At 71.3% G+C, this 111789-nt stretch carries 107 protein-coding genes, 1 pseudogene and 1 riboswitch (1 of these 109 only partly in view); of the genes and pseudogenes, 57 read left to right on the plus strand and 51 right to left on the minus strand.

The window, feature by feature from the left end:
- Positions 1-357: 357 nt before the first annotated feature.
- On the minus strand, positions 358-999 hold the full coding sequence (locus tag ACFZBT_RS26970; protein WP_391108321.1) for a DNA-3-methyladenine glycosylase: 642 nt from the start codon (positions 997-999) through the stop codon (positions 358-360).
- 146 nt (positions 1000-1145) lie between these two features.
- Between ACFZBT_RS26970 and ACFZBT_RS26975 the strand changes: the two genes are divergently transcribed.
- The 3 genes from ACFZBT_RS26975 to ACFZBT_RS26985 all read left to right on the plus strand — a co-directional run bounded on the left by ACFZBT_RS26975 (position 1146) and on the right by ACFZBT_RS26985 (position 3225).
- The gene (locus ACFZBT_RS26975) at positions 1146-1928 is read left to right on the plus strand and encodes a sporulation protein (protein WP_391108324.1); all 783 of its coding nucleotides are present in this window, start codon (positions 1146-1148) and stop codon (positions 1926-1928) included.
- A 40-nt stretch (positions 1929-1968) separates the two neighbouring features.
- Positions 1969-2508, plus strand: coding sequence for a YbhB/YbcL family Raf kinase inhibitor-like protein (locus ACFZBT_RS26980; RefSeq protein ID WP_391108327.1), 540 nt, complete (start codon positions 1969-1971; stop codon positions 2506-2508).
- A gap of 210 nt (positions 2509-2718) precedes the next feature.
- Positions 2719-3225, plus strand: coding sequence for an HNH endonuclease (locus tag ACFZBT_RS26985; protein ID WP_391108331.1), 507 nt, complete (start codon positions 2719-2721; stop codon positions 3223-3225).
- Between the two features lie 58 nt (positions 3226-3283).
- Here the strand turns inward: ACFZBT_RS26985 and ACFZBT_RS26990 are convergent, their stop codons facing one another.
- From ACFZBT_RS26990 to ACFZBT_RS27000, 3 genes are all read right to left on the minus strand, one after another.
- Entirely contained in the window at positions 3284-4243 is a 960-nt protein-coding gene (locus ACFZBT_RS26990; RefSeq protein WP_193480843.1) for an SPFH domain-containing protein, read from the minus strand.
- A 132-nt stretch (positions 4244-4375) separates the two neighbouring features.
- Positions 4376-4807: an NfeD family protein gene (locus ACFZBT_RS26995; RefSeq protein ID WP_391108335.1), complete on the minus strand. Its 432-nt coding sequence runs from the start codon at positions 4805-4807 to the stop codon at positions 4376-4378.
- 94 nt (positions 4808-4901) lie between these two features.
- Positions 4902-5699 (minus strand): ABC transporter ATP-binding protein, encoded by a 798-nt coding sequence (locus ACFZBT_RS27000; RefSeq protein ID WP_189730195.1) that lies wholly within the window; start codon positions 5697-5699, stop codon positions 4902-4904.
- A gap of 161 nt (positions 5700-5860) precedes the next feature.
- Here ACFZBT_RS27000 and ACFZBT_RS27005 point away from each other — a divergent pair, with 161 nt between their 5' ends.
- Positions 5861-6649, plus strand: a complete 789-nt coding sequence (locus ACFZBT_RS27005) for a hypothetical protein (protein WP_391108339.1) — start codon at positions 5861-5863, stop codon at positions 6647-6649.
- Between the two features lie 280 nt (positions 6650-6929).
- On the opposite strand, the gene ACFZBT_RS27010 is transcribed toward ACFZBT_RS27005, so the two are convergent.
- The 3 genes from ACFZBT_RS27010 to ACFZBT_RS27020 all read right to left on the minus strand — a co-directional run bounded on the left by ACFZBT_RS27010 (position 6930) and on the right by ACFZBT_RS27020 (position 9125).
- Positions 6930-7175: a chaplin family protein gene (locus ACFZBT_RS27010; RefSeq protein ID WP_391108342.1), complete on the minus strand. Its 246-nt coding sequence runs from the start codon at positions 7173-7175 to the stop codon at positions 6930-6932.
- A gap of 170 nt (positions 7176-7345) precedes the next feature.
- On the minus strand, positions 7346-7987 hold the full coding sequence (locus ACFZBT_RS27015; RefSeq protein WP_391108344.1) for a response regulator: 642 nt from the start codon (positions 7985-7987) through the stop codon (positions 7346-7348).
- Positions 7980-9125: a GAF domain-containing protein gene (locus tag ACFZBT_RS27020; RefSeq protein WP_391108347.1), complete on the minus strand. Its 1146-nt coding sequence runs from the start codon at positions 9123-9125 to the stop codon at positions 7980-7982. The genes ACFZBT_RS27015 and ACFZBT_RS27020 overlap by 8 nt, the downstream gene beginning before the upstream one ends.
- A 236-nt stretch (positions 9126-9361) precedes the next feature.
- Between ACFZBT_RS27020 and ACFZBT_RS27025 the strand changes: the two genes are divergently transcribed.
- The 3 genes from ACFZBT_RS27025 (at position 9362) to ACFZBT_RS27035 (ending at position 12171) form a co-directional block, all read left to right on the plus strand.
- A complete protein-coding gene (locus ACFZBT_RS27025) occupies positions 9362-10060 on the plus strand; it encodes an SDR family NAD(P)-dependent oxidoreductase (protein WP_391108350.1) in 699 nt (232 codons plus the stop codon).
- Complete coding sequence (locus ACFZBT_RS27030) at positions 10057-11100, plus strand: S-adenosylmethionine:tRNA ribosyltransferase-isomerase (RefSeq protein WP_391108352.1); 1044 nt, start codon at positions 10057-10059, stop codon at positions 11098-11100. The genes ACFZBT_RS27025 and ACFZBT_RS27030 overlap by 4 nt, the downstream gene beginning before the upstream one ends.
- 342 nt (positions 11101-11442) lie before the next feature.
- Positions 11443-12171: a transglycosylase SLT domain-containing protein gene (locus ACFZBT_RS27035; protein ID WP_391108355.1), complete on the plus strand. Its 729-nt coding sequence runs from the start codon at positions 11443-11445 to the stop codon at positions 12169-12171.
- A 92-nt stretch (positions 12172-12263) separates the two neighbouring features.
- Here ACFZBT_RS27035 and ACFZBT_RS27040 read toward each other — a convergent pair whose 3' ends face one another.
- The gene (locus ACFZBT_RS27040) at positions 12264-14783 is read right to left on the minus strand and encodes an FHA domain-containing protein (protein WP_391108358.1); all 2520 of its coding nucleotides are present in this window, start codon (positions 14781-14783) and stop codon (positions 12264-12266) included.
- Positions 14784-15024: 241 nt separating this feature from the next.
- Between ACFZBT_RS27040 and ACFZBT_RS27045 the strand changes: the two genes are divergently transcribed.
- Positions 15025-17064, plus strand: a complete 2040-nt coding sequence (locus ACFZBT_RS27045) for a streptophobe family protein (RefSeq protein WP_391108361.1) — start codon at positions 15025-15027, stop codon at positions 17062-17064.
- 129 nt (positions 17065-17193) lie between these two features.
- Positions 17194-18408: a phosphoserine phosphatase SerB gene (gene serB / locus ACFZBT_RS27050; protein ID WP_391108364.1), complete on the plus strand. Its 1215-nt coding sequence runs from the start codon at positions 17194-17196 to the stop codon at positions 18406-18408.
- An 88-nt stretch (positions 18409-18496) separates the two neighbouring features.
- On the opposite strand, the gene ACFZBT_RS27055 is transcribed toward serB, so the two are convergent.
- The 4 genes from ACFZBT_RS27055 to ACFZBT_RS27070 form a co-directional block, all read right to left on the minus strand.
- Positions 18497-19015: a histidine phosphatase family protein gene (locus tag ACFZBT_RS27055; RefSeq protein WP_391108367.1), complete on the minus strand. Its 519-nt coding sequence runs from the start codon at positions 19013-19015 to the stop codon at positions 18497-18499.
- Between the two features lie 65 nt (positions 19016-19080).
- Positions 19081-19287: a hypothetical protein gene (locus ACFZBT_RS27060; RefSeq protein WP_391108370.1), complete on the minus strand. Its 207-nt coding sequence runs from the start codon at positions 19285-19287 to the stop codon at positions 19081-19083.
- A 167-nt stretch (positions 19288-19454) separates the two neighbouring features.
- Complete coding sequence (locus ACFZBT_RS27065) at positions 19455-19571, minus strand: SGM_5486 family transporter-associated protein (RefSeq protein ID WP_106974401.1); 117 nt, start codon at positions 19569-19571, stop codon at positions 19455-19457.
- Between the two features lie 66 nt (positions 19572-19637).
- Positions 19638-20960, minus strand: coding sequence for a CynX/NimT family MFS transporter (locus tag ACFZBT_RS27070; RefSeq protein ID WP_391108374.1), 1323 nt, complete (start codon positions 20958-20960; stop codon positions 19638-19640).
- Positions 20961-21039: 79 nt separating this feature from the next.
- On the opposite strand from ACFZBT_RS27070, the gene ACFZBT_RS27075 reads away from it, so the two are divergent.
- Positions 21040-21732 carry an FCD domain-containing protein gene (locus ACFZBT_RS27075; protein ID WP_391108377.1) on the plus strand — a complete coding sequence of 231 codons (693 nt, stop codon included), beginning with the start codon at positions 21040-21042 and terminating at the stop codon, positions 21730-21732.
- Here ACFZBT_RS27075 and ACFZBT_RS27080 read toward each other — a convergent pair.
- The 3 genes from ACFZBT_RS27080 to fabG all read right to left on the minus strand — a co-directional run bounded on the left by ACFZBT_RS27080 (position 21710) and on the right by fabG (position 23718).
- The gene (locus tag ACFZBT_RS27080; protein ID WP_391108380.1) at positions 21710-22063 is read right to left on the minus strand and encodes a hypothetical protein; all 354 of its coding nucleotides are present in this window, start codon (positions 22061-22063) and stop codon (positions 21710-21712) included. The genes ACFZBT_RS27075 and ACFZBT_RS27080 overlap by 23 nt on opposite strands.
- Positions 22064-22225: 162 nt before the next feature.
- A complete protein-coding gene (fabI, locus tag ACFZBT_RS27085) occupies positions 22226-22993 on the minus strand; it encodes an enoyl-ACP reductase FabI (protein ID WP_376390146.1) in 768 nt (255 codons plus the stop codon).
- 5 nt (positions 22994-22998) lie between these two features.
- Positions 22999-23718: a 3-oxoacyl-[acyl-carrier-protein] reductase gene (fabG, locus tag ACFZBT_RS27090; RefSeq protein ID WP_391108383.1), complete on the minus strand. Its 720-nt coding sequence runs from the start codon at positions 23716-23718 to the stop codon at positions 22999-23001.
- 273 nt (positions 23719-23991) lie between these two features.
- Here fabG and ACFZBT_RS27095 point away from each other — a divergent pair, with 273 nt between their 5' ends.
- The 3 genes from ACFZBT_RS27095 to tyrS all read left to right on the plus strand — a co-directional run bounded on the left by ACFZBT_RS27095 (position 23992) and on the right by tyrS (position 28319).
- Positions 23992-25515 carry a metallopeptidase TldD-related protein gene (locus ACFZBT_RS27095; RefSeq protein WP_391108386.1) on the plus strand — a complete coding sequence of 508 codons (1524 nt, stop codon included), beginning with the start codon at positions 23992-23994 and terminating at the stop codon, positions 25513-25515.
- An 82-nt stretch (positions 25516-25597) separates the two neighbouring features.
- Positions 25598-26992, plus strand: a complete 1395-nt coding sequence (locus ACFZBT_RS27100; RefSeq protein ID WP_391108388.1) for a metallopeptidase TldD-related protein — start codon at positions 25598-25600, stop codon at positions 26990-26992.
- Between the two features lie 58 nt (positions 26993-27050).
- The gene (tyrS, locus tag ACFZBT_RS27105; RefSeq protein ID WP_391108391.1) at positions 27051-28319 is read left to right on the plus strand and encodes a tyrosine--tRNA ligase; all 1269 of its coding nucleotides are present in this window, start codon (positions 27051-27053) and stop codon (positions 28317-28319) included.
- A gap of 60 nt (positions 28320-28379) precedes the next feature.
- Here tyrS and ACFZBT_RS27110 read toward each other — a convergent pair whose 3' ends face one another.
- Positions 28380-28655 carry a GlsB/YeaQ/YmgE family stress response membrane protein gene (locus ACFZBT_RS27110; protein WP_391108701.1) on the minus strand — a complete coding sequence of 92 codons (276 nt, stop codon included), beginning with the start codon at positions 28653-28655 and terminating at the stop codon, positions 28380-28382.
- Positions 28656-28855: 200 nt separating this feature from the next.
- Between ACFZBT_RS27110 and ACFZBT_RS27115 the strand changes: the two genes are divergently transcribed.
- Together ACFZBT_RS27115 and ACFZBT_RS27120 are read left to right on the plus strand one after the other, a co-directional pair.
- Positions 28856-29251 (plus strand): DUF3099 domain-containing protein, encoded by a 396-nt coding sequence (locus ACFZBT_RS27115; RefSeq protein WP_391108394.1) that lies wholly within the window; start codon positions 28856-28858, stop codon positions 29249-29251.
- 216 nt (positions 29252-29467) lie between these two features.
- Complete coding sequence (locus tag ACFZBT_RS27120; RefSeq protein ID WP_391108398.1) at positions 29468-29674, plus strand: hypothetical protein; 207 nt, start codon at positions 29468-29470, stop codon at positions 29672-29674.
- Positions 29675-29743: 69 nt separating this feature from the next.
- Here ACFZBT_RS27120 and moaA read toward each other — a convergent pair whose 3' ends face one another.
- From moaA to ACFZBT_RS27135, 3 genes are all read right to left on the minus strand, one after another.
- Positions 29744-30733: a GTP 3',8-cyclase MoaA gene (gene moaA / locus ACFZBT_RS27125; protein ID WP_391108401.1), complete on the minus strand. Its 990-nt coding sequence runs from the start codon at positions 30731-30733 to the stop codon at positions 29744-29746.
- A gap of 171 nt (positions 30734-30904) precedes the next feature.
- A complete protein-coding gene (locus ACFZBT_RS27130; protein ID WP_391108404.1) occupies positions 30905-32548 on the minus strand; it encodes a cation acetate symporter in 1644 nt (547 codons plus the stop codon).
- Positions 32545-32901, minus strand: a complete 357-nt coding sequence (locus ACFZBT_RS27135; protein WP_391108406.1) for a DUF485 domain-containing protein — start codon at positions 32899-32901, stop codon at positions 32545-32547. Before ACFZBT_RS27135 ends, ACFZBT_RS27130 begins: the two co-directional genes overlap by 4 nt.
- Before the next feature lie 255 nt (positions 32902-33156).
- On the opposite strand from ACFZBT_RS27135, the gene ACFZBT_RS27140 reads away from it, so the two are divergent.
- From ACFZBT_RS27140 to ACFZBT_RS27155, 4 genes are all read left to right on the plus strand, one after another.
- A complete protein-coding gene (locus tag ACFZBT_RS27140; RefSeq protein ID WP_391108409.1) occupies positions 33157-34704 on the plus strand; it encodes a S8 family serine peptidase in 1548 nt (515 codons plus the stop codon).
- A 78-nt stretch (positions 34705-34782) separates the two neighbouring features.
- Positions 34783-36303, plus strand: a complete 1521-nt coding sequence (locus tag ACFZBT_RS27145; RefSeq protein ID WP_391108412.1) for a S8 family serine peptidase — start codon at positions 34783-34785, stop codon at positions 36301-36303.
- A 77-nt stretch (positions 36304-36380) separates the two neighbouring features.
- The gene (locus ACFZBT_RS27150) at positions 36381-36911 is read left to right on the plus strand and encodes a hypothetical protein (RefSeq protein ID WP_391108415.1); all 531 of its coding nucleotides are present in this window, start codon (positions 36381-36383) and stop codon (positions 36909-36911) included.
- A 52-nt stretch (positions 36912-36963) separates the two neighbouring features.
- Positions 36964-37998: a CopD family protein gene (locus tag ACFZBT_RS27155; RefSeq protein ID WP_391108418.1), complete on the plus strand. Its 1035-nt coding sequence runs from the start codon at positions 36964-36966 to the stop codon at positions 37996-37998.
- Between the two features lie 3 nt (positions 37999-38001).
- Here ACFZBT_RS27155 and ACFZBT_RS27160 read toward each other — a convergent pair whose 3' ends face one another.
- Together ACFZBT_RS27160 and ACFZBT_RS27165 are read right to left on the minus strand one after the other, a co-directional pair.
- Positions 38002-38682, minus strand: coding sequence for a lysoplasmalogenase family protein (locus tag ACFZBT_RS27160; protein WP_391108421.1), 681 nt, complete (start codon positions 38680-38682; stop codon positions 38002-38004).
- The gene (locus ACFZBT_RS27165) at positions 38679-39620 is read right to left on the minus strand and encodes a sterol desaturase family protein (protein WP_391108425.1); all 942 of its coding nucleotides are present in this window, start codon (positions 39618-39620) and stop codon (positions 38679-38681) included. The genes ACFZBT_RS27160 and ACFZBT_RS27165 overlap by 4 nt, the downstream gene beginning before the upstream one ends.
- Before the next feature lie 257 nt (positions 39621-39877).
- On the opposite strand from ACFZBT_RS27165, the gene ACFZBT_RS27170 reads away from it, so the two are divergent.
- The 3 genes from ACFZBT_RS27170 (at position 39878) to ACFZBT_RS27180 (ending at position 42056) form a co-directional block, all read left to right on the plus strand.
- Positions 39878-40867: a DEDDh family exonuclease gene (locus ACFZBT_RS27170; protein WP_391108428.1), complete on the plus strand. Its 990-nt coding sequence runs from the start codon at positions 39878-39880 to the stop codon at positions 40865-40867.
- A 108-nt stretch (positions 40868-40975) separates the two neighbouring features.
- A complete protein-coding gene (locus tag ACFZBT_RS27175) occupies positions 40976-41209 on the plus strand; it encodes a hypothetical protein (RefSeq protein ID WP_078615365.1) in 234 nt (77 codons plus the stop codon).
- A 49-nt stretch (positions 41210-41258) separates the two neighbouring features.
- The gene (locus ACFZBT_RS27180) at positions 41259-42056 is read left to right on the plus strand and encodes an SURF1 family cytochrome oxidase biogenesis protein (protein WP_391108431.1); all 798 of its coding nucleotides are present in this window, start codon (positions 41259-41261) and stop codon (positions 42054-42056) included.
- 122 nt (positions 42057-42178) lie between these two features.
- Here ACFZBT_RS27180 and ACFZBT_RS27185 read toward each other — a convergent pair whose 3' ends face one another.
- Positions 42179-44335 carry a carbon starvation CstA family protein gene (locus tag ACFZBT_RS27185; RefSeq protein WP_391108433.1) on the minus strand — a complete coding sequence of 719 codons (2157 nt, stop codon included), beginning with the start codon at positions 44333-44335 and terminating at the stop codon, positions 42179-42181.
- Between the two features lie 237 nt (positions 44336-44572).
- Here ACFZBT_RS27185 and ACFZBT_RS27190 point away from each other — a divergent pair, with 237 nt between their 5' ends.
- The 5 genes from ACFZBT_RS27190 to ACFZBT_RS27210 are packed head-to-tail and all read left to right on the plus strand — an operon-like array spanning position 44573 to position 49648.
- Positions 44573-46120: a sodium:solute symporter gene (locus tag ACFZBT_RS27190; protein WP_391108436.1), complete on the plus strand. Its 1548-nt coding sequence runs from the start codon at positions 44573-44575 to the stop codon at positions 46118-46120.
- On the plus strand, positions 46117-46707 hold the full coding sequence (locus ACFZBT_RS27195) for a sigma-70 family RNA polymerase sigma factor (RefSeq protein WP_391108439.1): 591 nt from the start codon (positions 46117-46119) through the stop codon (positions 46705-46707). Before ACFZBT_RS27190 ends, ACFZBT_RS27195 begins: the two co-directional genes overlap by 4 nt.
- Complete coding sequence (locus tag ACFZBT_RS27200) at positions 46704-47069, plus strand: hypothetical protein (RefSeq protein ID WP_391108442.1); 366 nt, start codon at positions 46704-46706, stop codon at positions 47067-47069. The genes ACFZBT_RS27195 and ACFZBT_RS27200 overlap by 4 nt, the downstream gene beginning before the upstream one ends.
- Before the next feature lie 33 nt (positions 47070-47102).
- The gene (locus tag ACFZBT_RS27205; protein ID WP_391108445.1) at positions 47103-48887 is read left to right on the plus strand and encodes a glycoside hydrolase family 15 protein; all 1785 of its coding nucleotides are present in this window, start codon (positions 47103-47105) and stop codon (positions 48885-48887) included.
- A gap of 5 nt (positions 48888-48892) precedes the next feature.
- Positions 48893-49648 carry an SDR family oxidoreductase gene (locus ACFZBT_RS27210; protein WP_391108448.1) on the plus strand — a complete coding sequence of 252 codons (756 nt, stop codon included), beginning with the start codon at positions 48893-48895 and terminating at the stop codon, positions 49646-49648.
- Positions 49649-49745: 97 nt separating this feature from the next.
- Here ACFZBT_RS27210 and amaP read toward each other — a convergent pair whose 3' ends face one another.
- Genes amaP through ACFZBT_RS27235 form a run of 5 tightly spaced genes read right to left on the minus strand, consistent with a single transcriptional unit; the run spans position 49746 to position 52126 of the window.
- Positions 49746-50324 (minus strand): alkaline shock response membrane anchor protein AmaP, encoded by a 579-nt coding sequence (gene amaP, locus ACFZBT_RS27215; RefSeq protein WP_391108451.1) that lies wholly within the window; start codon positions 50322-50324, stop codon positions 49746-49748.
- Positions 50325-50330: 6 nt separating this feature from the next.
- Positions 50331-51044, minus strand: coding sequence for a DUF6286 domain-containing protein (locus ACFZBT_RS27220; RefSeq protein ID WP_391108455.1), 714 nt, complete (start codon positions 51042-51044; stop codon positions 50331-50333).
- The gene (locus ACFZBT_RS27225; protein WP_391108458.1) at positions 51041-51424 is read right to left on the minus strand and encodes a hypothetical protein; all 384 of its coding nucleotides are present in this window, start codon (positions 51422-51424) and stop codon (positions 51041-51043) included. Before ACFZBT_RS27225 ends, ACFZBT_RS27220 begins: the two co-directional genes overlap by 4 nt.
- Positions 51421-51606, minus strand: coding sequence for a hypothetical protein (locus tag ACFZBT_RS27230; protein WP_184599696.1), 186 nt, complete (start codon positions 51604-51606; stop codon positions 51421-51423). Before ACFZBT_RS27230 ends, ACFZBT_RS27225 begins: the two co-directional genes overlap by 4 nt.
- A 46-nt stretch (positions 51607-51652) precedes the next feature.
- Positions 51653-52126, minus strand: a complete 474-nt coding sequence (locus ACFZBT_RS27235; RefSeq protein ID WP_391108462.1) for an Asp23/Gls24 family envelope stress response protein — start codon at positions 52124-52126, stop codon at positions 51653-51655.
- An 87-nt stretch (positions 52127-52213) separates the two neighbouring features.
- On the opposite strand from ACFZBT_RS27235, the gene ACFZBT_RS27240 reads away from it, so the two are divergent.
- On the plus strand, positions 52214-52927 hold the full coding sequence (locus tag ACFZBT_RS27240) for a nucleopolyhedrovirus P10 family protein (protein WP_391108465.1): 714 nt from the start codon (positions 52214-52216) through the stop codon (positions 52925-52927).
- A 9-nt stretch (positions 52928-52936) separates the two neighbouring features.
- Here the strand turns inward: ACFZBT_RS27240 and ACFZBT_RS27245 are convergent, their stop codons facing one another.
- From ACFZBT_RS27245 to ACFZBT_RS27255, 3 genes are all read right to left on the minus strand, one after another.
- Entirely contained in the window at positions 52937-53740 is an 804-nt protein-coding gene (locus ACFZBT_RS27245) for an enoyl-CoA hydratase-related protein (protein ID WP_391108468.1), read from the minus strand.
- Between the two features lie 106 nt (positions 53741-53846).
- A complete protein-coding gene (locus ACFZBT_RS27250; RefSeq protein WP_010037790.1) occupies positions 53847-54065 on the minus strand; it encodes a helix-turn-helix domain-containing protein in 219 nt (72 codons plus the stop codon).
- A gap of 370 nt (positions 54066-54435) precedes the next feature.
- Positions 54436-56034, minus strand: a complete 1599-nt coding sequence (locus ACFZBT_RS27255; protein ID WP_391108472.1) for an ATP-binding cassette domain-containing protein — start codon at positions 56032-56034, stop codon at positions 54436-54438.
- Positions 56035-56242: 208 nt separating this feature from the next.
- Between ACFZBT_RS27255 and ACFZBT_RS27260 the strand changes: the two genes are divergently transcribed.
- Positions 56243-56656, plus strand: a complete 414-nt coding sequence (locus ACFZBT_RS27260) for a VOC family protein (protein WP_391108475.1) — start codon at positions 56243-56245, stop codon at positions 56654-56656.
- Here the strand turns inward: ACFZBT_RS27260 and ACFZBT_RS27265 are convergent.
- The 3 genes from ACFZBT_RS27265 to ACFZBT_RS27275 form a co-directional block, all read right to left on the minus strand.
- Positions 56653-58053, minus strand: a complete 1401-nt coding sequence (locus tag ACFZBT_RS27265) for a hypothetical protein (protein WP_391108478.1) — start codon at positions 58051-58053, stop codon at positions 56653-56655. The genes ACFZBT_RS27260 and ACFZBT_RS27265 overlap by 4 nt on opposite strands.
- A 229-nt stretch (positions 58054-58282) precedes the next feature.
- Positions 58283-59410: an alpha/beta fold hydrolase gene (locus tag ACFZBT_RS27270; RefSeq protein WP_391108481.1), complete on the minus strand. Its 1128-nt coding sequence runs from the start codon at positions 59408-59410 to the stop codon at positions 58283-58285.
- A 692-nt stretch (positions 59411-60102) separates the two neighbouring features.
- Positions 60103-60834 carry a class II aldolase/adducin family protein gene (locus ACFZBT_RS27275; protein ID WP_391108485.1) on the minus strand — a complete coding sequence of 244 codons (732 nt, stop codon included), beginning with the start codon at positions 60832-60834 and terminating at the stop codon, positions 60103-60105.
- Positions 60835-61032: 198 nt separating this feature from the next.
- Here ACFZBT_RS27275 and ACFZBT_RS27280 point away from each other — a divergent pair, with 198 nt between their 5' ends.
- The 12 genes and pseudogenes from ACFZBT_RS27280 to cobC all read left to right on the plus strand — a co-directional run bounded on the left by ACFZBT_RS27280 (position 61033) and on the right by cobC (position 72924).
- On the plus strand, positions 61033-61785 hold the full coding sequence (locus tag ACFZBT_RS27280) for a GH25 family lysozyme (protein ID WP_391108488.1): 753 nt from the start codon (positions 61033-61035) through the stop codon (positions 61783-61785).
- A 144-nt stretch (positions 61786-61929) separates the two neighbouring features.
- Positions 61930-63171 (plus strand): inorganic phosphate transporter, encoded by a 1242-nt coding sequence (locus ACFZBT_RS27285; protein WP_391108491.1) that lies wholly within the window; start codon positions 61930-61932, stop codon positions 63169-63171.
- Between the two features lie 35 nt (positions 63172-63206).
- Positions 63207-63428 (plus strand): hypothetical protein, encoded by a 222-nt coding sequence (locus tag ACFZBT_RS27290; protein WP_391108494.1) that lies wholly within the window; start codon positions 63207-63209, stop codon positions 63426-63428.
- A 191-nt stretch (positions 63429-63619) separates the two neighbouring features.
- Positions 63620-63693: riboswitch (cobalamin riboswitch) on the plus strand.
- 120 nt (positions 63694-63813) lie between these two features.
- Positions 63814-64755: a cobalamin biosynthesis protein gene (locus tag ACFZBT_RS27295; RefSeq protein WP_391108497.1), complete on the plus strand. Its 942-nt coding sequence runs from the start codon at positions 63814-63816 to the stop codon at positions 64753-64755.
- The gene (locus tag ACFZBT_RS27300; RefSeq protein ID WP_391108500.1) at positions 64752-66263 is read left to right on the plus strand and encodes a cobyric acid synthase; all 1512 of its coding nucleotides are present in this window, start codon (positions 64752-64754) and stop codon (positions 66261-66263) included. Before ACFZBT_RS27295 ends, ACFZBT_RS27300 begins: the two co-directional genes overlap by 4 nt.
- On the plus strand, positions 66260-66412 hold the full coding sequence (locus ACFZBT_RS27305; RefSeq protein WP_391108504.1) for a hypothetical protein: 153 nt from the start codon (positions 66260-66262) through the stop codon (positions 66410-66412). The genes ACFZBT_RS27300 and ACFZBT_RS27305 overlap by 4 nt, the downstream gene beginning before the upstream one ends.
- Positions 66409-68430 carry a putative cobaltochelatase gene (locus tag ACFZBT_RS27310; protein ID WP_391108507.1) on the plus strand — a complete coding sequence of 674 codons (2022 nt, stop codon included), beginning with the start codon at positions 66409-66411 and terminating at the stop codon, positions 68428-68430. The genes ACFZBT_RS27305 and ACFZBT_RS27310 overlap by 4 nt, the downstream gene beginning before the upstream one ends.
- Entirely contained in the window at positions 68430-69029 is a 600-nt protein-coding gene (gene cobO, locus ACFZBT_RS27315; protein ID WP_059079414.1) for a cob(I)yrinic acid a,c-diamide adenosyltransferase, read from the plus strand. The genes ACFZBT_RS27310 and cobO overlap by 1 nt, the downstream gene beginning before the upstream one ends.
- Positions 69029-70411 carry a cobyrinate a,c-diamide synthase gene (locus ACFZBT_RS27320; RefSeq protein ID WP_391108511.1) on the plus strand — a complete coding sequence of 461 codons (1383 nt, stop codon included), beginning with the start codon at positions 69029-69031 and terminating at the stop codon, positions 70409-70411. Before cobO ends, ACFZBT_RS27320 begins: the two co-directional genes overlap by 1 nt.
- Positions 70375-70962: pseudogene (locus ACFZBT_RS27325) on the plus strand (cobalamin biosynthesis protein); the annotation flags it as partial. The gene ACFZBT_RS27320 and the pseudogene ACFZBT_RS27325, both read left to right, overlap by 37 nt.
- A 98-nt stretch (positions 70963-71060) precedes the next feature.
- Positions 71061-71879, plus strand: coding sequence for a CbiX/SirB N-terminal domain-containing protein (locus tag ACFZBT_RS27330; protein WP_391108514.1), 819 nt, complete (start codon positions 71061-71063; stop codon positions 71877-71879).
- Positions 71869-72924: an Rv2231c family pyridoxal phosphate-dependent protein CobC gene (gene cobC / locus ACFZBT_RS27335; RefSeq protein ID WP_391108517.1), complete on the plus strand. Its 1056-nt coding sequence runs from the start codon at positions 71869-71871 to the stop codon at positions 72922-72924. The genes ACFZBT_RS27330 and cobC overlap by 11 nt, the downstream gene beginning before the upstream one ends.
- A 48-nt stretch (positions 72925-72972) precedes the next feature.
- On the opposite strand, the gene ACFZBT_RS27340 is transcribed toward cobC, so the two are convergent.
- Complete coding sequence (locus tag ACFZBT_RS27340; protein WP_391108520.1) at positions 72973-74064, minus strand: amidohydrolase family protein; 1092 nt, start codon at positions 74062-74064, stop codon at positions 72973-72975.
- A gap of 120 nt (positions 74065-74184) precedes the next feature.
- On the opposite strand from ACFZBT_RS27340, the gene ACFZBT_RS27345 reads away from it, so the two are divergent.
- The 6 genes from ACFZBT_RS27345 (at position 74185) to thpD (ending at position 79860) form a co-directional block, all read left to right on the plus strand.
- The gene (locus ACFZBT_RS27345) at positions 74185-75285 is read left to right on the plus strand and encodes an aminotransferase class V-fold PLP-dependent enzyme (RefSeq protein ID WP_391108522.1); all 1101 of its coding nucleotides are present in this window, start codon (positions 74185-74187) and stop codon (positions 75283-75285) included.
- Positions 75286-75787: 502 nt separating this feature from the next.
- Entirely contained in the window at positions 75788-76327 is a 540-nt protein-coding gene (locus ACFZBT_RS27350; RefSeq protein WP_391108524.1) for a DUF664 domain-containing protein, read from the plus strand.
- Positions 76328-76666: 339 nt separating this feature from the next.
- Positions 76667-77173, plus strand: a complete 507-nt coding sequence (gene ectA / locus ACFZBT_RS27355; RefSeq protein ID WP_391108527.1) for a diaminobutyrate acetyltransferase — start codon at positions 76667-76669, stop codon at positions 77171-77173.
- 58 nt (positions 77174-77231) lie between these two features.
- Positions 77232-78503, plus strand: coding sequence for a diaminobutyrate--2-oxoglutarate transaminase (gene ectB, locus ACFZBT_RS27360; protein ID WP_391108529.1), 1272 nt, complete (start codon positions 77232-77234; stop codon positions 78501-78503).
- A gap of 43 nt (positions 78504-78546) precedes the next feature.
- Positions 78547-78945: an ectoine synthase gene (locus ACFZBT_RS27365; RefSeq protein ID WP_184599670.1), complete on the plus strand. Its 399-nt coding sequence runs from the start codon at positions 78547-78549 to the stop codon at positions 78943-78945.
- A 6-nt stretch (positions 78946-78951) separates the two neighbouring features.
- Positions 78952-79860, plus strand: a complete 909-nt coding sequence (gene thpD / locus ACFZBT_RS27370) for an ectoine hydroxylase (RefSeq protein ID WP_391108533.1) — start codon at positions 78952-78954, stop codon at positions 79858-79860.
- 92 nt (positions 79861-79952) lie between these two features.
- On the opposite strand, the gene ACFZBT_RS27375 is transcribed toward thpD, so the two are convergent.
- From ACFZBT_RS27375 to ACFZBT_RS27395, 5 genes are all read right to left on the minus strand, one after another.
- Positions 79953-81005, minus strand: a complete 1053-nt coding sequence (locus tag ACFZBT_RS27375; RefSeq protein ID WP_391108536.1) for an aminotransferase class V-fold PLP-dependent enzyme — start codon at positions 81003-81005, stop codon at positions 79953-79955.
- 97 nt (positions 81006-81102) lie between these two features.
- On the minus strand, positions 81103-81834 hold the full coding sequence (locus ACFZBT_RS27380; RefSeq protein WP_391108538.1) for a DsbA family protein: 732 nt from the start codon (positions 81832-81834) through the stop codon (positions 81103-81105).
- 74 nt (positions 81835-81908) lie between these two features.
- Positions 81909-82415, minus strand: a complete 507-nt coding sequence (locus tag ACFZBT_RS27385) for a GNAT family N-acetyltransferase (RefSeq protein WP_391108541.1) — start codon at positions 82413-82415, stop codon at positions 81909-81911.
- A 46-nt stretch (positions 82416-82461) separates the two neighbouring features.
- Positions 82462-83070, minus strand: a complete 609-nt coding sequence (locus tag ACFZBT_RS27390) for a DUF1349 domain-containing protein (protein ID WP_391108544.1) — start codon at positions 83068-83070, stop codon at positions 82462-82464.
- A gap of 100 nt (positions 83071-83170) precedes the next feature.
- Entirely contained in the window at positions 83171-84700 is a 1530-nt protein-coding gene (locus tag ACFZBT_RS27395) for an aldehyde dehydrogenase family protein (protein WP_391108547.1), read from the minus strand.
- 150 nt (positions 84701-84850) lie between these two features.
- Here ACFZBT_RS27395 and ACFZBT_RS27400 point away from each other — a divergent pair, with 150 nt between their 5' ends.
- The 6 genes from ACFZBT_RS27400 to ACFZBT_RS27425 all read left to right on the plus strand — a co-directional run bounded on the left by ACFZBT_RS27400 (position 84851) and on the right by ACFZBT_RS27425 (position 90656).
- On the plus strand, positions 84851-85624 hold the full coding sequence (locus ACFZBT_RS27400; protein ID WP_189730338.1) for an IclR family transcriptional regulator: 774 nt from the start codon (positions 84851-84853) through the stop codon (positions 85622-85624).
- A 3-nt stretch (positions 85625-85627) separates the two neighbouring features.
- Positions 85628-86098, plus strand: coding sequence for a GNAT family N-acetyltransferase (locus ACFZBT_RS27405; protein ID WP_391108551.1), 471 nt, complete (start codon positions 85628-85630; stop codon positions 86096-86098).
- A 90-nt stretch (positions 86099-86188) separates the two neighbouring features.
- Positions 86189-87196 (plus strand): hypothetical protein, encoded by a 1008-nt coding sequence (locus ACFZBT_RS27410; protein ID WP_391108554.1) that lies wholly within the window; start codon positions 86189-86191, stop codon positions 87194-87196.
- A complete protein-coding gene (locus ACFZBT_RS27415; protein ID WP_391108557.1) occupies positions 87193-88446 on the plus strand; it encodes a histidine kinase in 1254 nt (417 codons plus the stop codon). Before ACFZBT_RS27410 ends, ACFZBT_RS27415 begins: the two co-directional genes overlap by 4 nt.
- Before the next feature lie 35 nt (positions 88447-88481).
- A complete protein-coding gene (locus ACFZBT_RS27420) occupies positions 88482-89144 on the plus strand; it encodes a response regulator (protein ID WP_391108704.1) in 663 nt (220 codons plus the stop codon).
- Positions 89145-89198: 54 nt separating this feature from the next.
- On the plus strand, positions 89199-90656 hold the full coding sequence (locus ACFZBT_RS27425) for a penicillin-binding transpeptidase domain-containing protein (RefSeq protein WP_391108560.1): 1458 nt from the start codon (positions 89199-89201) through the stop codon (positions 90654-90656).
- Positions 90657-90769: 113 nt separating this feature from the next.
- On the opposite strand, the gene ACFZBT_RS27430 is transcribed toward ACFZBT_RS27425, so the two are convergent.
- Entirely contained in the window at positions 90770-92227 is a 1458-nt protein-coding gene (locus tag ACFZBT_RS27430) for a solute carrier family 23 protein (protein ID WP_391108563.1), read from the minus strand.
- 271 nt (positions 92228-92498) lie between these two features.
- Here ACFZBT_RS27430 and ACFZBT_RS27435 point away from each other — a divergent pair, with 271 nt between their 5' ends.
- The 3 genes from ACFZBT_RS27435 (at position 92499) to ACFZBT_RS27445 (ending at position 95148) form a co-directional block, all read left to right on the plus strand.
- The gene (locus ACFZBT_RS27435) at positions 92499-93104 is read left to right on the plus strand and encodes a SigE family RNA polymerase sigma factor (RefSeq protein WP_391108566.1); all 606 of its coding nucleotides are present in this window, start codon (positions 92499-92501) and stop codon (positions 93102-93104) included.
- Entirely contained in the window at positions 93101-93973 is an 873-nt protein-coding gene (locus ACFZBT_RS27440; RefSeq protein ID WP_391108570.1) for a hypothetical protein, read from the plus strand. The genes ACFZBT_RS27435 and ACFZBT_RS27440 overlap by 4 nt, the downstream gene beginning before the upstream one ends.
- Positions 93974-94314: 341 nt before the next feature.
- Positions 94315-95148: a pectate lyase gene (locus ACFZBT_RS27445; protein ID WP_391108573.1), complete on the plus strand. Its 834-nt coding sequence runs from the start codon at positions 94315-94317 to the stop codon at positions 95146-95148.
- A gap of 229 nt (positions 95149-95377) precedes the next feature.
- Here ACFZBT_RS27445 and ACFZBT_RS27450 read toward each other — a convergent pair whose 3' ends face one another.
- Positions 95378-96532, minus strand: coding sequence for a pectate lyase (locus tag ACFZBT_RS27450; protein ID WP_391108575.1), 1155 nt, complete (start codon positions 96530-96532; stop codon positions 95378-95380).
- A 256-nt stretch (positions 96533-96788) separates the two neighbouring features.
- Between ACFZBT_RS27450 and ACFZBT_RS27455 the strand changes: the two genes are divergently transcribed.
- The gene (locus ACFZBT_RS27455; RefSeq protein ID WP_391108578.1) at positions 96789-98996 is read left to right on the plus strand and encodes a family 43 glycosylhydrolase; all 2208 of its coding nucleotides are present in this window, start codon (positions 96789-96791) and stop codon (positions 98994-98996) included.
- A 3-nt stretch (positions 98997-98999) separates the two neighbouring features.
- Here the strand turns inward: ACFZBT_RS27455 and ACFZBT_RS27460 are convergent, their stop codons facing one another.
- The 10 genes from ACFZBT_RS27460 to ACFZBT_RS27505 all read right to left on the minus strand — a co-directional run.
- Complete coding sequence (locus tag ACFZBT_RS27460) at positions 99000-100157, minus strand: alpha/beta fold hydrolase (protein WP_391108581.1); 1158 nt, start codon at positions 100155-100157, stop codon at positions 99000-99002.
- Entirely contained in the window at positions 100144-101409 is a 1266-nt protein-coding gene (locus ACFZBT_RS27465) for a polysaccharide lyase family 1 protein (protein WP_391108585.1), read from the minus strand. Before ACFZBT_RS27465 ends, ACFZBT_RS27460 begins: the two co-directional genes overlap by 14 nt.
- A complete protein-coding gene (locus tag ACFZBT_RS27470; RefSeq protein WP_391108588.1) occupies positions 101402-102514 on the minus strand; it encodes a pectinesterase family protein in 1113 nt (370 codons plus the stop codon). The genes ACFZBT_RS27465 and ACFZBT_RS27470 overlap by 8 nt, the downstream gene beginning before the upstream one ends.
- A 132-nt stretch (positions 102515-102646) precedes the next feature.
- Positions 102647-103957, minus strand: a complete 1311-nt coding sequence (locus tag ACFZBT_RS27475) for a polysaccharide lyase family 1 protein (protein WP_391108591.1) — start codon at positions 103955-103957, stop codon at positions 102647-102649.
- Between the two features lie 33 nt (positions 103958-103990).
- Complete coding sequence (locus ACFZBT_RS27480; protein WP_391108594.1) at positions 103991-104791, minus strand: GDSL-type esterase/lipase family protein; 801 nt, start codon at positions 104789-104791, stop codon at positions 103991-103993.
- 107 nt (positions 104792-104898) lie between these two features.
- Positions 104899-106248 carry an extracellular solute-binding protein gene (locus tag ACFZBT_RS27485; RefSeq protein ID WP_391108597.1) on the minus strand — a complete coding sequence of 450 codons (1350 nt, stop codon included), beginning with the start codon at positions 106246-106248 and terminating at the stop codon, positions 104899-104901.
- Between the two features lie 61 nt (positions 106249-106309).
- Complete coding sequence (locus ACFZBT_RS27490) at positions 106310-108307, minus strand: pectinesterase family protein (protein ID WP_391108600.1); 1998 nt, start codon at positions 108305-108307, stop codon at positions 106310-106312.
- Positions 108308-108341: 34 nt separating this feature from the next.
- On the minus strand, positions 108342-109850 hold the full coding sequence (locus ACFZBT_RS27495; protein ID WP_391108706.1) for a family 43 glycosylhydrolase: 1509 nt from the start codon (positions 109848-109850) through the stop codon (positions 108342-108344).
- A gap of 41 nt (positions 109851-109891) precedes the next feature.
- A complete protein-coding gene (locus ACFZBT_RS27500; protein ID WP_391108603.1) occupies positions 109892-110737 on the minus strand; it encodes a DUF6807 family protein in 846 nt (281 codons plus the stop codon).
- A protein-coding gene (locus tag ACFZBT_RS27505; protein ID WP_391108606.1) for a Gfo/Idh/MocA family oxidoreductase crosses the window boundary here: on the minus strand, positions 110734-111789 show its 3' portion. It continues 132 nt past the right edge of the window; the window shows 1056 of its 1188 coding nt (coding positions 133-1188); its start codon lies off the right edge, out of view; it ends in the stop codon at positions 110734-110736. The genes ACFZBT_RS27500 and ACFZBT_RS27505 overlap by 4 nt, the downstream gene beginning before the upstream one ends.

The following is a 111789-nucleotide window of genomic DNA, read 5'->3' on the forward strand; positions in this document are numbered from 1 at the left end:
AGTTCTCAAGGAACGGTCGCTTCCTTTGTACTCACCCTCTCGGGCTTTCCTCCGGGCGCTTCCCTTCGGTCTTGCGTTTCCGACTCTATCAGATCCTTTTCGATCCGATTCCCTGTCGGCGGGATTTGCCGTGGGCCTTGGCTTTCGCCTGTCGGCCTTTCGACATTCACTACGTTAGCCGATTCGCCGTCCAACTCATAATCGAGTCCGTCGACATCGAATTCAGGCATGCGGGCATACCGAATTCGCCCCTGCTGAGGGGGGTGACTAGGTAGTGGGTTGGCCGCTTCCGAGTGCTGGCGATTGCCGTACCCGCTTCAGCGGCTCGGGCCACATTACGCACCTTGCGGGGACGCGTCAACTTCGGCGGCGCCTCGGGACATGGGCCCGATAGGGACTCACCGTCGGGTCGTCGGCGACCCAGAAGCGCCAGGGGTGGACAGCCCCGTCGCCGGACACACCGGTGCGAGGGCCGTTGAGTACCTGGTCGGAGGGCACAGGGGTGCCGGTCAGCATGCGGAGGGGGGTGTCCTCGGGGGTGCACGCGTCGGTGCCGTCCAGGGAGCGGTCCACGCCCAGGGCCGTCGCCAGTCGAGCGGGGCCTTTGGCCAGTTCCTTGTCGTTGCGGGCCGAGAGTCGACGGGTGCGTGCCAGTTCGACGCCCTCGATGATCTCGCCGGCGCGGAGCAGGACCGCGCTCGCCTTGTCCTCAGGGCCGCACACCAGGTTCATGCAGAACCACATGCCATAGGTGAAGTAGACGTAGACGTGCCCGGGCGGACCGAACATCACGTCGTTGCGGGCCGTGCGACCGCGATAGGCGTGGGAGCCGGGGTCGTCGGAGCCGTCGTAAGCCTCTACCTCTGTGAGGCGGAGGACGATCGGACCTTCCGGGGTGGTGCGTACCAGGATTCGGCCGAGGAGGTCAGGGGCGACATCGAGGACGGGCCGGTCGAAGAACTCCCTGGACAGGGGCGTACGGTCGGGGGTCGCGATCATGCCGTCCGAGGGTACTCAAAGACGGGTGGTGCGGCGGGGTGGCCAGCGGGCACCGGCCTTGCCAGGGTGAGGGCATGGAACCGGCCACGGCCGGATCGCGTTTGTATGGATCAAGGATCCACCCGTAGTGGGCGAGAGGGAGAGACATGGCGTTCAAGAAGCTGCTCGCGAGCCTGGGGGCCGGCGGGGCTTCGGTCGAGACGGTGCTGCACGAGGTCAACGTCGTCCCGGGCGGTGTCGTCCAGGGTGAGGTGCGGATCCAGGGCGGGTCCGTGAACCAGCAGATCGAGGGGCTCTCGGTCGGGCTGCAGGCCAAGGTCGAGGTGGAGAGCGGCGACCAGGAGTACAAGCAGGACATCGAGTTCACGAAGTCGCGGCTTGGCGGGGCGTTCGAGCTCCAGGCGAACGCGGTGCACGCGGTGCCGTTCGGGCTGGAGATCCCGTGGGAGACTCCGATCACGATGATCGACGGGCAGGCGCTGCGTGGCATGAACATCGGGGTGTCCACGGAGCTGGAGATCGCGCGGGCCGTGGACTCCGGTGACCTGGACCCGGTCAACGTGCACCCGCTGCCGGCGCAGAAGGCGATCCTGGACGCGTTCATCCAGCTGGGCTTCCGGTTCAAGAACGCGGACATGGAGCGCGGTGTCATCCGGGGTACACGGCAGAAGCTGCCGTTCTACCAGGAGATCGAGTTCTACCCGCCGCAGCAGTACCGGGGCCTGAACCAGGTCGAGCTGAGCTTCGTGGCCGACGAGCAGGCCATGGACGTGGTGCTCGAGATGGACAAGAAGCCGGGGCTGTTCAGCGAGGGCAGCGACACCTTCCGCTCCTTCAAGGTGGGGCTTCAGGACTACCAGGGCACCGACTGGACCGCGTACCTCAACCAGTGGCTGTCCGAGGTCGGCAGCAAGCGCAACTGGTTCTAGGCTCGGGGCTGACTGAACGAATCGATCAGGAGGTACCGAGGTGACCGAGCTCAAGCGGCGGCCGCTCCCCCACGACTTCCATCCGCCCGTACCGTCGTTCACGGTCACGAGCAAGGATGTCGAGGAGGGTGCGACGCTCCAGGACGCTCAGGTCTACGCGGCCGGCAACACCTCGCCGCAGTTGCGGTGGGAGGGCTTCCCGCCCGAGACCAAGAGTTTCGCCGTGACCTGCTACGACCCGGACGCCCCTACGGGCAGCGGGTTCTGGCACTGGGTGCTGTTCGACATCCCGGGCTCGGTGACCGAGCTGCCGGTGGGTGCGGGCAGCGGCGCGTTCGAGGGTCTGCCCGAGGGCGCGATCCAGGCGCGTAACGACTACGGGAGCAAGGAGTTCGGTGGTGCCGCGCCGCCGCCCGGCGACGGTCCGCACCGTTACGTCTTCACCGTGTACGCCGTGGATTCGGAGAAGCTCGGTCCGGATGCGGAGGCTTCGCCTGCCGTCGTGGGCTTCAACCTGCGGTTTCACACCATCGGGCGTGCCCAGCTGATCGGTGAGTACGAGGTGCCCGCCGAAGGCTGACCCGTCGTCCGGCGATCCCGGCGTTCACAGAACGTTTGCCCGCTCCTGGTCTTGGAATTGATCAGGAGCGGGCATTTTTGTTGCCGGGGGCACGGGGGTCACCCCCCCCGTGAGAGCAGCAGATATTGCGTTGTCCATCTCGGCGTGCCCGGCCAGAGTTGATCCCAGCCCGCCAGGGGGTGGGCCGGTGCACACGGGAGGTGGGCTGGTATGCGGGACACGCTGGTACTCAACGCGAGCTTCGAGCCGCTGTCGACGGTAACGCTGAACCGAGCCGTCGTTCTGGTGCTTCAGGACAAGGCCGTCGTCGAGCAGGCCCACCCCGAACTGCGGATGAGGGGAGCCGCGGTCGACATACCGGCGCCCCGAGTCATCAGGCTCTGCCAGTACGTACGGGTGCCCTTCCGAAGACGAGCACCGTGGTCGAGGCGGGGCGTGCTGGTCCGGGACCGGAACCGGTGCGCTTACTGCGGGAGGCGGGCGACGACGGTCGACCACGTGGTGCCGCGGTCGCGGGGCGGGCAGGACACGTGGCTGAACACGGTGGCCTCGTGTGCGGAGGACAATCACCGCAAGGCGAACCGGACTCCGGTGGAGGCGGGCATGCCGTTGCTTCGGGAGCCGTTCGAGCCGACTCCGGCGGACGCGATGCTGCTGGCGCTGGGGCAGGACGACTTCGACGCGCTGCCGGAGTGGCTGGCGCAGCCCGCCGCCTAGCTGTCATGCGAAGGGGGCCCGCTTCTCTGGGAAGCGGGCCCCCTTCGTGGGTGCCGGGTCAGTCGATGGACGGCTTCTCACGGCGTTCCTGGGCGGGGACGCCGGCTCCGGACGCGCCGCCGTTGCCGCCGGAACCGCCGCCGAGGCCGCCGAAGTTGCCCATGGCGCCCGAGAGGCCCTTGAGGGCGTCGCCGATTTCGCTGGGGACGATCCAGAGCTTGTTGGCGTCGCCCTCGGCGATCTTCGGGAGCATCTGGAGGTACTGGTAGGAGAGGAGCTTCTGGTCCGGGTCTCCGGCGTGGATGGCTTCGAAGACCGTACGGACGGCCTGGGCCTCGCCCTCGGCGCGCAGGGCGGCCGCCTTGGCCTCGCCTTCGGCGCGCAGGATCTGGGACTGCTTCTCACCTTCGGCGCGCAGGATCTCCGACTGCCGGACACCTTCGGCCTGGAGGATCGCGGCGCGCTTGTCGCGGTCGGCGCGCATCTGCTTCTCCATCGAGTCCTGGATGGAGGTGGGCGGTTCGATCGCCTTGAGCTCGACGCGGTTGACGCGGATGCCCCACTTGCCGGTGGCCTCGTCGAGGACGCCGCGCAGGGCCGCGTTGATCTCCTCGCGGGAGGTCAGGGTCCGCTCCAGGTCCATGCCGCCGATGATGTTGCGCAGCGTGGTGACGGTGAGCTGCTCGATCGCCTGGATGTAGCTGGCGACTTCGTAGGTCGCGGCCCGCGCGTCGGTCACCTGGTAGTAGATGACGGTGTCGATGTTGACCACCAGGTTGTCCTGGGTGATCACCGGCTGCGGCGGGAAGGGGACGACCTGTTCACGCAGGTCGATGCGGTTGCGGATGGTGTCGATGAACGGGACCACGATGTTGAGGCCCGCGTTGAGTGTCCGCGTGTAGCGGCCGAACCGCTCGACGATGGCCGCGCTGGCCTGTGGGATGACTTGGATCGTCTTGATCAGGGCGATGAAGACCAACACCACCAGAATGATCAGGACGATGATGACCGGTTCCATCGTCGTTCCCCGTGTCCCTTCTCCGCTGCGGCGCCTTCGGCAGATCTTATGGTTGTCGAAGATCTTGCTGGTCGAGTCTGACAGACCGTCGCGTACCTGGCGAGGAGTTCGCTCCGGTTACGTCCTGCGAGGTCACATGACGATCGCGGTGGCTCCTTCGATGTCCACGACGTCCACTTCCTGGCCTACTTCGTAAGCGCGGTCGGTGTCGAGGGCGCGGGCCGACCAGACCTCTCCGGCCAGCTTGATCCGGCCGCCGGAGGCGTCGACGCGTTCCAGGACGACGGCTTGTCTGCCTTTCAGCGCGTCCACGCCCGTCGCGAGTTGGGGCCGCTGGGCGCGATGCCGGTTCGCGATGGGCCGTACGACGGCGATGCCGGCGGTCGAGACGACGGCGAAGACCGCGACCTGGGCGACGGCTCCGCCACCGAAGACGCCGGTGACCGCCGCCGCGGCGACGGCTCCCACCGCCAGCATGCCGAGTTCGGGCATCGCGGTGACCACGAGCGCGATGCCGAGCGCTGCCGCGCCGATCAGCCACCACAGCCATGCGTCGATTTCCACATGGTCATGGTAGGTCCGACGCCCTGTCGCCGACAGGGCGCCCGGCGTGTGAAATGCCGTTCTTGCTCTGGCACTTGTGCGGCGCGGGGCCGGGTCAGGACAGCGGGAGGCCCTGTGCGGTCCAGCGCTCGCCCGCCTGTTCGACGACGAGCGGGAGGCCGAAGCAGAGGGAGAGGTTGCGGGAGGTGAGTTCGAGCTCCAGCGGGCCGGCGGCGAGGACCTTGCCCTGGCGGATCATGAGGACGTGGGTGAAGCCCGGGGGGATCTCCTCGACGTGGTGGGTGACCATGAGCATCGAGGGGGCGATGGGGTCGCGGGCGAGCCGGCCGAGGCGGCGGACGAGATCCTCGCGGCCGCCGAGGTCGAGTCCGGCGGCGGGCTCGTCGAGGAGGAGCAGCTCGGGGTCGGTCATCAGGGCGCGGGCGATGAGGGTGCGCTTGCGCTCGCCCTCGGAGAGCGAGCCGAACCTGCGCTCCAGGTAGTCGCTCATGCCGAGGCGGTCGAGGAAGGCGCGGGCGCGCCGCTCGTCGATCTCCTCGTAGTCCTCGTGCCAGGTGGCGGTCATGCCGTACGCGGCGGTCAGCACGGTCTCCAGGACCGTCTGGCGCTTGGGGAGCTTCTCTGTCATGGCAATGCCGGCCATGCCGATGCGCGGGCGCAGCTCGAAGACGTCGGTGCCGGGCCGGCCGAGGGTCTCGCCGAGGATGGCGGCGGTGCCCGAGCTGGGGAAGAGGTAGGTGGAAGCGAGGTTGAGGAGGGTGGTCTTGCCGGCGCCGTTCGGGCCCAGGATGACCCAGCGCTCGCCCTCCTTGACCGACCAGGAGACCTGGTCCACCAGAGCCCGGCCCTCGCGGACCACGGATACGTCCTGAAGCTCCAGAACATCGCTCATGAGCGCGTTGTCTCCCCTTGCAGTGTGGCCGGTCTCGGCTGTCGCGTAAGCCTGTGGCTCGGTCCGCCGCGCCGGTGGGCGCAGCCCTCCATGAAATCTACGCCACCGGTCGGTCCGGGCATTCCCTCGGTCCGGGTCTTGGGCTCTCTTAGGGTGGAGGCATGCTCTCGGAACCGCGTGCTGGACGTCTTGCAGCTTGGGGAAATGCCCTTTTGGCCGGACTTGTCTCACCTGATGACGCCGTGCTCGCCATCGTCGGCGAGGACGCGGTCCACCGGGTGGAGGGGCTTCCCGGGGAGTCGGCGCCCGTCGGACTGACGCTCGCGCTGGGGCGGCTGCGGACGCTCGGGGTGACCGGGCTGCGGCTCGCGCTGCCGGCGCCCGGGCATCCGCTGGGGCTGAGCGGGCCGCCGGAGTTCAACGCGCGGGCGCTGGACGCCGAGCAGGCGGTGGTCTGTTACGGCGCCGCGTTCGGGCTGGTGCCGGAGGTGTACGAGGCGGGGCCCGAGGGTGATGTGCATGTCGAGGTCGTATGGCATGTGCTGCCCGTGCGGGAGGCGCCGCCCGCGGATGTGCCGTCGCTGGGTGAGGCCGAGCGTGAGCTGGCGGAGGCCCTTCGAGAGGCGACGGAGGTGCTGACGCGGCTGGACGTGGCCGGGTCGGGGCCGGTGGCCGAGGCGGCGATCGATGCGTATCGGGCGCGGGCCGAGCGGGGGCGGGAGGTGCTGGCGCCGGGGTATCCGTCGCGGGCGGTGCGGGTGCTGGAGCTGGCGCAGCGGGTGGGGACGTTGATCGTGGTGGCGACGGAGAGTGGGCACGGGGGTGCGGTGAGTGCGTCTGAGATGGGGGCGCGGCGGGAGGCGTTGCGGCCGGTGGAGCGGACGGCTCGGCGGGCGCAGGTCGCGGCGTACAACTCCGTTGTGGAGGAGCGGGAGCGGGGGGTGCGGTGACGGTCGGGTGTCGGGTGGGCGCAGCTAGGGCCTGTCGTTTGGATCACGGCGCAGGGAATCGGCAGCACTTCTTCGACGCCGGTGAGCGGGGCCTGGTGCGTGCAGCTGCAAGGCGGAGGAGGGAGTCGACGCGGAGCGTCGGCGACCGACGAGAACGCGGCAGATGTGCGTGCCAGGCCCCGCGTCTGCGGCGTGATCCAAACGACAGGCCCTAGGCGAACGGCCTCCCAGGTGGGGCTGGGAGGCCGGGGTCACCTTCGGCTCGGAGGCGGAGGTGAAGTCAGTGGTTGACGGCGAGGTTGCCGAACGCCGGGTTCAGGACGCCGATGACGTTCACGCTGTTGCCGGAGACGTTGACCGGGACGTGCACCGGGGCCTGGACCACGTTGCCCGAGGCGACGCCCGGCGAGCCGATGGCGCTGCCGTCGGCGTGCGCGCCGTTCGTGGCGGAGGCCATGCCCGCACCGGCGGCCAGGAGTCCACCGGTCACCATCGTCACGGCAGCGGCCTTCTTCAGGTTCTTCACTTCTGAGCCCTCCTTGCGATCGCCGCGGCAGGCGCCGCGGCACGCTCTGGAGAACGGCGGAGATCCACCGAGGATGCGCCATGCGAGGGACATTCCCACGACAGTATGAATCTCGGTCCGGAGTGGAACCTTCCGCGTTGCCGTGGGGTGCGTGTGAGTCCATGAAACGTTCAGCCGGTCACGCCGTGGCGAACGGCCCACAGGGCGGCCTGGGTTCGGTCGGACAGGTCGAGTTTCATCAGGATGTTCGAGACGTGGGTCTTGACGGTCTTCTCGGAGAGGACGAGCGCGCGGGCGATCTCCCGGTTGGAGCGGCCGTCCGCTATCAGGCCGAGCACCTCGCGCTCCCGCTCGGTGAGCGAGCCGGCCCTTCCCGGCCCCGAGTTGGCCTCCTCCTGGGACAGCAGGGCGCCGGCCACCTCCGGCTGGAGGAGGATGTGCCCGGCGTGGACGGAGCGGATGGCTCCGGCGAGGGCGTCGGGGTCGACGTCCTTGTAGACGTATCCGGCGGCGCCCGCGCGCAGGGCCGGCACCACCGTGCGCTGCTCGGTGAAGCTGGTGACGACCAGTACGCGCGCGGGGTTGTCGAGTTCGCGGAGTCTGCGCAGGGCGGCGACACCGTCCATGCCCGGCATCTTGACGTCCATGAGGATGACGTCGGGCCTCAACTCCTCCGCTCGGTCGACTCCTTCGGCGCCGTCCGCGGCCTCGCCGACGACCTCGATGTCGTCCTGCACCTCGAGGAAGGTGCGCAGGCCCCGGCGGACGACCTGGTGGTCGTCGACGAGCAGTACCTTGATCGCGTCAGCCACCGGGGACCTCCATCTCGATCGTGGTGCCCTTGCCGGGCACCGATTCCACGGTCAGCGTGCCGCCGGCCCCGCTCGACCGGTCCCGCATGGAGACCAGGCCGAGATGGCGCCCCGCGCGCCGCACCGCCTGCGGGTCGAAGCCGCGGCCGTCGTCCGTGACCCGCAGGACGGCTCCGCCTCCGCGGCGGTCCAGGGTCACGTCGACGTGGTCGGCTCCGGAGTGGCGCAGGGCGTTGTGCAGGGCCTCCTGGGCGACGCGCAGGACGGCCTCCTCCTGGGAGGCGGGCAGGGCCTTCACTCCATGGCAGGCGAAGGTCACACGGGCGGTGTGGGCGCGGTCGAGGACCTGGACCTGCGTGCGCAGGGTGGCCACGAGGCCGTCCTCGTCGAGGGCCGCGGGGCGCAACTCGACGACCGCGGCACGCAGTTCGTCGGCGGCTTCGGCGGCCAGCACCGCCACCTGGTGGAGTTCGCCCTTGGCGCGGGAGGGGTCCCGGTCCACCAGGCGGGCCGCGGCCTGGGCGGTCAGGCGGAGGGAGAACAGCTTCTGGCTGACCGCGTCGTGCAGTTCGTGGGCGAGGCGGGAGCGCTCCTCGGCGATGGTCAGTTCGCGGCTGCGTTCGTAGAGGCGGGCGTTGGTGAGGGCGATCGCGGCGTGCTGGGCGAGGATGCCGAGGAGTTCCTCGTCGTCCGCCGTGAAGCCGCAGCCGCCTTCGGGCTTCTCGCAGTTCTTGTTCGCGAGGAACAGGGCGCCTATGACCTCGTCGCCGTCGCGGATCGGCAGGCCCAGGAAGTCGATCAGGTCGGGGTGGGCCTTCGGCCAGCCCTCGAAGCGGGGGTCCTTGCGGACGTCGGCGAGGCGCTCGGACCTGGCCTCGTGCAGCATCGAGGCGAGGATGCCGTGCTGGCGCGGGAGCGGGCCGATGGCCTTCCACTGTTCCTCGCTGACGCCGTCGACCACGAACTGGGCGAAGCCTCCGTGGTCGTCCGGCACGCCGAGCGCGGCGTACTGCGCGTCGAGCAGCTCGCGGGCCGAGGCGGTGATCGTCTTGAGGACGTCGCGCACCTCGAGATGCCTGCTCATGGCCAGCAGCGCGGAGCTCACCGCGGCGAGGCCGGACCGGGGACCGTGACTCATGTCATCACGGTACCGGCGGGCTGTGACAGCGCGGATCGGACCGGTGGCGGCGGGTGCCCGGTCCGGTGGGCCTAGGTCGCGAGGCCGAGTCGGCAGGGCTGCGCGGTCTAGGACCGGGGGCGCCGGGCCTGTGGCGTAGGGCGAAGGGACCCGGTGGTTTGCGGCCCCCGTCCGAGGTGGTCCGGGCGGCTCCATTCCTACGTTGAGAGCACGCGATCACGACGAGGGAGCCGATCATGCCGGTTGCGATCATCACCGGAGCGTCGAAGGGCCTGGGCCGTGCGCTCGCCGAGGCGCTGGCCGGGCGGGGCTGGGACCTGGTGCTCGATGCCAGGGGTGCCGAGGCGCTGGCTGAGGCGGCCGGGGCCGTCTCCGCGCACGGCACGCGCGTGACCGCCCTGCCCGGGGACGTCACCGACGCCGGACACCGGGCGGAGCTGGTGTCGGCGGCGTGGCGGCTGGGCGGCGTCGACCTGCTGGTGCACAACGCGAGCGCGCTGGGTGCCGAGCCGCTGGTGCGGCTGGAGGAGCTGTCCCTGGAGGGGCTGCGCCGGGCGCTGGAGGTGAACCTGGTGGCGGGTCTCGGCCTGGTCCAGGAGGCGCTGCCGCTGCTGCGGGCTTCGGGGGCGGGCACGGTCGTCGCCGTCAGCTCGGACGCGGCCGCCGAGGCGTACGGGACCTGGGGCGGCTACGGGGCGTCCAAGGCGGCCCTGGACCAGCTGGTGGCGGTGCTCGCCGTGGAGGAGCCGGGGCTGCGGGTCTGGGCGGTGGATCCCGGGGACATGGCCACGGACCTGTACGCGGCGGCCGTACCGGACGATCATGATCCGCGGCCGGCGCCGGCTGCCGTGGTGCCGGGGTTCCTGCGGCTGCTGGACGAGCGCCCGGCGAGCGGGCGGTACGGGGCTCCGGCCCTGCTGGACGGGGCCCGATGACACCGGCCGTGCGGGTACCGGAGGAACTGTCGGCCCGGGTGCCGGTCGAGCAGCGGGGGCCCGGGCTGGACCGGGACGCCGTACGGATGCTGGTGTCGCGGGGTGCGGGGGTGGCGCATCACACGTTCACGGAGCTGCCGCGGCTGCTGCGGGCGGGGGATCTGCTCGTGGTCAACACCTCGGCCACGCTGGCGGCGGCCGTCGACGGGTGGGTCGGGCACGCGCGCGTGGTGGTGCACTTCTCCACCTCCGGGGACGACGGTCGCTGGGCGGTGGAGCTGCGGGAGCCCGACGGGCTGGGCACCACGCGCGCGCGTGCGGCCGGGCCCGCGGGTTCGGAGGTGCGTCTGCCGGGTGGGGTCCGGCTGGTGCTGGAGGAGCCGCTGAGCGGGCGGAGCGGGCGGCTGTGGTGGGTGCGGGTGTCCGGGCCCGGGGTTCCGGGGCTGCTGCGGGAGCACGGGCGGCCCATTCGCTACTCCTACACGGTGCGGGACCAGCCGCTGTCCGTCTACCAGACGGTGTTCGCGCTGCCGTCGGCGGACGGGGCGGGCAGCGCGGAGATGCCGAGTGCGGCGCGGCCCTTCACGGCGCGGCTGGTGGCGGAGCTGGTGAGCCGGGGGGTGGGGTTCGCGCCGGTCACGCTGCACACGGGGGTGTCGTCGGCGGAGGCGCACGAGCCGCCGTATCCCGAGCGCTTCGCGGTGACCGGGGCGTCGGCGCGGCTGATCAACGCCGCGAAGGCCGGCGCGGGCCGGGTTCTCGCGGTCGGGACGACGGCGGTGCGGGCCGTGGAGTCGGCGGCGGGTGCCGACGGGATCGTACGCCCGCGGGCGGGGTGGACCGACCTGGTGGTGACCCCGGAGCGCGGGGTGCGGGTGGTGGACGGGCTGCTGACCGGGCTGCACGAGCCGGAGGCCTCGCATCTGCTGATGCTGGAGGCGGTCGCGGGGCGGACGGCGATCGAGCGGGGATACGAGGCCGCGTTGCAAGGCCGCTACCTGTGGCACGAGTTCGGGGACGTGCACCTCGTACTTCGCTGACCGGCCCTCACACAGAGCATCGCTTGTGCAACTGGACGTGAGACTGATCTAGGAGCCATGTGAGCCCTCGCATAGGACCCACGTCACGTACGAAGGGACGTAGGAGACAAAGGCGCCCCTATTGAGCGGCTCGTACGGTCCAATCTGTCCCGATTTACCCATCCCTGATCCACTATCTCCCTTCGTACGTCACACCTTTGCCACGCCATTTTGCGGCCGCTAAGAATGGCTGCCGTCGCTCAGCGCCGTGGGTTCACCTCCGCGGCGTTTGTGTCGGAAACACACCGAGTCCAACGCCGGACGCCGAGCGACTCCCGCGCTATTCGAAGAGGTCCAACCACCATGCCCAAGAACATCTTCAGCCGTGGCCCCAGTCGTAACCTCACCCGTCACCACAAGATCGCCATGGCGGGTGTCGCCACCCTCGGCGCCGCCGCCATCGGGTTCTCCGCGGTGCCGAGCGGTGCTTCGACGAAGACCACGACGGAAGCCGCTCAGTCGGCTCCGGTGGCGTTCAGCAACCAGCAGATCAAGGACGTGAAGGCGAGCGTCACCGACCAGATGGCCGGTGCCAGCCTGAAGGCCGAGCAGATCGAGGCGAAGAAGAAGGCCGACGCCGCGGCTGCCGCCAAGAAGAAGGCCGCCGCCGAGGCCGCGAAGAAGAAGGCCGAGGCCGCGCGCGAGGCGAAGGAGGCCGCGAGCCGCGACGCCAAGCGCGCCGAGGCCAAGAAGGCCGCCAAGAAGACCTACCCGAACAACCTCGACGGCTGGATCCGCGAGTCGCTCGACATCCTGAAGAAGCACGACATCCCGGCGTCCTACGACGGCATCCACCGCAACATCATCCGCGAGTCGTCCGGTGACCCGAAGGCCATCAACAACTGGGACATCAACGCCATCAACGGCATCCCGTCGAAGGGTCTGCTGCAGGTCATCCCGCCGACCTTCAAGACCTGGCACGTCCCCGGCACCTCCTGGGACATCTACGACCCGGTAGCCAACATCACCGCCGCCTGTAACTACGCGGCCGACAAGTACGGCTCGATGGACAACGTCGACAGCGCGTACTGAGGTAGCGCGGACCTCTGCTCGCTGAACGAGAACGCCGAAGGGCGGCACCCTCCTGACGGGGTGCCGCCCTTCGGGGCGTCGTGCGACGGAGACTACTTGCGCATGACCTCGGGCTCGTGGCGGCGCAGGAAGCGGGCCACGAAGAAGCCGCAGAGCACACCCAGCGCGAGCAGCGCGCCCATGTCCATGGCCCAGGCCCCGACCGTGTGCTCCCACAGCGGGTCGTTGTCGCCGGCGGTCTCCGGCGGGGCGATCTTGTTGAAGTCCAGCGTGGCACCGGAGGCGGCGACCGCCCAGCGCGACGGCATCAGGAACGAGAACTGGTTGACGCCGATCGAGCCGTGCAGCGTGAACAGGCAGCCCGTGAAGACGACCTGGATGATGGCGAACATCACCAGCAGCGGCATGGTCTTCTCCGCGGTCTTCACCAGCGACGAGATGATCAGGCCGAACATCATCGAGGTGAAGCCCAGGGCCATGATCGGCACGGACAGCTCGACGAGGGTCGCGCTGCCGAAGACCAGGCCCTCTTCGGGGATCTCCCGGCTGGAGAAGCCGATGACGCCGACCAGCAGGCCCTGCAGCACGGTGATCATGCCGAGCACGAACACCTTGGACATCAGATACGCCGAGCGGGACAGGCCGGTCGCACGCTCCCGCTCGTAGATGACCCGTTCCTTGATCAGCTCACGGACGGAGTTCGCCGCGCCCGCGAAGCAGGCGCCGACCGCGAGGATCAGCAGGACCGTGGTGGCGGTGCCGTTCGGGATGATCCGGCCCGTCTGCGGGTTGACCGGGTTCGGCAGCAGGCCCCGGTCCGCGTCGATGAGCAGGCTGACCGCGCCCAGCACGGCCGGCAGGATCACCATCAGGGCGAGGAAGCCCTTGTCGGACGCGATCACCGAGACGTAGCGCCGCACCAGTGTGACGAACTGCGACATCCAGCCCTGTGGCTTCGGCGGCTTCATCGCCTGCATGGGCGGAACCTGTACGGACTGCGGCGCCACCGCGTCGATGTCCGCGGCGTACATCTGGTAGTGCTGCGAGCCCTTCCAGCGGCCCGCCCAGTCGTAGTCGCGGTAGTTCTCGAAGGCGGAGAAGACATCGGCCCAGGTGTCGTAGCCGAAGAAGTTCAGCGCCTCCTCGGGCGGGCCGAAGTAGGCGACGGCACCGCCCGGGGCCATCACGAGGAGCTTGTCGCAGATCGCCAGCTCGGCCACGGAGTGGGTGACGACAAGGACCGTGCGGCCGTCGTCGGCGAGGCCGCGCAGCAGCTGCATGACGTCGCGGTCCATGCCCGGGTCGAGGCCGGAGGTGGGCTCGTCCAGGAAGATCAGCGAGGGCTTGGTGAGCAGCTCCAGGGCCACCGAGACGCGCTTGCGCTGGCCGCCGGAGAGGGAGGTGACCTTCTTCTCCTTGTGGATGTCGAGCTTCAGCTCGCGCAGCACCTCGTCGATACGGGCCTCACGCTCGCCGGCCGTGGTGTCGGCCGGGAAGCGGAGCTTGGCCGCGTACTTGAGGGCCTTCTTGACGGTCAGTTCCTTGTGCAGGATGTCGTCCTGCGGGACGAGACCGATGCGCTGGCGCAGCTCGGCGAACTGCTTGTAGAGGTTCCGGTTGTCGTAGAGGACCTCGCCCTGGTCGGCCGGGCGGTAGCCGGTGAGCGCCTTGAGCAGGGTCGACTTGCCGGAGCCGGACGGGCCGATGACGGCGATGAGCGACTTCTCGGGGACGCCGAAGGAGACGTCCTTGAGGATCTGCTTGCCGCCGTCGACCGTGACGGTCAGATGGCGGGCGGAGAAGGACACCTCACCGGTGTCGACGAACTCCTCGAGCCGGTCGCCGACGATCCGGAACGTCGAGTGGCCGACGCCGACGACATCGGCCGGGCCGAGCAACTGCCCGCCGCCCTTGGGGATCGGCAGACCGTTGACGTACGTGCCGTTGTGGGAGCCGAGGTCGCGGATCTCCATGCGGCCGTCGGGCGTGGCGTGGAACTCGGCGTGGTGCCGGGAGACCTGCAGGTCGGAGACGACCAGCTCGTTCTCCAGGGCACGGCCGATGCGCATCACGCGACCGAGGGAGAACTGGTGGAACGTGGTGGGGCTGCGGTCGCCGTGGGCCGGCGGTGCCCCCGCGGCGCCGCCGGGAGTCTGCTGCTGCGGGATGTGCCCGCCGGGATGCGGCTGCTGAGGCTGCTGCCAGCCGGCCTGCGGAGCCTGCTGCTGGGAGGGCGCCTGCTGGGCCCAGCCGGGGTTCGCGCCCTGCGCGGCGTACGGCTGCTGCTGCGGCTGGGCCTGCGGCGTTGCGACGGAGGCTGCGGCTCCGGAGAGGTTCAGACGCGGTCCGTCGGTGGCGTTGCCCAGGTTCACCGCCGAGCCGGGGCCGAGCTCCAGGTGGTGGATCCGCTGACCCTGCACGAACGTGCCGTTGGTGCTGCCATGGTCCTCGATGACCCAACTGCGGCCGTTGAAACTGACCGTGGCGTGACGCCAGGAGACCCTGGCGTCGTCGAAGACGACGTCCCCCTGCGGATCACGTCCGAGGGTGTAAGCCCTGGACGGATCGAGCGTCCAGGTACGTCCGTTTGATTCCAGTACGAGTTCCGGCACTCCATGCCCCACTGAGTTGTCCCCCGAGTTACCCCCGACATGGGGAGTCTAGGGATGTCGAACATCGGGGGGAACTATTTCAGTAGCGGCCCCCTGACCGAAAGTCGGGCCTTGTGAAGACCGCGTTCGGACGCCTCGGCCGATTCCGTTGACGGGGTTGAAACCGGGCCGGAGAGTGGTATTTCGTCGCGAGGGGGACATGCTCGGAGTTCCCGCCGCGTAGCGGATCGGGGGGTCTGCCATGGGTGCCGGTACAGGTGTCGAGAGGGCGAGTGACGGCACGCGCGTGCCGTGGGGGGACGTGCTGATGTCCGCCGTCGCCGCTGTGAGCTGGGCGTTGATCGGAATGGCGGGCACGGCGGCGCTGGGGCTGCGGCTGCTGGAGGCGGACGCGGCGGGCTCGTTGGGGCCGATGACCGCGGCGGTGGTGGCCCTAGGGGCGGGTGGTTCGGTCACTCCGTCCGGAGATGTGTCGGTGTTCGGCCTCACGGGCGCGGAGGCGGACACGGCCGTCGAGATCACGCCACTGGGGGTGAGCCTGGTCGGGGCGCTGCTGCTGTCGTACTTCTTCCTTCGGTCCCTGCGGGCGGCGGGAGTTGTGATATCACCGGCCGAACTCCTGGCGCGTGCCGGTGCGGTGGTCGCGTTGTTCGTGGCGATGCTGGGCGGGCTGGCCTGGGCGGGGCACGACGTCATCACGATCGACGGCGGCTCGCTGGGGCTGGACGACCTGACCGGCGGAGGTGGAGCGGGAGGCGGCGGCCTGGACATCCCCGGGCTCGGGAGCGTCGGGGACATCGGCGGGCTGCTGCCGGACCGGATCGGGGATCTGGTGGACGCGCGGGCGGCGGTCGGTTTCTCGGTCGACACCGTCCCCACGCTGTTCGGCGGGCTCGGCTGGTCGGCCGGGATCCTCCTCGTCGCCCTGCTGGCCTCGCGCCGCACGCCGCTGCCCCGGGGGTGGGAGGCCGTGCACCGGGCGGTACGACCGGCCGTTTCCGCGGTGGTGACCGTGCTGCTGGTGGCCGTGGCGGCCGGGTTCGCCGCGGCGGCGTACGCGGCGAGCGGCGACGACCATCCCGAGCGCATCGCCGGCGCGGCGCTGCTCGGGGCGCCGAACGGGGTGTGGGTGGGCGTCCCGATCGGCCTGTTCGTGCCGTGGGACGGACGGGCCACGGGGGAACTGACCCGTTTCCTGCCGGACCCGCTGGACGATCTGCTCGTGGGCCGCCCCGACCAGCAGGTGACGCTGGGCAGGCTGGCCGAGCTGGACGGGCAGGTGTGGCTGCTCGGGGTGGCAGCGGCTCTGATGATGCTGCTGGCGGGGGTCCTGACGGCGGTGCGGTCGCCGGTGGGGAGCATCCCGGGGACGGCGGTACGGGGTTCCGGTGCCCTCGGTTTCGCGGGCCGGTGCGCGCTGCGGCTGGGGGTCGTGACCGCGCTGGCCCTGCCGTTGCTGGCCTGGCTGACGGATGTGTCCGTGACCGCCTCCCTGTCCGTACTCGGCTTCGACGCGTTCGGCGCGGGCATCGAACTGCACGGGCACCTCGGCATGGCCCTGCTGCTGGGCGCGGTGTGGGGTGCGGGGGCCGGGGCCGTGGGGGCGTTGCTGGCGTGGGCGAGCGGGGCCGCGGGGCGGTCGGCGGCGGCGTTGGCCCGGGGGGACGGGGCGGCAGGGGCGGGGGGTGGTTCGGGGGTGGGCCGGTACGGCGAGGGCCAGGGTTGGCGCGGCGTGGCGGGGCGGCAGGGCGAGGGCTCGGGCCGGTACGCCGAGGGCACCAGCTGGCCCAGCGAGGCCCGGCGGGACAACGACGAGGGCACGGCCCGGCAGGGCGAGGGCATCGGGCGTTCCGGGAACCAGGGCGATCCGCAGGGCCGGCCGGCGTCGCACGGGAGGGAAGCCGGACCCTACGCGCCGGGTACGCCGTACCGGCCCCCGAACCCCGCCACCAATCCGTACCTCAGGGTTCCGGACGAACTGCGAAATCCGGAGGACGCGCGGCCCGGGGACGCGCGCCGGGGCCCGCATGACGAAGGTCGGCCGGACGGAGGACGGTCGCACACACCGGACGCGGGACGGCCGGACACCAGGGCAACCGAGCCCGGGAACGGCGACGTGTACGGCGCGCCCACCGTGGCACGTCCGGTCGGGCCGCCTCCGCGTGGCCCCCGCCGGCCGCCCGGCCCACGGGGCGGGAACGGGCCGCCGGCCCGGCCGGACGACGGGCCGCCACCCCCGCCTCCTCCTCCGCCACCGCGGAAACCGCGAGGCGGGAGGTGATCCGGAGGCCGGAGGGACGCCGTACCGGTACGTAAGATTCACGCCGTCGACGCGACACCCAGTGTTCGCTGTCCGCCAGCCGGACCTCACGGGCGGTGTGACCTGCCCGCCGGATACGGTGGAACCACCATGAGCGCATCGCAGACCTCGTCCTCTGACGTCCCCACCCTCCTTGTCAAGATCTTCGGCAAGGACAGGCCGGGCATCACGGCCGGCCTCTTCGACACCCTCGCCGCCTACTCCGTCGACGTCGTCGACATCGAGCAGGTCGTCACCCGTGGCCGGATGGTGCTGTGCGCGCTCGTGACCGAGCCGCCCCCCGGTCTCGAGGGAGACCTGCGGGCGACCGTCCACAGCTGGGCCGAGTCGATGAAGATGCAGGCCGAGATCATCTCCGGCCTCGGCGACAACCGGCCGCGCGGACTGGGCCGCTCCCTGGTCACCGTGCTCGGGCATCCGCTCACCTCGGAGGCGACCGCCGCGGTCACCGCGCGGATCACCAGGACCGGCGGCAACATCGACCGTATCTTCCGGCTCGCCAAGTACCCCGTGACCGCGGTCGAGTTCGCCGTGTCCGGCGTGGAGACCGAGCCGCTGCGCACCGCCCTGGCACCCGACGCGGCGAAGCTCGGCATCGACGTGGCGGTGGTCGCCGCCGGTCTGTACCGGCGTGCGCAGCGCCTGGTCGTCATGGACGTCGACTCGACGCTCATCCAGGACGAGGTCATCGAACTGTTCGCCGCGCACGCCGGCTGCGAGGACAAGGTCGCCGAGGTGACGGCTGCCGCGATGCGCGGGGAACTGGACTTCGAGCAGTCCCTGCACGCGCGCGTGGCGCTGCTGGAGGGGCTGGACGCATCGGTGGTGGACAAGGTGCGCAGCGAGGTGCGGCTGACGCCGGGCGCCCGCACCCTGATCCGTACGCTGAAGCGGCTCGGCTACCAAGTCGGTGTCGTCTCGGGCGGCTTCACCCAGGTCACCGACGACCTGAAGGAGCGGCTGGGGCTGGACTTCGCCCAGGCCAACACGCTGGAGATCGTCGACGGCAGGCTGACGGGCAAGGTCACCGGCGAGATCGTCGACCGTGCGGGCAAGGCCCGGCTGCTGCGCCGGTTCGCGGCCGAGGCGGGCGTGCCGCTGTCGCAGACCGTGGCGATCGGTGACGGTGCGAACGACCTGGACATGCTGAACGCGGCCGGTCTGGGTGTCGCCTTCAACGCCAAGCCGGTGGTACGCGAGGCCGCGCACACCGCGGTGAACTTCCCGTTCCTGGACACGGTCCTGTATCTGCTGGGCGTCACGCGCGAAGAGGTCGAGGCGGCGGACACCCTCGACGCGGTCTGAGGCAGACAGGAGGGGCCCGGCACCGCGCACCGGTGCCGGGCCCCTGTCACGGCCTCTCTGTCACGTCCCCGCTGTCACACGGAGACGGTCACTCGGCCGGCGCCCAGTAGTCCCGCAGCGCGGCCACGCCCGGCTCCACGCTCTTCCACGAGCCGGTGAACGACAGGACGGCGAAGGCGGAGGCCGGGAACCCGCGGCGGTCCACGCGCTCGCGGGCGTCGTCCTCGGCCGAGCCCGCCAGGACGTCGGCGAGGCCCTGAACGCCCGGGTTGTGGCCGATCACGAGGACGTTCCGCACATCGTCGGGGGTCTCGTTGAGCAGGGCGATCAGTTCGCCCGGCGAGGCCTCGTAGATCCGCTCCTCGTAGACGGTTTTCGGCCGATGCGGGAACTCATGGACGGCGAGCTTCCAGGTCTCCCGGGTCCGGACCGCGGTGGAGCACAGGGCCAGGTCGAAGGGGATGCCGGTGTCGGCCAGCCTGCGCCCGGCCTCCGCCGCGTCTTTTCGGCCCCGGTCGGCGAGCGGACGCTCGTGATCGGTCACCTGTGGCCAGTCGGCTTTCGCATGGCGGAAGAGGACAATCGTGCGGGGTTCTGCGACGCTCATGAGATCCAGCTTCGCATGAAACACGCCATCGGGCGCAGGGAGTTGACCACCGGCTTCGGCCGTGCTCAGCGGGCTGTCAGCTGCTGCAGTCGCTCGAAGAGGTGGGTGACCACGGGATCGCCGGTGGCCGCGTGGGCGCCGGAGGGGTTCAGGATCAGGACGAGCAGCGCGGTGAAGAGCAGCGCCGGCAGGGCCAGAGCCCACCAGGGAAGCCGGCTGTCGGCGCCGGACCGGGTCGCCAGGTGGGGCGGGGTCTGCGTAGGGGCCGACATGGGTGCCTCCGCTCTTCGAGTGGCCGGTGGCCCCCGTCTCGCGGCCACACCTCGAAGTTACGGAATCCGCGGCGGGCAACCCATCCGGTGACCCACCCACTTGACCCTGACCCTCACCCCCTAGGGGACAGGGGGGCTAGCCCCACCATCGGCGGGGCCAGGGCCGGTCACGGCGAGGCGATCGTCGCGATGACGCCGATGACGATGAAGATCGCGAAGAATGCGCCGAACACGAGCAGCATCTTCTTCTGACCATGCTGGGGATTCGGATCGAGCACTGGCATGGGGCAAGTGTCGCACCCACCCCGGGCGCGGTACGCCCCGGGGTGCCGACACGACGAGGCCGGGATTCAGCGGCCCGCCTCGTCCTCCACCGTGCGGTTGCGGCCCGCCAGCCAGCCGACCACGATCTGCGGAACCATCAGGGCGCTCATCAGCGTGATCGGCAGGCCCCAGCCGCCGCTGTGCTGGTAGAGGACACCCACCAGGAGCGGTCCCGGGATGGAGATGAGGTAGCCGGTGCTCTGCGCGAACGCCGAAAGCTGGGCCACGCCCGGGCCGGTCCTGGCCCGCATGCCGACCATGGTGAGGGCGAGCGGGAAGGCGCAGTTCGCGACGCCGAGCAGCAGGGCCCAGGCCCAGGCGCCGTCGGCCGGCGCGAGGTACAGCCCGGCGTAGCCGATCAGGCCGCAGATGCCCAGGGCCAGCACGATCGGGCCCTGGTGCGGGAGCCGCGTGGCCAGGCGGGGTATGACGAAGGCCAGGGGGACGCCCATCGCCATGGTGAGCGCCAGCAGCAGCCCGGCGGTGCCGGCGGACACGCCGGCGTCCCGGAAGATCTGCGCCATCCAGCCCATCGTGATGTAGGCGGCGGTGGCCTGGAGCCCGAAGAAGACGGCCAGCGCCCAGGCGGTACGGCTCCGGGCGATCCGCAGCCGCGGCGCCTCTACGCGCGCGGACCCCGCCGGGGCGGGCTCGGGGCTCTCCTCGCGGCCGCTTTCCTTCCCGTCCGCGCGCCCCCGTACGAACGGCAGCCACGGCAGGATGGCCGCCACGGCGAGCCCCGCCCACAGGGCCAGGCCCGACTGCCAGCTGCCGCCCAGCGCGTCGGACACGGGCACCGTGACCGCGGCCGCGAGGGACGTGCCCAGGGCGAGCCCCATGGAGTAGACGCCGGTCATGGAACCCACGCGGTCGGGGAACCACTGCTTGACGATGGCCGGCATCAGGACGTTGCTGACCGCGATACCCATGAGGGCGAGGGCACTGGCGGCCAGGAAGCCGGCCGTGCCGCCGGCGTACGGCCGGATCGCCAGGCCGGTGGCGATGGCGGCCATGCCGGCGCACACCACGGCGCCGGCTCCGAAGCGGCGGGCGAGCCGCGGGGCCATGACGCCGAAGACGGCGAAGCACAGGGGCGGCACGGAGGTGAGCAGTCCGGCCACGCTGCCGCTCATGCCGAGCCCGTCGCGGACCTCCTCCAGGAGGGCGCCGAGGCTGGTGATGGCGGGCCGGAGGTTCAGGGCGGACAGCACGATGCCGAGGACGAGCAGCCGTGTCGTCCACGCGCGCGTGGACGGGCCGCCCGGTTCCCCGGCGTCGTGCGCGGCCGAGCTGCGAACGGTCGGGGGCGTCATCGTCCGGGTTTCCTCGCTAGCCATGAGGCCCATCATAGAATCATGGGATGATTGACTGTCCAATCCGTCCACTCCTCGGCCGCCGTCCGGCGCCCCGGACGTGCGAAGGTGAGCCATGCCTCTGAGTCATCCCCGTCGTTCGGCGCTCTCCGAACAGGTCATCGCCGCGCTGCGGGCCCAGATCACGTCGGGCGAGTGGCCGGTCGGGTCCCGTATCCCGACCGAGCCGGAACTGGTCGAGCAGCTGGGCGTCGCGCGCAACACGGTCCGTGAGGCCGTCCGCGCGCTCTCGCACAACGGCCTGCTGGACATCCGCCAGGGCTCCGGCACCTACGTCGTGGCGACCAGTGAGCTGGCCGGTGTGATGCAGCGGCGGTTCGCCGGCGCCGACCCCCGGCACATCGCCGAGCTGCGCTCCACGCTGGAGTCGTCCGCCGCCCGGCTGGCCGCCGAGCGGCGGACCGAGAGGGACCTCAAACAGCTCGACGCGCTGCTGCTGCGGCGCGAGGAGGCGTGGGAGTCGGGTGACGCGGAGGCGTTCGTGACCGCGGACGCGACCTTCCACCTGGCCGTGGTCTCCGCCTCCCACAACGACGTGATGACCGCGATGTACGCGGACCTGGGCGAGGTGCTGCGGGACTGGCTGCGCGAGGATGTCGGCGAGGAGCTGACCCCGGAGACGTACATGGACCACGGGCGGCTGCTCGACGCGATCCGCGCGGGCGACGCGGACCGGGCGGGGACGGAGGCGGCCCGCTATCCGTTCCTGTGCCGCCTGGGCGGGATCAGCTCGCCCTCCGGTGACTGACCCACGCGTCGCCGACTTCCTTCCAGCAGCGTCCCTTGAGCCGCACGGTCTGCGCGGGCCCGGCCTCCACCGGGGAGCTGTCGGTGTCGATGTCCCACCAGCGGGCGCATTCCACGTGCAGGCTCACGCGGTCGGGCTCCGGGTAGGGGTTGTGGCAGTACGCGGTCACCCTGGAGTCGTCGACGCGGATCCGGCACGCGGCACCGAAGGGGGCGGCCCGTTCCCCCTCGTCGTCGGCGGGCACGCGCGCGTGCGGCACCGCCTCGTACGCCAGGGTCAGCACGAGAGCGACGGCGACGGACAGTGAGGCCGTTCGGCGGGACAAGCGCACAAGGGGACCTCCTCGGCCGTGCTGGGGAGGGGACCGCGTGGTGAACGCGTACTCCAGAGTGCCCGGTCACTGGCCTCCCCCGCCCGGCCTGCTGAGCCGAAAGGGTGACGCCCCGCTCCCCGCACGCGGGCGGGGAACGGGGCGTCGACGGCGTACGGGAGATCAGGCTCCGATGGCGTGCAGACCGCCGTCCACGTGGATGATCTCGCCGGTGGTCTTCGGGAACCAGTCGCTGAGCAGCGCGACGATGCCGCGGCCGGCCGGCTCGGGGTCCTTGAGGTCCCACTCCAGCGGCGAACGGTCGTCCCAGACGGCGGCCAGCTCGCCGAAGCCCGGGATGGACTTGGCGGCCATGGAGCCGATCGGACCGGCCGAGACCAGGTTGCAGCGGATGTTCTGCTTGCCCAGGTCGCGGGCCATGTAGCGGCTGGTGGCCTCCAGGGCGGCCTTGGCCGGGCCCATCCAGTCGTACTGCGGCCAGGCGTACTGCGCGTCGAAGGTCAGACCCACGACGGAGCCGCCGTTCTGCATCAGCGGCAGGCAGGCCATGGTCAGCGACTTCAGGGAGTACGCCGAGACGTGCATGGCCGTGGCGACCGACTCGAACGGCGTGTTCAGGAAGTTGCCGCCGAGCGCGTCCTGCGGGGCGAAGCCGATGGAGTGGACGACGCCGTCGAGACCGCCGAGCTCCTCGCCGACGATGTCGGCCAGGCGCCCGAGGTGCTCGTCGTTGGTCACGTCGAGCTCGATGACCTTGGTGGGCTTGGGCAGCTTCTTGGCGATGCGCTCGGTCAGCGTGGGCCGCGGGAAGGCGGTCAGGATGATCTCGGCGCCCTGCTCCTGGGCCAGCTTGGCGGCGTGGAAGGCGATGGAGGACTCCATCAGCACACCGGTGATCAGGACGCGCTTGCCCTCGAGAATTCCGCTCATGGTGATCAGTGACCCATTCCCAGTCCGCCGTCAACGGGAATGACGGCTCCAGTGATGTACGAGGCGTCGTCCGAGGCGAGGAACCGCACCGTCGCGGCGATCTCCTCGGGCTGCGCGTACCTGCCGAGCGGCACCTGCTTCACGATGCCCTCACGCTGCTCGTCGGTGAGCACCTTGGTCATGTCGGTGTCGACGAAGCCGGGCGCGACGACGTTGAAGGTGAGGTTGCGCGAGCCCAGCTCACGGGCGAGGGAGCGCGCGAAGCCGACCAGGGCGGCCTTGGAGGCGGCGTAGTTGGCCTGGCCCGGGCCGCCGTAGAGGCCGACGACCGAGGAGATCAGGACGACGCGGCCCTTCTTGGCCCGCAGCATGCCGCGGTTGGCACGCTTGACCACACGGAAGGTGCCGGTGAGGTTGGTGTCGATGACCGAGGTGAAGTCCTCCTCGGACATGCGCATCAGGAGCTGGTCCTTGGTGATGCCGGCATTGGCGACGAGGACCTCGACGGGGCCGTGGTTCTCCTCGATCTCCTTGTAGGCCTGCTCCACCTGCTCGGGGTCGGTGATGTCGCACCTGACGGCCAGGCAGCCCAATTCCGTCAGGGCCGCCGGCGGTTCACCCGAGCGGTACGTGATGGCGACCTTGTCGCCGGCATCGGCGAAGGCACGGGCGATGGCGAGGCCGATCCCCCGGTTGCCTCCGGTGACGAGAACCGAGCGGCTCAACGGATCACCCTTTCGTTAGCGGTCTGATACGCCCGCCCGGGCGCCTGGACGACAGGCGGCGATGACAGGCGGCTTCCTCGAAAACCTATCGGTCCCGGCACGCCCGCGGACAATCGGGCACCGACAGTGGCGTACGGGACTCACTGTCGGGTCCCTACAGAAAGCCACACACCCGGGGTACGGAAACTCGTGGCCCGCGCGCGGGATGGACGACATGATCGGACCAGTCACCCAGTACGGCGACCACGCTCACCTCGACAGAAAGAGACGGCGGTGCCTCATACCATCGACGAGGCCTTCACGGCCCTCCCCCTGCGCGCCCTCGCCGACGCGGCCCTCGCACGCGCGCGTGCGCTCGGTGCCGAGCACGCGGACTTCCGGTTCGAGCGGGTGCGGGGCGCCTCCTGGCGGTTCCGGGACGCCAAGCCCGCCGGGTCGTCGGACACCACCGACCTCGGGTACGCGGTGCGGGTGGTGCACGGCGGGACGTGGGGTTTCGCGTCCGGGGTCGACCTCAGTCTGGACGCCGCCGCCAGGGTCGCCGGGCAGGCGGTGGCGATGGCCAAGCTGTCCGCGCAGGTGATCAGGGCGGCCGGGTCGGACGAGCGTGTGGAGCTGGCCGACGAGCCCGTGCACGCCGAGAAGACGTGGGTCTCGTCGTACGAGATCGATCCGTTCTCCGTGCCCGACGAGGAGAAGGCCGGGCTGATCGCGGACTGGAGCGCGCGGCTCCTGGCGGCTCGCGGGGTCGATCATGTCGACGCCTCGCTGCTCACCGTCCACGAGAACAAGTTCTACGCCGACACGGCCGGGACCGTGACCACGCAGCAGCGGGTACGGCTGCACCCGGTGTTCAACGCCGTGTCGGTGGACGAGTCGAGCGGCGAGTTCGACTCGATGCGTACCCTGGCGCCGCCCGCTGGACGCGGCTGGGAGTACCTGCGGGGCACCGGCTGGGACTGGGAGGACGAGCTGGAGCGGATCCCGGAGCTGCTCGCCGAGAAAATGCGCGCGCCGAGTGTCGACCCGGGCCTGTACGACCTGGTCGTCGACCCGTCCAACCTGTGGCTGACCATCCACGAGTCCATCGGGCACGCGACCGAGCTGGACCGCGCCCTGGGCTACGAGGCCGCCTACGCAGGCACGTCCTTCGCCACGTTCGACCAGCTGGGCAAGTTGCGGTACGGCTCGGAGCTGATGAACGTCACCGGCGACCGCACCGCCGAGCACGGGCTCGCCACCATCGGGTACGACGACGAGGGCGTCGCGGGCCAGTCCTGGGACCTGGTGAAGGACGGCACGCTCGTCGGCTACCAGCTGGACCGGCGGATCGCGAAGCTGACCGGGTTCGAGCGGTCCAACGGCTGCGCCTACGCCGACTCCCCCGGCCACGTGCCGGTGCAGCGCATGGCCAACGTGTCGTTGCGGCCGGACCCGGCCGGGATGTCGACGGAGGACCTGATCGGGGGCGTGGAGCGGGGGATCTACGTCGTCGGTGACCGGTCCTGGTCGATCGACATGCAGCGTTACAACTTCCAGTTCACGGGTCAGCGCTTCTACCGGATCGAGAACGGGCGGCTCGCCGGTCAGCTGCGCGATGTCGCCTACCAGGCGACGACCACCGACTTCTGGGGCTCCATGGCCGCCGTCGGCGGTCCCCAGACGTACGTCCTCGGCGGCGCCTTCAACTGCGGCAAGGCCCAGCCGGGCCAGGTCGCGTCCGTGTCGCACGGCTGCCCGTCGGCCCTCTTCAAGGGCGTCAACATTCTGAACACGACCCAGGAGGCCGGTCGATGAACATCAGCTGCAGCATCGGCTGGGGGTCCGGGGGTTACTCCCCGGAAAAGCACAGTCTGAACACGACCCAGGAGGCCGGTCGATGAGCGCGCGTCCCAGCAAGCCGCACGAGGTCGTCGAGCGCGCCCTCGAACTGTCCCGGGCGGACGGCTGTGTCGTCATCGCGGACGAGCAGTCCACCGCCAACCTGCGCTGGGCGGGCAACGCCCTGACGACGAACGGCGTCACGCGCGGGCGCACGCTCACCGTCGTCGCGACGGTGGACGGCAAGGAGGGCACGGCCTCGGGGGTGGTGTCACGGTCCGCCGTGACCGCCGACGAGCTGGAGCCCCTGGTGCGGGCCGCCGAGGCGGCAGCACGCGGTGCCGGGCCCGCCGAGGACGCGCAGCCGCTGGTCACGGGCGTGGCCGCGAGTCCGGAGTTCACGGAGGCGCCCGCCGAGACCTCCTCCGCGGTGTTCGCCGACTTCGCCCCGGCGCTCGGCGAGGCCTTCGCACGCGCGCGTGCGGGCGGCCGGGAGCTGTACGGGTTCGCCAACCACGAACTGGTGTCGACGTACGTGGGCACCTCCACGGGGCTGCGGCTGCGGCACGACCAGCCGAACGGGACGCTGGAGCTGAACGCCAAGTCCCCGGACCGGACCCGGTCCGCGTGGGCCGGGCGCTCCACGCGGGACTTCAAGGACGTCGACCCGGCGGCCCTGGACGCGGAGCTCGCGGTGCGCCTCGGGTGGGCCGAGCGGCGTGTGGAGCTGCCCGCGGGCCGGTACGAGACGCTGCTGCCGCCGTCGGCCGTCGCGGACCTGCTGATCTACCAGCTGTGGTCGGCGTCGGGCCGGGACGCGGTGGAGGGCCGCACCGTGTTCTCCAAGCCGGGCGGGGGCACCCGGGTCGGCGAGAAGCTGACCGATCTGCCGCTGACCCTGCGCAGCGACCCGAACGAGCCCGGCCTGGAGTCGGCGCCCTTCGTGATCGCGCACTCCTCCGGGGGCGACGAGTCGGTGTTCGACAACGGACTGCCGCTGGCGGCCACCGAGTGGATGCGCGAGGGAGAGCTGTCGCACCTGACGACCAGCCGCCACAGCGCGGGCCTGACCGGTCTGCCGGTGGCGCCGGGCATCGACAACGTGATCCTGGACGGCGGCGACGACCGCTCCCTGGACGAGATGGTCGCCGACACCGAGCGCGGCTTGCTGCTGACCTGCCTGTGGTACATCCGCGAGGTCGACCCGGCCTCGCTGCTGCTGACGGGGCTGACCCGGGACGGCGTCTACCTGGTCGAGAACGGCGAGGTGACCGGCGAGGTGAACAACTTCCGGTTCAACGAGACGCCGGTCGGTCTGCTGGGCCGGGTGACGGAGGCCGGGCGAACCGAGAAGACGCTGCCGAGGGAATGGAGCGATTGGTTCACCAGGGCCGCGATGCCGGCGCTGCGGGTGCCCGACTTCAATATGAGCTCTGTCAGTCAGGGCGTATAACCTCGTACCTGATTACGAGCCCACTCCATTCGAGCCCACTCAAGGAGATACGAGAACCGTGACGGACATCTTCGACGAGCTGAAGTGGCGCGGGCTGTTCGCCCTGTCCACTGACGAGGACGCTTTGCGCAAGGCGCTCGCGGACGGTCCCGTCACGTTCTATTGCGGCTTCGACCCGACCGCCCCGTCGTTGCACGTGGGGCACCTGGTGCAGGTGCTCACCGTGCGGCGGCTCCAGCAGGCCGGTCACCGGCCGCTGGCGCTGGTCGGCGGTGCCACGGGCCTGATCGGCGACCCGCGTCCGACGGCGGAGCGCACGCTGAACGACCCGGAGACGGTGACCGGCTGGGTCGGCAAGCTGCGCTCCCAGATCGAGCCGTTCCTGACCTTCGAGGGCGAGAACGCGGCCCTCATGGTCAACAACCTCGACTGGACGGAGAACCTCTCCGCGATCGAGTTCCTGCGGGACATCGGCAAGCACTTCCGTGTCAACAAGATGCTGACGAAGGACTCCGTGGCCCGGCGCCTGGAGTCCTCCGAGGGCATCAGCTACACGGAGTTCAGCTACCAGCTGCTGCAGGGCATGGACTTCCTGCAGCTCTACCGCAGGTACGGCTGCACGCTCCAGCAGGGCGGCAGCGACCAGTGGGGCAACCTCACGGCGGGCCTGGACCTGATCCACCGCCTGGAGCCGGACGCCGCGGTGCACGCGCTGGCGACGCCGCTGATGACCAAGGCGGACGGCACCAAGTTCGGCAAGACCGAGGGCGGCGCCGTCTGGCTCGACCCGGAGATGACGACGCCGTACGCGTTCTACCAGTTCTGGCTGAACGTGGACGACCGGGACATCTCCAAGTACATGCGCATCCTGTCCTTCCGTTCCCGTGCGGAGCTGGAGGAGCTGGAGCGGCAGACCGAGGAGCGTCCCCAGGCCCGTGCCGCGCAGCGTGCGCTCGCCGAGGAGCTGACGACGCTGGTGCACGGCGCGGACCAGACGGCCGCCGTGATCGCCGCGTCCAAGGCCCTCTTCGGGCAGGGCGAGCTGGCGGAGCTGGACGAGAAGACGCTGGCCGCGGCCCTGTCGGAGGTGCCGCACATCCAGGTCTCCGAGCTCGGCCCGGTCGTCGACCTGTTCGCCGAGGTCGGCCTGGTGGCCAGCAAGTCGGCCGCGCGCCGCACGGTCAAGGAGGGCGGCGCCTACGTGAACAACGTCAAGGTCGCCGGCGAGGACGCGGTCCCCGCCAAGGAGGACCTGCTGCAGGGCCGCTGGCTGGTGCTGCGCCGGGGCAAGAAGAACCTGGCGGCGGTAGAGGTCACGGGCGGCTGAGCGCGCGTGGGAAGGGGGTCGTCTCCGGTGCGGAGGCGGCCCCCTTCACCGTGTGCCCCGTCATGCCCTGGGTCTGTCTCCCCGGGCCGTCGTCCAGGCCTTGTCGCCGAGGCCGACGAGGATGATCGCCATCACCAGCTGGAAGACGTGCCGCCACCAGTCGATACCCGAGGTGGCGTCGACGCCGGCCGCCCGGGCGATGGCGTTGCCGGCGATGCCTCCGATCATGCCCAGGATGACGGTCAGCCACAGGGGCAAGTGCTGCTTGCCCGGAATGATCGCCTTGGCGATCAGGCCGAGCACCAGTCCCACGATGATCGCCCACAACCAGCCCATCGCTGCCTCCTCGTACGGCTCGACGTGAGCTCTACGGCCAGTGTCGGCCCAGGTGCCGTACGCCGCATGCCGGGGATGGCCGTACGCGTCACGGCGCACGCCCTTCGTCTCGGCCGGACGGGCCCCGGTCTCGTAGCGGGCGCGGCCGCGGCGTAACGTGGAAGCTGTCCTGGTCAAGTACGGGCGGATGGTGGAATGCGATGCGGAAGCAGCATGGCGGCGGAAACGTCCAGGTTTTCCGGATCACCGGCGCCCGGACGGGACTTCAGGAGGACGTACGCGGGCGGCAGCGCCGGTACGTGATCTCGATGACGGTCCGCACGATCTCCGTGATCCTCGCGGCCACGTTGTGGAACGTCGAACGGCACGTCGCCGTCGTGGCGTTGGTGCTCGGGCTGGTGCTGCCGTACATCGCGGTGGTGATCGCGAACGCCGGGCGCGAGAACGCGCCGTCTCTGCCGTCGACGTTCGTGGCGGCGCCGACGCGGCCGATGATCGCGCCGCCGGATGCGCGGGACGGTTCCGCGGAATCCGCCGCGGAAGATGGCGTGTCCGGGCACGCGCCGGGTGCGAAGACCGATTCGCGGGAGCAGTAGGGACGTCCGGGGGCGATCACAAACGGAAGTCATCTTCCCGCCAAGCTCAAGAAAAGCTCAGATCAATCATGTTGTTCAGGTGCCGGGCTCGGGGTTACCCGTGACATACTTCGTACGCGCTCCGCATCCCCCGTCGGAGCGACGGACCGACGCCGGGCAGCTCCCCCCGTGGCTGCTCGGCGTCGCCTTTTCTGTGTGCAGTGGTGAGACGAAGCAGTGAGTGACGAGACGCCGATCTGTTCCGCGAAGGGCTGCCGCGTCGATGCGGTGTGGGTGCTTGCGTGGAACAACCCGAAGATCCATACGCCGGAGCGGCGCAAGACGTGGGTTGCGTGTGAAGAGCATCGCGAGCATTTGTCGCAGTTCCTCGGGGTGCGAGGGTTCTTGAAGGACGTGGTGCGTTTCGAGGAGTGGGGCGGCTGAGTTCCCCTCTTCGTCTGCGGGCCGTTTGTGGCCGGTCGCCCAGTTCCCCGCGCCCCTCGGGGCGATGCACTAACCCCCGATAGCCGACATGGGACGGTCCGGCTGTACGAACGACGGGTCGTCCAGTCCTGCTCCCGCCTTCTTGCCCCACATCGCCAGGCGCCAGATGCGGGCGATCTCCTCGTCCGGGGCGTCGGAGCGGAGGGCGGCGCGGAGGTCGGTTTCCTCCTGGGCGAAGAGGCAGGTGCGTACCTGCCCGTCGGCGGTGAGGCGGGTGCGGTCGCAGGCCGCGCAGAAGGGGCGGGTGACGGAGGCGATGACGCCGACCACATGCGGCCCGCCGTCGACCAGCCAGCGCTCCGCCGGGGCCGAGCCGCGCTTCTCCTCGCCCTCGGGGGTCAGCTCGAAGCGGGTGCGCAGGGAGGTCAGGATGTCGCCTGCTGTGATCATGCCGTCGCGCTTCCAGCCGTGCTGGGCGTCCAGGGGCATCTGCTCGATGAAGCGCAGCTCGTAGTCGTGCTCCACGGCCCAGGCGAGGAGGTCCGGGGCCTCGTCGTCGTTGAGACCCGGCATCAGGACCGAGTTGACCTTGACCGGGGTCAGGCCTGCGTCGCGGGCGGCGTACAGGCCCTCGATGACGTCGTTGTGACGGTTGCGGCGGGTGAGGGTCTTGAAGACGTCCGGACGCAGTGTGTCGAGGGAGACGTTGACCCGGTCCAGGCCCGCCGTCTTCAGAGCGGCCGCCGTGCGCTTGAGGCCGATGCCGTTGGTGGTCAACGACATCTGGGGGCGCTTCTCCAGGGCCGCGACCCGCTCGACGATGCCGACCAGGCCGGGGCGCAGCAGGGGCTCGCCGCCGGTGAAGCGGACCTCCTCGATACCGAGGGAGGTGACCGCGATGTCGATCAGGCGGACGATCTCGTCGTCCGTGAGGAGGTCAGGCTTGGCCAGCCACTGCAGGCCCTCCTCGGGCATGCAGTAGGTGCAGCGCAGATTGCACCGGTCGGTCAGCGAGACCCTCAGGTCGGTGGCCACTCGGCCGTAGGTGTCGATGAGCACGTGGGCCCCCTCCCTCGACGCGGATCGTGCCCGGAGCACTTCCTCTCCGACACCTGCGAGCCTACGTGACCCCACCGACAACTCCACAGACCCGATCCCACGACGCGGAACGCGGCCGCGGCGCAGGAACCTGGAGGTTCCTACGAGGCGGCCGCGGGAAGGGGTTGGTGCTCAGTGGGCTCCGGTGCCGGTCAGGGACCGGACCTCCAGCTCCGCGTACTTCTTGGCGTCGGGCTCCTCCTTGGACAGGACCGTGCCGAGCCAGCCCATGAGGAAGCCGAAGGGGATGGAGATGATGCCCGGGTTCTTCAGCGGGAACCAGGCGAAGTCCACCTCGGGGAACATCGCCTTGGGGTCGCCGGAGACGACGGGCGAGAACAGCACCAGGCCGACGGCGACGATCAGACCGCCGTAGATCGACCACAGGGCGCCCTGGGTGGTGAAGCGCTTCCAGAACAGGCTGTAGAGGATCGTGGGGAGGTTGGCGGAGGCGGCGACCGCGAAGGCGAGGGCGACCAGGCCGGCCACGTTCAGGTCGCGCGCGAGGGCGCCGAGGCCGATGGAGACGACGCCGATGAAGACGGTCGCCCAGCGGGCCGCGCGGACCTCCTCGGCGCCGGACGCCTTCCCCTTGCGGATGACGTTGGCGTAGATGTCATGCGCGAAGGACGACGACGAGGCGAGGGTGAGGCCGGCGACGACGGCGAGGATCGTCGCGAAGGCGACCGCCGAGATCGTGGCGAGCAGGATCGCGCCCCAGGTCGAGTCGACACCGCCGAGATGCAGGGCGAGCAGAGGTGCCGCCGTGTTGCCGGACGGGTTGGAGGCGATGATCTCGTCCTGGGAGATCAGCGCGGCGGCGCCGAAGCCGAGGGCGATGGTCATCAGGTAGAAGCCGCCGATGATGCCGATCGCCCAGTTCACCGACTTACGGGCGGCCTTGGCGTCGGGCACCGTGTAGAAGCGGATCAGGATGTGCGGCAGACCGGCCGTGCCGAGCACCAGGGCGATGCCCAGGGAGACGAAGTCCAGCTTGGAGGTACCGGTCATGCCGTACTGGAGGCCGGGCTCCAGGAAGGCGGCGCCCTTGCCGCTGTTCTCGGCGGCCGTGCCGAGCAGGTCGGAGATGTTGAAGTTGAACTTCAGCAGCACCAGGAAGGTGATCAGGATGGTGCCGCCGATGAGCAGCACGGCCTTCACCATCTGGACCCAGGTGGTGCCCTTCATACCGCCGATGGAGACGTACACGATCATCAGGATGCCGACGAGGGCGACGATGAGGATCTTGCCGGCGTCGGAGGTGATGCCGAGCAGCAGCGAGACGAGGACGCCGGCGCCTGCCATCTGGGCCAACAGGTAGAAGATCGACACGACGATCGTGGACGTACCGGCGGCGGTGCGGACCGGGCGCTGGCGCATGCGGTACGCGAGCACGTCGCCCATGGTGTAGCGGCCGGAGTTGCGCAGCGGCTCCGCCACCAGGAGGAGGGCGACGAGCCAGGCGACCAGGAAGCCGATGGAGTACAGGAAGCCGTCGTAGCCGAAGAGGGCGATCGCGCCCGCGATGCCGAGGAAGGACGCGGCCGACATGTAGTCGCCGGAGACCGCGAGTCCGTTCTGGAAGGCGCTGAACTGGCGGCCGCCCGCGTAGAAGTCGGCGGCGTCCTTGGTCTGGCGGCCGGCCCAGATGGTGATGCCGAGTGTGGCCAGGACAAACAGCGCGAAAAGGGTGATGATCAGCGGCCGGTGCTCGCTGGCCTCGTTCGCCGCGAGGAAGTTCTGCTGGGCGAGCAGGGTCTGCTGTGCGGTGCTCATGCGCCGCCCTCCATCCGGGACTTGATGGCCTCGGCCTTGGGGTCGAGCTTCGCGGCGGCGTGCCGCGAGTACCACCAGGCGATGAGGAACGTGGTGACGAACTGGGCGACGCCGAGGACGAAGGCGACGTTGATGTTGCCGAACAGCTTGGTGCCCATGAGGCCGCCCGCGTAGTTCGACAGCAGCACGTACAGCAGGTACCAGGCGATGAAGGCGACGGTCAGCGGAAAGGCGAAGGAGCGGTAGGAGCGGCGCAGTTCACCGAACTCCGCGCTCTCCTGCACCTCGGCGAACTCCTCGGGTGAGGGGAGTTTGTGTTGCTCTTTCGAGGGGGGCGGTGCATCGGTGGACACGGAGAGTCTCCTCGTGACGACGGAAGCGGTTTTCAGCGGGGACGGAGGCGAGTGTCCTCGCGCTCCCTGCTCAACGTCACGGCGGCACGCGAGAACCGGTTCAACCGCCCGGCGTTCTTTCCGAAGTCGTTTCGGGAAACCGTTGCTGGCCAGCGAGAGCGCGGGATAACTTCGCCCTGAACCACCCGTCATGTACCTGCCCGAGCACCACCTGTGCCTCGGGCCGGTTTCGTTTCCGGATGATGTGGAGACCCCATGTCCCAGCTGCGTTCCAGACGCCGGCTCGCCCTCGCCGTGCCCGTCGTGCTGTCCCTGACGGCCTCGTTGGGCTTTCTGCCGGCTGCCGCGTCGGCCGCCCCGCACGCGGAGGCCGCCCCGCGCGCGGAGTCGTCCGCGCCCTCGGCGGACGCGCCGAAGCTGGCGTACGTCGTCAACACCAAGGTGGACCGTCGCACGATCGCCTCGGTGAAGAAGGCGATCGGCGCGGCCGGCGGCTCGGTCGTGACCACCTACGAGCGGATCGGCGTGATCGTCGTCCACTCCACGAACCCCGACTTCGCCAAGACCGTGCGCAAGGCGCGCGGTGTCCAGTCGGCGGGCGCGACGCGGACGACGCCGCTGACCGCGGCGGGGACGAACGAGGAGGGCGCGGCGCAGTATCTGACCGACGCCCAGGCCGCGCGGGTCGAGGCCGCCTCGGCGAAGGCGCCCGACAGCGAGCCCCTCGAAGCGGACCAGTGGGATCTGCGCGCGATCGGCGCCGACAAGGCCGCGAAGATCAACCCGGGCAGCCGCAAGGTGACCGTCGCCGTGATCGACACCGGCGTCGACGACACGCACCCCGACATCGCCCCGAACTTCTCCGCGTCGCAGTCCGCCAACTGCGCCGGCGGCAAGCCCGACACCAGCGAGGGCGCCTGGCGGCCGTACACCCCCGAGGACTACCACGGCACGCATGTCGCGGGTGAGATAGCCGCCGCCCGCAACGGCATAGGCGTGGCGGGTGTCGCCCCCGGTGTGAAGGTCTCCAGCATCAATGTCACCGACCGGGCCAACGGCCTCTTCTACCCGGAGAGCGTCGTGTGCGCCTTCGTGTTCGCCGCCGACCACGGCGTCGAGATCACGAACAACAGCTATTACGTCGACCCGTGGCTGTACAACTGCATGGACGATCCGGACCAGCGGGCCATCGTCGACGCGGTCAACAGGGCGCAGCTGTACGCCCAGAAGAAGGGCACGCTCCACGTCGCCTCGGCGGGCAACTCCAACCACGACCTGGACTCGGACGCCATCGTCGACGACTCCAGCCCGGACGACTCCACCCCCGTGGAGCGCACGATCGACCCGCACGAGTGCTTCGACGTCCCGACCCAGCTTCCGGGTGTCGTCACGGTGAGCGCGACGGGCGTCAACCATCTCAAGTCGTACTACTCGACGTACGGCAAGGGCGTCGTCGACGTCGCTGCGCCGGGCGGTGACGGGCGCTACCAGACCCCTGACACGCCCTCGAAGAACGGCCGCATCCTGTCCACGATGCCGGGCGGCACCTGGGGCTTCCTCCAGGGCACCTCGATGGCCGCTCCGCACGCCTCCGGTGTCGCCGCGCTGCTGAAGTCCGAGCACCCCAAGGCGTCCGCGGCCCAGCTCCAGGCGCTGCTGAAGGCGCAGGCCGACCGGACCGCCTGCCCCGAGTCCTACGACCAGGACGGCGACGGCACGCAGGATGCCACCTGCGAGGGCGGCAAGCGCCTCAACGGCTTCTACGGACACGGCATCGTCAACGCGCTGCGCGCGGTCAAGTGACCTGTGCATCCTGAGACTTCACGCACCGTCAGCACCGTCAGCACCGTCAGCACGTATCGCGAACCTACTGGAGACACCATGACAGCGCCGTACGCGCGCTACCGCCGCGCCGTCGCGATCCCGGCCGGGATGGCCATGGCCACGGCCCTCGCGTTCCTGCCGAACACGGCGGCCACGGCCGCCGAGGACGCCACCCCGGCGGTGTCGGCCGACGCGGCCCCGCTCAGCTACGTGGTCAACGTCAAGCCGGGGCACGGCACTTCGGCGTATGTGAAGAAGGCCGTCGGCAAGGCGGGCGGCACGATCGTGACGTCGTACGACCAGATAGGCGTCATCGTCGTCCACTCCTCGAACCCCGACTTCGCCAAGACCGTCCGCAAGGTGCGCGGCGTGCAGTCGGCCGGTGCCACCCGGACCAAGCCGCTGCCCACGGCGACGACGGGTGACCTCGGCACGCCGAAGGCGCTGAGCGCGGCCGAGGTCGCCGAGGCCGAGGCCCCCGCCGGGCAGGACCCGCTGCAGCCCCAGCAGTGGGACCTGCCGGCCATCAAGGCGGACAAGGCGCACGAGAAGTCGCTGGGCAGCAAGAAGGTCACGGTCGCCGTGATCGACACCGGCGTCGACGACACGCACCCCGACATCGCACCCAACTTCGACCGCAAGGCGTCGGTCAACTGTGTGTCGGGCAAGCCGGACACCGCGGACGGGGCCTGGCGGCCCGGCGCCTCGGAGAGCCCGCACGGCACCCATGTGGCGGGTGAGATCGCGGCCGCCAAGAACGGCGTCGGCATGACGGGTGTCGCGCCCGGGGTGAAGGTCTCCGGCATCAAGGTGTCCAACCCGGACGGCTTCTTCTACACGGAGGCCGTGGTGTGCGGCTTCGTGTGGGCGGCCGAGCACGGGGTGGACGTCACCAACAACAGCTATTACACCGACCCCTGGTACTTCAACTGCGGCGACGACCCGGACCAGAAGGCGCTTCTGGACGCGGTCGGCCGGGCCTCCCGGTACGCGGAGAAGAAGGGCGCGGTCAACGTCGCGGCGGCGGGCAACGAGAACTACGACCTCTCGGCCGACGAGATCACCGACCCGTCGTCCCCGAACGACACCACGCCGGGCGACCGGACCGTCGATCCCTCGGAGTGCCTCGACATCCCGACCCAGCTGCCGGGTGTCGTCACGGTCGCCTCGACGGGCGCGAAGGGCATCAAGTCGTCCTTCTCCAACTACGGGCTGGGCGTCGCCGACATCGCCGCCCCGGGCGGCGACTCGACCGCCTACCAGAAGCCGGAGGCGCCGGCCACGAGCGGGCTGATCCTGGGCACGCTGCCGGGCGGCAAGTGGGGCTACATGGCCGGTACGTCGATGGCGTCCCCGCATGTCGCGGGCGTCGCCGCGCTCATCAAGTCGACGCACCCCTACGCCTCCCCTGCCCTGGTGAAGGCCCTGCTCTACGCGGAGGCCGACGCCACGCCGTGCACGGACCCGTACGACATCGACGCCGACGGCAAGATCGACGCGGTGTGCGAGGGCTCCAAGAACCGCAACGGCTTCTACGGCTGGGGCATCGCGGACGCGCTGGACGCGGTGACCAGGTAGAGCTCGTGTGAAGACGGTCCGGGCCGGGCGGGGGCACCCGCCCGGCCCGCTGCGTCCCTGCGGCAGGATTTCTTGTCATGGACGTGTACGAAGACCCCGTGACCTGGACCGCCGAACCGGTGCGGCCTCGGTGGCAGTTGGCTCTGCGGTTCGCGGGGAGCGTGGTGTGGTTTCCGGTGGTGTGTGTGCTGTGGGTGGCGGTGGCGGCGGTGCTCCTCGTCGTCGGGATGTTCGCCGAGGTGATCACGGCCTTCAGCAGCACCCTCGAACGCCGCTTCATCGAAGCCGCGGGCGGGACGGTTCTGCGCGTCGGACGCCTGGCCTCTTGGTGTGTGTCCTGGCCGGAGCTGCGCCATGAGGGTGACGCCGACTACTACAAGGCGCGCGTGGACAAGGCGGTAGCGAAGTGGACCGCCCGGGCCTCGGCCCCGGTCGAGCCGCGCAAGCCGCGACCGCCCGTGGAGTGTGCGATACCCATGCGGAAATACCGCGGTGTCGGCGGCTGGTACGTCGCCGAGGTCGCGCTCGCCCAGGGGTGGGAGCTGCGGCCCACGGACGTGGGCAAGGAGGTGCGGCTGTGGTGGTCGGCCGCGTCCCGGGCCGACTGAGTTCGCTCCCCTGGACTTGCCCGACCATGTGAAGGTTGGTGAAGATCTTGGGGTGACCTTGACAAGACCCACGCCAGGAGTGTCCGACAGCGGCGGGCCCGTACGGCGCACCGGTGCGGGCCGGGCCGTCGTCGTCCTGGTCCTGGTGGCCCTGGGCGCGCTGATCCCGCTGCTCGGTCCATCCACCGCGCTGTACGGCACCGGGGAGGCCGGCGCGCCCGGAGCAGGCGGCGTCGCCCTGCTGCGCACGGTGCTGTTCGCGGCGCTGTGCGTACCGGTCGGCGAGCTGTTCGTGAACCGGCTGGCGCGTTCCGTGCCGGGCCCTGAGACGGCTCCCGGACACGCCCCGGCCGTGCCCCGCGGTTGGTCACCCTTCGCGGCCGTCGCCGGTTTCGTCGCCGCTCTCGCGCTCGCCTCGGTCGTGGCCACGGGCAACCGTGTCCCGGGCGGTCTGTCGGACCTGGACATCGGCGGGCTCTACACGTCCCGGGACGGCACGCTCGCCCTGCTCGAGGTCAACGCGTTCCTCGTGGCGGGTCTGTGTGCCGTGTCGAGTCGGCCCGCCAGGCAGCTGTGGCCGCTGGCCGCCGTGGTCGTCGCGGAGGCGCTGCGCGCGCACCCCCCGACCGAGCAGAGTCCGCTGACCGGCTCCGGGCTGACGCTCGTGCACCTGACCTGCGCGGCGCTGTGGGCGGGCGGGCTGCTGCACGCGCTGCGGACCCTGCGCCTGTGGCACGGCCGCACCGACGAGGGGGCGGGCGCGGCCCTGCTGGGCCTCTACGCGCGCGTGGCGGCCGTGCTGCTCGCCGCCATCACCGCGACGGGGGTGTGGAGTTCGCTGCGAAGGATGCCGCCGGGGACGATCCTGGAGCAGCTGACCGCCACGGCGTACGGGCGGGCCCTGCTCGCCAAGGTGCTGCTCGTGGCCGCCGTCGCCGGCCTCGCCCTGTGGGCCCGGAGCCGGCTGCGCCGGGCGGCCGATCCGCTGAGCGCCTGTGCGCCCGCGCGGGCGGAGGTCGTCGCGCTGGGCCTGGTGGTCGCGGTGTCCGGACTGCTGACGGCCCTTCCGGTGCCCATCCGCTGGTGAGCCTCAGACAGCCCGCATCTCGCCGTATGTCGCGGCCGGTGCCCTGCGCGCGTTGAGCGCCCCCAGCGTGCCGCCGGCCAGCAGGGCCTGCGCGGCGATGTACGTGAGCATGATCCAGAAGTCCGGCCTGGGCAGCTGTGGCCAGTCGGCGACGCCGGTCGCGATGAGCGTGTCGGAGAGCAGGAACAGCGCGCCGCCGAGTCCGGCGTAGAGGCCGAGCCGGGTGCCGGACGCGTACGCCATGGCCGTGAGCAGGAGGCTGTATCCGGCGACGGGCACACGCAGGTCCGCGGGCAGGTCCGGCCACAGCAGCGCGACGGTCGTGACGAGGGCGGTGCCGTAGCCGAGGGCGATCAGTCCCGCACGCGCGCGTGGGACCGTGTTCCGGCTGCCGTACGTCCTGAAGAGGACGAGGTAGCAGACATGACCCGCGGCGAAGGAACCCATGCCGGCGAGGAAGGCCGGCTCGGCCTCGGACAGCAGCAGGACGTCACCGCCCCAGCCGAACAGCAGGGCTGCCGGGAGCAGCCGGGGCGCCTGGCGCAGGGCGGCCCACAGGGCCAGGAGCGGCATCAGCAGGGGCTTGGCCACGGTGTGCCCGGTGTCGAAGCCGGCCGCGAGGGAGACGAGGTCGACGGCGGCGGCGAGCCCGAAGGCGGCGAGGAGGAGGCGGGAAGGGGTCACGCCGACGTGCTCTCACCGGCGGGGGCGGTCGGGGCCGCGGCGAGGTCTGCGGGCGTAGCCGTAGCCGTAGCAAGGGTCGCCGTCGGTGCGGGAGCGGGTGCGGATGCGGGTGCGGGCCCCCAGCCCGGGCCCCGGAACACGCGTCCCGCGCGCTCCCGCCAGCTCCGCGCCGCCTTCAAGTCCTTCGCGATGGACACGTATTCGTGCGTCGCGACCTTCAGCAGGTTGTACGTGTCGATGTTCTTGGTCAGTCCGTACACGGGCCGCTCGGTCTCGGCGGCGAACGATCCGAACAGCCGGTCCCAGACGATGAGGATGCCGCCGAAGTTGCGGTCGAGGTAGCCGCCCTGGGAAGCGTGGTGGACGCGGTGGTGCGAGGGGGTGTTGAAGACGAACTCGAACCAGCGGGGCATCTTGTCGATGCGCTCGGTGTGGATCCAGAACTGGTAGACGAGGTTCGCGGAGGAGCAGAACGCGAGCGCGGCGGGGTGCACGCCGGCGGCTATGAGGGGGACGTAGAAGGGCCACACCGTCAAGGACGTCCAGGGCTGGCGCAACGCGGTGGTGAAGTTGAACTTCCGACTGGAGTGGTGGACGACGTGACAGGCCCACAGGACGCGGACGACGTGGTGGCCGCGGTGGGACCAGTAGTAGAAGAAGTCCTGCCCGAGCAGCATCAGCGGGACGGTCCACCACAGAACGGGCACACGCAGGGGCGTGAGTTCGTAGAGGGCCGTGTAGAGGGCGACGATCGGGATCTTCCAGAGGAAGTCGAAGACGAGACTGCCGAGGCCCATGCCGACGCTCGTGGCGGCGTCCTTCGCCTCGTAGCCCTCCGCGTCCTCGTCGGGATGGAGACGGTAGCTCACCATCTCGACCACGGTGAGCAGCACAAAGGCGGGGATCGACCACAGCACGACATCGGGCAGGTTCGGCATGCAAGCACCGTAGGACCGCCGTCCTGCCCCGACTAGACGTTGTTACCCACAAGTATTACCGACGGTACGCGCTTGCTTCTTGGTGATCTCCGCCAATCGGAGTGCAATCGGAGTGCAATCGGTGTGACTGAGCGTCGGACAGACGTACGCCTCGCGAACGGACAGACCGGACAACCTGCCTGAGGGAGCATCGGAAGAGCGGAGCGAACGCCCCTGGCGGGCCATGGTGTCAGTCGTGGCCCGTATCCTCAGGGACCATGCTCGATGACCTGACGACCGCAGTGCCCTCTCCCACGTCATGGCCGGCCGCGTATCCCCAGGGGTACGCGGTCGTTGACGTGGAGACCACAGGTCTGGCCCGGGACGATCGCATCATCTCCGCGGCCGTCTACCGGCTCGACGCGCGCGGCGAGGTCGAGGACCACTGGTACTCGACGGTCAACCCGGAGCGTGACCCCGGCCCCGTGTGGATCCACGGGCTGACGAGCGAGGCACTCGAGGGCGCCCCCCTCTTCCAGGACATCGCCGAGGAGTTCACGACCCGGCTCGAGGGGCGGGTGCTCGTCGCGCACAACGCCGTCTTCGACTGGCAGATGATCGCCCGGGAGTACGCGCGCGCGAAGCGTGAGGCTCCGGTGCGTCAGCGGCTGTGCACCATCGCGCTCTCCAAGGAGCTCGGGCTCCCGCTGCCCAACCACAAGCTGGAGTCCCTCGCCGCGCACTTCGGCGTCGTCCAGCAGCGGGCGCACCACGCGCTGGACGACGCGCGCGTGCTGGCCGAGGCGTTCCGGCCCAGCCTCAGGGCCGCGGCGGCGAACGGCGTACGGCTGCCGCTGCTGGAGTGCCGGCCGCTGACCGAGTGGTCGGACCGCGCCGCGCCCCGCATCGGACAGCAGGCGGGTTACGGCGGTTACCGGCCGACCAGTTGGCGTCCGGCCCGGAAGCGGCCCGCCTGTCCCTACCCCAACCCGGGGCGCTACGAGGCGGGCGGGCGGCTCAAGCAGGGCATGCGGGTCGCCTTCTCGGGTGACACCTCGGTGGAGCGCGATCTGCTGGAGGACCGCGCGACCGAGGCCGGGCTGCATGTGGCCACCAGCCTGTCCAGGCTGACCAGCCTGCTCGTCACGAACGACCCGGACTCGGGCACGTCCAAGGTGGTCAAGGCGCGGCAGTTCGGCACGCCGGTCGTGGACGAGGCGGCCTTCGGGCAGCTCCTCGCGGATGTGGAGCCGGCGCCGGAGGCGTGACCGTATGCGGATCGGTTTCCGGAGGGCGACCGTACGGACGGGTGATTGGGAGGCGACTCGCCCGGCACCCGCTCGCCCGGGCCGGGATGACGGCTCACCCTGTGGCGCATGGCGACCTGTGAGGTATGTGGCAATCAGTACGGAATGACCTTCGAGGTGCACGCGCAGGGCGCGGTGCACGTCTTCGACTGCTTCTCCTGCGCGATCCACCGCATGGCACCCATCTGCGAGCACTGCCGGGTGCAGATCATCGGCCAGGGCGTGGAGGTCGAGGGCCACTGGTACTGCGGGGCGCACTGCGCACGCGCGGAGGGAAAGGCGGGAATTGTCGACAAGGTGTGAAACCGTACCCGCCTGATGGCACCCCACGACCGAGTTGTACGGTCGTGGGGTGTACCGCTTCCTGATGTCTCGGCAGTGGGTGATCCTCACGCTGATCGCCCTGCTTCTCATCCCCACGATGATCAGGCTGGGCATCTGGCAGATGCATCGCTACGAGGAGCGCACCGCCCGGAACCAGCTGGTCTCGGACGCGCTGGCGGCCGACCCGGTGCCCGTGGAGAAGCTGACCGGACCCGGGCACACCGTCACCAGCGCCGAGCGGTACCGCACGGTGACCGCGAAGGGTCACTTCGACACGGAGGACGAGGTCGTCGTCCGCCGCCGTACCAACTCCGACGACGAGGTCGGCTACCACGTCCTCACCCCGTTCGTCCTCGACGACGGCAAGGTCCTGCTGGTCAACCGGGGCTGGATCCCCTCCGACGGCCCGAGCCAGACCACCTTCCCGAAGGTTCCCGCACCGCCGGGCGGCGAGGTCACCGTCAAGGGGCGGCTGATGCCCGACGAGACGACCGCGGCGAGCGGCATCAAGAACCTCGACGGACTGCCGGACCGGCAGATCATGCTGATCAACAGCGAGCAGGAGGCACGGCGCCTGGACGCCCGGGTGCTCGGCGGCTACATCGCCCAGACGGCCCCCGAGCCCAAGGGCGACACCCCCGAGCTCCTCGGCAACCCGGGCAAGGAGGACGCCGCGCTGAACTACGCCTATGCCATCCAGTGGTGGCTGTTCGCCGCGGCCGTCCCGGTCGGCTGGGTGGTCCTGGCCCGCCGCGAGGCCCGCGACCGGGCGCAGGCGGCGGCCCAGGACACCGACACGGCGGAGGCGGAGCCGGCGACCGTGTGACCTCCGGCGGCCTCAAGGGCAGGCCGGTCAGCAGCACCTCCCCCGCGGCCCCGACCCCCGGTCCAGCGTGCGCAGCAGCTCGCGGACGTACCAGGCCACGGCCCGTGCGCAGCGCACGGCCCTCATGAGCGGGTCCCCGCCAGGGGCTCGGCCGGCTGCTCCCCGGGCACCTCGATGCGGGACTCGACGTACGGCGCCTCGGTGGTCGGCAAGGGACCCGGGGCCCGGATCGCCCGTACGCACACCACCGCCGCGTTCACCAGCACCACGGCGACCAGCAGCAGGAACAGGGCGATCAGTACGCCGTCGACCGTGGAGTTGGTGACGACGGTCCGCATGTCGGCCGGGCTCTTGGCGGGCGGCAGGATCTGGCCGGCGTCGAGGGCGTCGGCGTAGCGGGCGCGCTGGGCGAAGAAGCCCACCTTCGGATCGTTGGAGAAGATCTTCTGCCAGCCGGCGGTGAAGGTGATGGCGACGACCCAGGCCAGTGGGACGCCGGTGACCCAGGCCCAGCGCGCTTTCCCGGACTTGACCAGGACCGTGGTGCAGACGGCGAGGGCGATCGCGGCGAGGAGCTGGTTCGCGATGCCGAAGAGCGGGAAGAGCTGGTTGATTCCGCCGAGCGGGTCGGTGGCTCCGGTGTAGAGGAAGTAGCCCCAGGCCGCGACGACCAGGGCGCTGCACAGCCAGATGCCCGGCTTCCAGTTGACCCGGCCGGCCGGCTTCCAGACGTTGCCGAGCATGTCCTGGAGCATGAAACGGCCGACCCGGGTGCCCGCGTCCACGGTCGTCAGGATGAACAGCGCCTCGAACATGATGGCGAAGTGGTACCAGAAGGCCTTCATCGCGGTGCCGCCGATGACCCCGGAGAAGATCTCCGACATGCCTACGGCCAGCGTCGGGGCGCCGCCGGAGCGGGCGATCAGCGTCTGTTCCTCCACGGCCTTCGCGGCTTGGGTCAGCTGGTCGGGGGTGATCGTGAAGCCGAGTCCGGCGACCGCGTGGGACGCCGACTCCGCCGTCGTGCCGAGGAGGGCGGCAGGGGCGTTCATGGCGTAGTACAGGCCCGGCTCCAGGGTCGCCGCCGCGATCAGCGCCATGATCGCGACGAACGACTCCATCAGCATGGCGCCGTAGCCGATCATCCGGACCTGGGACTCCTTCTGGATCAGCTTCGGCGTGGTGCCGGAGGCGACCAGGGCGTGGAAGCCGGAGAGCGCGCCGCAGGCGATGGTGATGAAGAGGAAGGGGAAGAGCGAGCCCGCGAAGACGGGCCCCGCGCCCGTCGAGGCGAAGTCGGTCACCGCGTCCGCGCGCATGACCGGGGCGGCGACCACCACGCCCACCGCGAGCAGCGCGATCGTGCCGATCTTCATGAAGGTGGAGAGGTAGTCGCGCGGCGCGAGCAGCATCCACACCGGCAGCACGGAGGCGACGAAGCCGTAGCCGACCAGGCAGAAGACGAGGGTCGTGGGGCTCAGGGTGAAGGCGGAGGCCAGCGAGGACTGCTGGATCCAGCTGCCGCCGACGATGGCGAGCAGGAGGAGCACGACTCCGATCAGGCTGGTCTCGACGACCCGGCCCGGGCGCAGGACGTGCAGCCAGAAGCCCATGAACAGGGCGATGGGGATGGTCATCGCGACGGAGAAGGTGCCCCACGGGGAGTGGGCGAGGGCGTTGACGACGACCAGGGCCAGCACACCCAGCAGGATGATCATGATGGCGAAGACGGCGATCAGGGCGGCGGCCCCGCCCCAGCGGCCGATCTCGTCCCGGGCCAGCTGCCCGAGCGACTTGCCGTCGCGTCGCATGGACAGGAACAGCACGACCATGTCCTGCACCGCGCCCGCGAAGATCACACCGGCGACGATCCACAGCGTCCCGGGCAGATAGCCCATCTGCGCCGCGAGGACCGGCCCCACCAGCGGCCCGGCGCCGGCGATCGCCGCGAAGTGGTGCCCGAGCAGCACCCGGCGGTCGGTGGGGTGGAAGTCGACGCCGTCCTCGAGGCGCTCGGCGGGGGTGGCCCGGCGGTCGTCGGGCTTGAGGACCCGCCGGGCGACGAAGCGGGAGTAGAAGCGGTAGGCGATGGCGTACGAGCCGAGCGCCGCGACGACCAGCCAGACCGCCGAGATCTCCTCGCCCCGGGCGAGGGCGAGGACGCCCCAGGCGATCGCACCGAGCAGGGAGACGGCGGTCCAGAGCAGAAGGGACCGAGGCGATATTCGTCGCTTTTCGGGCGCTGACCGGCTGGATTCGGGCAGGGCTGATACGGGCATGGCGGCTCCTCACCGTGGCGGTGGTGTGCGACAGGACCTGCGCGGGGGCCGGTGCGGGGGCGCTTCCCCGACCTGCGCACCTCTCCCGCTCACTGTCGGTCTGTGCAAGAGTTGCGCTCCCGCCGGAACCGGATGACACGTCGTTCCCAGAAGAATTTCCGCCGATTCCCTGTCCTCCGGACGGGCCGTCCGCGCAACTCTCGCGCAAGGGCACAGGCACACCAAGGACGGTGACCCATGGCTGACGGCGCCATGACCGCGACGTTTCTCGCCGTGATCGGCGGGGCGTCGCTGCTCGCGGTCACCGCACGGCGGCTGCGTCCGGTGGACCGGCTGCCCTCCCTGGAGGGGTGGGCGCTGGCCGACCGCTCCCTCGGCCCGGGCTGGACCTGGCTGCTGCTCGGCGGCACGATCTTCACCGCGTACACCTTCACCGCCGTGCCCGGTCTCGCGTACGGCAACGGCGCGCCCGCCTTCTTCGCGGTGCCGTACACGGTGATCGTCTGCCCGCTCGCCTTCGTGCTGCTGAGCCGGCTGTGGAGCGTGGCCCGCAGGAACGGCTACGTCACCGCCGCCGATTTCGTCCGGGGCCGGTACGGTTCGCCGCCGCTGGCCCTGGTGGTCGCGCTGACCGGGATCCTCGCGACGATGCCATACCTGGCGCTGCAACTGATCGGCATCCGGGCGGTGCTGACCGCCGGGGGCGTCCATCCGGGGGGCGTGCCCGGGGACCTGGTGCTGGTGGCGCTGTTCGCGGGGCTCGCGGTGGCCACGTACCGGCACGGACTGCGCGCGCCCACGGTCATCTCGGCGCTGAAGGCGGTGGCCGTGTTCGGCTCGCTGACCGCCGTGACCTGGCTGGTCCTGAAACGGTTCGGCGGCCCCGGCCCGGTCTTCGACGGCGCCGCGGCGCGGCTGGGCGACCAGGCGCTGCTCCTGTCCCCCGCCCAGCAGCCCGCCTACGCCACCCTCGCCCTGGGCTCCGCCCTCGCCCTGCTGATGTATCCGCATGTGCTCACCGCCGGTTTCGCCGCCGACGGGCCGCGCACCCTGCGCAAGGTATCGGTGGCGCTGCCGGCCTGGACCGGGCTGCTCGCACTGTTCGGGTTCCTCGGCTTCGCCGCCCTCGCGGCGGGCGTGCGGGCGCCGCGCGGTGGTGCCGAGGCAGCGGTGCCGATGCTGGTCGACCGGCTGATGCCGGCGCCGCTGGCCGGGCTGGTGTTCGCCGCGATCGCCGTGGGGGCGCTCGTCCCGGCGGCCGTGATGTCGATCGCGGCGGCGACCGGCTTCGTCCGCAACGTCTACGTCGAGTACGTCCAGCCGACGGCCACGCCCAAGCGCCAGGTACGCATCGCCAAGGCCGTGTCGCTCACCGCGAAGGCGGGGGCCGTGGCGTTCGTGTTCGGGCTGCGCGACCAGGACGCCATCAACCTCCAGTTGCTCGGCGGCGTGTGGATCCTGCAGGTCTTCCCGGCCGTCGCCGTCGGGCTGTTCACCGGGCGGCTGCACCCCCGGGCGCTGCTCGCCGGGTGGGCCCTGGGCATGGCCTCGGGGACGTACCTGGTGGTGCGCGAGGGGTTCTCCCCGATCGTGCCGCTCGGCACCGGCGTCGGGCCGCTGGAGATCTACGCCGGGCTCGCGGCCCTGCTGCTCAATCTGGCCGTCGCGGTGGCCGGCACCCCGGTGCTGGACCGCCTGGGCGTCCCGCGCGGCGCCGACTCGACCGACCTGCCGTCCCGCCTGACCGTCCGGCGACGCCCGGAGACCGGAGCGAACCACCCGTGAGACGCAGAGAGAACTCCCCCACCGCGGCGCCGGCCGGGCCGGCGCCCGCCGCCGTGCCCCTGCCCCGCGCGGCCGCCGACCCGGCCGACCCGGAGCGGGAGGCGGGCGTGGCCCGCCTCTTCGAGCTGCACTACTCCTCGATGCTGCGGCTCGCCGTCCTGCTGGGCGCCGACGACCCGGAGAACGTGGTGGCCGAGGCGTACTACCAGATCTACCGCAAGTGGCGGCGCCTGCGGGACGCGGCCGCCGCGGAGGCGTATCTGCGGTCCACCGTCTGCAATCTGACACGGATGCGGATACGCCACCTCCAGGTCGCCCGCCGGCACGAGGAGAACCCGCCGAGCGCGCCGGACGACACGGTCGCCTCCGCCGAGCACGCCGCGCTGCTGCGCGACGACCAGCGCGTGCTCATCGCGGCGCTCCAGGAGTTGCCGCCCCGCCAGCGCGAGGCTCTGGTGCTGCGGCACTGGCTCGGCCTGAAGGAGAGTGAGATAGCCGCCGCGATGGGCATCTCCGGAGGTTCCGTCAAGACCCACACGGCACGCGGCATCGCCGCCCTGACCCAGGCGATGGAGGCCCGGCGATGACGAATCGAGACGCGACTCCGTCGCGTGGCACAAGCCCGGACCGGACCGGCCGCGGCGACGGCGACGGCGACGGCGACGGCCGCACCGAACGAGAGCTGCGCGAGGCACTCGAGGCACTGGCCGGCGGGGTGCTCCCCGACCCCGACGCCTACCGCACGGCACGCGGCGAGTGGCTGCGGCGCGAACGCCGGCGGCGGCTCGTGCTCGCCGTGCTGATCGCGGTCGTCTTCACCCTGGCCGTGCTGATCGGCCTGTGGGTGCTCAACCAGGCACCGTCGGATCCCGGCGTCATCTTCTCCGGCACCGGCACCGGCACCTCCGCCTCCGCCGAGGGCCCGTCACTCCCCCGGCTCCTGCTCTGATTGCGGGCCCGACTTGCCGGGAACCCGCACTCCGTGCATACGGGTATCGAGGACTACGCGCTCATCGGTGACGAACAGACCGCGGCCCTGGTCGGCACCGACGGCTCCGTCGACTGGCTGTGCCTGCCGCGCTTCGACTCGGCCGCCTGTTTCGCCAAGCTGCTCGGCGACGAGGACAACGGCTACTGGCGCATCGCCCCGGTGGGGGCGGACCGGTGCACCCGGCGCGCCTACCGCCGCGACACCCTCGTCCTGGACACCGAGTGGGAGACCGAGCGGGGGGCGGTCCGGGTCACCGACCTGATGCCCCAGCGCGACCAGGCCCCGGACCTCGTACGCATCGTCGAGTGCCTGGACGGCGAGGTGACGCTGCACAGCGTCATCAAGCTGCGCTTCGACTACGGCTCGATCGTCCCGTGGATGCGCCGGTCCGACGGCCACCGCGTCGCCGTGGCCGGCCCGGACTCGGCGTGGCTGCGGAGCGAGCCGGAGGTGCGCAGCTGGGGCGAGGAATTCGGCACGCACGCGGAGTTCACGGTCAAGAAGGGGGAGAAGGTCGCGTTCGTCCTGACCTGGCACCCCTCCCACGAGGAGCGCCCGCCGCTCGTCGACCCGTACGAGGCGCTGCGCCACAGCGTCGAGGACTGGCGGGCCTGGGTGTCCCGGTGCCGCTACGACGGACCGTACCGGGACGCCGTCGTCCGCTCCCTGATCACCCTCAAGGCACTCACCTACGCCCCGACCGGCGGCATCGTAGCCGCCCTCACCACCTCACTGCCCGAGGAGCCGGGCGGGGTGCGCAACTGGGACTACCGCTACTGCTGGCTGCGCGACTCCACCCTCACTCTGGGCGCGCTGCTGGCGGCGGGCTACCAGGACGAGGCCGAGGCCTGGCGGAACTGGCTGCTGCGCGCGGTGGCGGGCGACCCGGCCGACCTGCAGATCATGTACGGCCTGGCGGGCGAGCGACGGCTGCCCGAGTCCGAGCTGCCGTGGCTGCCCGGCTTCGCCGGGTCCAGGCCCGTCCGGATCGGGAACGAGGCCGTGAACCAGCTCCAGCTGGACGTCTACGGCGAGGTCATGGACTCCCTGTCACTGGCCCGCGAGTCGGGCCTGTCGGCCCAGCCGGACGTGTGGGCGCTGCAGACGGCCCTGATGGACTTCCTGCGGACCCACTGGCGCCGGCCCGACGAGGGGCTGTGGGAGGTGCGCGGCGGCCGGCGCCAGTTCGTGCACTCGAAGGTGATGGTGTGGGTGGCCGCCGACCGTGCCGTACGCACCATGGAGCGCCATCCGGAGCTGGAAGGCGACCTGGAGGGCTGGCGCGCGCTGCGCGACGAGGTGCACCGCGAGGTGTGCGAGAAGGGCTACGACCCCGAACGCAACACCTTCACGCAGTCCTACGGCTCACGCGAACTGGACGCCGCGCTGCTGCTCATCCCGCGCGTCGGCTTCCTGCCGCCCGACGATCCGCGGGTCGTCGGCACCATCGACGCGATCCGCGACGAGCTGGACCACCACGGGCTGCTGCTCCGCTACACGACCGACGGCACGGACGTCGACGGGCTGCCCGGTGCCGAGGGCACCTTCGTGGTGTGCTCGTTCTGGCTCGCGGACGCCCTGTACATGACGGGCCGCACGAAGGAGGCCCGCGCGCTGTTCGAACGGCTGGTGGGTCTCGCCAACGACGTCGGCCTGCTCTCCGAGGAGTTCGACCCGGTGAGCGGCCGGCAGCTCGGCAACTTCCCGCAGGCGTTCAGCCACATCGGCCTCGTGAACACCGCCCTCGCCCTGTTCGGCGAGGAGGGGGCAGGATAGGGACCATGGATCTTGGACTGAAGGACCGGGTGTACGTCGTCACCGGGGCCACGCGAGGCCTCGGCAACGCTTCCGCGCGCGAGCTGGTCGCGGACGGGGCGAAGGTGGTCGTCTCGGGCAGGGACGAGAAGAGCGTCGCCGAGACGGCGGACGCGCTGGGCCCGAACGCGGTCGGGGTGGCCGTCGACAACGCCGACCCTGATGCGGCGGCCCGGCTGATCGGGGCCGCGCGGGAGAACTTCGGGCGCTTCAACGGTGTCCTCATCAGCGTGGGCGGCCCGCCGGCCGGGTTCGTCGCGGACAACACGGACGAGCAGTGGCAGGCGGCGTTCGAGTCGGTGTTCCTCGGCGCGGTACGGCTGGCCCGCGCCGCGGCCTCCGAGCTGGAGGCCGGGGGTGTCATCGGGTTCGTGCTGTCCGGGTCGGTGTACGAGCCGATTCCGGGGCTGACGATCTCGAACGGGCTGCGGCCGGGGCTGGCCGGGTTCGCCAAGTCGCTGTCCGAGGAACTGGGGCCGCGGGGGATCCGCGTGGTGGGTGTGCTGCCCGGGCGTATCGACACGGACCGGGTGCGCCAGCTGGACGGGTTGTCGGCGGACCCCGAGGCGACCAGGGCGGCTTCGGAGTCGCGAATTCCGTTGCGGCGGTACGGGGCGCCCGAGGAGTTCGGGCGGGTGGCCGCGTTCCTGATGTCGCCGGCCGCTTCCTATCTGACCGGGGTCATGGTGCCCGTGGACGGCGGAGCGCGGCACGGGTTCTGAGAGCGCCGTCTCCGTCCGCGGGTTCGTGGGGGCTGGTCGCGCCCACGCGGCGGAGCCGCACATTCATACCGCGCGCCCATGACGGGGCCGGTCGGGTTCAACTCACTCGTTCCGCACGGTGCTTGACGGCCCGCAGCCTCACCTCCGCGGGGAGCGCTGCGAGGCCCGCCGATGTTCTGGCGTGGGCCAGGGCGCCGGTCGTCAGGTCGTGCAGGGCCGTTCCGGGGTCCACGTGCGGTTCCAGCGCGAGCCGCACACGGGCCTCGGGGGCGGTACGGCGTCCCGTCAGACGGGCGTCGGCGCGGTCCACGCCGTCGGCCTGTTCCGCGTCCTGGGCGAGGGCGCTCTCCAGGGCCCGGCCGCGCAGCAGCGCGCCCTCGCCGTCGCCGGTGTCGACGAGGACCTCGGCGAGGCGGCGCCTGCGGAGTACCGCGACGAGCCACCACAGGGCGAGCAGCAGAGCGACGGCGAGTACGGCGATGACGGTCGGCCACCACCAGCCGTCCTCCCGCCAGCGCGTGCGTTCGGCGTAGCTCAGCAGGACGTCGTGCCGGCTGTCGTGGATCCACCACGAGGGCGCCGGGGCGCCCAGGCCGACGGCCAGTACCGAGCCGCCCAGCACCAGCAGGACGAGGCCCACGAGCCCCAGGAACACGCGGTTGACGATCCGGAGCACCTCCGGTCACCCCTTCCGGCCGGGCCGCCGGACGCGCACCGACACCGCGGGCGGCCGGGCCAGCCCCAGTCCGCGGACCGCGTCGGTGAGCACGGCGTCCACTTCGGTTCGTACGTCGTCCAGTTCACGGAAATGCGACGCGGCGCGGACCTTGGCCCTGGTCCGGCGCACCCGGACGTCCACGGACTGCACACCGGGCACCTCCATGGCCCGGTCCCGCAGCGCGGACGCGGCGGCGTCACGGTGCAGTCCGGCGCGTACGTCGGTGTGCGCGCGCCGCATCGGGAGCACGTTTCGCAGGCCGGGTGTGCCGGCCAGGACGAGCAGCCAGAGCCCGAGGGCGGCGGCGACCCCGGCCCCGACGAGCACCCAGACGTCGTCGAGGGGCCGTTCGGCGAGCTGCCGGGCGAGTTCCCGGCGCCAGCTCATGACGGGCCGGTCGGCGCGCACGGACGCGATGTCGTACAGGAACAGTCCGGCGAGGCCCAGGAGCAGCAGCGCGACGATGCCGGCGGGGACGCGGCGGGCCGACCAGAAGCGCCCTTCGCTTCCGCCCTCACCGTCGGCCGCGGGCGGCGGTCCGTCGGCATCCGCGGGCACCGCCTGGCCGGGTCCGTCGCCGGTCTCCGACGTGTCGACGACCGGCAGACGCCGGGTGGTGTCCTCGGACTCGGGCGATCCGGACGGCTCGGCCGGACCGGTGCCGCGGGGTTCGCTCATCGTGTCCTCCCCTGTGCCGCGCCGTGCGCGGCGACCGGATGCAGCCGCTCCACCTGGACGACGACCTCCGGAACCTCCATACCGGCCAGGGTGCCCACCCGCTCGACGACGTGGTGACGCACCCGACGGCAGCGGTCGCCGACGTCGCAGGGGTAGTCGAGTTCGACGTGCACCCGGACGTGGGCGACCTCGTGGTGGACGACCACGCCGGCGGACGGCCGGCCGGCGCCGGGCGGCAGTGTCCCCACGGCCTCGCGGGCCGCCTGCGAGGCGATCTTCGCGACCACCCGGTCGGCGATCCTGGTCGCGCCGCGCTCGCCCGGCGGGACGGCGGTCAGGGGTCTGTCGAGCTCACCGGCCCCCGTGCTCACGGTCGTCACCGCCGCCGTTCGTGACGTGGACGGAAGAAGTCGCCGAAGTCCATGTCCCCTTCCAGGAACCGGCCGACGACGAAGCCGACGGCGCCCAGCGCCGCCACCAGCAGGAAGGCGCCGAACCCGCCGAAGTATCCGGCGAATGCCAACGCCATGCCGGCGATCATGCCGACCACGGCCATGCTCATGCGCTCCTCAGCTCCTCAGCCGCTGTGCCGTCCGGTGACCCGCGCCTCACTGGATCCGCCGCTCGGGTTCCTCTTCCTCCTCGTCCGGCAGCTTCACGTCGCTCACCGCGATGTTGACCTCGACGACCTCGAGGCCGGTCATCCGCTCGACGGCGGTGATGACGTTCTCCCGTACATCGCGGGCCACATCGGCGATCGACACGCCGTAAGTGACGACGATCTCCAGGTCGAGGGCCGCCTGCACCTCGCCTACCTCGGCCTTCACCCCGCGCGTCACCGACTTCGTGCCGCCGGGCACCCGGTCGCGCACGGCTCCGAAGGTGCGGGCGACTCCGCTGCCCATCGCGTGCACGCCGTCCACGTCGCGTGCGGCGAGCCCGGCGATCTTCTCCACGACGCCGTCCGCGATGGTCGTCCGCCCGCGCGAGCCCGGGTCTCCGCCACTGCGCTTGGCCAGCGGGCTTCTGCGTGCCGCCGGTGTCTCGCTCTCCCCGCCCCGGTTCTCGGTCATGTCAGTCATCGGCGTACGTCCTTTTCGGTTGTCGTCCTCCGACCACCGTATGCACGGTTACGTGGTTGCGCGCCTTTGATGCGGCAGGCTGGAGGAATGACGGGTGACCGGTGGACGCAGGCAGTGAGACATCAGCTGGGCCTCGGCAGGCTCCTGCCGCTGGGTGATGCGCGGGACGGTGCGTGGATCGCCGAGCAGGCGGCCGAGGCGGTGCTGCGGCGCGCGGCCCAAGACGCTCCGGGCGTACGCCTCGACGCGCTCCGTGTAGCGCTCGCCGACCCGGGGGACACCCGGGAGCCGACCGTACCGGCCCCGCCGAGCGCGCAGCCGCCCGGACCTCTGCGGGTGACCGCGGAGTTCGCGGCCACGGCCTCGCGGCCGCTGCCGACGACGGCGTCCCTGCTGCGGGCGACACTGGCGACCGCGGCGACGCAGGGGCTGGGTCTGACGGTGTCGGAGGTGGACCTGCTTGTGACGGGGCTGCTGGACGAGGAGCCGGAGCCGGCGTCCGCCCTGCGTCCGACCGAACCTCCCCGGGCCGCGCGGCCGGCGGACGGCGACGAGGCCCGCGTCGCGACCGCCGCCCTCGAAGTCCCGGGTGTCCTCCACCTCACCGCCGCGCTGGGCCACCCCGTGCACATCGAGGAGCTCCCGGGCGAGGCGGCGCTGCCGCACCGTCATGTCCGGCTGGAACTGGCGGTGGGAGCGGACCACCAGGCCCGTGAGGTGGCCCGCTCGGTCCGCACGGCGGTGCGCAGGACACTGCCGGACCACCCGACGGTGGCGGTGGTGGTGAGCGGGATCGGCTGAGGCGCCGCCTCAGTCCCCGATGCCCGCGAGGTCCCGCAGCCGGCGGGCCTGGGCCTGGCGTTCCGCGCCTCGCTGGGCTTCGTATGTGCGGTCCTGGGCGCCGCGCAGCAGTGCCTTGGTCTCGACGACGGCGTCGCGGGGCGCGGCGAGGACGGCCGCGGCGAGGTCACGGACCGTGTCGTCGAGCTGGCCGACGGGCACGGCCACATTGGCCAGCCCGGTGTTGACGGCCTCCTCGGCCGTGACGGAGCGCCCGGTCACGCAGATCTCCAGCGCGCGGGCGTATCCGACGAGTCCCACCAGCGGATGCGTGCCCGTCAGATCGGGCACGAGTCCGAGGCTGGTCTCGCGCATGGCGAACTGCACGTCGTCGGCGACGACGCGCAGGTCGCAGGCGAGGGCGAGCTGGAAGCCCGCCCCGATGGCATGCCCCTGGACGGCGGCGACGGAGACGATGTCGCTGCGCCGCCACCAGGTGAACGCCTCCTGGTACTCGGCGATGGTCGCGTCCAGCTCGGCGTCGTCACCACGCGCGAGGTCGATGAACGACGGTTCCCCGTCGAAGCCCTCGGGCGTGAATGCCTGCCGGTCGAGACCGGCCGAGAAGGACTTCCCCTCGGCCCGCAGCACCACGACGCGGACGGAGCCCGGCAGCTGCCGACCGGCCTCGGTCAGCGCCCGCCACAGAGCGGGGCTCTGCGCGTTGCGCTTGGCCGGGTTGGTCAGCGTCACCGTGGCGACCGCGTCGTCGACGGTGAGCCGTACGCCGTCCTTGTCGAGTACGGGAACGAGGTCCTTGTCGGGCGAAGCCATGGACGCCTCCGATGTGTGCGGTCAGCTAAGTGACTGCACAGTAACCACCCGGTCGGTCAGCCGACCGACCGGGTGGCCACCATCGAAGCCGAGGGGCCACCCGGGGTCAGGCCGTGGCCTTTTTGCCCCGGGTCGCCCCGCCACGCCCTCGCAGCGTGACGCCCGACTCACTGAGCATGCGGTGCACAAAGCCATACGAGCGGCCGGTCTCCTCGGCCAACGCCCGGATGCTCGCACCGGCGTCGTACTTCTTCTTCAGGTCTGCCGCGAGCTTGTCGCGCGCGGCGCCGGTCACCCGGCTGCCCTTCTTCAGAGTCTCGGCCACCCGTGCCTCCTCATGGGAAGTGCGCTCTGGTCTCCTCATGATCACCCCTCCGGGCCTTGATGGCCACCCATTCGGCAAGGTCCGTGAGACAAGGTTGTGACGACGGGAGCACATCCCCACATCCGGAATATGCAATTCCGAAGATCGGCGCCCGTACACCCGAACGGATTGTTCCGGAAAATGCCAGGTCAGAAAGGCGTCACGGCCGAGCCCGGAAGAATCGGGGGCTCGGCCGCGAAATCGATGTAGGACACACCTCGGTACGAGGAGATCTCACACAGATGATGGATCACCGCTAGGCCGAATGATCCATACGCCGTTGATCACGCATTCGATCAAGCAGCACTGACGCATCGAACGGCACTGACGCTCAGGCCAGGGCGACGAGGTCCGCGTAGTCGGCGCCCCACAGGTCCTCGACGCCGTCCGGCAGCAGGATGATCCGCTCCGGCTGGAGCGCCTCGACCGCGCCCTCGTCGTGCGTGACGAGGACGACCGCGCCCTTGTACGTGCGCAGCGCGCCGAGGATCTCCTCGCGGCTGGCCGGGTCGAGGTTGTTGGTCGGCTCGTCGAGGAGCAGCACGTTCGCCGAGGACACCACCAGGGTGGCGAGCGCCAGGCGGGTCTTCTCGCCGCCGGAGAGAACTCCGGCGGGCTTGTCGACGTCGTCGCCGGAGAACAGGAACGAGCCGAGCGTCTTGCGGACCTCCACCAGGTCCAGGTCGGGAGCGGCCGAGCGCATGTTCTCCAGGACCGTGCGCTCCGGGTCGAGGGTCTCGTGCTCCTGCGCGTAGTAGCCGAGCTTGAGGCCGTGGCCCTCGATGACCTGGCCGGTGTCGGGCTTCTCGGCCCCGCCGAGCAGCCGGAGCAGGGTCGTCTTGCCCGCGCCGTTGAGGCCGAGGATGACGACGCGCGAGCCCTTGTCGATGGCCAGGTCGACGTCGGTGAAGATCTCCAGCGATCCGTAGGACTTCGACAGGCCCTCGGCCATGAGCGGGGTCTTGCCGCACGGGGAGGGCTCGGGGAAGCGCAGCTTGGCGACCTTGTCGGACTTCCGCTCGGCCTCCAGGCCGGCCAGCAGCTTGTCCGCCCGGCGGGCCATGTTCTGCGCGGCGACGGTTTTGGTGGCCTTGGCGCGCATCTTGTCGGCCTGCGAGTGCAGCGCGGAGGCCTTCTTCTCGGCGTTCTGCCGCTCGCGCTTGCGGCGCTTCTCGTCGGCCTCGCGCTGCTGCTGGTAGAGCTTCCAGCCCATGTTGTAGACGTCGATCTGGGAGCGGTTGGCGTCCAGGTAGAACACCTTGTTGACGACCGTCTCGACCAGGTCGACGTCGTGGGAGATCACGATGAAGCCGCCGCGGTAGGTCTTCAGGTAGTCCCGCAGCCAGATGATCGAGTCGGCGTCGAGGTGGTTGGTCGGCTCGTCGAGCAGCAGCGTGTCCGCGTCGGAGAACAGGATGCGGGCCAGCTCGATACGGCGGCGCTGGCCTCCGGAGAGCGTGTGCAGGGGCTGGCCGAGCACGCGGTCGGGCAGGTTGAGCGCGGCGGCGATGGTCGCGGCCTCGGCCTCGGCGGCGTACCCGCCCTTGGTGAGGAACTCCGTCTCCTGGCGCTCGTACTGCTTGAGCGCCTTCTCGCGGGTGCCGCCCTTGCCGTTGGCGATGCGCTCCTCGTTCTCGCGCATCTTGCGGATCAGTACGTCCAGGCCGCGCGCGGAGAGGATGCGGTCGCGGGCGAGGACGTCGAGGTCGCCGGTGCGGGGGTCCTGCGGGAGGTAGCCGACCTCGCCGGAGCGGGTGATGGTGCCGCCGGCAGGGATGCCGTCGCCTGCGAGGCATTTGGTCAGGGTGGTCTTCCCTGCGCCGTTGCGGCCGACCAGGCCGATGCGGTCGCCCTTGGCGACACGGAAGGTGGCGTTCTCGATGAGGACGCGGGCACCGGCGCGCAGCTCGATACCGGAGGCGGAGATCACGGACAGACTCCAGGGCGGATACGGGGGCGGGATGGACGAATCAGGGGGTGCCGCGCGTAGCGCGCCGTTGGAAGGGCGGTGGCGGGCGACGGGCGGGCGTTCCCGCCGTCTAATGCGCGAGGAGAATGGCCATAGGGGACAGTCTAACGGGGGCGTGCAACCACTTTTCGACTGAGTCAGGCAGCGGGACAACGAGGAAGTGATCGCCATGGCAGGCTCGTCCGGCGGACGTCCGAGCATTTACCCGACGCTGCTCTACACGGACGCGAAGACCGCGATCCGGCAGCTCACCGAGGCCTTCGGCTTCACGGAGCTCTCGGTGTACGAGGGCGAGGACGGCTCGGTGATGCACGCAGAGCTGACGCAGGGCAACGGTGCGGTGATGGTCGGTAGCAAGGGCCGCGGCGGCGTGTTCGACGCGGCCATGCAGGGCGCGGGCACCACGGGGGTGTACGTGGTGGTGGACGACGTGGACGCACACCACCGCCACGCCGTGGACCACGGCGCGGAGATCCTGATGCCCCCGACGGACCAGGACTACGGCTCACGGGACTACATGGCCCGGGACCTCGAGGGCAATGTGTGGAGCTTCGGGACGTACGCGCCCGAGACAACCCTCTAGCTGCCGCCGGTGTGCACCTGGAACGCGGCCCGGCGGACGGCCTTGGCCAGGGCCGGGTCGGGGTGGGCCGCGGCGAGGGCGACCAGGACCTGCACGGTGCGCGGGTGCCCGACGGCGCGTACCTCGTCCAGGAGCATCGGGACGGTGGGCTGGATCGCTGATTCCAGGTGCCGGACGAGCAGGGGGGCCTCACCGTGGTCGGCGACGGCGGCCGCGGTGTCCACCCACAGCCAGGTCGCCTCCTGCCGGGTGAGGACCTCGTGGGCGTCCTCCGGGTCCGCGCCGTCGTGCTCGGCCAGCCACAGCAGGGCGTACGGCCTGAGCGTCGGCTCGGCGACCACGCCGCGGACCTCCGGCTCGGCGGGGGCGCCGACGACCCGCAGCGCCTCGAAGGCGAGGCCGCGCAGCAGGGCGTCCTCACCGCGGGCGGCGTCGAGGAGTTCGGTGACGGCGCTGCCGACGGGGCGGGCGGCGAGCCAGGCGCGGTACTCGGCGCGGGCCGCGTTCGGGCGCAACTGGGCGCAGCCGCGGAGCATGTCCTCGGCCGCCTGCTCGATGTTCCCGGCGGGGCTCTGCGCGGCGACGCAGATCTGCTCCAGCTTGACCCAGACGGCCCAGCTGCCGAGCGGGGTGAGCGTGGCCTGGCCGTCGCCGTAGGTGAGGGCGCCGACGGAGGCGAGGGCGCGCAGGGCCCAGTCGAGGAGGGGGGCGAGCGGGGCGTCGGTGGGCTCCGGCTCGGCCACCGGCTCGGGCTGGGGGCCGTAGGGGATCTCACAGCGTGCGGTGCGCAGCTCGGTGACGCGCTGCTCCAGGAGGTCGAGGAGCTGCTCCACGGGGACGGGGCCGGCGGACAGCTGGAGGAAGGAGAGCGCCTGCGGCATGGCCGAGACGACCTCGGCGACGGCGGCGGCCTCGCGGTCCTCGGGCTCCGGGTGGGCGAGCGACCAGGCGTCGAAGAGGGCGACCCAGCCGCGCAGGACGGCGCTGTCGTCGCGGTTCCAGGCGCGCAGCCGCCAGCCGGGGCGGGCGCTGTCGCCGTGCACCTCGACGAGGCCGGCGAGGCGGGCGGTGTCCCAGTCGGCCCTGACCTGAGCGGGGGTCAGACCGAGGTCGCGGGCGGCCCGTTCGGCGGTCGCGTCGGAGAGGGTGGCCTTGCCGTCGGCGGTTGCGCTGTCCCCGCCGGGGCCGAGCGCGGCGTCGGCCCAGCGGGCGACGCGGGCCGCGGCGGCCAGACCTGAGCGCGCCATTCTGGCCAGCTCCGCCGGTGCCGGGGTGCCCTCCGGGGGGCGCGGTGCGGGTCGGCGCGAGCGCCGCTGGTTCATCGCTCTGGGGGCGGCGGCCAGGGGTCGCGGGCGGACGAGTCGAAGCCTGGAGTCGCGCGGGATACGGGACGTCACGGGTGCAGTCTTCCGGTTGACGGTCCGAAAACCCAAACGGAATGTCACGGCGGGCGACGGGGATGGCCAACGCACGGGTTCCCGGGAGGGGTCGAAGGCCGGGAACAAGCCAGTGGTACGACGCTAAACGGAATCCTCGCGACCGGTCGGAGGAGAGCGGGGCGGGACGGGCGCGCGACGGGGTGCGGGGGTGGGGTGCGGGGCTGGGGTACGGGGGTGGGGTACGGGGTCACATGAGAGGCGTCAGGAAGCGTCGCAGTGCCTCCTCGTAGGCCTGCGGGTCGGCGTTCCACATCGCTCCGTGGGGCGCGTTGCCGACGGTGTAGAGGGCGACCATGTCGGGGCGCGTGTCGGCGAGGTGGCGGGAGAACCGCCAGGGCGCCACCGTGTCGTCCGGTCCGTGGAAGACGAGCGCCGGGATGTGGAGCCCGTCGAACGGGGCCGGGCCCTCGACACCGTCATCGTGGAGGCCGGTGCGGCCCTGGGCCGCGCGGACCGCGAGGGGCAGCAGCGGGCCCGGGGTGCGGCGGGCGGCGGCGAGGGCGCGCAGCGTGGTCTGCCAGCTGAGCACCGGGGAGTCCAGGATCAGGCCCGAGACGCGGTCGCGCAGTCCCGAGTGCTCGGCGGCGCGCAGGGCCATGGTGGCGCCGGTGGACCAGCCGTACAGGACGACCTGCCGTGCGCCGTGGCGCACGGCGTGGCGGATCGCCGCGTCGAGGTCGCGCCACTCGGTCTCGCCGAGGTGGTTCAGTCCGTCGGGGCGACGGGGTGCGCCCAGGTCGCCGCGGTAGGAGAGGGCGAGTACCGGGAAGCGGTTGCGGTGTAGGAACTCCATGACGTTCATGGCCAGTTCCCGTGTGGTGCCCAGGCCGTGCACGGCGATCACCCAGGTGTCCCGGGCGCCGGGCACGAACCACGCGGGCAGGGCGCCGAGTTCGCCGGGGATGTCGATGTCGGAGTGTTCGAGGCCGAGGGCGTCGCTCGGGTTGCCGACGTACACGTTCGGGGTGAGCCAGGCCTTGTCACCGGCCTTCAGGGTGCCGTGCGTGACGCTCTCCAGGCGGCGTACGACGGTGTCGGCGGTGTGCGGGGCGGTGGTCAGGACCGGCCCGACCACCGCGTGGGAGCCGTCGCCGGAGAGGCCGTAGCGGCCGGGCCGCAGGGCGGCCAGGTCCCGGGTGAGGGTGATCTGCCCGGCGGCGGTGCCGTGCACGGTGAGCCGGGGTTCGGTGGGCAGGGGTCTGCCGGGAGGCGCCTTGAGCGCGGCGTCGCTGGCGAACCGGCCGGCGGCCACGGCCGCTGCGCCGGCTCCGATCACGGCGGTGGCGGCGGCCGCCGCCGCTTTGACAATGCGCACGGCTCCAGTGTCCCGGCGGACCGGGCGACGGACCAGTGGGCGGGGGCGGCGGGGTGACGGGCGGCGAGGTGACGGGCGGCGGGGTGGGGGGGTGACGAGCCGGGGCGGTGGTGGCTGTCGGGGTGTTGCGGCGGAGGCGTCATCACGGGCATCGGTGATCGCGTCGCGCCATCTTGCCGGGGGTGGGTCGGGGCCGCGCCGGGGGGTGTCCGTCCTCGGATTGGCGCGATGGACTTGCGAACCGGCTCACTGTCCGTTGACGCGCCAACCACTGCGGGCGGACACCCCCCGACACGTCCCCTTGCGTACGTCGGCGGGTGCGGGCCGGGCGGCCGGAGGAGCAGTAGCCGCGGCCGCAGGCCGGGCGGCCGGAGGAGCAGTGGCCGCGGCCGCAGGCCGGGCGGCGGAGGAGCGATAGCCGCGGCCGCGGGCCGGGCGGCGGAGGAGCGGTAGCCGCGGCCGCGGGCCGGGCGGCGGAGGAGCGATAGCCGCGGCCGCGGGCCGGGCGGCGGAGGAGCGATAGCCGCGGCCGCGGGCCGGGCGGCGGAGGAGCGGTAGCCGCGGCCGCGGGCCGGGCGGCGGAGGAGCGGTAGCCGCGGCCGCGGGGCGGGATGCCGGTGGCCGGCGGAGCAGTGGCCACGCCCGTGGCGGGACGCTCGTGGTCGGTGGGGGTGTGGGGGGCGGGGGGCGGGTCAGTCGCGCTGGCCGTAGTGGCGCAGCCGGTCCTGTACCTCCGTCAGTTGTTCCGTGGAGAGCAGGCTCGGGGACAGGCCCGGGACCGATGTGGCGGTCAGCCATAGCCGGCACATCCATTCGAGCTGGGCGGTGCGGTCGTAGGCCTGGTCCAGTGACGTGCCGTAGGTGATCGTGCCGTGGTTCTGGAGGAGGCAGCCGGAGCGGTCGGCGAGGGCGCGGAGCATGTTCTCGGCCAACTCGTCGCTGCCGTACGTCGCATACGGGGCAACCCGGACGGGGCCGCCGAGCGCGGCGGCCATGTAGTGGATCAGCGGGAGCTCGCGCACGAGGGTCGAGACGGCCGTCGCGTGCACGGCGTGGGTGTGGACGACGGCGCGGGCGCCGGTCGTGCGGTAGACGGCGAGGTGCATGGGCAGCTCGCTGGTCGGGACGAGCGTGCCGAGGACCTGGCGGCCGTCGAGATCGACCCCCGTGACGTCGTCCGGCGCCAGCCGGTCGTAGGGCACGCCCGACGGCGTGACCAGCACGGTGTCCCCGACACGCACCGAGACGTTGCCGGACGTTCCGACGACGAGCCCGTCGGCGACCGACCGGCGGGCCGTCGCGACGAGGTCCTCCCAGGCGCGCGCCTCCTCGGGGCGCACACCGCTCCGGCGGGGCTCCCCCGCATCCTGTCCGCCGCCCCGGATGCCCCCTGCGTCCCGCTCGTCGCCTCGCTGCTCAGCCATGCGGCGATCCTGCCAGGCAGCCCTTCAACGCGCCGCCGGGCGGGGGCACTTTAGGCCGGAAACCGAGCATGTGTAAGGGCGCATACCCACACAAACATGGCATGGATCTCTCTTGGCCGGAGATCATCGGATATTCAGCGACCCTCCAGTACTCTCTGGGGGATTTGCCGTGCACGTTGCCATTCCGGGGGGAATCGCATGGCCCGTGACCACATATCGACCCGCCGCCGCGGACGCTTACTGGCGGTCTCCGCCGCGGCGCTCGCGCTGGGAGGGACCTCGCTCGCGGAGTTTCCGGCCACGGCGGCGAGCCGCCCGATGGGGCACGACGTGTCGTCCCACCAGAAGAACGTCGACTGGCGGAGCGCCAGGGCGAAGGGCGCCAGATTCGTCTACGTCAAGGCGACCGAGTCCACCACCTACCGCAACCCCTACTTCAGCCGGCAGTACAACGGCTCGCGCGCGGCGGGCCTGATCCGCGGCGCTTACCACTTCGCGCTGCCGGACAGGTCGTCGGGCCGGGCGCAGGCGGCCCACTTCGTACGCAACGGCGGCAGCTGGAGCGCGGACGGCTGGACGCTGCCGCCGGCGCTCGACATCGAGTACAACCCGTACGACAAGAAGCACAAGTGCTACGGCCTGAGCAAGGCCGGGATGGTCGGCTGGATCAAGTCGTTCAGCGACGAGGTCAAGCGGCTCACCGGCCGCCGCCCGGTGATCTACACGACCACCCACTGGTGGAACACGTGCACGGGCAACAGCCGTGCGTTCGCCGCGAACCACCCCCTGTGGATCGCCCGCTACGACGCGGCGAGCGCGGGACCGCTGCCGGCCGGCTGGTCCTCCTGGACCCTCTGGCAGTACGACAACGGCGACGGCAGCCTTCCGGGTGATCAGAATCTCTTCGACGGGTCACTCGATCGACTGAAACAGTTCGCACGGGGCACGTGATCGTTGGGGCGCAAGGGCCGCCGTACCAGGGCGGAATGACAGCCCCCTGTTGCGGACACCCCTGCGCCCCTCCCAGTTCATCTTCCGTTCACTCGGGTTACCTACGTTCGTCCCGCCAACGACGCCGAACGATTGCCTGGGTAAATGGAAAGCTTCTCGCTGATCCTCGCGATTGTGGTGGTAACCGCACTCGCGTTCGATTTCACGAACGGTTTCCACGACACCGCGAACGCGATGGCCACGACCATTTCCACGGGCGCCATGAGACCGAAGATCGCGGTGGCCATGTCCGCGGTGCTCAACCTGGTCGGCGCCTTCCTGTCCGTCGAAGTCGCGAACACGATCTCCAAAGGCCTCGTCGACGAGGCCGGAATCCGCCCCGAGGTCATCTTCGCCGCCCTGGTCGGAGCGATCCTCTGGAACCTGCTGACCTGGCTCGTCGGTCTGCCGTCCAGTTCGTCGCACGCCCTGATGGGTGGCCTGATCGGCGCCACGATCGCCTCGGCGGGGGTCGGCGCGGTGCACGGTGACGTCCTGGTCACCAAGGTGCTGATCCCGGCGGTCGCCGCCCCGCTGGTCGCGGGCATCGCGGCGCTGCTCGCCACCCGGCTGACGTACTCGCTCGGCAAGAAGGCCGACGGCGAGGCCTCCAAGAAGGGCTACCGGGCCGGCCAGATCGCCTCCGCGGGCCTGGTCTCGCTGGCCCACGGCACCAACGACGCCCAGAAGACGATGGGTGTCATCACCCTGGCCCTGGTCGCCGGCGGCGCCGTGGCCCCCGACTCCGACCCGCCCATGTGGGTCATCCTCTCGGCGGGTATCGCCATCGCGCTCGGCACCTACCTCGGCGGCTGGCGCATCATCCGCACCATGGGCAAGGGCCTGACCGACCTCCAGCCGCAGCAGGGCTTCGCCGCCCAGACCAGCGCGGCGACGGTCATCCTGGCCTCCTCGCACCTCGGCTTCTCCCTCTCCACCACCCACTCCGTGTCCGGAGCGGTGATGGGCGCGGGTCTCGGCCGCAAGGGCGGCGTGGTCCGCTGGTCGACGGCGACACGGATGTTCGTCGCCTGGGGTCTGACGCTGCCGGCGGCGGCCCTGGTGGGCGCACTCGCCGAGTACGTGACCGGCTTCGGGAACTGGGGTACGGCGGTCGTGGCGGTCTTCCTGGTCGCCTCCAGCGCGGTGATCTGGAAGCTGTCGCGCCGCGAGGTCGTCGACCACACGAACGTCAACGAGGTCGACGAGGAGCCGGCGGGTGTCGTGACCACCGCGATCGCCGCGGTGACGCCGCCTCCGGCGGGCCCCTCCGAGGAACTGGCCGCCACGATCCCGGCTCAGGCCCAGGCCGAACGGAAGCCCTCCACCACGACCACCCCGGTCTGATCCCGCCCACCCGGTGACAAGGAAGAATCTCTGAGATGAAGATCGACTGGGCGACCCTCGGCTCCGTGTTCGGCGTCAGTCTCGTGGCCACCGTGATCCTCGTCGGCCTGTTCACCCTCGGCATCACCGGCCTGTCGCGCCGTGAGCGGGCGGTGGCGGCGGGCGGGTCCGCGGGGCTCGCGGTGACGGGTGCGTACGCGTGCTTCGCCGCGTGTGCGGCGGCTGTCGGGTACGGGATCTATCTGATCGTGGCCTGACCACGACCGTCTGGTACCGGGCGGCACGGGGCTTCGGTCCCGGGCCGCCCGGTCGGCGTGTGCGGGACCGCCGTGGGCACCCCCGCGAGGCAGGCGGTGTGGGCTTGTCCACACTCTCCCCTCGCAGGTCAACGGCAAGTTGACGGCTGTTCGCGGCCGTGGTGGACTGCCGGGGCCAATGCGGCGGCAGGAGAGGAAGCCGGTGGAAGTCCGGCGCGGTCCCGCCACTGTCACCGGGGTAGCACTCACCGGGAGCCAGGAACTCTCACCGCCGGTCTCGTCGAACCAGGGCGTGGACACCCTGAGTGAGGACATATCGCCATGTTCGGCTGCCGATTCAGGGTCAGTACCCCACCGTTGTCCGCCCCCGTGGCGGGCTGAGCCCATGGGTGCCGGTCGCGTCCACGCGTACGGTGCCGCCGCCGGTCTGATCGGTGATCTGCTGCTCGGCGATCCTCGCCGGGGGCATCCGGTCGCCGCGTTCGGGCGGGCCGCGGGTGCGGTGGAGCGGGTGTTGTGGCGGGACCACCGGGGATGGGGCGCGCTGCACACCGTGGTGTGTGCGGGCGGAGCCGTCGCGCTGGGGGCCGTCGCCGCGCGTGCCGTACGTACGTCCGATGCCGCTTCCGTCCTGGTGACCGGCGCGGCCACCTGGGCCGTCGTCGGGGGGAGTTCGCTCGCGCGGGAGGCGCAGACCATCGGGCGCGCCCTGGAGGCCGGGGACGTCGAAGCGGCCCGTGCGCGGCTGCCGCATCTGTGCGGACGGGATCCACAGGCACTCGACGCCGACGGGATCGCCCGGGCCGTCGTCGAGTCCGTCGCGGAGAACACCTCCGACGCCGTCGTGGGCGCGCTCGTGTGGGGGGCCGTCGGCGGGGTGCCGGGGCTTCTCGGGTTCCGGGCCGTCAACACCCTCGACGCCATGGTCGGGCACAAGTCGGCCCGGTACCGGCGCTACGGGTGGGCCTCCGCGCGGCTGGACGATGTCGTGGGCTGGCCGGGAGCCCGGCTGACCGCCGTACTCGCCGCCGTGGCCGGGGGCGATGCCCGGGGAGCCGTTGCGGCCTGGCGTGCCGACGCCGCCAAGCATCCGAGTCCCAACGCCGGTCCCGTGGAGGCCTCGTTCGCGGGGGCGCTCGGGGTGCGGCTCGGCGGGCCCCTGTCCTACGGGGGACGTGTCGAGCACCGGCCCGTACTCAACGGCGCGGGGCGCGAGGTCGGGACCCGGGACATCGAACGGGCCGTACGGCTGTCCAGGCGTGTCGGCTGGCTCGCGCTCGGCGTCTGTCTCGCCGCGCGCCACATCGTGAAGGGGCGTACGTCATGACGGGCGGTGGGCTTCTCGTCGCCGGTACCACCTCCGACGCGGGCAAGAGCGTCGTGACCGCCGGGATCTGCCGGTGGCTGGTGCGGCAGGGCGTCAAGGTCGCGCCCTTCAAGGCGCAGAACATGTCCCTGAATTCGTTCGTGACGCGGGAGGGCGCCGAGATCGGGCGGGCGCAGGCCATGCAGGCGCAGGCGTGCCGGGTCGAGCCGACCGCGCTGATGAATCCCGTGCTGCTCAAGCCCGGCGGCGAGCAGAGCAGTCAGGTCGTGCTGCTGGGCAAGCCGGTCGGCGAGATGAGTGCGCGCGGCTATCACGGCGGGCGACAGCAGCGGCTGCTCGGGACGGTGCTGGACTGCCTTGAGCAACTGCGGAGCACGTATGACGCGGTGATCTGTGAGGGGGCCGGTTCGCCGGCCGAGATCAATCTGCGGCGGACGGACATCGTCAACATGGGGATCGCCCGGGGCGCCGGGCTCCCCGTGCTCGTCGTCGGCGACATCGACCGGGGCGGGGTCTTCGCCTCGTTCTTCGGGACCGTCGCCCTGCTGTCGCGCGAGGACCAGGACTGTGTCGCCGGATTCCTCGTGAACAAGTTCCGCGGGGACGTCTCCCTGCTGGAGCCGGGGCTCGACATGCTGCACGGCCTCACCGGGCGGCACACGTACGGCGTTCTGCCCTTCCGGCACGGGCTCGGGATCGACGAGGAGGACGGGCTGCGAGTCTCCCTGCGGGGGACGGTCCGGGAGTCCGTCGTCGCCCCGCCCGTCGGCGAGGACGTGCTGCGCGTCGCCGTCTGCGCGGTCCCGCTCATGTCCAACTTCACGGATGTCGACGCGCTGGCCGCCGAACCCGGTGTCGTCGTGCGGTTCGTGGACCGGCCGGAAGAACTCGCCGACGCCGACCTCGTCATCGTGCCCGGGACCCGGGGGACGGTCCGTGCCCTGGAGTGGCTCAGGGAACGCGGGCTGGCCGACGCGCTCGTGCGCAGGGCCGCCGAGCAGCGGCCGGTCCTCGGCATCTGCGGCGGCTTCCAGATCCTCGGCGAGCACATCGAGGACGACGTCGAGAGCCGCAGGGGCCAGGTCGACGGGCTCGGGGTGCTGCCCGTGCGGGTGCGGTTCGCCCGCGAGAAGACCCTCACCCGGCCGACGGGCGAGGCCCTCGGGGAGCGGGTCGAGGGCTACGAGATCCACCACGGGGTCGCCGATGTCACCGGCGGAACGCCCTTCTTGGACGGCTGCCGGGTCGGCCAGGCCTGGGGCACGCACTGGCACGGCTCGCTGGAGTCGGACGGATTCCGGCGGGCCTTCCTGCGCGAGGTGGCGGCCGCGGCCGGCCGCCGCTTCGTACCGGCGCCGGACACCTCGTTCGCCGCGCTGCGCGAGGAGCAGCTCGACCGGCTCGGCGACCTGATCGAACAGCACGCGGACACGGACGCGCTGTGGCGGCTCATCGAGTCCGGCGCGCCGAAGGGGCTGCCGTTCGTCCCGCCGGGAGCGCCGTCATGAGGCCCGTGGCAGCGGGGCCGACCGCCCGCACGGCGACCGCGGGCCGCCTGAGACGCTGGAACGGCTGCCTGACCCCCGGCTGCCTGATCCACCCGCGACCCGACATCCATCCGCAACTCGAAGGCGACTTGGAGGACGACGAAAAGTGACCACCCCCTTTCCGTTCACGGCCGTGGTCGGCCAGGACGATCTGCGGCTCGCGCTGCTGCTGAACGCCGTGTCACCGGCGGTCGGCGGTGTGCTGGTGCGCGGCGAGAAGGGCACGGCCAAGTCGACGGCCGTGCGGGCGCTCTCGGCGCTCATGCCGGAGGTGGACGTCGTCTCCGAGTGCCGCTTCTCCTGCGACCCCGGCTCGCCCGACCCCGGCTGCCCGGACGGACCGCACGAGCCCGGGGGCTTCGCATCCCGGCCCGCCCGCATGGTCGAACTGCCCGTCGGCGCCTCCGAGGACCGGCTGGTGGGCGCGCTGGACATCGAACGGGCGCTGTCCGAGGGCGTGAAGGCCTTCGAACCCGGCCTGCTCGCCGACGCGCACCGCGGCATCCTCTACGTCGACGAGGTCAACCTCCTCCACGACCACCTGGTCGACCTGCTGCTGGACGCGGCCGCGATGGGCGCCTCGTACGTGGAGCGTGAGGGCGTCTCCGTGCGGCACGCCGCCCGCTTCCTGCTGGTCGGCACCATGAACCCCGAAGAGGGCGAACTGCGGCCGCAGTTGCTCGACCGGTTCGGGCTGACCGTCGAGGTCGCGGCCTCGCGGGAGCCCGATCAGCGCGTCGAGGTCGTACGGCGGCGGCTGGCGTACGACGACGACCCGGCCGCCTTCGCCGCCCGCTGGGCCGAGGAGGAGGCCGACGTACGGGCCCGGATCGTGGCCGCGAAGAAGCTGCTGCCGTCGGTGCGGCTGGGCGACGACGCGCTGCGGCAGATCGCGGCGACCTGTGCGGCCTTCGAGGTGGACGGCATGCGCGCCGACATCGTGATGGCCCGGACGGCTACGGCGCTGGCGGCCTGGGCGGGGCGTACGGACGTGCTCGCCGAGGACGTACGGCAGGCCGCGCTGCTCGCGCTGCCGCACCGCCGTCGCCGCAACCCCTTCGACGCGCCGGGTCTTGACGAGGACAAGCTGGACGAGACCCTGGAGGAGTTCTCCGGGGACGACGACCCGGACCCGGATCTCGACCCGGACCCGGACTCGGGGCCGGACGGGCCCGACGGAGGCGGTGGGCAGCCGGCTCCCGACGACGGGCCCCAGGGCGGGGACCAGGAGGTCCGGCCGGAGGGCGAGCAGGACGGGCAGCCGCAGCCGCAGCCGTCGGGAGCCGGTGAGCAGTCGGCCGCCCGCGCCTCCGAACCCTTCCGGACCAAGGTGCTGAGCGTGCCCGGACTCGGCGAGGGTGCCGCCGGGCGGCGTTCGCGGGCGCGGACCGAACACGGGCGGACCACGGGCGCCCGGCGGCCGAAGGGCTCCCTCACCAAGCTTCACCTGGCGGCGACCGTGCAGGCCGCGGCGCCGCACCAGCGGGCGCGCGGGCGTTCCGGGCCGGGACTCGTGGTGCGCCGCGACGATCTGCGGCAGGCCACCCGCGAGGGTCGCGAGGGCAATCTCGTGCTGTTCGTCGTGGACGCCTCCGGGTCGATGGCGGCACGGCAGCGGATGAGCGCCGTGAAGGGTGCCGTGCTGTCGCTGCTGCTGGACGCGTACCAGCGGCGCGACAAGGTGGGTCTGGTGACCTTCCGGGGATCGGGCGCGGACGTCGCGCTGCCGCCGACCTCCTCTGTGGACGCGGCGGCGGTCCGGCTGGAGTCGCTGCCCACCGGCGGCCGTACGCCGCTGTCGGCCGGGCTGCTGCGCGCGCACGACGTGCTGCGGGTGGAGCGGCTGCGCGATCCCGCGCGGCGGCCGCTGGTCGTGGTGGTGACGGACGGACGGGCCACCGGCGGCCCGGAGCCGGTCGCCCTGGCCGGGCGTGCGGCGCGGCTGTTCGCGGCCGAGGGCGTCGCGTCCGTCGTCGTGGACTGCGAGTCGGGTCCGGTGCGGCTGGGGCTCGCCGGGCAGCTCGCGGGTGAGCTGGGCGGCACCGCCGTGACGCTGGACGAGCTGCGGGCCGACTCCATCGCCGGGCTGGTCAAGGATGTGCAGGGGACTTCGAGGAGGGCCGCGTAATGCCGCAGGGACAGCCGAGTGTCGTACCGGACGACGGTCTGACGACCCGACAGCGCCGGAACCGGCCGCTGGTCTTCGTGCACACGGGCATCGGCAAGGGCAAGTCCACCGCCGCCTTCGGGCTCGCGCTGCGGGCCTGGAACCAGGGCTGGCCGATCGGGGTGTTCCAGTTCGTCAAGTCGGCGAAGTGGAAGGTCGGCGAGGAGAACGCGCTGCGCGTGCTCGGGGCGTCCGGTGAGGGCGGGTCCGTCGACTGGCACAAGATGGGCGAGGGCTGGTCGTGGGTGCAGCGCGACGGGCAGATGGACAACGAGGAGAAGGCCCGGGAGGGCTGGGAGCAGGTCAAGCGGGACCTGGCGGCCGAGACGTACAAGCTGTATGTGCTGGACGAGTTCGCCTACCCGCTGCACTGGGGCTGGATCGACACCGACGAGGTCGTGGAGGTGCTGCGGAACCGGCCCGGGACCCAGCATGTCGTGATCACCGGGCGGAACGCGCCGGAGAAGCTCGTCGACTTCGCGGACCTCGTGACCGACATGTCCAAGGTGAAGCACCCCATGGACGCCGGGCAGAAGGGGCAGAGGGGCATCGAGTGGTGATGTCCTCGTCCGTCCCCCGGCTGGTCGTCGCCGCGCCGGCATCCGGCAGCGGCAAGACCACCGTCGCCACGGGGCTGATGGCCGCGTTCGCCGCTCGGGGACTCGCCGTGTCCCCGCACAAGGTCGGGCCGGACTACATCGACCCCGGGTATCACGCGCTCGCGAGCGGGCGCGTGGGACGGAACCTCGACGCCTATCTGTGCGGGCCGGAGCTGGTCGGGCCGTTGTTCCTGCACGGGGCGCGGGGGTGTGACATCGCGGTCGTCGAGGGCGTGATGGGGCTGTTCGACGGGGCGGCCGGCGAGGGCGAGCTGGCGTCCACGGCTCATGTCGCCAAGCTGCTGCGGGCGCCGGTGGTGCTGGTCGTCGACGCGTCGTCGCAGTCCCGGTCGGTGGCGGCGCTGGTGCACGGGTTCACGTCCTGGGATCCGGAGGTGCGGGTCGGGGGCGTGATCCTGAACAAGGTCGCGACGGACCGGCACGAGTGGCTGCTGCGGGAGGCCATGGAGCAGGTCGGGGTGCCGGTGCTCGGGGTGCTGCGGCGGGCGCCGCAGGTCGACACACCGTCGCGGCATCTGGGGCTGGTGCCGGTCGCCGAGCGGCGCGAGGAGGCGGTCGACGCGGTCGCGGCCATGGCCCAGCAGGTCTCCGAGGGGTGCGACCTGGACGCGTTGATGCGGCTGGCCCGGGGCGCGGGCGCGTTGCCCTGCGGGGCCTGGGACGCCGCCGAGGCGGTCTCCTCGGCCGGCCGCCGGCCGACGCGTTCGCACGGGAGACCCCGGCCACGGGTCGCCGTGGCCGGCGGTGAGGCGTTCACCTTCTCCTACGCCGAGCACACCGAGCTGCTCACCGCCGCAGGTGCCGAGGTCGTGCCCTTCGATCCCCTGCGCGACGAGGAACTGCCCGAGGGGACGAGCGGGTTGGTCATCGGGGGCGGGTTCCCGGAGATGTACGTCTCCGAGCTGTCGGCCAACGAACCCCTGCGCAAGGCCGTCGCGGGCCTGGCCGAGAGCGGCGCCCCGGTCGCGGCCGAGTGCGCGGGGCTGCTGTATCTGTGCCGGGAGCTGGACGGGCAGCCGATGTGCGGGGTGCTGGACGCCGGGGCGCGGATGACGCGGCGGCTCACCCTGGGGTACCGGGACGCCGTGGCGGTCGGCGACAGTGTGCTCGCGGCGGCGGGGACCCGGATGCGGGGTCACGAATTCCACCGCACTGCCGTGGAGCCCGGCTCCGGGTCCGATCCCGCCTGGGGGTTCCGGACCCCGGAGCGGCGGGTCGAGGGATTCGTACGGCGCGGTGTGCACGCGAGCTATCTGCACACGCACTGGGCGTCCGAGCCCGGTGCGGTGCTCCGGTTCGTGGAGAGGTGCCGGACGTCATGAGCGGCACGCTGGTCGGTTTCGGGGGCGGGCCCGGCGCCCCGGAGCCGGTGACGGTGCGGGGCGTGAACGCCCTGCGGGAGGCGCACGTCGTCGTGCCCGTGCCGGACACCGCCGTACGGGAGCGCGCGGCCCGGTCGGGCGTCGTGGCGCCGTGCGAGGAGGCGGCGCCGCGGCCCGGGTCCCTCGTCGTCGGGGTCGGGGCGTCGCGGGGTGCGCCCGTCGAGGAGGTGCTCGGGCTCGTCGAGGACACCCTGCGGGAGGCCGGGCTGTCCGTGGCGTCCGTCGCCGCGCTCGCCACCGTCGACGCCAAGGCCGGGGAGCCGGGCTTGGCCGAGGCCGCGCGGCGGCTCGGGGTGCTCCTGGTGACGTACTCCGCCGGGGAGTTGGCCGAGGTGGGGGTGCCGAACCCGTCCGACGCGCCGCTCGCCGCCGTCGGCACCCCGTCGGTGGCCGAGGCCGCCGCGCTCGCCGGCGGAGGTGAACTCCTCGTCCCCAAGCGGAAGTCGGCCGCGAGCCCGGCGAGGGCGACCTGTGCCGTCGTGCGGCGCCCGCAGGGCGCCGAGCCGGGTTCCGGCCCGCCCCGTCCGGCCGAGTCCGAGGCCGCGCTCAACGTCCCGCCGTATCACCCCACTTCCGCCGAGGAGCACCTGTGACCACCCCGCCCGCCCTGCTCATCGCCGGCCAAGGCACCCGTGACGACACCGGATCCGAGGCGTTCCGCGCGTTCGTACGGGAGCTGGGGGCGCGGCGCCCCGGACTGCCCGTGGCGGGCGGCTTCGTCGAGCAGTCGCGGCCGCCGCTGGGCGACGCCGTCACCGAGCTGGTCGAGCGGGGCGTACGGCACTTCACCGCCGTTCCGCTGATGCTGGTGCCCGCCGGGCACGCCCAGGGCGGCTTCCGGGCGGCCCTGGCCCGTGAGCAGGAGCGGCACCCCGGGATCTCGTACACGTACGCGCCCCCGCTCGGCCCGCACCCGGCGCTGCTGGACGTGCTGGAACGGCGGCTGGACGAGGCGCTGGGCGGCGCCGCGGGGCGCAGACCGGGCGACCGGGCCGATGTGACGGTGCTGCTGGTGGGGCCCGGGTCCACGGACCCGGGCGCGAACGCCGAGGTGCACAGGGCGGCGCGGCTGCTGTGGGAGGGCCGGGGGTACGCGGGGGTCGAGACGGCGTTCGCGTCCCTGGCGGCGCCGGACGTGCCGAACGGGCTCGACCGGTGTGTGCGGCTGGGGGCCCGGCGAATCGTGGTCCTGCCGTACTTCCTGTTCACCGGCGTCCAGCCGGACCGGGTGCGGCAGCAGACGGAGGGCTGGACGGAGGCGCACCCCGAGGTCGAGGTGCGCTCGGCCGGCGTCATCGGTCCGGAGCCGGAGCTGCTGGACCTGGTGTGGGAGCGGTACGAGCAGGCCGTCGAGGGCCGTCACGCGCCCGGGCACGTCGACCGGGAGGCGGACTCGCATGCGCACTGAGAGCGGGCACGATCTGCGCCACCACGGGGACGCGGAGGTCCGGGACGACGGCGGCTCGCTCGTCGATCTCGCCGTGAACGTCCGGGCCGACACGCCTCCGGTGTGGCTGCGGGAGCACATCGCCGCGTCGCTGGGCGGGCTCGCGGCCTACCCCGACGGGCGGGCCGCGCGCGCGGCGGTGGCGGAGCGGCACGGATTGCCGCCGGAGCGGGTGCTGCTGACGGCGGGCGCGGCGGAGGCCTTCGTACTGCTGGCGCGGGCGCTGAAGGTGCGGCGGCCGGTCGTCGTCCACCCGCAGTTCACGGAGCCGGAGGCGGCGCTGCGGGACGCGGGGCACCCGGTCGGCCGGGTGCTGCTGCGCGCGGCGGACGGCTTCCGGCTTGATCCGGCGGCCGTCCCCGAGGACGCTGACCTGGTGGTGATCGGCAATCCGACGAATCCGACGTCGGTGCTGCATCCGGCGGAGACGATCACCGGGCTCGCCCGTCCCGGGCGGGTGCTGGTGGTGGACGAGGCGTTCATGGACGCCGTGCCGGGCGAGCACGAGGCCCTCGCGGGCCGCGTCGACGTCCCCGGACTGGTGGTGCTGCGCAGCCTGACCAAGACCTGGGGGCTGGCCGGGCTGCGGATCGGGTACGTGCTGGCGGCGCCCGAGACCGTCGAGGACCTGGAGCGGGCGCAGCCGCTGTGGCCGGTGTCGACACCGGCTCTGGCCGCAGCGCGGGCGTGCGTGGGTCCCCGGGGCGTGGCCGAGGCGGCCCACGCCGCCCATCGCGTCGCGGCGGACCGCGCCCATCTGGTGGCGGGCCTCGCGCGGTTCGCCGGGACCGGGGTGCGGGTGGTCGAGCCGGCGGAGGGCCCGTTCCTCCTGATCCGCCTGCCGCACGCGGCGGCCGTACGCCGACGCCTGCGCGACCTCGGCTACGCCGTGCGCCGCGGCGACACGTTCCCCGGCCTGGACGAGGAGTGGCTGCGGCTGGCGGTACGGGACCGGACGACGACGGACGGGTTCCTGCGGGCGCTGGAGCGTGCGGTGACCGGCTGAGGGTTTTCGATCCCTCCGGCGCGGGCGTTCCCCGGCTGCGCCCGCTGGCTACCCGACCACGCGCCCGTTCAGCACCACCCGGCGCGGCGCCGCCAGGACGCGTACGTCCGCCCGCGGGTCCTGGTCGTAGACGACCAGGTCGGCCGGGGCACCCTCGTCCAGGCCGGGGCGGCCGAGCCAGGTGCGGGCCGTCCAGGTTCCGGCCGCCAGGGCATCGAGGGGCGGGATTCCGGCGGTGACCAGTTCGGCGACCTCGGCCGCCGCCAGACCGTGGGCGAGGGTGCCGCCGGCGTCGGTGCCGACGAAGACGGGGATGCCGGCGTCGTAGGCGCCCCGGACGGTGTCGTAGCGGCGTTCGTGGAGCCGGCGCATATGGGCCGACCAGCGCGGGAACCGGGACTCGCCGCCGTCGGCGAGCTGCGGGAAGGTCGCGATGTTGACCAGGGTGGGCACGATGGCGACGCCCCGTTCGGCGAACAGGGGGATGAGGTCCTCGGTCAGGCCTGTGGCGTGCTCGATACAGTCGATGCCCGCCTCGACGAGGTCCCGCAGGGAGTCCTCCGCGAAGCAGTGCGCGGTGACGCGGGCGCCCAGGCGGTGGGCCTCGGCGATCGCCGCCTCCACCGCGCCGCGGGGCCAGCAGGCCGACAGATCGCCGAGGTCGCGGTCGATCCAGTCGCCGACCAGCTTGACCCAGCCGTCGCCACGGCGGGCCTCCTGGGCGACGTAGGCGACCAGGTCCTCCGGCTCGACCTCCCAGGCGTAGTTGCGGATGTAGCGACGGGTGCGGGCGATGTGCCGCCCGGCGCGGATGATCTTCGGCAGGTCCTCGCGGTCGTCGATCCAGCGGGTGTCGGAGGGCGAGCCCGCGTCGCGGATCAGCAGAGTGCCCGCCTCCCGGTCGGTCAGGGCCTGCTTCTCGGCGACGTCCCGCGGGACCGCGCCGTGCCGGTCGAGTCCCACGTGGCAGTGCGCGTCGACGAGGCCGGGCAGGGCCCAGCCCTTGACGGTGCGGACGTCGCGGGCGCCGGCGGGACGGTCGTAGGAGACCCGGCCGTCCACCACCCACAGTTCGTCGCGGACGTCCTCGGGCCCGACGAGCACCCGCCCCTTCACGTGCAGCACCGTGCGATCGCTCATGCACCGCACCCTAATGAGCCGGTGACCTCGGCTGCGAGGGGGCACGTACCCGCCGGTTACCCTCGATGCCGTCGGCCCCGGGCAGATGGCGCCCGCCCCGTGAACGAAGAGAGCCCCACCGTGACGCACCCGTTTCTGGACCTGGCCCCGCTCGGCGCGGACCGCTTCGCCGCGATCGAGGACCGTGTGGCGCGGCTGCTGAGCACCGAGCAGGACGTCGTGATCACGCAGGGTGAGGCGCTGCTGCCGCTGGAGGGCGCGATCCGTGCCGCGGCAGGTCCGGGGACGACGGCGCTGAACGTGATCACGGGCCCGTACGGGCAGACCTTCGGCGACTGGCTGCGGGACTGCGGCGCCACGGTGATCGACCTGGCGGTGCCCTTCCACACGGCGGTCAGGGCCGAGCAGATCCGGCAGGCCTTCGCCGAGCACCCGGAGATCGACTTCGTGTCCCTGGTGCACGCGGAGGCGGCGACCGGCAACACCAACCCGGTCGCGGAGATCGGCGAGGTGGTGCGGGCGCACGGGGCGCTGTTCTACCTGGACGCGGTGGCGTCGATCGGCGCCGAGCCGGTGCTGACGGACGCGTGGGGCGTGGATCTGTGCGTGATCGGGGCGCAGAAGGCGATGGGCGGTCCCGCCGGTGTCTCGGCGGTGTCGGTGAGCGAGCGGGCCTGGGCCCGGATGGCGGCGAACCCGCGGGCGCCGCGCCGGTCGTACCTGTCGCTCCTCGACTGGAAGGAGCGGTGGATCGACGGCGGTCGCAAGGCGCTGCCGCACGCTCCGGCGCAGCTGGAGATGCTGGGGCTCGAGGCGTGCGTGGAGCGGATCGAGGCGGCGGGGCTGGACACCGTGATGGCCCGGCACGCCTCCGCCGCGGCGGCCACGCGGGCCGGGGCGATCGCGCTCGGTGGCGGCCTGGAGCCGTATGTGTACGAGGCCCGGGACGCGGCGCCCGTCGCCACGACGCTCCGGGCGCCGTCCGGGGTGGTGGCATCGGAGCTGGTGGCCAGGGCGCTGCGGTCGGATCCCGCCTTGCCGGTCGCCGCCGGCGGGGGTGCGCTGGCCAAGGAGATGATCCGCGTCAACCACTACGGTGCGGATGCGACGCGGGGGGCTGTGCGGGCGAGTCTGGCGGCGCTGGGGGGTGCGCTCTCCGAGCGGGGGCTGATGGTGGATGTGCAGGGGGCGCTGCGAGCCGTGGAGGAGGCGTGGCGGTAGTCGCCCGGGCGTGGCGGTCGTGGCCCGGGGCGTAGCGGTAGTCGCCCGAGGCGGGGCGGTAGTCGCCCTAGGCATGGCGGTCGTGGCCCGGGGTGGGGCGGTAGTCGCCCTAGGCATGGCGGTAGTCGCCCGAGGCGGGGCGGTGGTCGCCCGGGGCGGGGCGGTCGTGGCCCGGGGCGGGGCGGTAGTCGCCCTAGGCATGGCGGTAGTCGCCCGAGGCGGGGCGGTAGTCGCCCTAGGCGGGGCGGTAGTCGCCCTAGGCATGGCGGTAGTCGCCCGAGGCGGGGCGGTCGTGGCCCGAGGCGGGGCGGTGGTCGAGGGCTGAGGCTTTCGGTTCCTCGCCCCCGCCGCCCCTTCCCGTCCCTGCCTCCAGGGACTCCGCCCCTTCGACCCCGCTGGGGGCTGCGCCCCCAGGCCCCCGCTTCGGCCTGGACGGCCTCGTCCTCAAGCGCCGGACGGGCAGAGTGACGCCGGTGTCAGTGGCGCGTGCCATGCTCCCCGTATGACCACCGACACATCTGCCGAAGACACCCCGGCCCTCCCCGACGGCCGCCCTGTGCCGCATCTGAGCGGTGACGAGCGGGCCATGCTCGAGAGCTGGCTGGACTTCCACCGGGCCACGCTGGCGCTGAAGTGCGCGGGGCTCGACGACGCGCAGGTGCGGATAGCGTCGGCCGCGCCGTCCGCGCTGACGCTGCTGGGGCTGGTGCAGCATCTCGCCGAGGTCGAGCGGAACTGGTTCCAGCGGGTGACGGCCGGTCTCGACGTGCCGCCGCTGTTCGAGGACCCGACCGGATACACGCTGGATCCGGGGCGGGGCCTCGACGAGGCGCTGGGGATCTGGCAGCGGGAGACCGCGCGCGGGCGGGAGCTGTGCGCGGGGCTGCCGCTGGACCACGTCGGGCGCGTCGCCGAGGGGCCGGCCCCGGGGATGGAGGTCAGTCTGCGCTGGGTGTTGATTCACATGATCGAGGAGTACGCCCGGCACAACGGTCACGCCGATCTCCTGCGAGAACGCATCGACGGAGTGACCGGAGCCTGAATTACACGTGCTTTGCGCTACATCGCGAGTGTAAGCTGGCGCACAATTAAGAATTCATCAACGAACAGCTTCCCGTATTCTTCTGCCCGCTTTCCTCGGTCCTAAACCCAGAGATTTTGGGGACACTCGGCGAGGAAATTCGGGCAGATCTCGTGGGGATTACATGGCTGTGACGCGTTACACACCGTGACCGCTTCGCCCCTTATTTCCCGGACAATACCAGACATTCCGCCACTCCGACACCCAAAGACTCGCGCACGCGCGATAACACAGTCATGGCTCATACGCGACCCCGTCCGACGATGCGATTTTGAATTTCTCTGGGTAAATTCAATTGGCATGACTGCCGTACAAGCGGACCCGCAAATCGACCGACCCACCGTGGCCGACGGAGCCGCACTGTGGCGGATGGCGAAGGACTCCAAGGTTCTGGACCTGAACTCGTCCTACAGCTATCTGCTGTGGTGCCGGGACTTCGCCGCCACGTCGGCCGTGGCGCGTGACGAGCACGGCGAGCCGATGGGCTTCATCACCGGGTACGTGCGGCTGGACAGCCCGCACACCCTGCTGGTCTGGCAGGTGGCCGTGGACGAGGCGCACCGCGGGCGCGGGCTGGCCGCCACGCTGCTCGACGGTCTGGTCGCCCGGACCGTGGCCGAGCGCGGGGTGACGACCGTGGAGACCACCATCACTCCGGGCAACGCCGCCTCGGAGCGCCTGTTCACGTCGTTCGCCGAGCGCCACGGCGCCCGGCTGGAGCGCGAGGTGCTCTTCGACACGGCCGTGTTCCCCGACGGGCCGCACGACCCCGAGGTCCTGTACCGCATCGGTCCGCTGCCCCACTGAGACTTCCCGTCCCACCCCACTCCCGCTGACTTCCCCACGTACCGAGGAGCGATTCGTCGTGACCATCACCCAGCCCGACCTGAGTGTCTTCGAGACCGTTGAGTCCGAGGTGCGCAGCTACTGCCGCGGCTGGCCCACCGTCTTCGACCGCGCCGTGGGCAGCCGTATGTACGACGAGGACGGCCATGAGTACCTCGACTTCTTCGCCGGAGCGGGGTCACTCAACTACGGGCACAACAACCCGGTCCTGAAACGCGCCCTGATCGACTACCTGGAGCGTGACGGCGTCACGCACGGGCTCGACATGTCGACCACCGCCAAGCGCACGTTCCTGGAGGCCTTCCAGAACCTGCTGCTGCGGCCGCGCGACCTGCCGTACAAGGTCATGTTCCCCGGCCCGACCGGCACCAACGCCGTGGAGGCCGCGCTGAAGCTGGCGCGGAAGGTGAAGGGGCGCGAGTCGATCGTGTCCTTCACCAACGCCTTCCACGGCATGTCGCTGGGCTCACTGGCCGTGACCGGCAACGCCTTCAAGCGGGCCGGCGCCGGTATACCGCTGGTGCACGGCACGCCCATGCCGTTCGACAACTACTTCGACGGCACGGTCGAGGACTTCCTGTGGTTCGAGCGACTGCTGGAGGACCAGGGTTCCGGCCTCAACAAGCCGGCCGCCGTGATCGTCGAGACCGTGCAGGGCGAGGGCGGCATCAACGTGGCCCGGCCCGAGTGGCTGCGCGCCCTGTCCGAGCTGTGCGAGCGGCAGGACATGCTGCTGATCGTCGACGACATCCAGATGGGCTGCGGCCGTACCGGCGCCTTCTTCTCCTTCGAGGAGGCGGGCATCGTGCCGGACATCGTCACCGTCTCGAAGTCCATCAGCGGCTACGGCATGCCCATGTCGCTGTGCCTGTTCAAGCCCGAGCTGGACGTCTGGGAGCCCGGCGAGCACAACGGCACGTTCCGCGGCAACAACCCCGCGTTCGTCACGGCCACCGCGACCCTGGAGACGTACTGGGCCGACGGTTCCGCGATGGAGAAGCAGACCCGCAAGCGCGGCGAGCAGGTCGAGCAGGCGCTGATCTCCATCACCGAGGAGAACCTCGCCGACGTGAAGGAGTACCGGGGCCGCGGCCTGGTGTGGGGCCTGGAGTTCCACGACAAGGCCCGCGCGGGCAAGGTCGCCAAGCGCGCCTTCGAGCTGGGGCTGCTGATCGAGACGTCCGGTCCCGAGAGCGAGGTCGTCAAGATGCTCCCCGCCCTCACCATCACCCCCGAAGAGCTGGACGAGGGCCTGCGCACGCTCGCCCGCGCCGTCCGAGAGACCGCCTGACACACCAACCGAGCAGCACTCACCTAGGAGGCATCGCAGCACCGTGATTGTCCGTTCGTTCAAGGAGATCGAAGGTACCGACCGGCACGTCAAGTCGGCGTCCGGTACGTGGGAGAGCAAACGCATCGTCCTCGCCAAGGAGAAGGTCGGCTTCTCCCTGCATGAGACGGTCCTGTACGCGGGTACGGAGACGTCGATGTGGTACGCGAACCACATCGAGGCCGTTGTCTGCGTGGAGGGTGAGGCCGAGCTGACCGACCACGAGACCGGGAAGTCGTACACGATCACGCCCGGCACCATGTACCTCCTGGACGGGCACGAGAAGCACACGCTGCGGATCAAGCAGGACTTCCGCTGCCTCTGCGTCTTCAACCCGCCTGTCACCGGACGGGAGGACCACGACGAGAACGGCGTATACCCGCTGCTCACCGAGGAGGTGTGACGCTTCATGACCGCCACCTACGACACCACCACCGCTATGCCGGACCTCTATCCGAGTCGTGGCGCCACCGAGGTGCTGACGCCGCGCCAGGACCCGGTCGTCTGGGGCGCGCCCGACGCCCCGGGCCCGGTGGCGCCGGCCGACCTGTTGTCGTTCGAGCGTGACGGCTTCCTCGCCATCGACGAGCTGATCACCGAGGACGAGGTCGCCGTCTACCGGAACGAGCTGAACCGGCTGGTGCACGACCCGGACATGCGGGCCGACGAGCGGTCGATCGTCGAGCCGAAGTCCAAGGAGATCCGTACGGTCTTCGAGGTGCACAGGATCAGCGAGGTGTTCGCCAGGCTGGTGCGCGACGAGCGGGTCGTCGGCCGGGCGCGGCAGATCCTCGGCTCGGACGTCTACGTCCACCAGTCGCGGATCAACGTCAAGCCGGGCTTCGGGGCCAGTGGCTTCTACTGGCACTCGGACTTCGAGACGTGGCACGCCGAGGACGGTCTGCCGAGGATGCGTACGGTGTCGGTCTCGATCGCGCTGACCGAGAACTACGACACCAACGGCGGACTCATGATCATGCCGGGTTCGCACAAGACGTTCCTCGGGTGCTCGGGAGAGACGCCGAAGGACAACTACAAGAAGTCGCTGCAGATGCAGGACGCGGGCACGCCCTCCGACGAGGCGCTGAGCCAGTTCGCCTCGCAGCACGGCATCAAGTTGTTCACGGGCAAGGCCGGTTCGGCGACCTGGTTCGACTGCAACGCCATGCACGGTTCCGGCGACAACATCACGCCGTTCCCGCGCAGCAACGTGTTCATCGTGTTCAACAGCGTGGAGAACACGGCGGTCGAGCCGTTCGCGGCGCCGGTTCGACGCCCCGAGTTCATCGGTGCTCGGGACTTCACGCCGGTGCGGTGACGCCGGTGCAGTGATGCCGGTGTGGTGCTGCCCCTTTGAGCACCGGGCCGGGCCTCCTCGTGTGGGACGGGAGGTCCGGCCCGGTCATGTCCTCAGCCGGACAGGACGTCCAGGAGCCGGTCGACGTCCGCCGGGGTGTTGTAGAGGTGGAACGCGGCCCGCAGATTGCCGGCCCGGTCGGACACCTCGATGCCCGCCCCGCTCAGTTCGCCCTGCCGGTGGCCGAGCCCCGGCACGGACACGATCGCCGAGCCCGGCGCGGACACCGGCGCGTGGCCCAGCCCGTCGAGCCCGGCCCGGAACCGGTCCGCGAGCGCGACATCGTGCGCGTGCACGGCGTCGACGCCGAGTTCCTCGATCAGCGCCAGTGAGGCGCGCAGCCCGGCGTAGGTGAACAGGGCCGGGCTGATGTCGAACCGCCGTGCCGAGTGGGCGAGTTGCTCGACGGGGCCGTAGCAGCTGTCCCAGGGGACCTCGCCCGCGACCCAGCCGGCGAGCAGCGGGGTGAGCCCGCCGAAGTCCCGCGGGGCGACGAAGAACGAGGCCCCGTGCGGCCCCATGAGCCATTTGAAGCCGACGGCGGCGAGGAAGTCGTCCGCGTCGGCCTCCATCGGCAGCCAGCCCGCGGACTGGGAGGCGTCGACGTAGGTGCGGGCGCCATGCGCCCGGGCCGCCTCGCGGACGGCCGGCAGATCGGCGAGCCGGCCGTCGGCGGACTGGGCGATGCTGACCGCGACGAGCGCGGTTCCGGGGCGGACGGATTCGGCGAGCCGCTCCAAGGGCACGGCGCGCACCTTGAGGTCGCCGCGCGCATGGAACGGGTTCACCAGGGAGGCGAAGTCGCCCTCCGCCGTGAGGACTTCGGCGCCGGCGGGCAGCGAGGCGGCGATCAGGGCGCCGTACTCGGCGACCGAGGCGCCGGTCGCGACGCGCTCGGCCGGCACACCGGCCAGCCGGGCGAAGGACGCGCGGGCGGCCTCCACGTCCTCGTACAGGGGACCCAGGGGCGTGCCCTCGGCACGCATCCGCACCGCCTGGTGCAGGGCGGTGACGGTACGGGCGGGCAGCAGCCCGTTGCTCGCGGTGTTGAGGTAGGTGTGCTTCGGGGTGAACTCGGCGCGGACGAGGTTCTCGAAGGTCTCCATGGGACCACTCTGCGTCCCCGGGGAACCCCCCGTCCATTGCCGATAACTGCGTGATGTCGCTAAGAAGCGCTTATGGATACGCTCCGACCTGCGCTTTTCAGTGCTGGGGCACCGCACAGCCGTCCGGACCACACGCGTCCGCGCCCGCGCTGTCGCCGGTGTTCCCGCCCTCGACGATCTTCAGCGGCGCGCGCTCGCCGAACGCCTGCGTCAGGGCCTGGGCGAAGACCTCGGCGGGCTGGGCGCCGGAGACGCCGTACTTGCGGTCCAGCACGAAGAACGGCACACCGCTCGCGCCGAGCCGCGCGGCCTCCCGCTCGTCGGCCCGGACCTCGTCGGCGTACGCCTCCGGGTCGGCGAGCGCCGCACGGACGGCGTCCTCGTCCAGCCCGGCGGCCACGGCGAGCTCCACGAGCCGCTCGTCCTCACCGAAGACCGAGCGCTCCTCGGCGAAGTTGGCCCGGTACAGCGCGTCGAGCAACCGCTCCTGGCGGCCGTGCTCCTTGGCGAGGTGGAGCAGGCGGTGCATGTCGAAGGTGCTGCCGTGATCGCGGCCCCGGGTGCGGTAGTCGAGACCCTCGGCGGCGGCCTGCGCGCCCAGGTTGTCCTCACCGGCCTCGGCCTGCGCGGCGCTCATCCCGTACTTCTTCGTGAGCATCGTGATCACGGGCTGGATGTCGTCCTTGGCGCGGCCCGGGTCAAGCTCGAAGGAGCGGTGCACGACCTCGACCTCGTCGCGGTGCGGGAAGTCCCGCAGCGCCTTCTCGAAGCGGGCCTTGCCCACGTAGCACCAGGGGCAGGCGATGTCGCTCCAGATCTCGACGCGCATGTCTCGGCTCTCTCCAACTCGTACGGGTACGGAGACTCCCTCCGCCGAGTGCATGAACGTTCAAGCAGGGGGCTTCATTCCCCGGGCGCCCTCGCCGGCAGGGCGAACCGCATGAGCAGGTGATGGTCGCCCGGCCCGACCGGCTCCGGCACCCACCCCTGGCGCCGGTAGAACCCCTGCGCCCGCCGGTTGTCCACGTGCACGTCCAGGACGGCCGCCCGCCTGCCGTCGGCCTGCCACTCCTCCACACAGGCGGTGTGCAGGGCGGCCCCGACGCCACGGCGCCAGTGCCCGGGATCGACGTGGAACTGGAACAGCTTCACCGAGTCCGCCGGGGCGTCCTCGGGGGTGCGGAAGGAGGCCAGGCCGATGATGCGGCCCGCCTCCACGACGCACAGCACGCGGCCGTCCGGCCGTGCGACGGCGGTGCGCCAGGAGGCGGTCCAGTCGGTGCCGTCCTGCGGCGGCCCGTCGGGGTAGTAGGTCGCCCGGGCCCGCGCGTGCAGCGCGACGATGTCCGGCACCTCGGCGGGCAGCACGGTACGGATCACACGGTCTGGCGTCACTCGGTCCCTGATCATGGAACGGAGGACGCGCCCGGCCCGAGCGCCGGTTCCCCGGCGGACCTCAGCTGCCGTCCCGCAGGTCCTTCGGCCAGTTCGGGCGGAACTCGATGTGGTCGTACGTCACCACACAGCCCTCTCCCATCGGGGACTGCGCCATGAAGCCGACCAGGGCCGCGCCCGTCTCCTTCTCCCCGCCCAGGGTGAAGAGGCGGACGAAGGTCCAGTGTTCGCCGTCCCGGGAGGCGTGGAAGCCGAAGGCCCGGCCGGTGCGACTGACCCGCAGCCAGACGGAACTGCCGTCCACGGTGAAGGAGTTGGCGTCGTCGGAGTGACCCCGCGTGACCACCGTGCAGACGGTGGGGACGTCCGGGGAGTACTCCAGGCAGAGCTTCGCCCAGGCCCGCTCCCCCACCTGCACGTAGAGCACGCCCGCGTCGAAGGCCGCACCGAACCCCACCGTGACCCGGGCGATCAGCTGGAAGTCCCCTTCGGGCGCCCCGAGCAGCCGCGGCGCGTCGGCGGCGGGGTCCAGCCCCTCCCCGGTGGGCGGCACGAACCGATCCTGCCGGGGCCCGGCCCACCCGGAGAGCACACCGTCCTCGTGAGACCAATGACCATCAGGCCCATAAGTACGCAGCCCGAAAGGAAGTTCGGAAAGTTCCAGATCCATTCGACCAAGTCTTTCAGCTTCGCCCCTCAGGGGCGCGGGGAACTGCGCGACAAGCCACGACGAACCGGCAGACGGCAACTCCACCGCACCCCCAACGGCGCTACCGCTCCAGACGCCCGTTGAACCGCCGCGGCAGCCCCAGCGGGTTCTCGTCCCGCAGCTCCGCGGGAAGCAACGCGGACGGCGTGTTCTGATACGCCACCGGCCGCAGCCACCGCTCGATGGCCGTGCCGCCGACCGACGTGGACGTCGAGGTCGTGGCCGGGTACGGACCGCCGTGATGCTGGGCGGGCGCGACCGCCACACCCGTAGGCCACCCATTGACCAGCACACGCCCGGCCAGCGGCGTCAGCTCCGCCAGGATCTCGGAACCCCGGCCCTCCCCCGCGGCCTCCTCCTCGGACAACTGCACCGTCGCCGTGAGATTCCCCGGCAGCCGCGACAGCACCGCCTTCACCTCGGCGTCGTCCTCGTAGCGGGCCACCACGGTGACCGGCCCGAAGCACTCCTCCAGGAGCAGATCGTGCTCGCCCTCCGCGGCCAGCCTGCTCGCCGGGACGGTGAGGAAGCCCGCGCTGACGGTGTGCTCGCCGCCCGAGCCGGGTGTGACCGGGGACTCCACGTCGGACAGCCGCGCGCGCTCGGCGACACCGGCGACGAAGTTGTCGCGCATGCGGTGGTCGAGCAGGACCCCGGCGTCGGTGTCGCTGACGGCGTCGGTCAGGGACTTCAGCAGCGCGTCACCTGCGGCGCCGGCGGGGGCGAGGACGAGGCCCGGCTTCACACAGAACTGGCCGACGCCCAGCGTCATCGACCCGGCGAGGCCCGCGCCGATCGCCTCGGCGCGCTCGGCGGCCGCGGCCTCGGTGACGACGACCGGGTTCAGGGAGCCCAGCTCGCCGTGGAAGGGGATCGGGACGGGGCGGGCGGCCGCCGCGTCGAAGAGGGCCCGGCCGCCGCGGACCGAGCCGGTGAAGCCGGCCGCCGCGACCAGCGGGTGCTTGATCAGCTCGACACCCGCCTCGAAGCCGTGCACAAGACCGACGACGCCCTCGGGGATGCCGTGCCGGGCGGCGGCCCGGCGCAGCACCACGGCGACGTACTCGGACAGCGCAGGGTGGTCCGGGTGGGCCTTGACGACGACCGGGCAGCCGGCCGCGAGGGCGCTCGCGGTGTCGCCGCCCGCGACCGAGAAGGCGAAGGGGAAGTTCGACGCCGAGTAGACGGCGACGACACCCAGCGGCACCTTGTAGCGGCGCAGGTCCGGGATCGGCGGGGTCGCGGTGTCGTCGGGGTGGTTGATGACGACGTCGAGGAAGGCGCCCTCGTCCACTATGTCGGCGAAGGCCCGCAGCTGGTAGCAGGTGCGGGCGAGTTCGCCGGTCAGCCGGACCGGGCCGAGCGCCGACTCGGCGTCGGCGGTCTCGACGAGAGAGTCCTTGGCCGCCTGCAACTCGTCGGCGGCGGTGCGCAGGAAGGCCGAGCGGACGGCGCGGTCGGCGAGTGCGCCCCGCGCCTCGTCCGCGGCCCGGACGGCGGCGTCCACCTCCTGGGCTGTGGCCTCCACCGCAACCTGCTCGCGCTGCTTCCCGGTTCGGGGGTCGACACTCCAGACTGGTGCTGCTGCCACCGCGGGTCCCTCCACATTCGTTGCCGCATGCAATGCCGCAGTATGTACGTCATCACCAGGGATGTTCGATATACTGAACGCTGTCTCTGATGATGAATGCTGTCGGAGACTATAACTCCAGCATCTCGTCGAACGAAGGGGTCACAGGCGATGTCGGCAGGCGAGACAGGCGGCGGTGCGCAGGTCAAGAGCGCGGTGCGGACCGTGGAACTGCTGGAGTACTTCGCGGGCCGGCCCGGCATGCACTCCCTCGCGGCGGTCCAGGAGGCCGTCGGGTATCCCAAGTCCAGCCTGTACATGCTGCTGCGCACCCTGGTCGAGCTGGGCTGGGTGGAGACGGACGCGACGGGCACGCGGTACGGCATCGGCGTCCGGGCGCTGCTGGTCGGCACGTCGTACATCGACGGCGACGAGGTGGTCGCGTCGGCCCGCCCGACGCTGGACCGGCTCTCGGACGACACCACGGAGACGATCCACCTGGCCCGGCTGGACGGCACGAACGTCGTCTACCTCGCCACCCGTCAGTCACAGCACTATCTGCGCCCCTTCACCCGGGTCGGCCGCCGGCTGCCGGCGCACTCCACGTCCCTCGGCAAGGCGCTGCTGAGCACGTATTCGGACGAGCAGGTCCGCAAGATGCTCCCGGAGACGCTGCCCGCGCTGACCGAGCACACGATCACCGACCGGGAGAAGCTCATCGAGGAGCTGCACCAGGTTCGGGAGCAGGGCTTCGCCGTGGACCGCGAGGAGAACACGCTGGGACTGCGCTGCTTCGGTGTGGCGATCCCGTACCGCACTCCGGCGCGGGACGCGATCAGCTGCTCGGTGCCGGTGGCCCGGCTCACGCCGGCGCACGAACAGCTGGTGAAGGACGCGCTGTTCGACGCGCGGGACCGGCTGACACTGGCCACCCGTAGGCTCTGAGGCATGAATGTCGAGCTGCGTAGGGTCCACGACAGCGATCTGCCGGTCTTCTTCCGGCAGATGAACGACCCCGAGGCGCTGCACATGGCGGCCTTCACCCCCGAGGATCCGGCCGACCGGGACGCCTTCGACGCCCACTGGGCCAAGATCCGCTCCTCGTCCGCAGTGGTCCGCACGGTGCTGGCCGACGGCGACGTCATCGGCAGCGCGGCGGTGTACGGGGAGCCGGGCGAGCGCGAGGTGACGTACTGGATCGACCGCGCCTACTGGGGGAAGGGCATCGCGACCGAGGCCCTGCGGGCGCTGGTGACGGAGGTGGACGAGCGTCCTCTCTACGCGCGGGCGGCTTCGGACAACGTGGGGTCGCTGCGTGTCCTGGAGAAGTGCGGTTTCCGTGTCGTGGCCTCGGCCAGGGGGTACGCCCAGGCCCGGGGCGCCGAGATCGACGAGACGGTGCTGCTCCTGGAGGGCTGAGAGCCTCCCCGCGGGTCTCCCCCGTGCGGCGGAGGCGGATCGTCGCCGTGCAGGACGTGCTGTCCGACTCCGGCGCGGGAGCCTGATCGCATGACGCAGTCGATCACTTCCCTCGCCGCTCCCCGCCCCGCGGTCCGTTCGAGCCGCCCCCGGCGGATTCTGCGTGCCGTCGCCGTCCTCTCCTGTCTGCCGTACCTGGGGCTCAAGGCCGCCTGGATCGCCGGGAGCCACGTCGGTATCCCCGAGGGGAGCGCGCTGCTCGGCGACCGTGTCGGGATGGCCGTGATCAACGGTCTCTCCGTGCTGCTGGACAGTGCGGTGATCGTGCTGGCGCTGGTGCTGACCCGGCCGTGGGGGCTGAAGGTGCCCGCCTGGCTGCTGGTGTTGCCCGTCTGGGTCGCCACCGGGCTGCTCGCGCCGATCATGACGGGGTTCCCCGCGCAGCTGCTCGTGAAGGCGTTCGGCGGCGGAGCCGCGCCGGACCAGGGCCATGACTCCTTTCTCCACGCCTGGGTGTTCACCGTGGTGTACACCGGGTTCATCCTCCAGGGGATCGCTCTCGGCGCCCTGTTCGTGCTCTACGCCCGTGACCGCTGGGGGCACCTGTGGCGCGGCCGGGTGTGGGAGCTGCCCGTCGATGTCGTCGGACCCGCTCACCGCGTCCTGGCCGTCGCGGCCGCCGTACTCGCCCTGCTGCCGCTCACCCTCCACCTGCTGTGGGCCTGCGGCGTCACCGCCGGGCTCGGCGAGGGCCGGGCGGCGGAGGGCGGCGCCGACTTCCACGTCCTGGAGGCCGTGTACGCGCTGTTCCTCCTCGCGGCCGTCGCCGGTGGCTTCCTGCTCGCCTTCCGGCGCGGCCGGGCCCTGCCCGTGGCGGTGCCGCTCGGGCTCGCCTGGGTCGGCTCGGGTGCCGTGGCCTGCTGGGGCGGCTGGCTGTCGCTGGCCTCGCTCGGCGGTGTGGAGGACGTCGCCGACCGTCCGACGCCGCTGATGAGCCTCGCCTACGCTGGGCAGATGCTCGTCGGCTTCCTCGTCGCCGCCATCGGCGTCTACTACTTCGCGGAGCGCTCGGCCGGGGCCGCGCGGCGGACGGCGTGAGACAGGCCGCCAGGCTCCTGTTCGGCCGGCGGGCGCGCCTGCGCTGGGTCCATCTGATCCTCGGCGGCGCTCTCGCCATGCCGTATGTGCTGGTCGGCTCGGTGATCATCGGCCCCGCCACCGGCTCCACGGACGTCTTCAGCTCCTTTCCCCTCCAGCTCGCCTCGTTCGGGGTGGGGCTGCCGATCGCCGCCGTCACCTCCGTCTTTCCGCTGACCCGGCCGCTGGAAGCCGCCGCCGTGCGCTGGCTGTGCGGTGTCGACGCGGACCGGCTCGCCTTCGGACCGGCCGGGACGCGGGGCGAGAGGGGGCGGACGGCGGCCTGGTTCACGCTCCATCTCGGGCTCGGCGGGATCATCGCGGGGATGTCGCTGGCCGTGCCGCCTTTCGCCGTCGCGGTGATCGTGCTGCCGCTCATCGCGGGACTGCGCGGCATGCCGTCCGGGGTGCCCGAAGTCCTCGACCACGCCTGGGCCTTGGCGCTGGCTCCGGTCGCGGGCGCGGCGATGCTCGTCGCCCTCGCGGGCTGCGCGGCCGGGTGCGGTGCGCTGCTGGCCCGCTGGGCGCCCGACCTGCTCGGCCCGTCTCCCGAGGGCCGGCTGGCCGCCGCCGAGGCGCGCGCCGCCGACCTCGCGGTACGCAACCGGCTGGCGCGGGAGCTGCACGACTCGGTCGGCCATGCGCTGAGCGCGGTCACCCTCCAGGCGAGCGCGGCCCGCCGGGTCCTCGACTCCGACCCGGAGTTCGTCCGTGAGGCCCTCGCCGCGATCGAGGACACGACCCGCCGTACCGTCGGCGAACTCGACGCCGTGCTGGGCGTGTTGCGCGAGGGCGACGGCCCCGGCACGGCCCCGGCGCCCACCCTCGCCGGCGACCTCGACGGCCTGCTGTCCCGTACCCGGGCGGGCGGGGCCCGGGTGACGGCCACGGTCGGCACCGACCCGGAGACGCTGCCTCCACTGCTGTCGCGCGGGGCCTACCGCATCGTGCAGGAGGGGCTGAGCAACGCCCTCAGGCACGCCGGTCACCGGGTCGCCGTGGACGTACGGATCGCGGTGGCGGACGGGGAGCTGGAGATCACCGTGGAGAATCCGGTGACCGGCCCCGCGCCCTCCCGGCCCGGCGGCGGCCACGGGCTGCGCGGCATCGCGGACCGGGCCAGGCTGCTGGGCGGGACGTCGACGGCCGGACCGACGTCCGCACAGACCTGGCGGCTGCGCGTACGCCTGCCGATGAAGGGGCCCGTATGACGGCCCGTACGAAGGCCCGCGACGAAGGGACCCTCATGACCCGCCCGGCACCCGTCCGTGTCGTCCTCGCCGACGACGAGCGCATGGTGCGCACCGCGCTGCGCGCCATCCTCTCCGCCGAGCCGGACCTGGAGGTGGTGGGCGAGGCGGCCACCGGAGCCGAGGCCGTGTCGGTCGTACGGGACCTGCGGCCGGACGTCGTCCTCATGGACGTGCGCATGCCGGAGATCGACGGCATCCGCGCGACCGAGCAGATCCTGGCCACGCTGGACGAGCCGCCCCGCATCGTCGTCGTGACGACCTTCGAGAACGACTCGTACGTGTACGACGCGCTGCGCGCCGGAGCCGCCGGGTTCCTGCTGAAGCGGGCGGACGCCGACTCGCTCGTGCAGGCGGTCCGGCTGGTGGCGCGCAGCGACAGCCTGCTGTTCCCGGCGGCCGTCCGTACCCTCGCGACCGAGCACGCCCGCGCGCGCCCCGCGCCGCCCGCGTGGGTGGCGAGGCTCACGGGCCGCGAGCGGGAGGTCCTGCGGCACATGGCCGCCGGACTGACCAACGCGGAGATCGCCCGCCGGATGGAGGTGGGCCCCGCCACGGTGAAATCGCACGTGGCGGCGGTCCTGGCCAAGACGGGCACCCGCGACCGTACGCAGGCGGTCATCGCGGCGTACGAGGCGGGCTTTCTGAACGCCGGATGAGAAAACGGACGGGCGGGAACGATCCGCCCCTCCTGGCTCGTCCTCATGTTCGGGATGAACAAGACGATCAGGCGCGCATCGGTCTTCGCTCTGCTCCTTGTGTTCGCTCTGCTGGTCAGGGCGACCTGGGTGCAGTTCTACGACGGCCAGGCGCTCGCAGACGACAAGGACAACCGGCGGAACGCCATCGAGACGTACTCGGCGCCGCTCGGGAACATCATCGTGGGCGGCCGGTCGGTCACCGGCTCGGCCAAGACGAAGACGGGCGACCTCAGGTACAAGCGCACGTACACGGACGGTGAGCGGTACGCGGCGGTGACGGGCTACGCCTCGCAGGCGTACGTGCCGACGCAGCTGGAGGGCATCTACACCGACCTCCTGAACGGCACGGACAACCGTCTGAAGTCCGTGATGGACACCGTCACCAACCAGCGGGCCGAACCGGGCAACGTGGTCACCACGATCGACCCGGACGTGCAGAAGGCGGGGATCGACGCGCTCGGCGACAAGAAGGGCGGAGCCGTCGCCATCGACCCGAAGACCGGGAAGATCCTCGCGGTCGTGTCGACGCCGTCGTACGACCCCTCGTCGCTGACGGACGCCAACACCGCGGGAGCGGCCTGGAAGAAGCTGACGAGCGACCCGGAGAAGCCGCTGACCAACCGCGCGCTGCGGCAGCCGCTGCCGCCCGGTTCGACGTTCAAGCTGGTCGTGGCGGCGGCGGCGCTGGAGGACGGGCTGTACGAGTCGGTGGACGACAGGACCGACAGCCCGGACCCGTACACGCTGCCGGGCACCAGCACGAAGTTGTCGAACGAGAACCCGAGCGCGCCCTGCACGGACGCCACGATCCGCACGGCGCTGCAGTACTCGTGCAACAACGTCTTCGCGAAGATGGCCGTCCAACTGGGGCAGGACAAGGTGAAGGCGATGGCCGAGAAGTTCGGCTTCAACGACGACGAGCTGGATGTGCCGGTGCGGGCCTGGACGAGCGTGTACCCGTCGGACATGTACCCGTCGCAGACGGCCCTGACGGGCATCGGCCAGTTCGACGTCACCGCGACCCCGTTGCAGATGGCCATGGTGTCGGCGGCCATCGCCAACGACGGCAAGCTGGTCTCTCCGCACATGGTTTCGCAGATCACCAACAGCGGCGGTGACGTGCTGGAGGACTACGACGACGAGGCGGACTCGAAGGAGATCGTCAGCTCCTCGACCGCCGAGCAGTTGCAGTCGGCGATGCAGACGGTCGTGGACAAGGGCACGGGCTCGAACGCCCGGATCGCGGGCGCGACGGTCGGCGGCAAGACGGGCACCGCCCAGCACGGCGAGAACAACAGCCAGGTGCCGTACGCCTGGTTCACCTCCTACGGGAAGTCCGACTCGTCGGGCAAGGAGGTCGCCGTGGCGGTCATGGTCGAGCAGTCGAACGCCGCCCGCTCGGAGGTCAGCGGCAACGGCCTGGCGGCGCCGGTCGCCAAGGCGATGATGGAAGCGGCGCTGACGGGCTGACCCCCGTCCGGACCTTCGACTGAACCTTCGCCGTACGAAAGCCGTCTCTACAGACAGATGGGCCGCCCCCTTCCCCCCGGGGGCGGCCCTTCGCCGTTACCGCGCGCCTGGTGTCACTTGGCTCCGAGCAGCTGCTCGATCGGGTCGATCGCGAAGTACACGAAAAACAGCGCCGAGGTCCCCCACAGCAGCCAGTGGACTTCCTTGGCCTTGCCGAGCACGGTCTTGATCACGACGTAGGCGAGGAAGCCGGCGCCGATGCCGTTGGTGATGGAGTAGGTGAACGGCATCACGGCGATGGTGAGGAACGCGGGGATGGCGATGTCGTAGCGGTCCCAGTCGATGTGCTTGACCTGGGTCATCATCAGGAAGCCGACGGCGACCAGGGCCGGGGCTGCCGCCTGCAGCGGGACGATGGTGAGCAGCGGGGTCAGGAACAGCGCGAGGCCGAACAGGCCGCCGGTGACGAGGTTGGAGAAGCCGGTGCGCGAGCCCTCGCCGACGCCGGCCGCCGACTCGATGTAGGAGGTCGCCGAGGAGGCGGAGGCCGCGCCGCCCGCGACCGCCGCGGCTCCGTCGATGAGCAGCACCCGGCCGAGGTTCGGGACCTTGCCCGCCTCGTCCAGCAGGCCTGCCTCGGCGCTGACGCCGACGACCGTGCCCATGGTGTCGAAGAAGTCGGACAGGATCAGGGTGAAGATCAGCAGGACGACCGTGATGACGCCGACGCCGGGGGCGCCGAACGCGCCGAACAGGTCGAAGTCGCCGATGAGTCCGAAGTCGGGGGTGTCGACGAGGTTGCCGGGCCAGGACGGTGTGGTCAGGCCCCAGGTCTTGATGTCGGCGATGGAGTTGATCACGATCGCCACCGCCGTCATGCCGACGATGCTGATGAGGATGGCGCCCTTGACCTTGCGGGCGAGCAGGGCGATCGTCAGCAGCAGGCCGAGACAGAAGACGAGCATCGGCCAGCCGGCGAGGGTGCCGGTGCCGCCCAGCTGAACGGGCACGGTGGTGTTGGCGGCGTCCGGGATGCGGCTGACGAACCCGGCGTCGACGAAGCCGATGAAGGCGATGAACAGGCCGATACCGACGCTGATCGCCTGCTTGAGCGGTTGGGGTATGGCGTGCATGACGGCCTCGCGCAGACCGGTCACCACCAGCACGCAGATCAGCAGGCCTTCGAGGACGATCAGGCCCATCGCGTCGTCCCAGCTCATCAGCGGGGCGATCTGGAAGGCGACGACCGCGTTCAGGCCGAGTCCGGCGGCGAGCGCGAGGGGGAGATTGCCGCCCACGCCCATGATGATCGTCATGACCGCGGCCACCAGGGCGGTGGCGGTGGTGAGTTGGACGGCGTCCAGCTGGTGCCCGAACTTGTCCTTGGCGCTGCCCAGGATGATGGGATTCAGGACAAGGATGTAGGCCATCGTGAAGAACGTGGCGAAGCCGCCGCGTATCTCACGGCCGAAGGTGGACCCTCGCTCGGAGATCTTGAAGAACCGGTCGACGCTGTTCACCGGTGGTGGTGCGGCGTCGGACCGGTCGGCCACCTTCTGCGGTTCGGACATGGCGAGTGCTCCTTGATGCCTGGGTGATCGGTGTGCGGGTGCTGGCTGGATTTTCCTCGTGTTGAACCACGTTCAGGTTTTCTTCGTGTTACGGATTCGAAGTCCGGCCCGCCATACGTTGTTCGAAGCTCCGTACGAACCACCCCGACGAACGCTGCTACGCTTCCCGATCTCGTCCGGACCTCCCCCGGATGATCACATGTCATCTACATGACACACACAGGCGCCCCCGTCCGGGAGTGCCCGAAGCCGCTGCGAGGAGAGGTCGCCCGTGGGCACAGTCGTCGACGACGCCGCCTCCGTGGAGTTCCACGCCTTCTTCGAGCGTCACTACGCCGAACTGTCCCGCCTGGCCTACCTGTTGACGGGCGAGTCGGACACCGCCGACGACCTGGCGGCGGACGCGTTACTGGCGCTGTGGCACCGCTGGGACCGGGTGCGCGCGGCCGACCATCCGGCGGCGTACGCCCGCGGGGTGGTCGCCAACCTGGCCCGCACCCGGATCCGCAGCGCTGTGCGCGAGCGGAGGCGCATCGCCCTGTTCTGGTCGCAGCGCGAGGAGAACACCGAGAACCCGGATGTCGCGGGCGTGGTCGACGTCCAGGAGGCGTTGCGCAGGCTGCCGTTCCGCAAGCGTGCCTGTGTGGTGCTGCGGCATGCGTTCGACCTGTCGGAGAAGGACACCGCGCTCACCCTCGGCGTCTCGGTGGGTACGGTGAAGAGCCAGACCTCGAAGGGGATGGCCGAACTGCAGCGGTTGCTGGGCACGGAGGGAGTGCCGCAGCGCATGCACGCGACGGTGGGCGCGCCCCGTTGCTCACCCGCTGTGGAGGGCTTGCGGGCGCGCACCGGTGAAGGCGGAGGAAGGGACCGATGACCATGCGGCGGGACGTGCACGAGGAGCTGCGCGCCCGGCTGCACGAGGCGGCCGGGGGGCACGAGCCCGACCGGGAGAGCATCCTGGCCCGGGTCGAGCGCGGTATGGCCGGTCCGGCCGCGTCCCCCCACCGGGCCACGCGTCCGCCGGTGTTCGGCTGGATGCGGGTGGCCGGTGCGACGGCCGCGGTGGCGGGCGTGCTGGCGGTGGGCGGTTACGCGGTGGCGTCCGCGGTGAAGGACGAGGCCGCCCCACCGCAGCAGGAGGTGGCGACGTCACCGACGCCCACGCCGTCGCCGGAGGCGACGAGCCGGGCGCCCGTGCCGCCGGCGGATCCCACGCCGACCACCTCGCCGGAGCGCCGCGAGTCCGCCCCGCCGCCCTCCGGGAAGCCGAGCGCCTCCGTCACCGCGCGGCCGCCCGCCACCTCCGCCGTCACCGAGGACGGGCCGCTGTGGTCGGACGGCTCGGTCGACCCGCACAGCAACGACTTCTGGGCGCAGAGCAACATCACGATCAAGACCCGCGAGGAACTGACCGCGCTGACCGTGCGGTTGAGCGTCGCCCAGACCGGCGGGGTCTCCGACGCGGGCGCCTGGCGGTCACTGTCCGAGAACGACTTCACGCTCACGGTCGGCGAGCAGGACGGCGCGCTCGTCTACACCTGGACCCTCAAGGAGGGCCGCAGGGTCCCGGCGGGCGAGTGGGTGTTCGCGGGCCAGTTCGACCACGACCGCGGAGGGCGTGACGCGGGCGAGGACCGCTACACGGTGACGGCCGCCGCGGGGTCGGACCGGGTGTCGGTGGGCGGCGGCTTCGCGGCCGTGGACGACGAGGGCGACGCGGACGACGCCGAGGGCGACTCGTAGGTCGCCCGTTCGGCCGCTCGGCCGTTCGGCCTCGGCCGGCTCGCGCGGGGCCCCAGGTGCGCCCAGGACCACGAGAGCCGCTACCTGATCGACGGCACCCTCCCGCCGGTGGGGACGACCTGCCGGCAGGACACGCCTCCCTTCGGCACACCCGAGCCGGACGGCGGCATCACGGCCGGCGGCATCACGGCCGGCGGCGGCCGGCCGGCCTGGCGTCGGCGACCGGGCGGGACCGGGCCTGACGCACGCGCGTGAAAAAATTCCGAAGACGCGGCAACCCTTTCCTCACCGGTGACGACCACCACGCGCAAAGAGTCACCCCCCACTCGAGGAATCGGTACATGACTGCACCAGCAGAACAGCGCGTCCGCCATCGCCGCAGCGTCGCCAAGCGGCGGGGTCTGATCGCCGGACTGTCCGCGTTCGGCATCACGGGAGCGGCGATCGTCACCACGTCGATGCTGTCCACCGCGGGCGCCGCGTCCTCCTGGCCCTCGGACACGGGCAGCAAGCCCGTGTCGAAGACCATCCCGGTCTCCGGTGTGCACGACGGCGGGATGAAGAAGTTCTACGGCAGCGGCGCCCTCGGCGGCGGCAGCCAGGACGAGAACCAGAAGCCTCTCTTCGAGCTGGCGGACGGTGCCACGCTGAAGAACGTCATCATCGGCACCCCGGCCGCGGACGGCGTGCACTGCAAGGGCAGTTGCACGCTGCAGAACGTGTGGTGGCTGGACGTCGGCGAGGACGCGGCCAGCTTCAAGGGCAAGTCCTCCTCCGCGGTGTACAAGGTGATCGGCGGCGGCGCGAAGAACGCCGACGACAAGGTGCTGCAGTTCAACGGCGCCGGCACGCTGAACGTGTCGGGCTTCCAGGTGCAGAACGCGGGCAAGCTGGTCCGTTCCTGCGGCAACTGCGGGACGCAGCACAAGCGCACGATCGTGCTCAACGACATCGACGTCACGGCGCCGATGAACTCGATCGTCGGCGTCAACGAGAACTACGGCGACACCGCCACCCTGTCGAAGATCCGCGTCCACGGCGACAGCAAGAAGAAGATCAAGACGTGTGTGCGCTTCGAGGGCAACAACACGGGCAAGGAGCCCAAGGAACTGAAGCCGTACGGCCCGGACGGCAAGACCTGCAAGTTCAAGGCCTCCGACATCAGCTACCAGTGAGGCAGCGGCCCATGTGAACCTCCGGCCCGCCCGGATCATCCCCCGGGCGGGCCGGACGCCGGACGTCCGGCTCCCCCAGTCGGACCTTCGGCACTCGACCGTCCGGAGCCCCCCTCCGGACGGTCGGACGTACTGGCCGAGCCCCCCTCGGCCGGTCGGCAGGACGCCCCCGCCGGTGCGAACCGCCGGGGGCGTCGGCCTCTGCGCGATCCTCCGCTGACACGGCCGGCTAGTCCATCGTCGAGCCGATGGACGTGGAACCGGTCGTCAGGAACGTCGTCGCGGGCAGGGAGCCGTCTGCCTCGCGTGCCGCGTACGCGCCGGCCGCGTCGGTCGATTCGAAGGGCGGGGTGGCGACGCCGCTGTCCCAGTTGTTGCCGGCGGAGACCGTCGAGGAACCCCGCTTCACGGGGCCGCCCTTGTCCTTGACGGCGAGGTTCTTGCCGAGGCGGGCCTTGCCGGTGGCGAAGTAGAAGCCGTTCTGAGCGTTGGCGTAGGCGGTGTTGCGGTTCAGGGCGATGGCGCCGGTGTTGGAGTTCTCGGTGAAGCCGTGCAGGGTGTTGTCCCAGGCCGCGTTGTTGTTGACGACGTGGGCGACGGAGGCTCCCCCGCCGCCCAGTTTGAAGCCGTTGCCGTTGCCCTCGAAGGCCGGGTCGTTCCAGCGGTTCTTGCCGTTGCCGAAGGCCCAGGAGTGTTCGAGAGTGACCGGCGAGGAGAACTGCCAGAGGTCGAGGCCGTCGTCGGAGTTGCCGTACAGCCGGGCGCCGGTGATCCGGTTGCCCGTCCCGGAGCCGAACTTCACGGCGATGCCGTCGGCGTTCTGGCCGTGTCCCGCCGGGTCGTAGTTGCCGTGACTGTCCAGGTTCTGCACGAGGTTGCCGGTGGTGCCGTCGCCGCGCAGGGTGAAGCCGGAGTCGCCGTTGTCGGCGGTGACGAGGTTCCTGAACACGCCGCCGACCGAGGAGGTGGCGACGAAGCCCTGGGCCGGGGCGTTGACGAAGGCCAGGTTCTCGACAGTCCAGTAGTCGCCGTAGATCCCGGCCAGCCAGGAGCCCGCGGGCAGCTTGGAGCCGTCGATCCGCACTTTCTCACTGCCGTACGGCCGCAGCGTGATGCGTGCCGAACTCGTGCCGTTCGCCGTGGACTTGAGGGTCGCGGCCGGATGGTAAGTGCCGCCTCGGACCTGGATGACGGTGCCGGCGGTCGCGTTCTTCACGGCCGCTTCGAGCTGGGCGGCGGTGGAGACGGTGACCGCGGCCGAGGCGGCCTGCGCGCCACCGCTCGACAGCCCGAGGTAGACGCCGCCCGCCCCCGCGGTCACTGCCACGGCCGCGGCGATGGTGAGCGTACGGGTCCTGCGGTGGCGTCCGGTGCTGAGCAGCACGGAGCGTTCCTTTCCTGGGGGACGAGGGGCGGAAGCGGTTCGGAGGGGCCCGCCCCGATCCGTTTCGCCCAGCAGTCGCCGCCGGGCCGGGAAAGGGTTGCCGCCGTTGCCGCCGTCACGTGCACAGGTGTGCCCGGGTTCCGAAACTTTCGAAAACCACCGGCCTCCTGCACACCCGTTGACGCACTGCCCCCGTCCGGTGAAACTCCGAGGGCCGATACCCAACAGAATCCCCCACACTCCGACAGGAAGTGTCATGCGCCCCCGCACGCTTCTGCTTCCGTTCCTGGCCCTGACCGGACTTCTCCTGACCCTCCTCACGGCGCCGCCCAGCACCGCAGACCCCGGAGCACCACCCGTGAAGCACTCCAAGTACGCCGGTTATCTCTTCGCCTACTTCACAGGCGAGGGCACCGCCGACGGCGAGCAGATCCGTTACGCCCTCAGCCGGGGCAACGACGCGCTGCACTGGCGTGAGCTCAACGCCGGCAAGCCGGTCCTGACCTCGACGATCGGCGAGAAGGGGCTGCGCGACCCGTTCGTGATCCGCTCCCCTGAGGGCGACAAGTTCTTCCTCATCGCCACCGACCTCAGGATGTACCAGAACTCCAGCGGCAGCTGGGACGACGTCCAGCGGCACGGCAGCAAGTCGATCATGGTCTGGGAGTCCACCGACCTGGTCCACTGGACCGACCAGCGCCTGGTGAAGGTCTCCCCGGACACGGCGGGCAACACCTGGGCCCCGGAGGCCTACTGGGACGACGAGCTCGGTGCGTACGTCGTCTTCTGGGCGTCGAAGCTGTACGCCGCCGACGACCCGGACCACAAGGGCGACACGTACAACAAGATGATGTACGCGACCACGAAGGACTTCCGCACCTTCAGCGAGCCGAAGGTCTGGAACGACCCGGGCTACTCGGTGATCGACTCCACGGTCGTGAAGTACAAGGACGAGTACTACCGCTACACCAAGGACGAGCGGGACCCCACCTCCTCCAGCCCCTGCTCGAAGTTCATCACCGGCGAGAAGTCGACCTCCCTGACCTCGACGAAGTACGACTTCGTGGCGGACTGCATCGGCAAGGGCGCGATGGACCGCGGTGAGGGCCCGACGGTGTTCAAGTCGAACACCGAGAAGAAGTGGTACCTGTTCATCGATGAGTACGGCGGCCGCGGCTACCTGCCGTTCGAGACCACCGACCTCGCCTCGGGCAAATGGACCCCGTCCACGAACTACCAGCTCCCGGCGAGCCCCCGGCACGGCACGGTGCTCCCGGTGACGCAGAAGGAGTACGACCGGCTCCTGGCCGCGTACCCGTCGACGTCCACCTCTGTCGTGGACGCGACGGCCAAGCACCAGAAGGGCTACTCGATCGTCACGGACAGCGCCTCGAAGGTCGTGCTGCCGATGGAGCCCAAGGCCGACCTGCGGAGCCTCGCCCCGAAGCTCTGGGTCGGCGAGGGTGCCACGCTGAGCCCCAAGTCCGGTACGCGCCGCGACTTCCGCAAGCCGCAGAAGTACACGGTGACGGCCGCCGACGGCACCCAGCGCGCCTGGACGGTCGAGGCGGTCCGCACCCGCAGCCCGCTGCTCCCCGGCCTGAACGCCGACCCCGACGTGCACTATCTCGACGGCAGATACTGGATCTACCCGACGACGGACGGCTTCCAGGGCTGGAGCGGCACCAAGTTCAAGGCGTACTCGTCGAAGGACCTGGTCAACTGGAAGGACCACGGCGTCATACTCGACCTCGGGCCGGACGTGAGCTGGGCAGACAAGAACGCCTGGGCGCCCGCGATCGCCGAGCGCGACGGCAAGTACTACTTCTACTTCTGCGCGGAGCAGCAGATCGGCGTGGCGGTGGCCGACTCCCCCGCCGGCCCCTTCAAGGACGCCCTCGGCAAGCCACTGGTCGCCAAGGGCGGGGCGCTCAAGGGCCAGATGATCGACCCGGCGGTCTTCACGGACGACGACGGCCAGGCGTACCTGTACTGGGGCAACGGCAACGGGTACGTGGTGCCGCTCAACGACGACATGGTGTCCTTCGACGCGTCGAAGGTGAAGGACATCACCCCGGACAACTTCCGCGAGGGCTCCTTCGTGGTCAAGCGGAAGGGCACGTACTACTTCATGTGGTCGGAGGACGACACCCGCAGCGAGAACTACCACGTGGCGTATGCGACCGGCCCGTCCCCGCTCGGCCCGTGGACCAAGCGCGGGACGATCCTGGAGAAGCGGCCCGAGTACGGCATCCTCGGCACCGGTCACCACTCGGTGGTGAACACGCCCGGCACCGACGACTGGTACATGGTCTACCACCGCTTCGCCCTCAACGGCCCGGGCCTGCCGGGCGGCGACGGCATGCACCGGGAGACCACCGTCGACCGCATGGAGTTCGCGGCCGACGGCAGCATCAAGCCGGTGGTGCCGACGCTGGAGGGCATCGAGCCGGTACGGCGGTGAGCGTCACAGGACGTCGTCGAGCCAGCTGACGACCTCGTCCTGCATGGCGTGGGTGAAGACGTGGCCGAGCTCCGGCCACGTCTTCACCCGTATCCGCTCCTCCGCGTGGCGCGAGCGCCAGACGGCACGCAGCTTGTCGTAGGCGACTCGTACGCCCTCGGCGGGGAAAAGCGTGTCGAGCCCGCCGTTCATGAACAGCATCGGCCTGGGGGCGGCGATGCTCGCGACGTCGGGGATGTCGAGATGGCGGGCGAGCCCGGGGTGGAGCATGTGGAACGCCGACTGCCCGCGCAGCGTGTTGTTGCCGGGCACCATCATTTCCTTCAGGCCCGTCATCCAGCACACGCTCGCGGCGGCCGCGATGCGGTCGCTGAGGGCGGCCGTCTGCCAGGCGCGGTAGGCGCCCATGGAGAAGCCGACGGCCGCGACCCGCCGGGCGTCCACCCGGTCCAGCCCCGCCAGGAAGGCCGCGGCCCGCTCGTCCTCCCGGGCCATGAGCCCGGCGAGCGAGGAGCCGAGGTTGTAGAAGTTGGACGCCAGGGCCTGCTGCTGGTCGTAGGTGAGCGGGCCCCGGTCACCCCAGCCGAGCGCGTCGAGGCACAGCACCACATAGCCCTGCCGAGCCAGTTCGTCGCCCACGAAGCGCCCGCTGAAGTACTTGTCCGCCCACGCCCGTGCGGAGGCGAGACGCGTGTCGTCGTACCAGGGCCGGACGAGCTTCTCCTTCCCGATGTCGAACTTGGACCCGTGGTCGTGCAGGAGGAGCACGGCGGGGAAGGGTCCGTCGCCGTGCGGGGTGAGCAGGGCGCCGCGCACCCGCTCGTACCGGGTGAGGGACACGGTGACCAACTCGCGCGTGAAGTCCTGCGTATGGCCCCGTCCGCTGTACTCCGGCGCGAACGGCACCCGGTCCTGCCGCTCGACGAGAAGGTGCTCCTCGACAGTGGCCCGGGCGGCCCGCCGCCAGGCGCGGAAGTCGCGGACCGGGGAGGTCCCCCAGGCGAGCGGGAAGGTCAGCCGCTCCTTCAGCGCCGGGTGGAAGTCGGGCAGCGGCCCGTCCACGACCGCCGCCTCGGCCCCGCTCACCGCTCCCCCGGCCAGCAGCGCCGTACCCGCCCCGACGACGAAGGCCCGCCGACCGAGCGACTCATGGGCGTCCATGCGGCCTCCCGGCTCCGGCGTGCCGCAGCACGTACCGCTCGACCGCCGCCGGGGAGGTGAGCGCGCGGTAGTCGTAGACGTCGGCGGGGTCCCAGCCGACATCGCTCCCGAGGCCGAGACCGCTCGCCACGTCGTTCAGCCGGGCGGGCCGGCCGTTGAACCAGGAGCCGGTGTCGCGGAACCGCTCGCCTCCGTAGTCCGCGACGGCGACGGACGGACCGGCGCCCGGGTAGCGGAAGACATTGCGCTCGGAGAAGATCGCGGACTCCACGCCGACCCCCAGGGCGTAGAGGGGCGCCCGCCCCCGGTGCACGTTGTTGACGACGTGCACCTGCCCGAAGCGGACACGCGGGGCGCGCTGTACGACACCGCTGAACAGGTTGCGGACGAAGGTCACCTTGAGATGTCCGCGGTCCCGGTCGCCGCGTCCGTCGCCCGAGCCGATGAGGAGGGCCTTGTCGTGGTCGTCGAACCGGCTGTCGGAGACGGTGACGAAGTCGGAGCCGTCCTCGATGTCGAGCAGCCCGTCGTGCCGCTGGACGCGCTCGCCGTGGAAGCCGGGAGGTGCCTCGCGGTCGGGGAAACGGCCGTCGGTGAAGGTGCAGTGGTCGATCCAGATGTTCTTGCCGGTGATCACGGTCAGCGCGTCGAAGCGGGCGTTCCAGCTGCCGCGGGTGCCGTCGTCGGGTGACCAGCTGGTGAAGTGGTCGACGGGCGCCTCCAGACGGAGGTTGCGCACGATGATGTCGCTGCCGGTGTTGACGGTCAGGAACACCCCGAGCAGCCGGGCGTCGCGCCCCACTCCCACCAGCGTGGTGTTGCCCGGCACGGTGAGCTGGATCTGCGCCTTCTCCTTGTTCGAGCCGGTCTGGCGGAGCTGCCGCTGCTGCTTGCAGTAGTCGTGGCGGGTGTCGGACCAGGCGGCGCCGTCCTCGCCGAAGCAGGACATGTACTTGCCCAGGTCGTAGCCGGGCGCGTAGTCCTGCTCGCCGAGCAGGGAACCGTCGTCGGCCTCGTGCCCGGAGATGGCGCCGACGACCCGGATCACCTTGGGGGCGGTGGGATCGCCGTCGTTCGCGAGAGCCCGCTTCAGCTCGGCCCGCGTGTCCACCGTCCAGGTCCTGCCGCCCGACCCGCCGTCGGTGCCGGTGCCGGTCGAGGCCCAGCCGACGGGCCCGCGTTCGGCGGCGGAGGCCGCGGGAGCCGGCCAGAGCAGGCACAGGCCGAGCAGGAGCACGGCCGCCCTACGCACAGGGCCGCCAGTCGCCGAGATACGTCTGCCCGGTGTGCGAGGCGGCCTGCGCCCGGGTGAGCTGGGGCCGGTTCTCCGGAACGGACACGACGGCACCCGGCCCGGTGTTGCGGTACTCGGCGAACCGCATCGACTGCCAGGGATGGCCGCTCGCCATGTTCGTGTAGGGCGCGACCGCGTCGATGCCCGGGCCGAGCCGGGTGTCCCGGACGGTGAGCATCGGGCGGGCGGTGGTGTCGGAACTGGGCACCCAGGGCCGGGCCAGCTTGAAGTAGCCGTCGGGGGCCTCGCTGCTGACGCGGCTCCTGGTCACCAGGTAGCCGAGCGGATTGGCACCGGCCGTCGAGGGGGCGAAGACGAAGCCGTACGGGGCGGCCGACAGGTCGGTGCGGCTCAGGGTCCGGAAGTGGCAGTGCTCGAAGACGGCGGTGGCCCGTCCGAAGACGAAGTCGACATCGCCCTCCATGTAGCAGTGGGCGAAGTACTGGCGGGCGAAGGTGCCGAGCGCCATCGAGTCGGCGTACAGGGTGTCCTGGTGGCCGAGGAACCGGCAGTGGTGGAAGGCGGACCGGTCGCCCTGGACCTTGAGGGCGACGGCCTGGGTGCCGGTGATCCCGGGGTGGTCGGCGCGCAGCCAGTCGTTGGCGAAGGTGATCCAGCGGGCGGTGAAGCCGTCGGCCTGCACGGTGGTGGTGGCGGAACCGGTGGTGCCGTACGTGCCGCCGCCGGGCTTGGGGGTCCCGGCCGCGTTGTCGTACACGATCACGACGTCACGGGGTTCCTCGCTCGCCCCGATCCAGGTCATCTCCGTACGGGCGGGGTCGACGGCGACCGTCTGCCGGTAGACGCCGGGCGCGATGACGAGGGTGTACCCACTGCCGCTCGCGGCGGCCACCGCGTCCCGGACGGTGGTGAAGTCACCGGCACCGCCCGGGTGGACGTACAGGGTCTTCGGGGTCCGGCGCGCGGCCGGTGAGCCGTACCGGCCGAACGGACGCGGACGGGTACCGGCCCGCGCGGGACCGGAGGCGAGGCCGAGAGCGACCCCCGCCGAGGCGCCGGCGACGAGGAACCCCCGGCGGGAGAGGGAGAGTTGCGAGAGCATGCGGCGGCTCCTTCGCGGTACGGCGAATGCGGGATGGGGAATGCGGGATGGGGAAGGGCCGGAGCGGGCGCACCCCGGGGCAAGGGATGCGATGCGGGCCGCCCCGGCCCGTTCATGTCGGGGCGGGTCAGATCAGCACACGCGGCCGGCGCCCGCCCCGGCGTCGACGATGCGCGGGACGGCCTTCGCCGGGTCGACACCGGCCCGCAGGGTCGGCGTCCAGCCGGCGCCCGACTGGAGCGTCTCCCCGGGGATCTCCGCGTTGTGCACGGCGATCAGGTCGACGGCCTTGCCGTTGACGTAGTTGGCGTTCGCGGTGACCGGCGTCTCGTTCCACTTCTTGAGGATCTTCCCCGTGCTGATCCCCTGCGCGAGCGTGAACGCGTTGTGCTCGGCGACGAGCCGCGACTCCTTGCCGATGCCGTAGACATAGCCCCACTTCTGGCCCTTGGTGACCACGAAGTGGTTGTTGTACGAGTCGACCTGCCCGAACCGCACCCGGGGCGCCCGCTCGACGATGCCCTCGAAGCGGTTGTGGTGCAGCGTGACCTTCAGCTTGCCGGTGTCGTCGGCGGTGGCGCTGTCGCTGTTGCCGATCAGCATGGTCTTGTCGTGGTCCTTGAACGAGTTCCAGGACACGGTCACGTGGTTCGAGCCGCGTACGACGTCGGCCAGCCCGTCGTGCTGCTGGTAGGTCTTGCCGAAGTAGGACGGCAGGGAACTGTCGGAGTACCGGCCGTCCGTCAGTGTGTTGTGGTCGATCCACACATGGGTGGAGCCGTAGACGACGACCCCGTCGTACTCGGAGTTCCAGGCGCCGGTCTTGTTGTCGTCGGTCGGGTCCCACTGCGGGAAGCAGTCGACCGGGGCCTCGATGGTGAGGTTGCGGACGATGACGTTGTCGACTCCCTTGATCTGGAGGCTGCCGCCGAGGATCCCGGAGTTCTTGCCCACGCCGATGATCGTGGTGTTGGCCGGCACGCTCGCCTTGATGATCTTGTCCTGCTGGGCGGCGGACGCGGCCCGCAGGTCCTCCTGCGTACCGCTGACCGGCTTGTCGTGCCCCCAGACGGCGGGGTCGTAGTCCGCTAGGTACTTCTGGAAGTCGTACCCCTCGGCCTCGAACGCCTCACAGCCCTGCGAAACGGCGTCGATCATGCCCTGCACCTTGATGATCCTGGGCGCGGAACCGCCGTCCTTCAGGGCGGCCTTGAACTGTTCCCAGGTGGTGACGGTGTAGACGTGCGCGGCATCGGCGGCGGCACCGCCCGTGGTGCCGGTGCCGTACGCGCCCCATCCGTCGTTCGTCCCGAGGGTCTGGCGGGCCGCGTCCCGGGAGCCGGCCTGCGCGGTGGTACCGCTCAGGGACAGCACGAGCGCTGTGCACCCGACCAGGAGGGCGGCTCTGCCAATGACATGATCATGACACTTCTGAATCTTCATGGTGCGGCTCTCTTCCTTCTGCGTCGAGGGGTGTTACGCGGCGGCCTCGGGCCAGCTGATCCAGGACTCCGGGATCTCCGCCTCCAGCCGGCACACATCGCGCGGCCCGAGCACCCGGGCCCGCAGCAGCTCCCGTGCCACCAGCCGGGCCACGGCGATCGCGCCCGGCGGATTGAAGTGCGTGTTGTCCTGCTCGGTCGCCGTCCAGTTGAAGTACTTCTTCGTCTCCTCGACCCCGAGCTCCTGCCACAGGGCGAGCGACAGCGCCTGCACGTCCAGCAGCGCCACCCGCTCCTCGGCGGCGAGCGCCCGCATGGCCGCCGGATACTCACCGTGCGTCGGCACGGCCTTCCCTGCCGCGTCGAACCGCCGCCGCTCCACGGAGGTGGCCAGCACCGGCCGCGCCCCACGGGCCCGGGCACCGTCGACGTACATCCGCAGACAGGCCTGATACGTCGACCAGGGCTCGGTGTAGCGGGTGGGGTCCTCCGCCTTCTCGTCGTTGTGAGCGAACTGGATGAGCAGGAAATCCCCCGGCTCGATCACATCGAGAATCGCATCGAGCCGGCCTTCATCGACAAAGCTCTTGGAACTGCGCCCGTTCACGGCGTGATTGGAGACAGCGAGAGGCCGTTGAAGAAAGAAGGGCAACGCCATTCCCCACCCGGTCTCGGGCGCGGCGGCAGCGTATTTCTGGGCGGCGGTGGAGTCACCGGCGATATAGAGGGTGCGACTGCGTCGACCATGGCCGGCTTGTGCCGTACCAGCGGCGGATAATCCGAGAGACACCGAGGCAACAGCGGCAACGGTAACCTGTCTTCGACTAAGAGACACCAATACCAACTCCCTTTTCGTCTTGGGGGCGCGGGGAACTGCGCGACAAGCCAGGGACGGCCCGCAGCCTGCACACCACAGGCCGCCCCACGGCGAAACCCAGAAAACTAACCGTTCTGCTGGTCCCACTCCTCCTGAGCAGCGTTCAACTGCTCAGCCATCGTGTCCAGAAATTCCTTCGCACTCATCTTCCCGAGCAGCACCTTCTGGAAGTTCGGCTCATTGTCAGCCTTGGAAATCGTGTTCCAGTCAGGCAGGTAGTACGGCAGCTGAACAATCGTCGTCGACCCGTCCGACAACGCGTCAGCGGCCAGCTTCGTGGGCTCGGCCTTCGAAATCCACGCGTCCGACGCCGCATCCGTGTTCGACGGCACCTGCCCCGCCGCCTCGTTGAACCGCGAGTTCTCCGCCTTTGACGTGGCGAACTCGATGAACTTCCAGGCCGCTTCCTTGTTCTTGCCGCTCTTGAACAGCCCAAGACCGTCCACGGGGTTGGACACCTGCACCCGCTTACCGCCCGCACCCACCGGCTGCGGAATACCGCGGAACTTCTCGACCCCCAGCGCCTTCACATGGTCCTGGTACGACCCGAGGTTGTGGTTCAGCATGCCGATCGTGCCGGAGTCCCACTGCGCGACCATCTTCGTGAAGTCGTTGTTGAGGTCGGCCGCCGGGGTGACCTTCTTGTACAGCGCCGCGTACTTCTCCAGCGCCGCCACGTTCTTCGGGTCGTTGACCGTGGTCTTGTCACCGCCGGCGTCCCAGAACGACGTGATCCCGGACTGCCCGTACATGGCGTCCAGCGCCTGGGCGATGGACCCGGAGCCACCGCGAATGGTGTAGCCGAACTCGTTCTTGCCCGCGTTCGTGAGCTTGTCCGCGGCCTCGTAGAACCGCTCCCACGTCGTGGGCTCCTCCAGGCCGGCCTTCTCGAACAGGTCGGTGCGGTAGTACAGCACACCGTTGTTCGCGGAGGTCGGGATCGAGTACAGCTTGTCGTCGCCGCCGCCGGCCGCCTTCAGCGACTCGACCATGTCCTTGTTGAGCTTGCCGTTCAGCGAGGACTCGCCGAGCCGCTCGTCCAGCGGCTCCAGCGCGCCCTGCGCGGCGAACCCGGCGAGCATCGCCGCACCGACACCGCCGACGTCCGGCAGGCCGCCGCCCTGGATGGCGGTGTCGACCTTGGACTGGTACTCGGTGGAGGCGATGCCGACGTACTCGACCTTGATGTCCGGGTTGGCCTTCTCGAAGTCGGCGATGATCTTCTTCCAGATCTCGGTCCGGACACCGCCGTTGTTGTCCCAGAAGACGATCTCGCCCTTGCCGCTGCCCTCGGACCCCTTGTCACCGCTCGCACCGCTGCCGTCGTCGCCGCAGGCGGTGACGGTCAGGGCGAGCGCGGCACCCAGGGCGACGGCCGTGGCGGCGCGCCTGCTTCTGCGAATGCTGATCTTCATTGGTCGGCTCTCTTCTTCTGGATCCAACTGGCTGTGGATACGTGCTGCGAAGGTGTGGGGGTCAGTGGTGGCGGGCGTGCGGAGCCCAGTCGTCCGTGCCCTTGAGGTAGTGCGCGACGGTGTGGGTCCGCGCGGCGGCGTCGCTCATCTGCGGCCGGTCCGCCGTCACGCCCGCCCCGGGTCCGTGGTTGCGGTACTCGGTGAACCGCGCGTCCTTCCACGAGAACCCGCTCATGTCGGTCCACGGCGACGACTTGACCGCCGCGGGCAGCTCGGTGTCCCGGATCAGCACCTGGGCGACGGCGTCCGGCTCGCCGCCCGGATGCCAGGGGCGTCCGAGATGGAAGGTCCCGGCGGGCGCGTCACTCACGATCCTCGACCGGCTGATCAGGAACCCGTACGGGTTTCCCGTCCACGTCGAGGCGGCGGTGATGTAACCGTTGTTCGTGTCCGAGCCGCGGCTCAGCGCCCGGATCACCGACCGTTCGATCACCGTCGTGGCCCGGCCGTAGACGAAGTCGACGTCGCCCTCGATGTAGGAGTCGCGGATGTAGACCCGGCTGACGGTGGTCAGCTTGGGGCTGTCGGTCATCAGCGTGTCCTGGTTGCCCAGGAAGGCCGTGTCCTGGAAGACGATCCGGTCGCCGGTCGTCTTCATCGCCAGCGCCTGCTCGCCGTTGAGCTCGTGCGCGGCCTCGTCGAAGTCGTTGCTGAAGGTGAGGTTGCGCGCGGTGACGTCGTTCGCGGCGATCCGGACGGTGGCGCTCCCCGTCGAACCCCCTTGCGCGGCGGGCGTATCGAAGACGATGACGGTGTCGGAGCGGTCGCGCCCGGTCCCGCGCAGCTCGACGTGCGGCTTGCTCGCCGGGATGTACACCTTCTCGCGGTAGGTGCCGGGGGCGACGGCGATCGTCACCGGGGAGTCGTTGCCGTCGGGCACGGCGTCCACGGCGGACTGCACGGTCGGGTGATCGGCCGGTACGTTGAGCACGACCGGGCCGCCGATCCGCTTCTGCGGCCCCGAGAACCGCTTCACCAGCGCGGGCACGGCGACGGCCGGGTCGAGCCGGTAGGCGTAGAACGCGCGGGGGTCGAAGGCCGTGCCCCACGCGTCGTGGCGGCCCGTCGTGTTCCGCAGGATCGAGCCGCGCTGCACCAGCTCGGCGGTGGCGTCGGCCTGGTAGGGGTGCTGGACACCGTCGTAGAAGCTGTTCTCGATGACCATCTTCGTCCGGCCGCGCGACCAGTTCCCGTACGTCCACACGGGGTCGCCGTCGGAGAGCTGCGCGGACAGGTAGTTGTTGTAGAGGTGCGCGTAGGCGCAGTTGTCGGCGGACGGGTTGCGCTGCTTGGTGCCGCGGAACCAGTTGTGGTCGACGGTGATCTGCGTCTTGACGTCGGGGGTCCAGCCGATGCCGAAGGTCTTGTTGTTGTCGGTGAACTGGTTGTAGGAGACGGTGACGTACTCGCTGTCCTTGCGGATGTCGAGCTGGCCGTCGCAGATCCGCGAGAACCGTATGTGGTCGATCCACACATGGTGGGCGGTGTCGAGGCGGATGCCGTCGTAGTCGGTGTCCTTGCAGTCCCAGTTGCCCTCGATGGCGGTGTCGCGGATGGTGAGGTTGCGGATGATGACGTTGTGCGTGCCGGGGTCGAGGGTGAAGCCGCCGTGCACGATCTCGGCGGTGTCGCTGACGCCGATGATGGTCTTGTCCGAGGCGACGGGTATCTCCGTGCCGAACGGGTCCATCTCCAGGGCGCCCTTGACGCGGATGACGTAGGGCTCCTCGGCCGCCGCGTACTTCGCGAGCGCGGCCTGGTCGGTGACGGTGACGACCTTGCCGCCCGCGCCGCCGCTGGTGCCGCCGGCGAGGGAGGCGAAGCCGTGGGGCCGGTCGGTCCAGCGGTCCGCGGCGGGCCCGGTCCTCGACGGCGGGGCCGCCTGGGCCTCCCCCATCGCCCCGAGGCTCAGCGCGGCGACGAGGCCGAGCACGGTGGCCACGACCTTGCCGTGCCCGGTCCCGGGTCTCGACAAGCGCTTGCTACGGAAGTGCGTCATTGCGGCTCCCAACAGGCGTACGACGACAGGTGCGTTACGAGGGGCTGATCCGGAACCGGGTGAAGCTGGCCGCGCCGGCGTGTCCCTGACCGGTGGGCGCGAGGGCGAACAGGCCGAGCAGGGCGCCGACCCAGCGCCACGGGGTGGCGGCGAAGACCGGGCCCGAGGGCCGGAAGCCGTCGCCGGTGTCGGCCGAGAAATGGCAGCGCGCGTCCGCGCCGATCTCGATGCGCAGCCGGGCCCGGCCCTCGGGCGCGAGCCGCGGGTGGGCCGCGTCGCGCTCGGCCTCCGCGACCGCCTCGGCGAACCGGTGCACCAGGTGCGCGGTGCCGTCCGTGCCCCGCTGGAGTCCGATCCAGCCGAACGCGTCCCCGAGGACCGCGAGTCCGGCCCGCGCCCCGGGCTCGTCACTGTCGAGCCGCAGCTCCACCTCGACGGTGCTGGGCGCGCCCGGCAGCCGCTGGGTGAGCACACTGGGCAGCTTGCGCAGGTCGTGGGCGTCGGCCGAGCGGACGCAGGCCAGCCTGAGCCCGTCCGCGGAGTGCTGGGTGGCCCAGCCGTCGCCCGGGTTGGCCGTCCACTGCCACTGACGGCCGTACCGTCCGCCGGGGAAGTCGTCGTCGGTGGCGGGCGCCGCGGGCGGCTGCGGCGGCAGGTCGGGCATCGCGTGTACGGAGACGGGGGCGCCGTCGTCCCCGAGCACCGGCCAGCCGTCGGAACTCCAGCGCATCGGCTGGAGGTGCACGACCCGGCCGTAGGCGCCGCGCTGCTGGAAGTGCAGGAACCAGTCCTCGCCGGTCGCGGTGCGCACCCAGCCGCCCTGATGGGGGCCGTTGACGTCGGTGTCCTTCTGCTCCAGGACGATCTTCTCCTCGTACGGCCCGAAGAAGCCGCGCGAGCGGAAGGCGCCCTGCCAACCGGTCTCGACGCTCCCGGCGGGGGCGAGGATCCAGTACCAGCCGTCGTGCTGGTAGAGCTTGGGGCCTTCGAGGGTGAACCAGCCGGGTATGCGGTCGGCGTCGACGATCACCTTGCCCTCGTCGAGGAGTTCGGTGCCGTCGGGGCGCATCCGGTGCCCGGTGAGGCGGTTCTTGACGCCGGAGCGGGACTTGGCCCAGGCGTGCACCAGATAGGCCTCGCCGGTCTCGTCGTCCCACAGGGGGCAGGGGTCGATCAGGCCCTTGCCGGCCTTCAGCAGGTGCGGCCGGGTCCAGGGGCCCCTGATCTCGGGGGCGTTGACCTGGAAGATGCCCTGGTCGGGGTCGCCCCAGAAGATCCAGAAGCGTTCGTCGTGACAGCGGAGGGACGGGGCCCAGACGCCGCAGTCGTGGCGGGGTCTCTCGAACTCCTCAGCCGGTTCGAGACGGTCCAGCGCGTGGCCGACCAGGGTCCAGTTCACCAGGTCGCGGGAGTGGAGTAACGGCAGCCCTGGGGCGCGCCCGAAGCTGGAGGCGGTGAGGTAGAAGTCGTCGCCGACGCGGACGACGTCCGGGTCGGACCAGTCGGCGTCGAGGATCGGATTGCGGTAGGTCCGGGGGGTCATGGGCTGAGTGCTCACGGTCTGGGTGGTCGCGGGCTGGGTGGTCACGGGCTCACCGCCTTGCGGACGAGGGCCGCCGCGGCGTCCCGGCCGAGCCGACCGTCGGCGACGACGGTGACGACGCGGCGGACGACGGTCTCGCCCGGCGGGATCGGCAGCCGCTCGTCGTGAGCCAGCGAGGAACCCACGCCCGGGTACTCCCCGGTGCGCACGAACCACGGGTCGCGGCGGGTCTGCTCGGTGGCCCCCGCGAAGACCAGCGTCCAGCCGGAGCCGGACAGGGCGAGCCAGTCGGCGCGCCTGCCGTGCGCCTCGGTCCCGCCCTCGGTGCCGGAGGTGAAGACGTCCGGCGGCGCCTCCTCCTTGGGGGCGCGCCAGAAGAAGCCGCCGTAGGCAGCGCCCGGGCGCCCGTTCGTCGCCGGGCTGCCGATCGACAGCGGGGCCTTGGTGACGTTGGTGAGGGAGAAGGTGAGGTCCAGGGCCCAGGCCTGGTCGGTGAGTTCGGTGGCCGCGACCGTACGGCGCTCACGCAGCAGCTCACCGGCCGCCGCCACCCAGCGCAGTTCCTCCACGAAGCCGTCCGGGTCGCGCAGCTGGAAGGCGACGTGCCGCTGGGAGCCGTGGTTGTCCAGCTCGGTCGGGCCCTGGTCGCGGACGTAGGTGCGCCCGCCCCAGAAGTTGAACCCCTCGACGTCGGGAACGGCTACACCGACGCCGAGGTGGTGTGCGTGGTCGGCGGGGCTCAGCTCGGTGACCGCCGTACCGGACAGGGTGGTGACGGGATGCAGATAGGGGCGCGGGGAGAGCCGGACCGGCAGCTCGGGCCGGGTGACGTACCGGCCGACCGGCCGGCCCGCGACGCGCAGGACCGCGGTGTCGTTGCTGGTCATCGGGTGCTCACCTCGTTCGAGAGATGCTCCGCGGCCAGCGCCCAGGGGGCGCCCAGCTCGGAGTAGAGGGAGAGGGTGTCGGCGGCGGCCGCGACGAGTCCGTCGATGCCGGGTACGACACGGCGGTTCTCGTCGGGGATCCGGTGCCAGGCGGTGTCGGGCAGCGGCGCCGGGTCGGGAGAGGTGCGGATGGCCTCCACGACCTTCATGAAGGCGCCGGTCTCCTCCGGCGGGACCAGCAGGGCGGCGCCGGTGGTGAGGTGCGCGACGAGGTTCTCCAGCAGGTCGGTACGGCCGTGCTCGGACTCCTGAGGGCCGTGCCCCGCGCGCTGGAGCAGCACCCGGTCCTGCTTGTACCAGAAGGTGATCCGGCCGCTGCTGCCGTGCACCAGGACGTACGGCTCGTCCGACTCCTCGGCGCACAGCGTCGCGGCGACGGTCACCGGGTGGCCCTGCGTGGTGCTGATCCGGACGCAGGAGGTGTCGTCGGACTCGATGGCGTTGGCGCGCAGCAGTTCGGTCTCGATGCCGCTGACGTGCTCGGCGCGGGTGCTGCATCCCAGGGCGAGGGCGGTGGCGACGGCGTGGGCGAGGGGGTTGGTCAGCGCCCCGTCGATCACGTCGACGCCGTTCAGCCGCCGCTTGCCCGCCCAGGGCGCCCGCCGGAAGTAGTCCTCGTCGCGCACCCAGGCACCGGCTCCGCCGAGCCCGACCAGCCGGCCGATCGCGCCCTGGTCGACCATCTCGCGGATGGCGGGCAGGGCGTGCGAGCCCAGCGACTGGAAGCCGATCTGGCAGACGACCCCGGCCGCCGCGACCCCGTCGGCCATGCGGCGGAACTCCGCGTAGGAGGGGGCGGGCGGCTTCTCCAGCAGGAGGTGCACGCCCCGCTCGGCCGCCGTGAGCGCCAGGTCGGTGTGGGTCTGGATCGGTGTGCAGATCACGGCGATCCGCGCGCCGGTGGAGTCCAGCAGGGCACCGAAGTCGGCGGACTGCTCGGGCGTGCCCAGGTCGCCGAGTTCCTCCTCGGTCAGCGGCGTCAGCTCGCAGAC

The sequence above is a fragment of the Streptomyces sp. NPDC008137 genome, assembly GCF_042957035.1.
Taxonomy (GTDB): Bacteria; Actinomycetota; Actinomycetes; order Streptomycetales; family Streptomycetaceae; genus Streptomyces.

Excerpts from the sequence above, each read along its gene's own strand:
- ectA (WP_391108527.1), top strand. The coding sequence starts at position 76,667 with ATGACTGCCGTACAAGCGGACCCGCAAATCGACCGACCCACCGTGGCC.
- ACFZBT_RS27375 (WP_391108536.1), bottom strand. The coding sequence starts at position 81,005 with ATGGAGACCTTCGAGAACCTCGTCCGCGCCGAGTTCACCCCGAAGCAC.
- ACFZBT_RS27490 (WP_391108600.1), bottom strand. The coding sequence starts at position 108,307 with ATGACGCACTTCCGTAGCAAGCGCTTGTCGAGACCCGGGACCGGGCAC.
- ACFZBT_RS27475 (WP_391108591.1), bottom strand. The coding sequence starts at position 103,957 with ATGAAGATTCAGAAGTGTCATGATCATGTCATTGGCAGAGCCGCCCTC.
- ACFZBT_RS27055 (WP_391108367.1), bottom strand. The coding sequence starts at position 19,015 with ATGAGCGTCGCAGAACCCCGCACGATTGTCCTCTTCCGCCATGCGAAA.
- ACFZBT_RS27430 (WP_391108563.1), bottom strand. The coding sequence starts at position 92,227 with ATGTCCGAACCGCAGAAGGTGGCCGACCGGTCCGACGCCGCACCACCA.
- ACFZBT_RS27410 (WP_391108554.1), top strand. The coding sequence starts at position 86,189 with ATGACGCAGTCGATCACTTCCCTCGCCGCTCCCCGCCCCGCGGTCCGT.
- thpD (WP_391108533.1), top strand. The coding sequence starts at position 78,952 with ATGACCGCCACCTACGACACCACCACCGCTATGCCGGACCTCTATCCG.
- ACFZBT_RS27150 (WP_391108415.1), top strand. The coding sequence starts at position 36,381 with ATGGACGTGTACGAAGACCCCGTGACCTGGACCGCCGAACCGGTGCGG.
- ACFZBT_RS27495 (WP_391108706.1), bottom strand. The coding sequence starts at position 109,850 with ATGACCCCCCGGACCTACCGCAATCCGATCCTCGACGCCGACTGGTCC.
- ACFZBT_RS27025 (WP_391108350.1), top strand. The coding sequence starts at position 9,362 with ATGCCGGTTGCGATCATCACCGGAGCGTCGAAGGGCCTGGGCCGTGCG.
- ACFZBT_RS27060 (WP_391108370.1), bottom strand. The coding sequence starts at position 19,287 with ATGTCGGCCCCTACGCAGACCCCGCCCCACCTGGCGACCCGGTCCGGC.
- ACFZBT_RS27065 (WP_106974401.1), bottom strand. The coding sequence starts at position 19,571 with ATGCCAGTGCTCGATCCGAATCCCCAGCATGGTCAGAAGAAGATGCTG.
- ACFZBT_RS27440 (WP_391108570.1), top strand. The coding sequence starts at position 93,101 with ATGACCATGCGGCGGGACGTGCACGAGGAGCTGCGCGCCCGGCTGCAC.
- ACFZBT_RS27260 (WP_391108475.1), top strand. The coding sequence starts at position 56,243 with ATGGCAGGCTCGTCCGGCGGACGTCCGAGCATTTACCCGACGCTGCTC.
- ACFZBT_RS27035 (WP_391108355.1), top strand. The coding sequence starts at position 11,443 with ATGCCCAAGAACATCTTCAGCCGTGGCCCCAGTCGTAACCTCACCCGT.
- ACFZBT_RS27000 (WP_189730195.1), bottom strand. The coding sequence starts at position 5,699 with ATGAGCGATGTTCTGGAGCTTCAGGACGTATCCGTGGTCCGCGAGGGC.
- ACFZBT_RS27425 (WP_391108560.1), top strand. The coding sequence starts at position 89,199 with ATGAACAAGACGATCAGGCGCGCATCGGTCTTCGCTCTGCTCCTTGTG.
- ACFZBT_RS27485 (WP_391108597.1), bottom strand. The coding sequence starts at position 106,248 with ATGAAGATCAGCATTCGCAGAAGCAGGCGCGCCGCCACGGCCGTCGCC.
- ACFZBT_RS27285 (WP_391108491.1), top strand. The coding sequence starts at position 61,930 with ATGGAAAGCTTCTCGCTGATCCTCGCGATTGTGGTGGTAACCGCACTC.
- ACFZBT_RS27385 (WP_391108541.1), bottom strand. The coding sequence starts at position 82,415 with ATGATCAGGGACCGAGTGACGCCAGACCGTGTGATCCGTACCGTGCTG.
- ACFZBT_RS27130 (WP_391108404.1), bottom strand. The coding sequence starts at position 32,548 with ATGAGCACCGCACAGCAGACCCTGCTCGCCCAGCAGAACTTCCTCGCG.
- ACFZBT_RS27320 (WP_391108511.1), top strand. The coding sequence starts at position 69,029 with ATGTCCTCGTCCGTCCCCCGGCTGGTCGTCGCCGCGCCGGCATCCGGC.
- ACFZBT_RS27460 (WP_391108581.1), bottom strand. The coding sequence starts at position 100,157 with ATGGACGCCCATGAGTCGCTCGGTCGGCGGGCCTTCGTCGTCGGGGCG.
- ACFZBT_RS27210 (WP_391108448.1), top strand. The coding sequence starts at position 48,893 with ATGGATCTTGGACTGAAGGACCGGGTGTACGTCGTCACCGGGGCCACG.
- ACFZBT_RS27420 (WP_391108704.1), top strand. The coding sequence starts at position 88,482 with ATGACCCGCCCGGCACCCGTCCGTGTCGTCCTCGCCGACGACGAGCGC.
- ACFZBT_RS27005 (WP_391108339.1), top strand. The coding sequence starts at position 5,861 with ATGCTCTCGGAACCGCGTGCTGGACGTCTTGCAGCTTGGGGAAATGCC.
- ACFZBT_RS27245 (WP_391108468.1), bottom strand. The coding sequence starts at position 53,740 with ATGGCTTCGCCCGACAAGGACCTCGTTCCCGTACTCGACAAGGACGGC.
- ACFZBT_RS27185 (WP_391108433.1), bottom strand. The coding sequence starts at position 44,335 with ATGCCCGTATCAGCCCTGCCCGAATCCAGCCGGTCAGCGCCCGAAAAG.
- ACFZBT_RS27300 (WP_391108500.1), top strand. The coding sequence starts at position 64,752 with ATGACGGGCGGTGGGCTTCTCGTCGCCGGTACCACCTCCGACGCGGGC.
- ACFZBT_RS26985 (WP_391108331.1), top strand. The coding sequence starts at position 2,719 with ATGCGGGACACGCTGGTACTCAACGCGAGCTTCGAGCCGCTGTCGACG.
- ACFZBT_RS27235 (WP_391108462.1), bottom strand. The coding sequence starts at position 52,126 with ATGACTGACATGACCGAGAACCGGGGCGGGGAGAGCGAGACACCGGCG.
- ACFZBT_RS27400 (WP_189730338.1), top strand. The coding sequence starts at position 84,851 with ATGTCGGCAGGCGAGACAGGCGGCGGTGCGCAGGTCAAGAGCGCGGTG.
- ACFZBT_RS27380 (WP_391108538.1), bottom strand. The coding sequence starts at position 81,834 with ATGCGCGTCGAGATCTGGAGCGACATCGCCTGCCCCTGGTGCTACGTG.
- ACFZBT_RS27240 (WP_391108465.1), top strand. The coding sequence starts at position 52,214 with ATGACGGGTGACCGGTGGACGCAGGCAGTGAGACATCAGCTGGGCCTC.
- ACFZBT_RS27340 (WP_391108520.1), bottom strand. The coding sequence starts at position 74,064 with ATGAGCGATCGCACGGTGCTGCACGTGAAGGGGCGGGTGCTCGTCGGG.
- ACFZBT_RS27145 (WP_391108412.1), top strand. The coding sequence starts at position 34,783 with ATGACAGCGCCGTACGCGCGCTACCGCCGCGCCGTCGCGATCCCGGCC.
- ACFZBT_RS27045 (WP_391108361.1), top strand. The coding sequence starts at position 15,025 with ATGGGTGCCGGTACAGGTGTCGAGAGGGCGAGTGACGGCACGCGCGTG.
- ACFZBT_RS27455 (WP_391108578.1), top strand. The coding sequence starts at position 96,789 with ATGCGCCCCCGCACGCTTCTGCTTCCGTTCCTGGCCCTGACCGGACTT.
- serB (WP_391108364.1), top strand. The coding sequence starts at position 17,194 with ATGAGCGCATCGCAGACCTCGTCCTCTGACGTCCCCACCCTCCTTGTC.
- ACFZBT_RS27350 (WP_391108524.1), top strand. The coding sequence starts at position 75,788 with ATGACCACCGACACATCTGCCGAAGACACCCCGGCCCTCCCCGACGGC.
- ACFZBT_RS26975 (WP_391108324.1), top strand. The coding sequence starts at position 1,146 with ATGGCGTTCAAGAAGCTGCTCGCGAGCCTGGGGGCCGGCGGGGCTTCG.
- ACFZBT_RS27280 (WP_391108488.1), top strand. The coding sequence starts at position 61,033 with ATGGCCCGTGACCACATATCGACCCGCCGCCGCGGACGCTTACTGGCG.
- ACFZBT_RS27390 (WP_391108544.1), bottom strand. The coding sequence starts at position 83,070 with ATGGATCTGGAACTTTCCGAACTTCCTTTCGGGCTGCGTACTTATGGG.
- ACFZBT_RS27115 (WP_391108394.1), top strand. The coding sequence starts at position 28,856 with ATGCGGAAGCAGCATGGCGGCGGAAACGTCCAGGTTTTCCGGATCACC.
- ACFZBT_RS27500 (WP_391108603.1), bottom strand. The coding sequence starts at position 110,737 with ATGACCAGCAACGACACCGCGGTCCTGCGCGTCGCGGGCCGGCCGGTC.
- ACFZBT_RS27275 (WP_391108485.1), bottom strand. The coding sequence starts at position 60,834 with ATGGCTGAGCAGCGAGGCGACGAGCGGGACGCAGGGGGCATCCGGGGC.
- ACFZBT_RS27190 (WP_391108436.1), top strand. The coding sequence starts at position 44,573 with ATGGCTGACGGCGCCATGACCGCGACGTTTCTCGCCGTGATCGGCGGG.
- ACFZBT_RS27230 (WP_184599696.1), bottom strand. The coding sequence starts at position 51,606 with ATGAGCATGGCCGTGGTCGGCATGATCGCCGGCATGGCGTTGGCATTC.
- ACFZBT_RS27220 (WP_391108455.1), bottom strand. The coding sequence starts at position 51,044 with ATGAGCGAACCCCGCGGCACCGGTCCGGCCGAGCCGTCCGGATCGCCC.
- ACFZBT_RS27075 (WP_391108377.1), top strand. The coding sequence starts at position 21,040 with ATGCCTCTGAGTCATCCCCGTCGTTCGGCGCTCTCCGAACAGGTCATC.
- cobO (WP_059079414.1), top strand. The coding sequence starts at position 68,430 with ATGCCGCAGGGACAGCCGAGTGTCGTACCGGACGACGGTCTGACGACC.
- ACFZBT_RS27200 (WP_391108442.1), top strand. The coding sequence starts at position 46,704 with ATGACGAATCGAGACGCGACTCCGTCGCGTGGCACAAGCCCGGACCGG.
- ACFZBT_RS27170 (WP_391108428.1), top strand. The coding sequence starts at position 39,878 with ATGCTCGATGACCTGACGACCGCAGTGCCCTCTCCCACGTCATGGCCG.
- ACFZBT_RS27110 (WP_391108701.1), bottom strand. The coding sequence starts at position 28,655 with ATGGGCTGGTTGTGGGCGATCATCGTGGGACTGGTGCTCGGCCTGATC.
- ACFZBT_RS27140 (WP_391108409.1), top strand. The coding sequence starts at position 33,157 with ATGTCCCAGCTGCGTTCCAGACGCCGGCTCGCCCTCGCCGTGCCCGTC.
- ACFZBT_RS27290 (WP_391108494.1), top strand. The coding sequence starts at position 63,207 with ATGAAGATCGACTGGGCGACCCTCGGCTCCGTGTTCGGCGTCAGTCTC.
- ACFZBT_RS27470 (WP_391108588.1), bottom strand. The coding sequence starts at position 102,514 with ATGCTCTCGCAACTCTCCCTCTCCCGCCGGGGGTTCCTCGTCGCCGGC.
- ACFZBT_RS27305 (WP_391108504.1), top strand. The coding sequence starts at position 66,260 with ATGAGGCCCGTGGCAGCGGGGCCGACCGCCCGCACGGCGACCGCGGGC.
- ACFZBT_RS27445 (WP_391108573.1), top strand. The coding sequence starts at position 94,315 with ATGACTGCACCAGCAGAACAGCGCGTCCGCCATCGCCGCAGCGTCGCC.
- ACFZBT_RS27175 (WP_078615365.1), top strand. The coding sequence starts at position 40,976 with ATGGCGACCTGTGAGGTATGTGGCAATCAGTACGGAATGACCTTCGAG.
- ACFZBT_RS27100 (WP_391108388.1), top strand. The coding sequence starts at position 25,598 with ATGAGCGCGCGTCCCAGCAAGCCGCACGAGGTCGTCGAGCGCGCCCTC.
- ACFZBT_RS27070 (WP_391108374.1), bottom strand. The coding sequence starts at position 20,960 with ATGATGGGCCTCATGGCTAGCGAGGAAACCCGGACGATGACGCCCCCG.
- ACFZBT_RS26970 (WP_391108321.1), bottom strand. The coding sequence starts at position 999 with ATGATCGCGACCCCCGACCGTACGCCCCTGTCCAGGGAGTTCTTCGAC.
- cobC (WP_391108517.1), top strand. The coding sequence starts at position 71,869 with ATGCGCACTGAGAGCGGGCACGATCTGCGCCACCACGGGGACGCGGAG.
- ACFZBT_RS27295 (WP_391108497.1), top strand. The coding sequence starts at position 63,814 with ATGGGTGCCGGTCGCGTCCACGCGTACGGTGCCGCCGCCGGTCTGATC.
- fabI (WP_376390146.1), bottom strand. The coding sequence starts at position 22,993 with ATGAGCGGAATTCTCGAGGGCAAGCGCGTCCTGATCACCGGTGTGCTG.
- ACFZBT_RS27165 (WP_391108425.1), bottom strand. The coding sequence starts at position 39,620 with ATGCCGAACCTGCCCGATGTCGTGCTGTGGTCGATCCCCGCCTTTGTG.
- ACFZBT_RS27020 (WP_391108347.1), bottom strand. The coding sequence starts at position 9,125 with ATGAGTCACGGTCCCCGGTCCGGCCTCGCCGCGGTGAGCTCCGCGCTG.
- ACFZBT_RS27030 (WP_391108352.1), top strand. The coding sequence starts at position 10,057 with ATGACACCGGCCGTGCGGGTACCGGAGGAACTGTCGGCCCGGGTGCCG.
- ACFZBT_RS26990 (WP_193480843.1), bottom strand. The coding sequence starts at position 4,243 with ATGGAACCGGTCATCATCGTCCTGATCATTCTGGTGGTGTTGGTCTTC.
- ACFZBT_RS27405 (WP_391108551.1), top strand. The coding sequence starts at position 85,628 with ATGAATGTCGAGCTGCGTAGGGTCCACGACAGCGATCTGCCGGTCTTC.